General features: G+C 63.1%; 100 protein-coding genes, 2 tRNA genes and 13 pseudogenes (2 of these 115 running past the window's edge). 59 read left to right on the top strand and 56 right to left on the bottom strand.

What is annotated here, in order from left to right; all coding sequences use genetic code 11:
- The 5 genes from glmM to serA all read left to right on the top strand — a co-directional run.
- Window positions 1-582, top strand: partial view of a phosphoglucosamine mutase gene (gene glmM / locus N0Q91_RS04000; protein ID WP_100673061.1) — the end only. Its footprint begins 771 nt before the window's first position; the window shows 582 of its 1353 coding nt (coding positions 772-1353); its start codon lies off the left edge, out of view; the stop codon is at window positions 580-582.
- A 172-nt stretch (window positions 583-754) separates the two neighbouring features.
- Entirely contained in the window at window positions 755-1630 is an 876-nt protein-coding gene (locus N0Q91_RS04005) for an outer membrane protein (RefSeq protein ID WP_198516772.1), read from the top strand.
- 344 nt (window positions 1631-1974) lie between these two features.
- Window positions 1975-2772, top strand: coding sequence for an outer membrane protein (locus N0Q91_RS04010; protein WP_527229817.1), 798 nt, complete (start codon window positions 1975-1977; stop codon window positions 2770-2772).
- Window positions 2773-2909: 137 nt separating this feature from the next.
- Window positions 2910-4088, top strand: coding sequence for a phosphoserine transaminase (locus tag N0Q91_RS04015; RefSeq protein ID WP_018096853.1), 1179 nt, complete (start codon window positions 2910-2912; stop codon window positions 4086-4088).
- 80 nt (window positions 4089-4168) lie between these two features.
- On the top strand, window positions 4169-5764 hold the full coding sequence (gene serA, locus N0Q91_RS04020; protein ID WP_100672990.1) for a phosphoglycerate dehydrogenase: 1596 nt from the start codon (window positions 4169-4171) through the stop codon (window positions 5762-5764).
- A 67-nt stretch (window positions 5765-5831) separates the two neighbouring features.
- On the opposite strand, the gene N0Q91_RS04025 is transcribed toward serA, so the two are convergent.
- A complete protein-coding gene (locus tag N0Q91_RS04025; protein WP_100672991.1) occupies window positions 5832-6722 on the bottom strand; it encodes a DMT family transporter in 891 nt (296 codons plus the stop codon).
- 204 nt (window positions 6723-6926) lie between these two features.
- Here N0Q91_RS04025 and N0Q91_RS04030 point away from each other — a divergent pair, with 204 nt between their 5' ends.
- The 3 genes and pseudogenes from N0Q91_RS04030 (at window position 6927) to N0Q91_RS04040 (ending at window position 11380) form a co-directional block, all read left to right on the top strand.
- Window positions 6927-8225: an adenylosuccinate synthase gene (locus N0Q91_RS04030; RefSeq protein ID WP_275597386.1), complete on the top strand. Its 1299-nt coding sequence runs from the start codon at window positions 6927-6929 to the stop codon at window positions 8223-8225.
- A gap of 63 nt (window positions 8226-8288) precedes the next feature.
- Window positions 8289-10570, top strand: a pseudogene (locus tag N0Q91_RS04035) (hypothetical protein).
- A gap of 675 nt (window positions 10571-11245) precedes the next feature.
- Window positions 11246-11380 carry a hypothetical protein gene (locus tag N0Q91_RS04040; RefSeq protein ID WP_275597387.1) on the top strand — a complete coding sequence of 45 codons (135 nt, stop codon included), beginning with the start codon at window positions 11246-11248 and terminating at the stop codon, window positions 11378-11380.
- A 44-nt stretch (window positions 11381-11424) separates the two neighbouring features.
- Here the strand turns inward: N0Q91_RS04040 and rpoH are convergent, their stop codons facing one another.
- Window positions 11425-12330, bottom strand: a complete 906-nt coding sequence (rpoH, locus tag N0Q91_RS04045; protein WP_003527567.1) for an RNA polymerase sigma factor RpoH — start codon at window positions 12328-12330, stop codon at window positions 11425-11427.
- 197 nt (window positions 12331-12527) lie between these two features.
- Window positions 12528-13558, bottom strand: a pseudogene (locus tag N0Q91_RS04050) (RluA family pseudouridine synthase).
- Window positions 13559-13587: 29 nt separating this feature from the next.
- Here N0Q91_RS04050 and N0Q91_RS04055 point away from each other — a divergent pair.
- Complete coding sequence (locus tag N0Q91_RS04055; RefSeq protein WP_018096861.1) at window positions 13588-13971, top strand: hypothetical protein; 384 nt, start codon at window positions 13588-13590, stop codon at window positions 13969-13971.
- Window positions 13972-13975: 4 nt separating this feature from the next.
- Complete coding sequence (locus N0Q91_RS04060) at window positions 13976-14803, top strand: TrmH family RNA methyltransferase (RefSeq protein ID WP_100672993.1); 828 nt, start codon at window positions 13976-13978, stop codon at window positions 14801-14803.
- A gap of 72 nt (window positions 14804-14875) precedes the next feature.
- On the opposite strand, the gene N0Q91_RS04065 is transcribed toward N0Q91_RS04060, so the two are convergent.
- Together N0Q91_RS04065 and N0Q91_RS04070 are read right to left on the bottom strand one after the other, a co-directional pair.
- Complete coding sequence (locus N0Q91_RS04065) at window positions 14876-15958, bottom strand: coiled-coil domain-containing protein (protein ID WP_275597388.1); 1083 nt, start codon at window positions 15956-15958, stop codon at window positions 14876-14878.
- Between the two features lie 147 nt (window positions 15959-16105).
- Entirely contained in the window at window positions 16106-16708 is a 603-nt protein-coding gene (locus N0Q91_RS04070; RefSeq protein ID WP_029963813.1) for a DUF1134 domain-containing protein, read from the bottom strand.
- Window positions 16709-17076: 368 nt separating this feature from the next.
- Between N0Q91_RS04070 and chpT the strand changes: the two genes are divergently transcribed.
- Both chpT and N0Q91_RS04080 read left to right on the top strand, forming a co-directional pair.
- A complete protein-coding gene (gene chpT, locus N0Q91_RS04075; RefSeq protein WP_198516775.1) occupies window positions 17077-17739 on the top strand; it encodes a histidine phosphotransferase ChpT in 663 nt (220 codons plus the stop codon).
- A 241-nt stretch (window positions 17740-17980) separates the two neighbouring features.
- Complete coding sequence (locus N0Q91_RS04080) at window positions 17981-18349, top strand: response regulator (protein ID WP_010970151.1); 369 nt, start codon at window positions 17981-17983, stop codon at window positions 18347-18349.
- A gap of 297 nt (window positions 18350-18646) precedes the next feature.
- Here the strand turns inward: N0Q91_RS04080 and ctrA are convergent, their stop codons facing one another.
- Window positions 18647-19348: a response regulator transcription factor CtrA gene (gene ctrA / locus N0Q91_RS04085; protein ID WP_003527557.1), complete on the bottom strand. Its 702-nt coding sequence runs from the start codon at window positions 19346-19348 to the stop codon at window positions 18647-18649.
- 550 nt (window positions 19349-19898) lie between these two features.
- Between ctrA and N0Q91_RS04090 the strand changes: the two genes are divergently transcribed.
- Complete coding sequence (locus N0Q91_RS04090) at window positions 19899-20249, top strand: flagellar export protein FliJ (RefSeq protein WP_275597389.1); 351 nt, start codon at window positions 19899-19901, stop codon at window positions 20247-20249.
- A gap of 170 nt (window positions 20250-20419) precedes the next feature.
- Here N0Q91_RS04090 and N0Q91_RS04095 read toward each other — a convergent pair whose 3' ends face one another.
- Window positions 20420-20701, bottom strand: a complete 282-nt coding sequence (locus N0Q91_RS04095) for a GNAT family N-acetyltransferase (protein WP_018096866.1) — start codon at window positions 20699-20701, stop codon at window positions 20420-20422.
- A 149-nt stretch (window positions 20702-20850) separates the two neighbouring features.
- Window positions 20851-21126 (bottom strand): CtrA inhibitor SciP, encoded by a 276-nt coding sequence (gene sciP / locus N0Q91_RS04100; protein WP_003527546.1) that lies wholly within the window; start codon window positions 21124-21126, stop codon window positions 20851-20853.
- A 379-nt stretch (window positions 21127-21505) separates the two neighbouring features.
- On the opposite strand from sciP, the gene N0Q91_RS04105 reads away from it, so the two are divergent.
- The 3 genes and pseudogenes from N0Q91_RS04105 (at window position 21506) to N0Q91_RS04115 (ending at window position 23915) form a co-directional block, all read left to right on the top strand.
- The gene (locus tag N0Q91_RS04105) at window positions 21506-22249 is read left to right on the top strand and encodes a helix-turn-helix transcriptional regulator (RefSeq protein ID WP_100672996.1); all 744 of its coding nucleotides are present in this window, start codon (window positions 21506-21508) and stop codon (window positions 22247-22249) included.
- Between the two features lie 260 nt (window positions 22250-22509).
- Window positions 22510-23705 (top strand): annotated as a pseudogene (gene mnmA, locus N0Q91_RS04110) (tRNA 2-thiouridine(34) synthase MnmA).
- Between the two features lie 133 nt (window positions 23706-23838).
- Window positions 23839-23915 (top strand) — tRNA-Met (locus N0Q91_RS04115).
- On the opposite strand, the gene N0Q91_RS04120 is transcribed toward N0Q91_RS04115, so the two are convergent.
- Both N0Q91_RS04120 and N0Q91_RS04125 read right to left on the bottom strand, forming a co-directional pair.
- Entirely contained in the window at window positions 23872-24330 is a 459-nt protein-coding gene (locus N0Q91_RS04120; RefSeq protein WP_275598086.1) for a helix-turn-helix domain-containing protein, read from the bottom strand. The two genes, N0Q91_RS04115 and N0Q91_RS04120, sit on opposite strands and share 44 nt — an antisense overlap.
- Window positions 24323-24508 (bottom strand): annotated as a pseudogene (locus N0Q91_RS04125) (type II toxin-antitoxin system HigB family toxin); the annotation flags it as partial. The gene N0Q91_RS04120 and the pseudogene N0Q91_RS04125, both read right to left, overlap by 8 nt.
- A 215-nt stretch (window positions 24509-24723) precedes the next feature.
- Between N0Q91_RS04125 and N0Q91_RS04130 the strand changes: the two are divergent.
- The 3 genes from N0Q91_RS04130 (at window position 24724) to N0Q91_RS04140 (ending at window position 25856) form a co-directional block, all read left to right on the top strand.
- Window positions 24724-25059, top strand: a complete 336-nt coding sequence (locus N0Q91_RS04130; RefSeq protein WP_100674148.1) for a hypothetical protein — start codon at window positions 24724-24726, stop codon at window positions 25057-25059.
- Between the two features lie 381 nt (window positions 25060-25440).
- Window positions 25441-25674 (top strand): hypothetical protein, encoded by a 234-nt coding sequence (locus N0Q91_RS04135; protein ID WP_100674216.1) that lies wholly within the window; start codon window positions 25441-25443, stop codon window positions 25672-25674.
- Complete coding sequence (locus tag N0Q91_RS04140) at window positions 25656-25856, top strand: hypothetical protein (RefSeq protein ID WP_018096871.1); 201 nt, start codon at window positions 25656-25658, stop codon at window positions 25854-25856. The genes N0Q91_RS04135 and N0Q91_RS04140 overlap by 19 nt, the downstream gene beginning before the upstream one ends.
- Window positions 25857-25960: 104 nt before the next feature.
- Here N0Q91_RS04140 and N0Q91_RS04145 read toward each other — a convergent pair whose 3' ends face one another.
- Entirely contained in the window at window positions 25961-26161 is a 201-nt protein-coding gene (locus tag N0Q91_RS04145) for a hypothetical protein (RefSeq protein WP_275597390.1), read from the bottom strand.
- Between the two features lie 141 nt (window positions 26162-26302).
- Between N0Q91_RS04145 and N0Q91_RS04150 the strand changes: the two genes are divergently transcribed.
- Both N0Q91_RS04150 and N0Q91_RS04155 read left to right on the top strand, forming a co-directional pair.
- Entirely contained in the window at window positions 26303-26491 is a 189-nt protein-coding gene (locus N0Q91_RS04150; protein ID WP_018096873.1) for a hypothetical protein, read from the top strand.
- A gap of 84 nt (window positions 26492-26575) precedes the next feature.
- The gene (locus N0Q91_RS04155; RefSeq protein ID WP_018096874.1) at window positions 26576-26800 is read left to right on the top strand and encodes a membrane protein; all 225 of its coding nucleotides are present in this window, start codon (window positions 26576-26578) and stop codon (window positions 26798-26800) included.
- 55 nt (window positions 26801-26855) lie between these two features.
- Here N0Q91_RS04155 and N0Q91_RS04160 read toward each other — a convergent pair.
- From N0Q91_RS04160 to hutF, 7 genes and pseudogenes are all read right to left on the bottom strand, one after another.
- Window positions 26856-27448, bottom strand: a pseudogene (locus N0Q91_RS04160) (HutD/Ves family protein).
- Window positions 27436-28761, bottom strand: coding sequence for a YjiH family protein (locus N0Q91_RS04165; protein ID WP_275597391.1), 1326 nt, complete (start codon window positions 28759-28761; stop codon window positions 27436-27438). Before N0Q91_RS04165 ends, N0Q91_RS04160 begins: the two are co-directional and overlap by 13 nt.
- 31 nt (window positions 28762-28792) lie before the next feature.
- Window positions 28793-30292, bottom strand: coding sequence for an HAL/PAL/TAL family ammonia-lyase (locus N0Q91_RS04170; RefSeq protein WP_275597392.1), 1500 nt, complete (start codon window positions 30290-30292; stop codon window positions 28793-28795).
- Window positions 30285-31112 (bottom strand): quaternary amine ABC transporter ATP-binding protein, encoded by an 828-nt coding sequence (locus N0Q91_RS04175; protein WP_275597393.1) that lies wholly within the window; start codon window positions 31110-31112, stop codon window positions 30285-30287. The genes N0Q91_RS04170 and N0Q91_RS04175 overlap by 8 nt, the downstream gene beginning before the upstream one ends.
- Complete coding sequence (locus N0Q91_RS04180) at window positions 31105-31962, bottom strand: ABC transporter permease (protein WP_275597394.1); 858 nt, start codon at window positions 31960-31962, stop codon at window positions 31105-31107. The genes N0Q91_RS04175 and N0Q91_RS04180 overlap by 8 nt, the downstream gene beginning before the upstream one ends.
- A gap of 137 nt (window positions 31963-32099) precedes the next feature.
- On the bottom strand, window positions 32100-33134 hold the full coding sequence (locus tag N0Q91_RS04185; RefSeq protein ID WP_018096880.1) for an ABC transporter substrate-binding protein: 1035 nt from the start codon (window positions 33132-33134) through the stop codon (window positions 32100-32102).
- Between the two features lie 35 nt (window positions 33135-33169).
- A pseudogene (hutF, locus tag N0Q91_RS04190) lies at window positions 33170-34554 on the bottom strand (formimidoylglutamate deiminase).
- 128 nt (window positions 34555-34682) lie between these two features.
- Between hutF and hutC the strand changes: the two are divergent.
- Together hutC and N0Q91_RS04200 are read left to right on the top strand one after the other, a co-directional pair.
- On the top strand, window positions 34683-35426 hold the full coding sequence (gene hutC / locus N0Q91_RS04195; protein ID WP_018096882.1) for a histidine utilization transcriptional repressor HutC: 744 nt from the start codon (window positions 34683-34685) through the stop codon (window positions 35424-35426).
- A 30-nt stretch (window positions 35427-35456) separates the two neighbouring features.
- Window positions 35457-38386, top strand: a pseudogene (locus N0Q91_RS04200) (aminotransferase).
- 97 nt (window positions 38387-38483) lie between these two features.
- Here N0Q91_RS04200 and N0Q91_RS04205 read toward each other — a convergent pair.
- On the bottom strand, window positions 38484-39494 hold the full coding sequence (locus N0Q91_RS04205; protein WP_275597395.1) for an amino acid ABC transporter substrate-binding protein: 1011 nt from the start codon (window positions 39492-39494) through the stop codon (window positions 38484-38486).
- A gap of 99 nt (window positions 39495-39593) precedes the next feature.
- Complete coding sequence (locus N0Q91_RS04210; protein ID WP_275597396.1) at window positions 39594-42647, bottom strand: aminotransferase class III-fold pyridoxal phosphate-dependent enzyme; 3054 nt, start codon at window positions 42645-42647, stop codon at window positions 39594-39596.
- 43 nt (window positions 42648-42690) lie between these two features.
- On the opposite strand from N0Q91_RS04210, the gene N0Q91_RS04215 reads away from it, so the two are divergent.
- Window positions 42691-43233 carry an Lrp/AsnC family transcriptional regulator gene (locus N0Q91_RS04215; protein WP_275598087.1) on the top strand — a complete coding sequence of 181 codons (543 nt, stop codon included), beginning with the start codon at window positions 42691-42693 and terminating at the stop codon, window positions 43231-43233.
- 52 nt (window positions 43234-43285) lie between these two features.
- Here the strand turns inward: N0Q91_RS04215 and N0Q91_RS04220 are convergent, their stop codons facing one another.
- Window positions 43286-44227 carry an AraC family transcriptional regulator gene (locus N0Q91_RS04220; RefSeq protein WP_275597397.1) on the bottom strand — a complete coding sequence of 314 codons (942 nt, stop codon included), beginning with the start codon at window positions 44225-44227 and terminating at the stop codon, window positions 43286-43288.
- A 252-nt stretch (window positions 44228-44479) separates the two neighbouring features.
- Between N0Q91_RS04220 and N0Q91_RS04225 the strand changes: the two genes are divergently transcribed.
- The gene (locus tag N0Q91_RS04225; RefSeq protein WP_100674159.1) at window positions 44480-45523 is read left to right on the top strand and encodes an NAD(P)-dependent alcohol dehydrogenase; all 1044 of its coding nucleotides are present in this window, start codon (window positions 44480-44482) and stop codon (window positions 45521-45523) included.
- Between the two features lie 81 nt (window positions 45524-45604).
- Here the strand turns inward: N0Q91_RS04225 and N0Q91_RS04230 are convergent, their stop codons facing one another.
- Entirely contained in the window at window positions 45605-46069 is a 465-nt protein-coding gene (locus tag N0Q91_RS04230; RefSeq protein ID WP_010970133.1) for an Lrp/AsnC ligand binding domain-containing protein, read from the bottom strand.
- Between the two features lie 23 nt (window positions 46070-46092).
- Window positions 46093-47256: a M20 aminoacylase family protein gene (locus N0Q91_RS04235; RefSeq protein ID WP_275597398.1), complete on the bottom strand. Its 1164-nt coding sequence runs from the start codon at window positions 47254-47256 to the stop codon at window positions 46093-46095.
- Between the two features lie 250 nt (window positions 47257-47506).
- Between N0Q91_RS04235 and N0Q91_RS04240 the strand changes: the two genes are divergently transcribed.
- The 4 genes and pseudogenes from N0Q91_RS04240 to N0Q91_RS04255 all read left to right on the top strand — a co-directional run.
- The gene (locus N0Q91_RS04240; RefSeq protein WP_100674161.1) at window positions 47507-48589 is read left to right on the top strand and encodes a D-alanyl-D-alanine carboxypeptidase family protein; all 1083 of its coding nucleotides are present in this window, start codon (window positions 47507-47509) and stop codon (window positions 48587-48589) included.
- A gap of 12 nt (window positions 48590-48601) precedes the next feature.
- Complete coding sequence (locus tag N0Q91_RS04245; RefSeq protein WP_275597399.1) at window positions 48602-49747, top strand: CobW family GTP-binding protein; 1146 nt, start codon at window positions 48602-48604, stop codon at window positions 49745-49747.
- A gap of 32 nt (window positions 49748-49779) precedes the next feature.
- Window positions 49780-50013, top strand: coding sequence for a type II toxin-antitoxin system VapB family antitoxin (gene vapB / locus N0Q91_RS04250; RefSeq protein ID WP_275597400.1), 234 nt, complete (start codon window positions 49780-49782; stop codon window positions 50011-50013).
- A 10-nt stretch (window positions 50014-50023) separates the two neighbouring features.
- Window positions 50024-50104 (top strand): annotated as a pseudogene (locus N0Q91_RS04255) (VapC toxin family PIN domain ribonuclease); the annotation flags it as partial.
- A gap of 109 nt (window positions 50105-50213) precedes the next feature.
- Here N0Q91_RS04255 and N0Q91_RS04260 read toward each other — a convergent pair.
- From N0Q91_RS04260 to N0Q91_RS04280, 5 genes are all read right to left on the bottom strand, one after another.
- Window positions 50214-50450, bottom strand: coding sequence for a sulfurtransferase TusA family protein (locus tag N0Q91_RS04260; RefSeq protein WP_275597401.1), 237 nt, complete (start codon window positions 50448-50450; stop codon window positions 50214-50216).
- Window positions 50450-51892 (bottom strand): L,D-transpeptidase family protein, encoded by a 1443-nt coding sequence (locus N0Q91_RS04265; RefSeq protein ID WP_275597402.1) that lies wholly within the window; start codon window positions 51890-51892, stop codon window positions 50450-50452. The genes N0Q91_RS04260 and N0Q91_RS04265 overlap by 1 nt, the downstream gene beginning before the upstream one ends.
- Before the next feature lie 243 nt (window positions 51893-52135).
- Complete coding sequence (locus N0Q91_RS04270; protein ID WP_003527479.1) at window positions 52136-53089, bottom strand: acetyl-CoA carboxylase carboxyltransferase subunit alpha; 954 nt, start codon at window positions 53087-53089, stop codon at window positions 52136-52138.
- A 63-nt stretch (window positions 53090-53152) separates the two neighbouring features.
- Window positions 53153-54088 (bottom strand): site-specific tyrosine recombinase XerD, encoded by a 936-nt coding sequence (gene xerD / locus N0Q91_RS04275; protein ID WP_100674166.1) that lies wholly within the window; start codon window positions 54086-54088, stop codon window positions 53153-53155.
- Window positions 54085-54234: a hypothetical protein gene (locus tag N0Q91_RS04280; RefSeq protein ID WP_018096896.1), complete on the bottom strand. Its 150-nt coding sequence runs from the start codon at window positions 54232-54234 to the stop codon at window positions 54085-54087. The genes xerD and N0Q91_RS04280 overlap by 4 nt, the downstream gene beginning before the upstream one ends.
- A gap of 234 nt (window positions 54235-54468) precedes the next feature.
- On the opposite strand from N0Q91_RS04280, the gene N0Q91_RS04285 reads away from it, so the two are divergent.
- From N0Q91_RS04285 to N0Q91_RS04295, 3 genes are read left to right on the top strand one after another with little or no spacing between them, the layout of a single operon-like run.
- Entirely contained in the window at window positions 54469-55047 is a 579-nt protein-coding gene (locus tag N0Q91_RS04285; RefSeq protein ID WP_275597403.1) for a shikimate kinase, read from the top strand.
- A gap of 4 nt (window positions 55048-55051) precedes the next feature.
- Complete coding sequence (gene aroB, locus N0Q91_RS04290; protein ID WP_275597404.1) at window positions 55052-56185, top strand: 3-dehydroquinate synthase; 1134 nt, start codon at window positions 55052-55054, stop codon at window positions 56183-56185.
- On the top strand, window positions 56182-57486 hold the full coding sequence (locus tag N0Q91_RS04295; protein WP_100674168.1) for an HlyC/CorC family transporter: 1305 nt from the start codon (window positions 56182-56184) through the stop codon (window positions 57484-57486). The genes aroB and N0Q91_RS04295 overlap by 4 nt, the downstream gene beginning before the upstream one ends.
- Window positions 57487-57546: 60 nt before the next feature.
- Here N0Q91_RS04295 and N0Q91_RS04300 read toward each other — a convergent pair whose 3' ends face one another.
- Window positions 57547-57828, bottom strand: coding sequence for a BolA family protein (locus N0Q91_RS04300; protein ID WP_275597405.1), 282 nt, complete (start codon window positions 57826-57828; stop codon window positions 57547-57549).
- Window positions 57829-57967: 139 nt separating this feature from the next.
- Here N0Q91_RS04300 and N0Q91_RS04305 point away from each other — a divergent pair, with 139 nt between their 5' ends.
- From N0Q91_RS04305 to N0Q91_RS04320, 4 genes are all read left to right on the top strand, one after another.
- A complete protein-coding gene (locus tag N0Q91_RS04305) occupies window positions 57968-58603 on the top strand; it encodes a J domain-containing protein (protein WP_100674170.1) in 636 nt (211 codons plus the stop codon).
- 75 nt (window positions 58604-58678) lie between these two features.
- On the top strand, window positions 58679-59674 hold the full coding sequence (cobS, locus tag N0Q91_RS04310) for a cobaltochelatase subunit CobS (RefSeq protein ID WP_003527456.1): 996 nt from the start codon (window positions 58679-58681) through the stop codon (window positions 59672-59674).
- A gap of 49 nt (window positions 59675-59723) precedes the next feature.
- Complete coding sequence (gene cobT / locus N0Q91_RS04315; RefSeq protein WP_018096901.1) at window positions 59724-61619, top strand: cobaltochelatase subunit CobT; 1896 nt, start codon at window positions 59724-59726, stop codon at window positions 61617-61619.
- Window positions 61620-61659: 40 nt separating this feature from the next.
- A complete protein-coding gene (locus N0Q91_RS04320; RefSeq protein ID WP_275597406.1) occupies window positions 61660-62652 on the top strand; it encodes an esterase-like activity of phytase family protein in 993 nt (330 codons plus the stop codon).
- Between the two features lie 69 nt (window positions 62653-62721).
- On the opposite strand, the gene N0Q91_RS04325 is transcribed toward N0Q91_RS04320, so the two are convergent.
- Both N0Q91_RS04325 and rpmB read right to left on the bottom strand, forming a co-directional pair.
- Entirely contained in the window at window positions 62722-63360 is a 639-nt protein-coding gene (locus N0Q91_RS04325) for a VUT family protein (RefSeq protein ID WP_275597407.1), read from the bottom strand.
- A 135-nt stretch (window positions 63361-63495) separates the two neighbouring features.
- Window positions 63496-63786 (bottom strand): 50S ribosomal protein L28, encoded by a 291-nt coding sequence (gene rpmB / locus N0Q91_RS04330; RefSeq protein WP_003527451.1) that lies wholly within the window; start codon window positions 63784-63786, stop codon window positions 63496-63498.
- 411 nt (window positions 63787-64197) lie between these two features.
- Between rpmB and N0Q91_RS04335 the strand changes: the two are divergent.
- Window positions 64198-64988: pseudogene (locus tag N0Q91_RS04335) on the top strand (DUF3108 domain-containing protein).
- Between the two features lie 158 nt (window positions 64989-65146).
- Window positions 65147-66034, top strand: coding sequence for an aromatic amino acid exporter YddG (gene yddG / locus N0Q91_RS04340; RefSeq protein ID WP_275597408.1), 888 nt, complete (start codon window positions 65147-65149; stop codon window positions 66032-66034).
- Between the two features lie 3 nt (window positions 66035-66037).
- On the opposite strand, the gene N0Q91_RS04345 is transcribed toward yddG, so the two are convergent.
- Together N0Q91_RS04345 and gloB are read right to left on the bottom strand one after the other, a co-directional pair.
- Window positions 66038-66478, bottom strand: a complete 441-nt coding sequence (locus N0Q91_RS04345; RefSeq protein ID WP_275597409.1) for a cupin domain-containing protein — start codon at window positions 66476-66478, stop codon at window positions 66038-66040.
- Entirely contained in the window at window positions 66479-67249 is a 771-nt protein-coding gene (gene gloB / locus N0Q91_RS04350; protein ID WP_275597410.1) for a hydroxyacylglutathione hydrolase, read from the bottom strand.
- Between the two features lie 109 nt (window positions 67250-67358).
- On the opposite strand from gloB, the pseudogene N0Q91_RS04355 reads away from it, so the two are divergent.
- The 3 genes and pseudogenes from N0Q91_RS04355 to N0Q91_RS04365 all read left to right on the top strand — a co-directional run bounded on the left by N0Q91_RS04355 (window position 67359) and on the right by N0Q91_RS04365 (window position 70265).
- Window positions 67359-68113, top strand: a pseudogene (locus tag N0Q91_RS04355) (methyltransferase domain-containing protein).
- A 122-nt stretch (window positions 68114-68235) separates the two neighbouring features.
- On the top strand, window positions 68236-69342 hold the full coding sequence (hisC, locus tag N0Q91_RS04360; RefSeq protein ID WP_275597411.1) for a histidinol-phosphate transaminase: 1107 nt from the start codon (window positions 68236-68238) through the stop codon (window positions 69340-69342).
- A complete protein-coding gene (locus N0Q91_RS04365; RefSeq protein WP_100674179.1) occupies window positions 69339-70265 on the top strand; it encodes a prephenate/arogenate dehydrogenase family protein in 927 nt (308 codons plus the stop codon). The genes hisC and N0Q91_RS04365 overlap by 4 nt, the downstream gene beginning before the upstream one ends.
- A 31-nt stretch (window positions 70266-70296) precedes the next feature.
- Here N0Q91_RS04365 and N0Q91_RS04370 read toward each other — a convergent pair.
- Window positions 70297-71309, bottom strand: a pseudogene (locus N0Q91_RS04370) (DUF2125 domain-containing protein).
- A gap of 304 nt (window positions 71310-71613) precedes the next feature.
- Between N0Q91_RS04370 and N0Q91_RS04375 the strand changes: the two are divergent.
- On the top strand, window positions 71614-72168 hold the full coding sequence (locus N0Q91_RS04375; RefSeq protein WP_018096911.1) for a gamma-glutamylcyclotransferase: 555 nt from the start codon (window positions 71614-71616) through the stop codon (window positions 72166-72168).
- A gap of 7 nt (window positions 72169-72175) precedes the next feature.
- Here the strand turns inward: N0Q91_RS04375 and N0Q91_RS04380 are convergent, their stop codons facing one another.
- From N0Q91_RS04380 to ftsE, 4 genes are all read right to left on the bottom strand, one after another.
- Entirely contained in the window at window positions 72176-72958 is a 783-nt protein-coding gene (locus tag N0Q91_RS04380) for a lysophospholipid acyltransferase family protein (RefSeq protein WP_127708920.1), read from the bottom strand.
- Window positions 72959-73060: 102 nt separating this feature from the next.
- Window positions 73061-73759 (bottom strand): YdcF family protein, encoded by a 699-nt coding sequence (locus tag N0Q91_RS04385; protein WP_275597412.1) that lies wholly within the window; start codon window positions 73757-73759, stop codon window positions 73061-73063.
- A 105-nt stretch (window positions 73760-73864) separates the two neighbouring features.
- On the bottom strand, window positions 73865-74881 hold the full coding sequence (locus N0Q91_RS04390; RefSeq protein WP_100674184.1) for a cell division protein FtsX: 1017 nt from the start codon (window positions 74879-74881) through the stop codon (window positions 73865-73867).
- Complete coding sequence (ftsE, locus tag N0Q91_RS04395) at window positions 74874-75497, bottom strand: cell division ATP-binding protein FtsE (protein ID WP_234704940.1); 624 nt, start codon at window positions 75495-75497, stop codon at window positions 74874-74876. The genes N0Q91_RS04390 and ftsE overlap by 8 nt, the downstream gene beginning before the upstream one ends.
- A gap of 425 nt (window positions 75498-75922) precedes the next feature.
- On the opposite strand from ftsE, the gene N0Q91_RS04400 reads away from it, so the two are divergent.
- The 3 genes from N0Q91_RS04400 to N0Q91_RS04410 all read left to right on the top strand — a co-directional run bounded on the left by N0Q91_RS04400 (window position 75923) and on the right by N0Q91_RS04410 (window position 77524).
- Complete coding sequence (locus N0Q91_RS04400) at window positions 75923-76333, top strand: hypothetical protein (protein WP_275597413.1); 411 nt, start codon at window positions 75923-75925, stop codon at window positions 76331-76333.
- Between the two features lie 63 nt (window positions 76334-76396).
- On the top strand, window positions 76397-76942 hold the full coding sequence (gene hpt, locus N0Q91_RS04405; RefSeq protein ID WP_100674186.1) for a hypoxanthine phosphoribosyltransferase: 546 nt from the start codon (window positions 76397-76399) through the stop codon (window positions 76940-76942).
- Between the two features lie 222 nt (window positions 76943-77164).
- Window positions 77165-77524: a response regulator gene (locus N0Q91_RS04410; RefSeq protein WP_026168803.1), complete on the top strand. Its 360-nt coding sequence runs from the start codon at window positions 77165-77167 to the stop codon at window positions 77522-77524.
- 80 nt (window positions 77525-77604) lie between these two features.
- Here the strand turns inward: N0Q91_RS04410 and N0Q91_RS04415 are convergent, their stop codons facing one another.
- The 4 genes and pseudogenes from N0Q91_RS04415 to argH all read right to left on the bottom strand — a co-directional run bounded on the left by N0Q91_RS04415 (window position 77605) and on the right by argH (window position 83477).
- A complete protein-coding gene (locus N0Q91_RS04415; protein ID WP_275597414.1) occupies window positions 77605-80253 on the bottom strand; it encodes a TIGR02302 family protein in 2649 nt (882 codons plus the stop codon).
- Between the two features lie 140 nt (window positions 80254-80393).
- On the bottom strand, window positions 80394-81662 hold the full coding sequence (lysA, locus tag N0Q91_RS04420) for a diaminopimelate decarboxylase (protein WP_275597415.1): 1269 nt from the start codon (window positions 81660-81662) through the stop codon (window positions 80394-80396).
- A gap of 14 nt (window positions 81663-81676) precedes the next feature.
- Window positions 81677-81878: pseudogene (gene lptM, locus N0Q91_RS04425) on the bottom strand (LPS translocon maturation chaperone LptM).
- Window positions 81879-82073: 195 nt separating this feature from the next.
- Entirely contained in the window at window positions 82074-83477 is a 1404-nt protein-coding gene (gene argH / locus N0Q91_RS04430; protein ID WP_275597416.1) for an argininosuccinate lyase, read from the bottom strand.
- Window positions 83478-83502: 25 nt separating this feature from the next.
- Here argH and tlpA point away from each other — a divergent pair, with 25 nt between their 5' ends.
- Window positions 83503-84177 carry a thiol:disulfide interchange protein TlpA gene (tlpA, locus tag N0Q91_RS04435; protein WP_275597417.1) on the top strand — a complete coding sequence of 225 codons (675 nt, stop codon included), beginning with the start codon at window positions 83503-83505 and terminating at the stop codon, window positions 84175-84177.
- Between the two features lie 36 nt (window positions 84178-84213).
- Here the strand turns inward: tlpA and N0Q91_RS04440 are convergent, their stop codons facing one another.
- The 7 genes from N0Q91_RS04440 to N0Q91_RS04470 form a co-directional block, all read right to left on the bottom strand.
- Entirely contained in the window at window positions 84214-85086 is an 873-nt protein-coding gene (locus N0Q91_RS04440; protein ID WP_010970098.1) for a 3-hydroxybutyryl-CoA dehydrogenase, read from the bottom strand.
- 143 nt (window positions 85087-85229) lie between these two features.
- Complete coding sequence (locus N0Q91_RS04445; protein ID WP_275597418.1) at window positions 85230-86171, bottom strand: electron transfer flavoprotein subunit alpha/FixB family protein; 942 nt, start codon at window positions 86169-86171, stop codon at window positions 85230-85232.
- Window positions 86172-86287: 116 nt separating this feature from the next.
- The gene (locus N0Q91_RS04450) at window positions 86288-87037 is read right to left on the bottom strand and encodes an electron transfer flavoprotein subunit beta/FixA family protein (RefSeq protein ID WP_100674193.1); all 750 of its coding nucleotides are present in this window, start codon (window positions 87035-87037) and stop codon (window positions 86288-86290) included.
- Between the two features lie 300 nt (window positions 87038-87337).
- The gene (locus N0Q91_RS04455) at window positions 87338-88129 is read right to left on the bottom strand and encodes a rhomboid family intramembrane serine protease (RefSeq protein ID WP_275597419.1); all 792 of its coding nucleotides are present in this window, start codon (window positions 88127-88129) and stop codon (window positions 87338-87340) included.
- 38 nt (window positions 88130-88167) lie between these two features.
- On the bottom strand, window positions 88168-88746 hold the full coding sequence (locus tag N0Q91_RS04460) for a cob(I)yrinic acid a,c-diamide adenosyltransferase (RefSeq protein WP_275597420.1): 579 nt from the start codon (window positions 88744-88746) through the stop codon (window positions 88168-88170).
- 17 nt (window positions 88747-88763) lie between these two features.
- Entirely contained in the window at window positions 88764-88967 is a 204-nt protein-coding gene (locus tag N0Q91_RS04465) for a twin transmembrane helix small protein (RefSeq protein ID WP_018096928.1), read from the bottom strand.
- Window positions 88968-88989: 22 nt separating this feature from the next.
- Window positions 88990-89823 (bottom strand): SDR family oxidoreductase, encoded by an 834-nt coding sequence (locus N0Q91_RS04470; RefSeq protein WP_275597421.1) that lies wholly within the window; start codon window positions 89821-89823, stop codon window positions 88990-88992.
- Between the two features lie 170 nt (window positions 89824-89993).
- Between N0Q91_RS04470 and N0Q91_RS04475 the strand changes: the two genes are divergently transcribed.
- Window positions 89994-90869 (top strand): YihY/virulence factor BrkB family protein, encoded by an 876-nt coding sequence (locus N0Q91_RS04475; RefSeq protein ID WP_018096930.1) that lies wholly within the window; start codon window positions 89994-89996, stop codon window positions 90867-90869.
- 18 nt (window positions 90870-90887) lie between these two features.
- Here the strand turns inward: N0Q91_RS04475 and gluQRS are convergent, their stop codons facing one another.
- The gene (gene gluQRS, locus N0Q91_RS04480; RefSeq protein WP_275597422.1) at window positions 90888-91784 is read right to left on the bottom strand and encodes a tRNA glutamyl-Q(34) synthetase GluQRS; all 897 of its coding nucleotides are present in this window, start codon (window positions 91782-91784) and stop codon (window positions 90888-90890) included.
- Window positions 91785-91938: 154 nt separating this feature from the next.
- On the opposite strand from gluQRS, the gene N0Q91_RS04485 reads away from it, so the two are divergent.
- Window positions 91939-92586, top strand: coding sequence for a DNA-3-methyladenine glycosylase family protein (locus tag N0Q91_RS04485; protein ID WP_018096932.1), 648 nt, complete (start codon window positions 91939-91941; stop codon window positions 92584-92586).
- Between the two features lie 105 nt (window positions 92587-92691).
- Window positions 92692-93249, top strand: coding sequence for an HNH endonuclease (locus tag N0Q91_RS04490; RefSeq protein ID WP_003533486.1), 558 nt, complete (start codon window positions 92692-92694; stop codon window positions 93247-93249).
- Between the two features lie 2 nt (window positions 93250-93251).
- Here the strand turns inward: N0Q91_RS04490 and N0Q91_RS04495 are convergent, their stop codons facing one another.
- Window positions 93252-93782 carry a disulfide bond formation protein B gene (locus tag N0Q91_RS04495; RefSeq protein WP_275597423.1) on the bottom strand — a complete coding sequence of 177 codons (531 nt, stop codon included), beginning with the start codon at window positions 93780-93782 and terminating at the stop codon, window positions 93252-93254.
- A 259-nt stretch (window positions 93783-94041) separates the two neighbouring features.
- Here N0Q91_RS04495 and N0Q91_RS04500 point away from each other — a divergent pair.
- From N0Q91_RS04500 to N0Q91_RS04510, 3 genes are all read left to right on the top strand, one after another.
- Window positions 94042-94126, top strand: a tRNA-Leu gene (locus tag N0Q91_RS04500).
- 411 nt (window positions 94127-94537) lie between these two features.
- Window positions 94538-96154: an arylsulfatase gene (locus tag N0Q91_RS04505; RefSeq protein ID WP_275597424.1), complete on the top strand. Its 1617-nt coding sequence runs from the start codon at window positions 94538-94540 to the stop codon at window positions 96152-96154.
- A gap of 148 nt (window positions 96155-96302) precedes the next feature.
- Complete coding sequence (locus N0Q91_RS04510; RefSeq protein ID WP_275597425.1) at window positions 96303-97949, top strand: AMP-binding protein; 1647 nt, start codon at window positions 96303-96305, stop codon at window positions 97947-97949.
- Window positions 97950-97964: 15 nt separating this feature from the next.
- Here N0Q91_RS04510 and N0Q91_RS04515 read toward each other — a convergent pair whose 3' ends face one another.
- The 4 genes from N0Q91_RS04515 to secA all read right to left on the bottom strand — a co-directional run bounded on the left by N0Q91_RS04515 (window position 97965) and on the right by secA (window position 104931).
- Entirely contained in the window at window positions 97965-99236 is a 1272-nt protein-coding gene (locus tag N0Q91_RS04515; RefSeq protein ID WP_275597426.1) for a GNAT family N-acetyltransferase, read from the bottom strand.
- A 3-nt stretch (window positions 99237-99239) separates the two neighbouring features.
- Window positions 99240-100628 carry a lipopolysaccharide biosynthesis protein gene (locus tag N0Q91_RS04520; protein WP_018096948.1) on the bottom strand — a complete coding sequence of 463 codons (1389 nt, stop codon included), beginning with the start codon at window positions 100626-100628 and terminating at the stop codon, window positions 99240-99242.
- Between the two features lie 153 nt (window positions 100629-100781).
- Window positions 100782-101981: a CmlA/FloR family chloramphenicol efflux MFS transporter gene (gene cml / locus N0Q91_RS04525; protein WP_275597427.1), complete on the bottom strand. Its 1200-nt coding sequence runs from the start codon at window positions 101979-101981 to the stop codon at window positions 100782-100784.
- A gap of 238 nt (window positions 101982-102219) precedes the next feature.
- Complete coding sequence (gene secA / locus N0Q91_RS04530) at window positions 102220-104931, bottom strand: preprotein translocase subunit SecA (protein WP_100674203.1); 2712 nt, start codon at window positions 104929-104931, stop codon at window positions 102220-102222.
- A 243-nt stretch (window positions 104932-105174) separates the two neighbouring features.
- Here secA and N0Q91_RS04535 point away from each other — a divergent pair, with 243 nt between their 5' ends.
- From N0Q91_RS04535 to N0Q91_RS04560, 6 genes are all read left to right on the top strand, one after another.
- A complete protein-coding gene (locus tag N0Q91_RS04535; protein WP_100674204.1) occupies window positions 105175-106029 on the top strand; it encodes a peptidylprolyl isomerase in 855 nt (284 codons plus the stop codon).
- 161 nt (window positions 106030-106190) lie between these two features.
- On the top strand, window positions 106191-107432 hold the full coding sequence (gene argJ, locus N0Q91_RS04540; RefSeq protein WP_275597428.1) for a bifunctional glutamate N-acetyltransferase/amino-acid acetyltransferase ArgJ: 1242 nt from the start codon (window positions 106191-106193) through the stop codon (window positions 107430-107432).
- Between the two features lie 73 nt (window positions 107433-107505).
- Window positions 107506-108324: a GNAT family N-acetyltransferase gene (locus tag N0Q91_RS04545; RefSeq protein ID WP_275597429.1), complete on the top strand. Its 819-nt coding sequence runs from the start codon at window positions 107506-107508 to the stop codon at window positions 108322-108324.
- 5 nt (window positions 108325-108329) lie between these two features.
- Window positions 108330-108737 carry an 8-oxo-dGTP diphosphatase MutT gene (gene mutT, locus N0Q91_RS04550; RefSeq protein ID WP_100674206.1) on the top strand — a complete coding sequence of 136 codons (408 nt, stop codon included), beginning with the start codon at window positions 108330-108332 and terminating at the stop codon, window positions 108735-108737.
- Window positions 108738-109000: 263 nt separating this feature from the next.
- Entirely contained in the window at window positions 109001-109321 is a 321-nt protein-coding gene (locus tag N0Q91_RS04555) for a hypothetical protein (protein WP_275597430.1), read from the top strand.
- Between the two features lie 186 nt (window positions 109322-109507).
- Window positions 109508-109681: a Flp family type IVb pilin gene (locus N0Q91_RS04560; protein ID WP_275597431.1), complete on the top strand. Its 174-nt coding sequence runs from the start codon at window positions 109508-109510 to the stop codon at window positions 109679-109681.
- Window positions 109682-109791: 110 nt separating this feature from the next.
- On the opposite strand, the pseudogene N0Q91_RS04565 reads toward N0Q91_RS04560, so the two are convergent.
- Window positions 109792-110687: pseudogene (locus N0Q91_RS04565) on the bottom strand (methyltransferase domain-containing protein).
- Between the two features lie 194 nt (window positions 110688-110881).
- Between N0Q91_RS04565 and N0Q91_RS04570 the strand changes: the two are divergent.
- Window positions 110882-111249, top strand: the 5' portion of a protein-coding gene (locus N0Q91_RS04570; protein ID WP_275598088.1) for a ComF family protein. The gene runs 379 nt beyond the window's last position; only the first 368 of its 747 coding nucleotides appear in the window; its start codon is at window positions 110882-110884; the stop codon falls past the right edge of the window.

Below are 111249 nucleotides of genomic sequence, written 5' to 3' on the forward strand. Positions count from 1 at the left end.
GTCATCGACGGCGACCAACTCATGGCGGTCATCGCCGACAGCTGGGCGGCAGATGGCATGCTCAAGGGCGGCGGCATTGCCGCGACCGTCATGTCGAATCTCGGCCTCGAACGCTACCTTCAGGCGCGCCGGCTCAAGCTCCACCGCACCAAGGTGGGCGATCGCTACGTCGTCGAGCAGATGCGTCAGGACGGCCTGAACGTCGGTGGCGAACAATCGGGCCACATCGTACTTTCCGATTTCGGCACCACCGGCGACGGCCTCGTCGCGGCGCTGCAGATCCTCGCGGTCGTAAAGCGCCAGGGCAAGACTGTGAGCGAAATCTGCCGTCGTTTCGAGCCCGTGCCGCAGGTCCTGAAGAATGTTCGCGTTGCGGCCGGCAAGCCCCTGGAGGATGCCGGCGTGCAGCAGGCGATCGCCGATGCGGAGGCGCAGCTCGCCAAGAACGGGCGGCTGCTCATCCGGCCCTCCGGCACCGAACCGCTGATCCGCGTCATGGCGGAGGGCGACGACCGCGGTCAGGTCGAGCGCATCGTGGACGAACTCGTCAACGTGATCGGCGGCGTGCGCAACGCTGCCTGATTACGAAATAGCCGCTGCCCCTCATCCGCAGGCGGAAGAGGGGCAATCACTGTACGTAAATATATCGACCGAATACTTCCAAAAGTTAATATTCAAGGTAAATTTTTGTAGTTAATCAGGGATTAACCTTTCCCCTTCATCATGCGTCGAAGCATACGAAACGGCTGCGACTATGATCCGTCAGCCGTTCAAGAATACACTAATGTATTGGGGTTGGGGCATGAAGAAGATTTTTAGGGGCGTTGCTGCGGCTCTGCTGAGCGGCACGCCGGTTTATGCAGCGGACGTCTATCAGCCGCCCGTAGAAGCACCGTTCGTCGAGCAGCCGGTGGAGGTGGTCGAAGCCAGCGGCTGGTATTTGCGCGGCGACGTCGGTTACGCGTGGAACGATTTGCGCGGTGCCCACTATTTCCAGGGCTCCAACAGCAACCTGGTCGATTTCGACCGCGCCGATGTGGATGATTCCTACGTCCTTGGCGGCGGTGTCGGATACCAGATCAACAGCTATCTGCGTGCCGACGTCACGCTCGACTATCTCGGCGAGTCCGACTTCAACGGCTCTACCAGCGGCGGTTGCGGGGTTGCCGTCAACTGCGTCTCGAACGATGTCGCATCGATGTCCGCCTGGAGCCTGCTGGCCAACGCCTATGTCGACCTCGGGACCTACGGCGCCTTCACGCCCTATGTCGGTGCCGGTATCGGTGGCACCCGGGTAAAGTGGGGAACCCTGCGCAACACGAGTTGCGACGTTACGGATCCCGGCAACTGCGACCCGACGATCGAGCACAAGGGCGAAAGCGATTGGCGCTTCACCTATGCGCTGATGGCCGGTACCGCCGTGGATCTCACCTGCAATCTCAAGGCCGATGTCGGCTACCGCTTCCGCCATATCAACGGCGGAAACATGTTCGGCTACAATCTCAACAGCGGTCCGGCCTACGACAAGGACATCTATGTGCACGAGGCGCGCGCCGGCCTGCGCTATTCCTTCGGCAACAATTGCGAAGCGGCCTATGTGCCGCCGGCCGAGCCGATCGTATATAAGTGATCCGGGCTAAGGCCCGTTGAGATTCGGGCCACCGCCGCCGCTTGTTTGATCGCCTCATCCCTGCGACAAGCACAGGGACGAGGCCTAGGCCAGATTGCAGTCCTGCGAAAAGTTCCCTACAGCGCCGCGCGTCTTATGAGACGCGCAAACGGCGCTGTAGCCCTTTGAGCTGCTGCATGTTTTTGTCCATTGACCGCTTTCCATGTTCCTAAGAGACATGGTTAACCCATAGTTAACCCGTGCCTGCAATAGTTAACGCGAATGGCCAGCTTCACGCTGCAGCGCTTTGCGTCTCCCCATATATGCGCAAGCCCGCAGCACCTGGCCGAGCGAAAGGGCATGGCATGGATTGGCGACGGGGATTTTGCAGCATGGCATTCTGCGCCGGCCTGTTGGCGCCGTTCTCTGCACAGGCCGCCGACGAAGAACTGCTCGACGCGCCCGAGATCACGATTTCGCCGGAAACGACCGGCGGCGGCCTTTATCTGCGTGGCGACATCGGCTACGCAGCCTGGCTGGACGAGGGCGATCCCTTCTACCGCTCCTCTGGCGGCACGGGAGCCGTTTCCTTCGACGACGCGCGCTTCGACAAGCCGGCCTCCGCCACCATCGGCCTCGGCTATCAATTCACCGACGTCATTCGTGCCGATCTAACGGCCGAATATTTCGAGGGCCGCTTCGACGGGGCGTCGCTGTCGGCCAGTCCGTGCGCGGGCGAGGGCGCGGGGACGAGGTGCGCTCTTTCCCACAGCGCCAATTTTTCCGCGCTCGGCCTGATGGCAAACGGTTATGTCGATCTGGCGACGCTTGCCGGTTTCACGCCGTATCTCGGTGCCGGCATCGGAGCGACCGGGATCCACTGGAAAACGACCCATGAGACCTCGACCTGCGTTGGGGCAGGCGGGGCCTGCTCCGGGGCGGCGGGCGGTGCTTCCTACGGCGGGCGGGACAGCTGGCGCTTTACCTATGCCTTCATGGCGGGCGCCTCCTACGACGTCACGGATCGGCTGAAGTTCGATGCCGGCTATCGCTATTCGCAGATTGCGGATGGCGACATGTTTGGCTCCGGGGGCGCGGAGGGCTATGACGACGGACTGTCGCGTCATGAGTTCCGCGTCGGACTGCGTTTCGCGCTTTGGTGATGCGGTGCCGGTTTGCTCGAAACGGCAAAAGTTTCTTCAAACGCGACGCGACCGCTTGACTTCCTCTCCGAGCCGCAATATTCCCGGCGGCGGGACACCCCTCCCCAACGAGGGGCTTCTATCTGAGAGGATAGCATATGACGAAGCCTGCCAAGCCGGCCATGCGCCCGGCCAATACCCATTTTTCTTCCGGTCCTTGCGCCAAGCGTCCCGGTTGGACGCTCGAAGCTCTCTCCGATGCCCCGCTCGGTCGCTCGCACCGAGCCAAGATCGGAAAGACAAAGCTCAAGCAAGCGATAGACCTCACCCGCGAAATTCTCGAAGTTCCGGCCGATTACCGTATCGGTATCGTGCCCGCTTCGGACACCGGTGCCGTTGAGATGGCGCTTTGGTCGCTGCTCGGCGCCCGCGGCGTCGACATGCTGGCGTGGGAGAGCTTTGGTGCCGGCTGGGTGACCGACGTCGTCAAGCAGTTGAAGCTTTCCGATGTCCGCCGCCTGGAGGCCGATTACGGCGCGCTCCCGGACCTGTCCAAGGTCGATTTCGATCGCGACGTGGTCTTCACCTGGAACGGCACGACCTCCGGCGTGCGGGTCCCGAATGCCGATTTCATTCCCGCGGATCGCAAGGGCCTGACCATCTGCGATGCGACCTCCGCCGCCTTCGCGCAGGCGCTCGATTTCGCCAAGCTCGACGTCGTGACCTTCTCCTGGCAGAAGGTGCTCGGCGGAGAGGGCGCCCATGGCGTGCTGATCCTCAGCCCCCGCGCAGTCGAACGGCTGGAGACCTATGTCCCCGCCTGGCCGCTGCCGAAGATCTTCCGCATGACCAAGGGCGGCAAGCTGATCGAGGGTATCTTCACCGGCGAGACGATCAATACGCCGTCCATGCTCTGCGTCGAGGACTATATCGACGCGCTTCTCTGGGCGAAGTCGGTCGGTGGCCTCGAGGGTCTGATGGCCCGCGCCGATGCCAATGCCGAGGTCATTCACCGTTTCGTTGCGGCCAATGACTGGATCGCCAACCTCGCGGTGAAGCCCGAAACCCGATCCAATACGTCGGTCTGCCTGAAGATCGCCGACAATGATGTGTCGGCGCTCGACGCGGACGCACAGGCCGCCTTCGCCAAGGGGGTCGTGGCCCTCCTCGAGAAGGAAGGCGTCGCATTCGACATCGGCCATTATCGCGATGCGCCGTCCGGGCTTCGCATATGGGCGGGCGCGACGATCGAGACGTCCGACATGGAAGCGCTGATGCCGTGGCTTGCCTGGGCTTTCGAGACCCAGAAGGCGACGCTTTCGCAGGCTGCCGCCTGATCCGATGCGATCCGCTTCGCTCTCCCTGAGGGCGAAGCCTAATCCCCAATGGTTCAGACCTGTTTTTCAAGGAGGCCTTCATGGCACCTCGCGTTCTCGTATCCGATGAACTGTCGGAAACCGCTGTCCAGATATTCCGCGACCATGGCGTGGAAGTGGATTTCCAGCCGAAGCTTGGCAAGGACAAGGAGAAGCTTGCCGAGATCATCGGCAATTACGACGGCCTTGCCATCCGCTCCGCCACCAAGGTGACCGAAAAGCTGATCGCCGCCGCGACCAATCTCAAGGTCGTCGGCCGCGCCGGCATCGGCGTCGACAATGTCGACATTCCCGCCGCTTCGCGCCGCGGCATCATCGTCATGAACACGCCCTTCGGCAACTCGATCACCACCGCCGAGCATGCGATCGCGTTGATGTTCGCCGTTGCAAGGCAGCTTCCCGCCGCCGACGGCTCGACCCAGGCCGGCAAGTGGGAGAAGTCGAAGTTCATGGGCGTCGAGATCACCGGCAAGGTGCTCGGGGTCATCGGCGCCGGCAATATCGGCTCGATCGTCTGCGCCCGCGCGATCGGTCTCAAGATGCACGTCATCGCCTATGATCCGTTCCTGTCGAAGGAGCGGGCAGAGGAAATGGGCGTCGTCAAGGTCGAGCTCGACGAACTCCTCGCCCAGGCAGACTTCATCAGCCTGCACGTGCCGCTGACGGACAAGACCCGCAACATCCTGAACGCGGAGGCGATTGCGAAGACCAAGCCGGGCGTGCGTATCATCAACTGCGCCCGCGGCGGTCTCGTCGATGAAAGGGCGCTTGCCGAGGCCCTCAAGTCCGGCCACGTCGCCGGCGCAGGCTTCGACGTCTTCGAGGTCGAGCCCGCCACGGAGAGCCCGCTCTTCGGCCTGCCGAACGTCGTCTGCACGCCGCATCTCGGCGCATCGACGACCGAGGCGCAGGAGAACGTCGCTCTGCAGGTCGCCGAGCAGATGTCGGAATATCTCGTCAAGGGTGCGGTCACGAACGCCATCAACATGCCGTCGATCACGGCGGAAGAGGCGCCGATCCTGAAGCCCTTCATCCGGCTCGCGGACGTTCTCGGTGCCTTTGTCGGACAGGTCACCGAAAGCGCGATCAAGGAGATCGAGATTCTCTACGACGGCTCGACCGCGGCGATGAACACCAAGGCGCTGACGAGCGCGGCGCTCGCCGGCCTGATCCGCCCGCAGGTGGCCGACGTCAACATGGTTTCGGCGCCGGTCATGGTCAAGGAAAAGGGTGTGATCCTTTCCGAGGTCAAGCGCGACAAGACCGGTGTCTTCGACGGCTACATCAAGCTGACTGTCAAGACGGCGAACCAGACCCGCTCCGTCGCAGGGACCGTCTTCTCCGACGGCAAGCCGCGCTTCATCCAGATCAAGGGCATCAATCTCGATGCGGATGTCGGCAATCACATGGTCTACATAACCAACACCGACGTCCCCGGCATGATCGGCTTCATCGGATCGACCCTCGGCGACGCGGGCGTCAACATCGCCAATTTCCAGCTCGGCCGTGAGAAGCAGGGCGGCGATGCGATCGCGCTGCTTTACGTCGATGGCCCGGTTTCGGAGACCGTGCTCGACAAGCTGCGGGCGAACGAAGCGATCCGCCAGGCAAAGCCGCTGGTGTTCAATATCGACTGAGCCGCACTCGGGCTTTCAAATTGCCCCTTCCCGCAGGCGTCCGCAGGGGAGGGGCTTTACCATTATGTCACCGCGGCAGCTTCGGCCGGCCGCGTTCGGCAATGGCGATGCCGCCGAGGACGAGTGCCAAAGCCGCGAGATGAAACGGGTGGAATATCTCGCCGACCAGAAGGACGGAGAGAAGGGTCCCGAACACGGGAATGGCGTTGATGAACAGGCCGGCACGATTGGCGCCGATCATCTCGACGCCGCGAACATAGAGAACCTGCGACATCAGCGAGGGGAAGATCGCCGCATAGATCACAATCGCCCAGCCGGTCGCATCCGGCATGATTGCCGTACCTTTCCCGATCTCCCACAAGAGGAGCGGTATGGCGCTCAGCAGCGCCCCGAAGGCCGGGGCGGCTATGAAGCTCTGCCAATGCATTGCCGGTTTCCACCGCAGCGCAACCGTATATGCGGCATAGACGATGCAGGCGAGGATCATCAGCGCGTCGCCGAAATTGAAGCTCAGGCGCATGAGGCTGGCGAGATCGCCATGGGCGGCGGTAATGAGCACGCCGATTAACGTCACGGTAAAGCCGATGACCTGGGCGAGCGACGCCTTCATCTTGAAAAGCGCGAAATTGAAGATGAAGATCAGCATCGGAATGCCGGCCTGAAGGATGACGGCATTGATGGCGCTGGTGTATTGCACCGCGGAATACAGGAACGCATTGAACATGGTGAAGCCGACGGCGCCATAGGCAAGCAGCTGCAGCCAGTGCTGGCGGATCTTTTGCCAGTCACGGCGGATCTGCGGCGTCATCAGGGCCAGGATGACCGCAAGCGCGAGCAACCAGCGCAGGGTCGTCAGCATCATCGGGCTGACGTGCCCGACGGCCATCTTGCCCGCCACTGAATTGCCGCCCCAAAAGAGCGCGGTAATACCGAGATAGAAATAGGCCCTGGCGTTCACGATGATACGGTCCGTGCGGGGTGGAGGAGGATTGCCGGAATGGCACGAGAGTTCGAGATATAGGCGTTAGATCCGCGGTTTGTCATTCAAAAAGGGCTGGCCACCGCTCATAACGGGGTCGCTTTCCGAAAGACAACACAGTATAGATGCGCGGGTTTGAGAACAGCGCAACGTCCGCATGCGCGTGTAAACAGGAAGAGAATTATGACGAATGTCGTGGTGGTCGGATCCCAGTGGGGCGACGAAGGCAAAGGCAAGATCGTGGATTGGCTCTCGGAACGCGCCGACATCGTGGTGCGCTTCCAGGGCGGCCACAATGCCGGCCACACGCTGGTGATCGACGGCGTCAGCTACAAGCTGTCGCTGCTGCCTTCGGGTGTCGTCCGCCCCGGCAAGCTCGCCGTCATCGGCAATGGCGTGGTGATCGACCCTCATGCATTGCTCGCCGAGATTGACAAGCTTGCGGCCCAGGGCGTCAAGGTCACGCCCGAGAACCTGCGCATCGCCGACAATGCCACGCTCATTCTCTCGTTGCACCGCGAGCTCGACGGCATACGCGAAGACGCGGCTTCAAACAGCGGCACGAAGATCGGCACGACCCGCCGCGGCATCGGTCCGGCCTACGAGGACAAGGTCGGCCGCCGCGCGATCCGCGTCATGGATCTTGCCGATCTCGACACGCTGCCGGCAAAGGTCGATCGGCTGCTGACGCATCACAACGCGTTGCGCCGCGGCCTCGGCGAGGCCGAAATCAGCCATCAGGCGATCATGGACGAGTTGTCGTCGGTTGCCGAGCGCGTGCTGCCGTTCATGGACACGATCTGGCTGCTGCTGGACCGGCAGCGTCGCAAGGGCGCACGGATTCTCTTCGAAGGCGCGCAGGGCACGCTGCTCGATATCGATCACGGCACCTATCCCTTCGTGACCTCGTCAAATACGGTCGCCGGTCAGGCCGCCGCCGGCTCGGGCATGGGCCCCGGCGCGCTCGGCTATATCCTCGGCATCACCAAGGCCTACACGACGCGGGTCGGCGAAGGGCCGTTCCCGACCGAACTCGACGATGAGATCGGCCGCTTCCTGGGAGAGCGCGGCCATGAATTCGGGACGGTGACGGGGCGCAAGCGCCGTTGCGGCTGGTTCGATGCTGCGCTGGTGCGCCAGTCGGTGGCCGCTAACGGCATCACGGGCATAGCGCTCACCAAGCTCGACGTGCTCGACGGGCTGGACGAGTTGAAGATTTGCGTCGGCTATACTCTGGATGGACAGCAGATCGACCATCTTCCCGCAAGTCAGGCACAGCAAGCTTCGGCAAAGCCGGTCTATATCACGCTCGAGGGATGGAAAGAATCGACGGTGGGCGCCCGCACTTGGGCCGATCTTCCGGCGCAGGCGATCAAGTATGTTCGCCAGGTCGAGGAACTGATCGGCGCGCCGGTCGCGCTACTTTCGACCAGCCCGGAACGGGACGACACGATACTTGTGACGGACCCTTTTGAGGACTAGTGTCGGCGCAAGGAAAGCGGCGACGCGGCAATTGCCGCGGGTCTGGAAATTGAGAAAGTACTGATGGCGGATTTTGTTGCAGTTATTCGCAGGACGGTCGACGGCCTGTCGGAAAACACACTGGAAATGCGAGGCAGGGTCTACGAGAAGGCGCGCGGTGCCGTGCGCCGCCAGCTCGAGAGCATGAACCCCCGGCCGTCGGACGACATGATCAACCGCCAGCTCAACAAGCTGGAACAGGCAATCTCCGAGGTTGAAAGCGAGCACGCCGAAGCCCTGCCGCCGGTCGAGGAAACCGAAGCTCTCGAGCCGGATACGCTCGAAGCACCGCCGGGCGACGAGGCCGCCACACCGGTAACGCAGGAGGCGGAGCCCGAGGCACTGCCGGCCGCATCCGTCGAAACGGAGCAGACCGCCCCAACGCCGGTCGAAGAGCCTGCTTCGGACGCCGCCCCCGAAGAGCCCGAAGATCTTGTGCAATCGGCCCCCGATGAGGAGCCGCCCGCACCGGTTGCCGAGGCCCCCACGGTCGACATGCGCGACGAGGCACCGCTTCACGAAGAGGAGCCGGCCGACGCTGCCGCCGCCGTTCCGCAACGGGATGAGCCGGCCGAGGAACAGCAACCGGCCGCCGAAGCCGATGCGCAGCAGGAACATCCTGCCCAAGACGTGACGGCCGCCGAGCCCGATCCGCAGGATGTCAGCCGCGATGAGGCTGAGGTCGAATCATATCCGGCCGAGCCGGCACCGGACGAGGCGACGCCGGTGGAGGTCCAGGCCGATGATGTGCCGGACAGGCGGGGACCATCCGAGTGGGCTTTGCCCGAATGGGAGGATACCACCCCTCGCCACGGCCGAGCGAGGTCCCGGTCGAGCCGGAAGACCATAGGCAGGACGAGACGTCGCCGGCCGAGCCCGAGCGGCTGGGGATACATCCGGTCGAGCCGGAAAAGGCCGAAACGGAACAGCATAGCGGCGAGGCGGATGCAGCGCGCTCCTGGTCATTCGACGACAGCGATCCCTTCGCCCAAGGTACCGAAGGCAAGAAGGACCGGCCGGCCGACGAGCCGGAAATTTCCGAATGGTCGTGGCCCGTCGAGAAGGCTCCGGCCGCCGCGAACCAGGAAGAGCGTGCCGGCACTGCCTGGGATCATGTCGACGATCTGCTCGGTTTTGAGGACGACGGCCGGACGGCGAATGGTTCGGCGAGCAACAAGGACAAAGACAGCAGCCTTGCCGCGCCGCCTGCGGTTCCCGCTCGCCCCGCGTCCTATCGCGCCACGCCCAAGCCCAGCCGGTTCAGCATCAAACGCCTGGCGATCGGCGGGGCGGTCGTGCTTCTCCTCGGCGCCGGCGGCTACGCCTACTGGCAGAATAGAGAGGCGGGCAATGCCTGGCTCACGGGCATGGTCGCGAAGATCATGCCGAGCGATCCCGCCGAGACGCCGGCACCGGCGACACCCGGTGGCGAGGCCGAGCCGGCGAACCAACCGGCCGAACAGTCCGGCACCGAGGAAAATACGGCGCTTTCCGATGCTGCTTCCACCAAGTTCACCCAGCGGCTGCTTGCCGATGGAACGGAAAGGGACGAGGGACCTGCCGTCGCGACCGAGACGGCCGCTTCTCAGGAAGGCAAATCCGTCGCTGCACGGACGCATGCGGTAGAGCCGCCGAACGCCAATGCCGGCGTGCAACAGGCGGCAGCGGATCAGACGGCCTCGCCGGTGCCCGGCCAGACCGCCAGCGAGGCAGCAGCGCAGCCCGAGGTTTCCGTCGCCGATGGCGAGAAGATGTTCCTCTATGAAGAGAGGCTCGGCCAGTCCTCGCCGACCGCGATTCCCGGCACCGTTGCCTGGTCGATCAAGGAGGAGTCGCCAGGCGGCGACGCCAAGCCCGAGCCCGCCATCCAGGCGCAGATCACGGTTCCCGATCGTGGCCTCACGGCTCTGATGACCATCAAGCGCAATGCCGATCCGTCCTTGCCGGCAAGCCACGTGATCGAATTCGTGTTTTCGCTGCCCGAGAGCTTCGAGGGCGGCGCCATAGACGGCGTCCAGCGCGTCTCGATGAAGCGAACCGAGCAGGACCGCGGCGATCCGCTGATCGCCGTCCCGGCGAAGATCACCGACGACTTCCACATGATCGCACTCAACGATTTTGCCGAAGCGGTCAGCAACAACACCGAACTTCTGCGCAGCCGCAGCTGGATCGATATCCCGATCACCTACCGCAACGGCCGCCGCGCTCTCCTCACCCTGGAGAAAGGGCAGGGCGGAGCGGACGCCTTCAACAAGGCTTTGCAGGCTTGGGGAAGTCCCGGCAGCACAGCTTCCAGCGGGCAATAGTCTGAGGCCTGTTGAGATCCAGGCCACCCGCCGCCGCTTGTTTGATACCCGCATCCCTGTGCTCGTCACAGGGATGAGGGTTGAGAGGGTGCGGTCCCCCGGCGCGCTTCATAAACCGGGAAGATAGCGAGGCGGCGCGGAAGGTCGCGGGTCACGCCTGTGTAAAGCATCCCGCTTCGCTTCTATGCGAGAATGTAGTAGCCGCACATCCCCGGTCCCTCATTCCTGTGCTTGTCACAGGAATCCAGCCAGGCCAAGTCCTTGGGCTGGAAAGGCCTTCCCGCGCCGCAGACGCGGCGCTGCTGGATCCCTGTGACGAGCACAGGGATGAGGGGTAGAGAGGGTGCGGTTCCTTGGCGCGCTTCATAGACCGTGAAGATGGTGAGGCGGCGCGGAAGGTCGCGGGTCACGCCCGTGTAGAGCGTCCTGCTTCGCTTCTATGCAAGAATGTAGTAGCCGCACATCCCCGGTCCCTCATTCCTGTGCTTGTCACAGGAATCCAGCCAGCCCAAGTCCTTGAGCTGGAAAGGCTCTTCCGCGCCGCAGACGCGGCGCTGCTGGATCTCTGTGATGAGGATGAGGAGAGCCCCTCCGAAAAGTGTCCTACAGCGCCGCGCGTCTTACGAGACGCGCAAAGGTCGCTGTAGCACTTGAGCTGCTGCTCGGTCGGTACTCATGGAATTCCAGCGCATCGCCATCCGTGCCGACAAAACCCACCAGAGCTTCAACGCCATTATCCATCTCGCGGCCGCCGCCCATCCGGAAGTGCGCAGTGTCAGAACACATGAAGACATGAAAAATCCCGGCTAGATCTCCCGCCGGGACTTTCGTTGTGGGGGTGAATGCGTGGGCCTTTAAGCGCCTTCAACCACGCGCAGCGCACTGGCTCGTTCCAGCGCGGCCTTGCGCACGGCCTCCTGCACCTTTTCGAAGGCCCGAACCTCGATCTGCCGCACGCGCTCGCGGCTGATGTCGAACTCGGTCGAGAGATCCTCCAGCGTTATCGGCTCCTCGGTGAGGCGGCGGGCCTCGAAAATCCGGCGCTCACGGTCGTTCAGAACCTTCATGGCATTGGCCAGCAGTGCGCGGCGGCTCTCGAGCTCGTCCTGTTCGATCAGGATTTGTTCCTGATTGTCGTGATCGTCCACCAGCCAATCCTGCCACTGGCCGGAATCGCCTTCGCTCGCCTTGATCGGCGCATTGAGCGAAGCGTCGCCAGAAAGGCGACGGTTCATCGAGACGACCTCTTCCTCACTGACCTTCAGGGTCGTGGCGATCTCCTTCACCTGTTCCGGCTTGAGATCGCCTTCATCGAGAGCCTGAATGCGGCCTTTCAGCCGTCTCAGGTTGAAGAACAGGCGCTTCTGGTTGGCCGTCGTGCCCATTTTGACCAGGGACCACGAACGCAGAATGTATTCCTGGATGGCAGCCTTGATCCACCACATGGCGTAGGTCGCGAGGCGGAAGCCGCGATCCGGCTCGAACTTCTTGACCGCCTGCATCAGGCCGACATTGCCTTCGGAAATGACTTCGCCGATCGGCAGACCGTAGCCGCGATAACCCATCGCGATCTTGGCAACGAGGCGAAGATGGCTCGTTACGAGCTTGTGCGCGGCCTTGCGGTCGTCATGCTCCTGGTACCGCTTGGCGAGCATGTACTCTTCCTGCGGCTCGAGCATGGGAAATTTGCGAATTTCGTCGAGATAGCGGTTGAGACCGCCCTCTCCAGCAGCGATGGTCGGCAAGGTATTGCGGGCCATGAAGCACCCCCTTTGTGCGTCGCCGGCCTCCGGGACGGCAGGCCGGGCCTGTGGGTCTTCATCCAAGACCCCACGAGGCTAATAGATAAGTGCGGCGAAAGCATGATTCAAGGAATCCAGTTTCACGCTGTCGTGAAACTGGAGAAAGAAATCGGCGGGTTGAAACGCCTATAAGATTGGAATCTTCACACGCAAATTCAAGGGGCTCCGACCCGCAGCGCCGCGATCAATTCCTGAATATCCGCCGGCACAGGCGTTTCGAAATGCATGGTCTCGCCGGTTGCGGGTGTTCGAACTGCAGCATGAAGGCGTGCAGGGCCTGTCGTGGAAAGCGGTTGACGGCGGCTCTCGCCGGTTCCGGCAGCAGATTGGCCTTGGTGCGGAAGGCCGCGCCGTAATCCGGATCGCCGATCAGCGGATGACCGATATGGGCCATGTGCACGCGGATCTGGTGGGTACGCCCGGTCTCCAGATGGCACTCGACGCTGGAGGCGAGAGAGGTGCCGTCCGGTTTCTCGTGATAGCGCTCGACGACCTCGTAATGCGTGATCGCCTCGCGAGCATCGTCGCTGTCTTCGCGTTTGACGGCCCGTTTCGTCCGGTCGCCGGCCCGCCCCAGCGGCGCGTCGATCTTGCCCTTCAATTGGCGCGGCCGGCCCCAGACTACGGCGCGATAGGCGCGCTCGAGCGGCCCGCTGCGGCCGTGGTCGGCGAACTGATCCGAAAGGTGGCGGTGTGCGGCATCGTTCTTCGCGACCACCATGACGCCGCTCGTGTCCTTGTCGAGGCGATGCACGATACCGGGGCGCTTGACGCCGCCGATGCCGGAAAGGCTGTCGCCGCAATGGTGGATGAGCGCGTTGACGAGGGTTCCCGTCCAATTGCCGGCGCCGGGATGCACGACCAGGCCGGCCGGCTTGACCAGTACGATCAGGTCGGCATCCTCGTAAAGCACGTCGAGCGGGATCGCCTCACCCTTGGGTTCGGGATCCTCCGGCTCGGGCAGGGCAATCCGGAAGGAGTCGCCGGGGTGAACCTTTCGCTTCGGTTCGGTGACGGTCGCGCCGTTGATCGAGACGGCTCCTTGCTCGATCAGGCCCTTGATGCGATTGCGGGAAAACTCGCCCGCAAGCGCTTCCGTCAGGAAGGCGTCGAGGCGCCCGGCCGCGTCATCGCCTGCCGTCAGGACTTTCCTATTGCCGGGCGCTTGTTTAAAGGGATCGTTCATTCCGTTCCAATTCCGATAGAAAGCCGACCATGACCGCAATCGAGCCTGAAGAACAGGAAGACAAGCCGCTTGATCCAGCGATGGAGAACGTCCGTCGCAAGATGGTGCGCCTGCAACTCGTCTCGGCCGGCGTGATGCTGGTGATGCTTATGGCCGTCCTCGGAGCCATTGTCTACAAGCTGACCCGCACGGACGGAAGGGCCGAGGCGGCGCAGCCGGCCTTGAGCGTGCCCGGCGATGCTCCGGTAAGCGCCATTGCGGCGCTGCCGGCCGGCTTCTCGGTGAGCAATGTGGCGCTTTCCGGCTCGCAGCTCGTCTTCTACGGCAGTCTGCCCGGTGCGGAGCCGCGTGCGATCGTTTTCGACATCAGGGCCGGCCGCATCGTCGCCGACGTCACTGTCAGGACCAATTGACGATATGACTGATCCTCTCCTTCGCATCGACGATCCGGCGGACCCGCGCATAGCCGGGTTCCTGTCGATCAAGGAGCGCGATCTGACGGGACGGCAGGGCCGCTTCATCGCCGAGGGGACCGTCGTGCTCAGGATGCTTGCGGCCGCGCATCGCGAAAGGCGCGGCATCGCAGCCGAGGCGATCCTGCTCCTCGAGAGCCGGGTGGCCGGTATCGCGGACCTGCTCGCGCAGTTTCCGCCGGACGTTCCGGTCTATGTGGCGACCGGGCGCGTCTTCGACGCGATCGCCGGGTTCAACATGCATCGCGGCGTGCTGGCGCTCGGCCGGCGCGATGCTGCGCCCGGCCGCGATGCGCTGATTGCAGGATTACCGCAGTCGAGCCTCGTGCTCGCCGCCTGCGGCATATCGAACCACGACAATATGGGGTCGCTCTTTCGCAACGCTGCGGCCTTCGGGGTCGATGCAGTGCTGATGGACTCGATGAGTTGCGATCCGATGTACCGCAAGGCAATCCGCGTATCCGTGGGGTCGGTGCTGACGCTGCCCTTCGCGCGCGAGGGTACAGCGGCGGAGCTGATCGGACGTCTTCAGACGGCAGGTTTCGTCCTCTGGGGTCTGTCCCCGCGCGGCACCGCCGACATCACCGCGATCCCGCCGGCGCCGCGCACCGCATTGCTGGTCGGCACCGAGGGCGAGGGGCTGCCCGAAACGATACTTTCGGAAATTCGCACGGCCCGCATCCGGCAACGGCCCGGCCTGGACAGCCTCAACGTGGCGATGGCAGCCGGCATCGCGCTTCATCAGGTTGCAAGCATCAACGGCAGGGTTTGAGCGGAACGGCGAGCGTTTCGGCACGATGGGTGCAGATACAAGGGGCATGCCGCCGGCATCCCCGGCCTGATCTCATTCGGGCTCCAGCATCTCCCTCACCCGCTGCGCCAGGCTCCTTCGGCCTGCCCGGCCTTCGGCATCTTCGCCGGCAAGAAGGCCGTGGATGGGCGAGGTGTTGCCCTCGCGCGTCGCCGTCAGGGTGACCATGCCTGCTGCGATTTCGGCCATCTCCTCGCGGAGCGCCTCGTCGTGAGCAGCCGATTTGGAGCCGACAAGGCGTTCGGAAAGCGCTGTCGCCCGGTTTCTGAGATCGTCGGAAAGCGCAGTCGTGTCGAGGCCATCCGTCGCGGGGTCGTGCTCGTCCGCATGCTTCGAACGCTTCGCACCGCGCGTTTTGACCTGCGACCTCAAATGGGCGATCTCTGCCGCGCGTTGTTCGAGGGCACTCTCGCGATCGGCGTTGGCCGCCGTCTCGCGGGCGAGGCGGTTTTCGAGTTGATGCATGCGTGTCTCGTCCTGGGTGAGGCGCTGCTCCATTTCCGCGGCGCGGGCGGTTTCCGCCTCCAGGTTGGCGCGCAAGGTCTCGCGCTCGTCGTGGATCGCTCGCATCCGGCTCTTCAGGTGCTCGATTTCGGTGTCGCGCGCCGCAAGGTCTATCTTGAGGCCATCGAGGTCCGCGCTCTGCTTGTCGATCCGGCTCTGCAGCGCGCGCACGGTCTCGGAATGCGCGCCGTTCTCTCGTGCCGAGCTTTTGGCAGCCGCCTCCATGCTTTCCAGGCGTTGTTCCAGCCGACGGATGGTAGAGCGCATGGTGGCCGCCTCGACGTTCATATCCGCCAGCTGCGCTTGAAGTTCGGTGTTTTCGCTCACCAGATGGCGCGTGTCCCTCAGGGTCCTTTCGTGCTGCACCATCAGCGCGACAGCCTTGTCGCGCTCGCGGCGCAGCGCCTGAAGCGTCTTGGCGTTTTCGACGGCATAGGTCGCGCGCGCCGCATCCCTTTGCGCGCGCACTTCCTGCGGGCTCAGAGGCATCGTTGCCTTCAGCCTGTCCTCCGCAAAGCGCACGATGCGCCTTTGGATGGCAGGGGCGACGAGAAGGCCGATGACGACCGCCGTCAGGAAGCCCAGGGCAAAGAGGAGCGCATATTCAATCACGTGCTGGCCGTTTCAGTGTGGACCGGGTCTGCAGCAGGCAGTCATTCGCGTTCATGCAGTAAGCATGATGCGGGAAATGCTGCAACAATTACCGCAAGCTTGCACGTCTTTTCGGGCAGGGTTCATCGGCGCCGTGGCGCGGGCGCTTCAGAAGGGGTTCCAGGTCGGCTGCTGCGTCAGCTTGAGATAGCCGACATTGATGCCGAGCCTCGCGCCGATGCCGGTGCGGATCGGCACCACCACGACATGTTCGTCCGTCAGCACCGTCATGCCGACGCCGGCGACCACGTAAGCCGAACCGGAGACGCCGCCGAAGCGCTTGTAGAGAGCAGGCACGCTCGGCAGATTGTAAACGAGCATCATGGCGCGGCTGCCCTGGCCACCCCAGTCGAGCCCGAGCGACGGCCCCTGCCAGAAGACGCTGTGCTGCCCCACATTCTTGGTATGGAGCTCGCCCTCGCCATAGGTGACGCCGGCGATGAAGGCACCGGATCCTTCCTGGCCGAGGATATAGCCGTTCGGCAGACCATAGCGCTCGAAGGCGCGCTCGACGACCTTGGCAAGGCCCCCGGACGTTTCGCCGAAGAAACCGTGACCGGCGTCGACGATCTCCTGCATCGTGTACTGGCTGGAGTTTTGGGATTGCGCCTGTGCGCCAGAGGTGCCGGCGATCAGGGTGCTGGCCACCAGGGCCATCATGGTCACAATAGCGCGGACAGCCATCAGGGTGGTCTTCATCATCGGCTGCATCGTTTCCTCCGTCGGGGCGCGAAAGCGGCTCGCGCGCCGGCCGTCATGACCGGCTCTTCCATCGGCTGCGCCGTCGGTGCCGGCACGGGCCATTTTTCACAAGCATGCGCGCGGAACGCACTAGCATTTGGAACGAGTGCACCTTATCGGCTTCCAGGAACCCACCTGAAATCGGGGTGCTCCAACAACTTGAACGGATCATCTTAACAATCGGTTTACCAAATGTGATGTCATTATGGCTTATCGACATATGGCACGACCGCCCGCCTCATGATCTTACTCACGACCGTGCGGGAGCTGCGTCGGGCTTATGCGCGCCCGGCGCCGCGACAGCCCGTGATCCGGTTTGAAGCGAGCAAGGAAGAATGATGGCAAAGAATCCGAATCTGACGTTGACGGGACACGATCTGGCCGCGCTGCTGTGCAGCCGCGTCTGCCACGACATCATCTCGCCGGTCGGCGCCATCAACAACGGTCTCGAACTGCTCGACGAGGGCGGCGCCGATGCGGATGCGATGGACCTGATTCGCACCAGCGCGCTCAATGCTTCCGTACGGCTGAAATTCGCGCGCCTTGCCTTCGGGGCCTCGGGCTCGGTCGGCGCCTCGATCGACACCGGCGAGGCCGAGAAGGCCGCCAAGGACTTTGCCGCTTCGGAGAAGAAGACCGAGGTCAACTGGAACGGACCGCGCGCGATCATCGCCAAGAACCGCGTCAAGCTGCTCCTGAACCTGTTCCTGATCGCTTATGGCTCGATCCCGCGTGGCGGCGTCATCGACATCACTCTGGAAAATCCGGAGTTCGACGCGATATTCACCCTCAGTGCTAAGGGGCGGATGATGCGCGTGCCGCCGAAGCTGGTGGAGCTCATCTCCGGCACGCCGGAAGAGGCGGTCGACGCCCATTCGATCCAGCCCTATTACACCGTGCTCCTGGCGGAAGAGGCCGGTATGGCGATCGACGTCGTATCGACCGGCGAAGCGATCGTCTTCACCGCTCGCGTCGTAGCGCCCGAAACGGTGAGCGCCTGAGGCGGAACCGCGCGCGGCTTTCGGCAAATCTGGCCGTTTCCATCGTCTCATTGCTCTGGTGACGGGAGGACTCATGCGCCCTCCCGCATGCTTCACGACCGCATCGCTCCAACCGACGGGAAGCACCGGCGGATTTCAGCGCGGCGGGTGATGCCGCGTCACCGCGGTAACTGTTTCTTTGCCAAATCCGTATAGGATTGCGTGATGGAGAGGGTTTCGCGTGTGGCGAAGCGGGAAGGAGATGGACGTGCGGCGCTTGATGATTGCTGACGGATCGGATGTTGTGCGCAAGGTCGGGAAGCGCATCCTGTCGGGAATGGGATTCCTGGTTTCCGAAGCGCCGAGCAGCCTTGAAGCGCTGGTGCGATGCGAGGCCGAACTGCCGAACATCCTTATCGTCGACGCGGGCCTCGACGGTGCGCTCGACCTGATCGGCAATATCCGGCGCCTGCCTGAGGGCGCTTCGGTGCGGATCTATTACTGTGTCGTCCAGGCGGATCTCAAGAAGATGATGGCCGGCAAGCGGGCCGGTGCCGACGATTTCCTGCTGAAGCCCTTCGACCGCAAGATACTGACGAGTGTTTTCGCCGGTCAGTCCATGGCAGCCTGATACAGAGCCCGCAGGCATTCATCTGCGGGGTCTACCCTTGATCCCTGTTGTGCCGGAACTTCGGCCAGCCCCGAGGCTTTGAGCTGAGTGGCGGCCCCCGAAGGGCAGCGACACTCAACCGGCTTTCTCTAAAATCTCGACCATCTTTGCCCGCCAATCCGTTTCCTGCTTTCTTTCGCGCACAGTGCGGGGCAGGCGAAGGGTAACAACAAAAAACCCGCCCAGACTAGGCGGGTTCGGCTGCTTTTGGGGGCAGGGGGCGGATGCGGGGTTTTCGCGGCCCGGTAATGCCGGAAATCAGGCGGTTTCCAGGTAGTCGCTGCCTTCCGGCTCGCGCAGCACATAGCCGCGGCCCCAGACGGTCTCGATGTAATTGGCGCCGCCGGCGGCATTGGCGAGTTTCTTGCGCAGCTTACAGATGAAGACGTCGATGATCTTCAGTTCCGGCTCGTCCATGCCGCCGTAAAGGTGGTTCAGGAACATTTCCTTGGTGAGCGTCGTGCCCTTGCGCAGCGAGAGCAGCTCCAGCATCTGGTATTCCTTGCCCGTCAGATGCACGCGCTGGCCGCCGACCTCCACGGTCTTGGCGTCCAGGTTGACGATCAGCTCGCCCGTCGAGATGACCGACTGGGCATGGCCCTTGGAGCGGCGCACGATCGCGTGGATACGAGCCACCAGCTCGTCCTTGTGGAAAGGCTTGGTCATATAGTCGTCGGCGCCGAAGCCGAGGCCGCGGACCTTGTCCTCGATGCCCGCCATGCCCGAAAGGATGAGAATCGGTGTTTTGACTTTCGACAGACGCAGCGTTCGCAGAACTTCGTAACCGGACATGTCCGGCAGGTTCAGGTCGAGGAGAATGATGTCGTAGTCGTAAAGCTTGCCGAGATCGACGCCTTCTTCACCGAGATCGGTGGTGTAGACGTTGAAACTTTCGGACTTGAGCATGAGCTCGATGCTCTGAGCCGTCGCGCTGTCGTCTTCGATCAGTAGAACCCGCATAGTCTTCCCCTTTTCCGCCGCCCAAGGTTGTCGTGGCATCCTTACGCGATACGGATCCAGTCGTTGCCTGATTTGGAGGCTGCCACCAAATGGTTAACAAATTCTGATTCACTCTGGCAAGGTGTATCGAAAATGTTAAATATTTTTAGCAGTCCCCTGATTCAAAACGTAAATCTGAAATTGCGCTCCTCATGTGATATATGAGGGAATGCCGTTAACTGACTCTACCGACTCGTAAATGCTCGAAAGTCCACATTTCATGCATCAGCATTTACGGAGCCTTAAATCATCGCACCTATGATTAACGATGCCCGTAAACGAAAGGTTACCAGCGGTAGGCATTTGTTAAGGCCGCGGTCGATTTTTGTTTCCGGCTCGGTTGGGCCGGCACAACGGGCCGCAGATCGCGACGATTCCGGGAGCCCGGGATCTGAATGTGGTCGGCTAGAAGGAGTTAGAGCGGGATGCGGGCGGAGATTTTCGTTACACCTTTCCCTTATTCCGCTCGGGAACAGTAACCGGGGTCTCGGTATCCACGGGAGTATTGCGTATGAAAGCACGTGAGAGCCTAGTCCGACTGAAGGAATTTCAGGTTCGGGAAAAGCAGCGCCAGCTCAGTCAGCTTCAGATGATGATGGCCGAGTTCGAGCGCATGACCAGGGATCTGGAAAACCAGATCGTCTTCGAGGAGAAGAAGTCGGGAATTTCCGACCCTTCGCACTTCGCCTACCCCACCTTCGCCAAGGCTGCCCGCCAGCGGGCCGATAATCTCCAGGTTTCCATTCGCGAACTGAAGATGCAGCAGGATGCGGCCGAGCTCGCGCTCGAGGAGGTGCAGGCGGAATATGCGAGGGCAGCAGCGCTCGAGGAGAGGGATACCGGCGCGCGGCTGCGCGCCTGAGAGAGCAGCTACGGCACCGCGTATCTGATGAGACGCGCGGTGCCTTGGAGCGCCGTGCGTCGGAATGCACGCACAAAGAACGCTCAACTATTGAACCGGCGCAGCGTGCTTTCGGAAAATCGATTCCGATTTTCGGGCCGATGGGTAGGACAAGGGGGTCCCTTGCACCGTCAGCCCTGGATTACATCCCGCCACTCCGGATGGCGCATGACCTGGGCGCGCATGAACGGGCAGAGCGGGATGATCTTCCAGCTGCCCTTGCGGGCCTCTTCGATCGCGTGGAGGGCCAGCGCCTGGCCGACGCCCTTGCCGCGCAAGGCGTCCGGAACGAAGGTGTGGTCCACGATTATGAGATGCGGCGACGACCTGGAATAGGTCATCTCCCCGGTGTGGCCGTCGAGCGTCGCCGTGTAGCGGCCTTTGGTATCCGTTTCTTCCTGGGCGATGTCCATCGGGCGTCCTTCGTTGCCATGCGTTGGTGGCGATACTGTAGCTGCAGCATGATGTGATGGATGGTTTTATCGTCAAATCGGCAAAAACGAAACCGGCGGCTCGGGAGCACCCCAGCCGCCGGCTCGAATTATGGCCCTGCAGGGATTGATCAGTGGCGATATTGCTGGATGCGCGTCGTGCGCAGGCCGGCGAGACCATGGTCATTTATCGAGGATTGCCAGGAGAGGAATTCCTCTACGGTCAGCGTGTAACGCTCACATGCCTCTTCGAGGCTCAACAGGCCACCACGCACGGCGGCGACGACTTCAGCCTTCCTGCGGATGACCCAGCGCCGGGTATTGGCCGGCGGCAGGTCCGCGATCGTCAAAGGACTGCCATCGGGGCCGATGACATATTTCACGCGTGGACGCATCATTTCGGTCATGGGACTCTCTACACAAACTCAAGACCATATGGCTGTGACCTTAGCTTGCCACATTTAATAATTGCCTAAACCCTCGATAACCATTTGATCATCATTTGAGCGGCCTCGGCCACGGATGGTTCGCAAGGGCGGCTGTTCGTGACGCAAGGGAACGGCGGGCCTTCCACGACTTTTCGCCAGGCAGGCCATGCAATCACCACATTTCGCTTCGACTGGAGCGCAAGGGCGCCGGATCAAACGGGCCTCCACGTGCACGAGCCCGGGCGTCACGCAGTTTGCGGGCTCATGCCCGCGGCGCAGGGCGGCGCTCTCAGCCCCACCAGGCCAAGACCGCCTTAGTCTCCATAGCGGCGGCAACGCCGGCAGCACGGTGACCGGAATGAAGGATTCGAACGAACCGGCCTCGCGGCGTGAGGCCGAAACGAACATGCCTTTCGAGATCGACCCCGCCTCGGTACGCACGGAGTACGAGCTCCTGCATCTGCTGCGGCGGCTGATCTCGCGCTACGGCTTCGCGCATTTCATGATTGCGCGCCTGCCTCTCGCCGACGAGCAACGCTTTTCCGAGCGTCTCGTGCTGAGCAATTGGCCCGCCGAGTTGGTGCGGCAGTATGATGCCGGCGAGACGTTCCAGACGAGCGAGCTGGTCGAACGGCTGCGTCAGACGAAGCTGCCCGTCACCGGCGGCCCTGAACTCATGGAGCCCGCGGGCAAGGGCGCCGGCAAGGCCGAGGTTTTCCGCCTCCCGCCCCATGCCGGTATGGGTCACTTCGCGGTACTGCTGCACACGACCTATGGCGAGCCTTTTGTGGCAGTGCTCTCCGGCACGCGGGACGAGCCGGCCGGCGCCGAGCGTGCGACGCTCTATCTGGCGCTATTGCAGCTTTTCGAATGCCTCGAGCGCACCTTCGATGCCGGCAGCGGCGCCCGCGAGAAGCTCTCGAGCCGGGAGGTCGAATGTCTGCGCTGGGCGGCGGCGGGAAAGAGCAGCGACGAGATCGCCATCATTCTCGGAATATCCGCCTATACGGTGAGCAGCTATTTCAAGAGCGCGACCCGTAAGCTCGACGCCGTCAACCGCATGCAGGCGATCGCCCGGGCGATGCGGATGAAGCTGATCTGACGGATCGAGCGCTCGGCCGACGTTCCGCGTCCGCTCTTGCCGTGACGGGCGCAAGTTTCTATATGTCGCGGCACGGAAAAGTCTGATGCATGCCGCCCGGCACCGAGAGCGGTTTTGGGTGACGATATGCACGAAGAAAATACCGCAAGGGCGTAAACCCTTCAGAAAACGCCGCGCCGCCCTCATGTGTCGCCGTGCGGCCTCAAGCGTGAAACAGGGTGCCGGCACAGGAGCCGCCCCCGGATGCCGGATTGGATCCCGTGAACAGTCTCGATTTTGACCGCAAGCCCGAAGATACGCGCGTCGTCGTCGCCATGTCCGGCGGCGTCGATTCTTCCGTCGTGGCGGGGCTTCTCAAACGCGAGGGCTACGACGTTCTCGGCATCACCCTGCAGCTTTACGACCATGGCGCGGCGGTGCACAGGGCCGGCTCCTGCTGCGCCGGTCAGGATATCGACGACGCCCGGCGCGTGTGCGAGACGATCGGCATTCCCCATTATGTCCTCGATTACGAGGCGCGTTTCCGCGAAACGGTGATCAACCCCTTCGCCGAAAGCTATATCGCCGGCGAGACGCCGATCCCGTGTGTCGCCTGCAACCAGACGGTCAAGTTCGCCGACCTGCTCGCGACCGCCAAGGAACTCGGAGCCGATGCGCTCGCCACCGGCCATTACATCCGTTCGCGGCCGAGCCCGAAGCCGCGTTATGCCGGCCAGCGCGCGCTCTATCGGCCGGCCGACGCCGAGCGCGACCAGAGCTATTTCCTCTTTGCGACAACGCAGGAGCAGATCGACTATCTGCGCTTCCCGCTCGGCGGTCTTCCGAAGAGCGAGACCCGGGCGCTCGCCGAGGAGATGGGTCTTGTCGTCGCCAAGAAGGCCGACAGCCAGGACATCTGTTTCGTGCCCAGGGCAAATACAGCGACATCGTCTCGAAACTGAAGCCGAACGCGGCGCTTGCCGGCGAAATCGTCCATCTCGACGGTCGCGTGCTGGGCGCGCACGAGGGCATCCTGCATTACACGATCGGTCAGCGCCGCGGCATCGGTGTCGCGACCGGCGAGCCGCTCTATGTCGTCTATCTCGACGCCCGCTCGCGCCGCGTGATCGTCGGCCCGAAGGAGGCTCTGGAGACGCGCCGCGTCTACCTGCGCGACGTCAACTGGCTGGGTGACGAGGAACTGGAGGCGGCAGCCGGGCAGGGCTTCGAATGCTTTGCCAAGGTGCGCTCCACCCGCCGCCCCGCCCCGGCGGTGCTCAAGAGCGATGCCGAAGGGCTCTATGTCGAGCTCGTCGAAGGCGAGGCGGGTGTCGCGCCCGGCCAGGCCTGCGCGCTCTATTCCGGCACGGGCGAGGATGCGCGCGTCTATGGCGGCGGCTTCATCCGCAGGTCCGAGCGCGAGCCGGCCGCGGAAGCGGCGCTGAAGGCGCTTTTGCAGGCGCCGGCGGCAGCGTAAAGCGGGGGATCCCGGCGTGGCGGGAAAACATCGCTTTTTCCCGAAGACATTGCTTGACACTAGCCGGAACAGCGCCTTATAAGCCGCCCGACCAGCCAAGACGGGCTTCGTTCAGAAGCTTCACGGCACCGGCGGCGGAGTAGCTCAGTAGGTTAGAGCAGAGGAATCATAATCCTTGTGTCGGGGGTTCGAATCCCTCCTCCGCTACCATCTTTATCACCGATAATTCGGAGTCGATGACCCGTTCGCGTTCGACGAGATGGTATGGCTCAACGAGGCAATCTGAGGGAATCCCCCATTCCCTGTGAAGCTTGCGGATCATATCGACAGTGAGAGCACGCCTCTTATTCAAAACCTCAGAGGCACGCGAACGGGAACCAAAAAGCTCAGCGAGATCGGTCTGTGTACGACCGAACATCTCCATGTGGGCCTTTATCAGATCGACTGGCTCTGGTGCCTCAATGGCATAGTGCTCATTCTCGTAAGCCTCAATGAGGGTCGAGAGAATATCGAAGCGGTCTGCTTCCTCGGTCCCGATTTCCGGCTCGTTGTCAAAATACTTTGAGACCTCTGCAATAGCCCATGCAAGGTCATCATCGTTCCTGATGGCGCGAATGTTATCCATTCACTGTCTCCCGGTCTATGTCGTCGTACTCTTTATGAGTGCCAACAAACTTGATCAGCACTCTTTTGAACGGATATGCGACGTGGACGATAAGGCGATATTTGTTGCCTGAGATGTCGAATATGATGCGGTTGTCGCTCACAAAATCGACATTGGCGCCGAACATCGCCATCACATCGGCCGAAGCTGCTGCCGCTCAATCACTCGAGGGTTCTGGTTTCCTCTCCGATATGCCCGCGCCTCGCAATCGCGCGACGTCTTGGGCGTCCGCATTAGCACCCTCTCCCAGTCCACCGCATGCCAAATGCCATTCAAGGGCGGAACCAATCCGCTCCCCTGCCGTTCAGATATGAGTTTAAGCAAACTCTCAAATGAGAGTATGGAGGAGAAGTCATGAACATCGGCAGGCTTTTCGCGGCCGGGTTGATTTTGGGCGGCGCGGCGGCTGCTGTACCTTCTGCTTCGTCAGCCCAGTCATTCGACCTGTATATCGGTCCGGACGGTCCGCAGCTGCGTGATCGCAGATACGACGATGACGACTATGATTATCGTCCGTCTCGCGGCTGTAGCGAGCGTCAGGCCATCCGTCGCGCCTATCGGCTTGGAATCCGCGATCCGGATATCCGGTCGATCACGCGCCGCGAGGTTGCGGTCGACGGTGTCGGCCGCCGCGGTCGGCTTACGACCGTCTATTTCGCAAATCGGCCGGGATGTCCTCGCATAGGTTGAGCCTCTTCTGCTAGTATAGCCGAACGGCCGCTGTCATACGGTGCCGCGCGTTTCCGGACGCACGGCGCCGTTCAGCACGCTGCAACGAACGGCAACGCTCGGTCAACGCGGCTGCATTGTCTGTACGAATGAGCCGCGACGGAACTTCCCGGCGCCGGCTTTGTTCGCAATTCCGGGGAAGTGCGCGGCGTTTTTCGCCCGGAGTTGCGGCAACGAAGGGTTAGAGCATTGGCGGAGCGGAAATGCTCCAGATCACGATGTTTTTAGGTCTGGTTGACCCAAAAACACAACCGTGATCGATTCCAAGAAGTTGGAGCGGGATGCGGGCGGAAATCGCACACACTTTTCCTCATCCCGCTCCGGGTCGGTCAGGAGGATCGCATGCCGGCGCCGAAAGAGATGGATTCCGCATTGACCAGTCTTCCCTTGAGAATCGGGGCCTATATCCCCGACGATCTCCTGGAGGACTGGTTCGCCCCGGGAACGGGAATGAACCCGCCCTCGGAAACGGCTTTAACCGAGGCAGCCGCATACGGGCGGCGATTCGAGTGCGAATTCAAATATTATCCCGAGCGAAAGGAAGGGGTCTTCTGGAAATGGGTACCAGCCATCTGAACGAAGGCAATCTGGAGGCGAAGGCCATCAATGCCGTTATCGAAGAACTTCAGCGGCAGGCGGCAGAAAACCCTTCGAAGCTTCAGGTCCGCCAGGCGGGAGACAAGCTCGCGGTCAACGGAGAAATCGACGTCGACGCGGTGGTGATGGTGGTCGTGGGGTCGATGGCAGGAGGCCCTTGAGGCCCTTGAGCCGCTTTCGGCCTTTTGGCCCTATGCCCTTGTCCGAGCCGGTCCGTTTGGGCCGCGCGAGCGCGTGCTATTCGAGCCCGCGCGAGGGGAAGGGCTCACGAAGGGTTATCCTTGTCGCCCGTGGCGCTCGGCGGATTTTCGTCGATGGTTTCGACGCCGTCGGCATTGACCTTGGTGTCCTCGATCCTGGTGGAATTGGTCGAGGGGAAGCGGTCGACATAGACGTAGAAAATCGCACTGGCGATTATGATGACGGCGGCGCCGATGAGCGCCAGTCGCTCCCAGGTTCGGGTCATGACATCACCTCCGGTCGGTCATGGTCGAAACCGCAGCCGCGCGCAAAGGTTCCGGCCCCGGGAGCGTCCGCCGGACTTGACGCGACGCGGAACCATTTGTGCCCGTCCGGCGTTAGTACCAACGCAGTTGGGAGGCGCAGGATGAAACACGCAGAAATTGGAAAGCTCGACAAATCCCAGGCCAGGCATGTCTGGGATGTGGCGGAGTATTGCAGGCGCACCGGCATCCACAAGGCCGAGGAACGCCGCCTGATCAGGGTTCTCGGGCGATTTGCATCCAGCCACGAGCTTCAGATGAACATCGTGCGTCCTCAGACGCGCATGCGCTGACATCTCCGCGTTTCCATCGCCGTCTAATCGTTCGCTGTTCCGTCGAAACAGCGATACACGCAGCAGCAGCCGCAGGAGGCGCACGTGTGGGCAACTCTCACCGGTGCAGTTCTTTTTATCAGCGGGCTTCTCTACATGGCATGGGAGGCGCTCGGGCGGCGGCGGCTGAGCCAGCCGCCGCAAGGCAATCCCAAGCAGACGCTTGAGCCGCGCGGGCAAGGGCTGCGCTTTCTGAGCCCGCTGCGCAACTGGCTGGGCGTCGTGCTCATGGTTGTCGGCGGCATTCTGCTGCTCTTCGGCATGCGCTGAAACGGCGTGCCTCCCTGTTTCCGGACGAGACAACAACGGGATGATGGCGCGGCGTTCAGGCCGGGCCGATCTCGATCAGGAAAACTTCCGATGCGATGTCGGCCGAGAGCGTGAGCGTGGCCGGCTGGACGAGAACCGCCGCGTCGAGCCCGTGCAGGGTTGCGGAAACGCCTTCGGTCACGAGCGCAACGCTGCCGCGATGACAGAAGAGAACGAGATCGCGGGCGCTCGTAGCCACCGGCTGCGAGCCCTCGACATGAATCCTGCGCACGCGGTGTTTCAATGCCTGGCGGCGTGTCATCACATTGAGATCGGTGACCGGGCCATCCGCGAGGGTCGCGGATGTCGGCAGATCGGCAGGAAAGGTGAGGGGGCGTCCGAGGCGGTCAGCAGTTTCGGTTGCCGGCCCTCGATCGCGAGCGTCATCCCGCTACCCTCCAGGATCGACAGCGTGCGGTCGATCCCAGGAAAGATCGAGAAGGCGCCATTGGTGGCGACGGTCGCCATGCTTATGCGCCAGTCGAAATCGGCAATGGTGGCACGGTCCGGAGAGACGGCGATTTCCACCGTCTCTCCGCCGCCGTTCTTCCACGGCATATGCCTGTACTCGCTCGAGCGCAGAATTCGCATCATCGTCAGCCGAGCCATCCCATCGACGTTCCGATCCAAATGATCGGCGCCGTCACCAGTATGCTCAATACGACGCGAATATACCAGATCACGAGAAGATCGCGAAAGCTGAGCGGGATCGAGGTCGCCAGCATGCAAGGGACCGAGGCAGACAGGAACAGAACCTGGCTGACCGATACCACCGCGGCCAGGAACTTCACCTCGGGCACGGCCTCCTTAAGCAGGATAGCGGGCAGGAACATCTCGGCGAGACCGGAGGCGAGCGCCTTTGCCGCCTGCATCGGCTGGCCGAACTGCGCGAGCCAGGTGAAGGGGTAGAGCGTCAGGCCGAGAATGTCGAAGATCGGCGTGAACTTGGCGGCGAGAAGCCCGATGAGCCCGACTGCCATGATGCTTGGCAGGATCATCGCCGCCATGCGCAGTCCGTCGAAGAAGCTTTCGCGCAGCAGCGTCGGCAGGCTCTTGGCGATTGCCGCCTGCTCAAGGCCGGTTTCGACGGCGACGCTCAGGCGGCTGCGCCCCGGGGGCAACGGCTGGTCCCGATCGCCCTCGTGCGCAAGTCTGGAAAGCGGCCAGATCCGGGCGGTGATCGCAGAAACGATGAACGTGACGACGAGCGTCGTCCAGAAGTAGAAATTCCAGATATCCATGAGTCCCAGCGTCTTCGCCACGATGATCATGAACGTGGCGGACACGGTGGAAAAGCCTGTCGCGATGATCGCCGCTTCGCGCACCGTGTACTTGCCTTCGCGGAACACGCGGTCGGTGATGAGGAGCGCAAGGGAGTAGCTGCCGACGAAGGAAGCGACGGCGTCGATGGCGGACCAGCCCGGCGTACGCCAGATCGGCCGCATCACGGGCTGGACGAGCACGCCGGTGAATTCGAGAAGGCCGTAGCCGATCAGAAAGGCGAGTGCCAAAGCGCCGATGGGTACGATCAGCCCGACCGACAGCACCAGCTTGTCGAAGAGGAAGGGCAGCATGTCGGGCGCGAAGAAGATCGCAGGCCCTATGCCGGCGAGATAAAGGCCGGCAAGGACCAGTCCGAGGACGCGCAGGACCGAAAAGACGGCATCGGTCGTCGTCTTGCGCCAGGTCCCCTTCACGATGGGTCCGAAGGCGCCGTACGCCATCAGCAGCAATACGAAGCCGATCGCCACCGGCCGTGCATGGGTCGATATGGCCGTTGCCGCATGGTCGAGCAGGATCGTCGACTTGCCGGCGATTTCGACCGGCACGAAGAACAGAAATATGCCGATGAGGCTGAAAAGAATGAGCCGCAAGGCTGCGCCGCCGCGCGAGCCCCCTGCCTCGGTGGTGATGTGCGTCATGTCGTCTCCTCCCTTCCCGTTCAGAGCGGGGTTACAGGCTGGCCTTCGACGGCGCGGCTCGCATCAACAGCCGCATCCGGTCGAAGTCTTCGTTCATCGGGCGATCGTCGCGATAGGCGGGAATCGCCGAGCGTATGCGCCCGTAAAGGGCAGCAGTGCGTTGCGCCTTGCCCGGTCCCTGCGGCTGCAGCTCATAGGCCTGAGCGGACGCAAGCAGTTCGATCGCCAGGATCCGCTCGAGATTGTCGACGATCGAGAGCGCTTTCCAGGCCGCCGGTGTCGCGTGGGTGAGCATATCTTCCTGAAGCGCGGAGGTGATGCCGCCGTCGAGGCTGGCCGGCGCTGCGAGCCGCCGGTTCTCCGCCATGAGCGCGGCAGCCGTGTACTGCGCGATCATGAAACCCGAGCAAACGCCGCTGTCGCCGGCGAGGAAGGCAGGCAAACCGCTCACCAGAGGGTTCACCAGCCGGTCGATGCGGCGCTCGGACATCGCTGCGACCTCCGCCACCGCGACGGCGAGGCTGTCCATTGCGAGGCCGAGCGCGGCACCGACGGCATGGGCCTGCGAATGCACCTCGGGTGCCTCCGGCGCACCGGCAACGGCCGGGTTGTCGGTAACGCTTGCAAGTTCGCGATCGACGATTTCGGCTACCTGGACGAAGGCGTCGCGGGCGGCGCCATGCACCTGCGGCACGGCCCTGAGACTCAGCGGATCCTGGGTGCGGGTGCCGGCAGTGCCTGCCAGCATCGGGCTGTCCGCCAGCCAGTCGCGCAGGCTTTCGCCGACTGCGTTCAGGCCAGGGGATCGGCGCAGAGCCAAGGGCAATTCGGCAAAGGCATTGGCCTGGCTGCCGAGGTTTTCGTAAGTCATCGCCGCGGCTGCATCCGCCCAGGCGAAGAGCGTTTCCGTGCGTGCGAGCGCCAGCGCCGCCAGACCGGTGGCGCATGGGGTTCCGTTGACGAGGCTGAGACCTTCTTTCGCTTCGAGCCGCAACGGCGCAAGCCCCAGACGGGCGAGGGCATCGCCGCCGCTCAGTCTTTCAGTCCCGTGCATGGCCGAGCCGTGACCGATCAGTACGAGGCCGATCGCGGCGGCGTGGGTCAGATATCCAACCGAACCACGCGACGGAATGAGAGGGATGATGTCGGCGTTGAGCAGCGCCAAGAGTGTTTCGATCGTCTCGATCCGCACGCCGGAATAGCCGTGGGCGAAGTTGGCTATCTGTGCTGCCATGACGGCCCGTGCTTCCACTCGACCCAGCGGATCTCCGACGCCGCAAGCGTGGCTCAGGATGATGTTGCGCGAAAGCGCCTGCTGGTTCTCACGGCTGATGACGACATCGCAAAGGGCGCCGACGCCGGTATTGATGCCGTAGCCACGGATGCCGCGGTCCACCAATGCGTCGACGATCCGGCGGGCATGGGCGATCCGCCGGCGCGCGGGCTCCGACAGGTCGAGGCGGGCGCCCTCGGCGATCGAAGCGATCTCGCGCCAGGTAAGCGGCCCATCGATCGAAATCATCTCACCCATGGGTCTGCGGCCTTTCGTGCCGGCGCTGGACGAACCGGGCAACATAGTCGTTGGCAGGGTTGTCGAGGATGTCGCCCGGTGTGCCGACCTGAACGACCTGACCGTCCTTCAGGATCGCGATCTCCGACCCGATGCGCAGGGCCTCGTCGAGATCATGGGTGATGAAGACGATGGTCTTTGCAAGATTCTGCTGGAGTTGCAGCAATTGGTCCTGCATGTCGCCGCGGATCAGCGGGTCGAGGGCACTGAAAGCCTCATCCATCAGGATCACATCGGTGTCGGCGGCGAGCGCTCGTGCAAGGCCGACGCGCTGCTTCATGCCGCCCGAGAGCTGATGGGGAAATTTCGCGTCGTAGCCGGACAGGCCAACCGTTTCGATCCATTTCATGCCGATTTCGCGGGCATCGTCCTTCGACACGCCGCGCACGCGCTGGCCGTAGACGACATTCTGGAGCACGGTCCGGTGCGGCATCAGGGCAAAGCTCTGAAAGACCATGCTGACGCGCCGCATGCGAAAGGCACGCAGCGCCTTCGCACCCAGGTCGAGGATGTTGTCGCCGTCGAAAAGGACCTCGCCGCTCGTCGGTTCGATCAGCCGGTTGAGGTGGCGCACCAGCGTCGACTTGCCCGATCCGGAAAGCCCCATGATCACGAAGATCTTTCCGGCGCCGATCTTCAGGCTGACATCGTTGAGGCCCACGCTGCAGCCGGACCTCGCCAGGATATCGGCCTTATCGAGGCCGTCCTTGAGCATGGCGAGCGCCTTCTTGGCGTCATGCCCGAATATCTTGTAGACGTTCCGGATCTCTATATCAGCCATTGCGGGCGTCCTCCGTCCGGGGCTTGCCGAAGCCTTGCGTGATGCGGTCGAGCACGATCGCGAGAATGACGATGCCGATGCCGGCCTCGAGGCCCTTGCCGACGTCGAGCGTCTGAATACCGTTCAGCACCTGTTCGCCGAGGCCGCGCGCGCCGATCATCGAGGCGACGACGACCATCGACAGCGCCATCATGATCGTCTGGTTGAGGCCGGCCATGATCGTCGGCGTCGCAAGGGGCAGTTCGACGCCGAAGAGGATCTGTCGCGGACTGCCGCCGAACGCCGTCGCAGCTTCGACGACTTCCGCGTCGACCTGGCGGATGCCGAGATCGGTGAGCCGGATCAGCGGCGGGACGGCGTAGATGATGGTCGCGAGGATAGCGGGCACCTTGCCGAGCCCGAAGAGCATCAGCGCCGGGATGAGATAGACGAAGCTCGGCATGGTCTGCATGACATCGAGCACCGGGAGAGTGATGTTGCGGACGGCGCGGCTCTTCGCGACGAGAATCCCCATGGGCACGCCGATCACTACCGAGACGATGGTCGCCATCAGCATCAGCGCGAGCGTCTGCATCGTCAGGTCCCAGAGTCCGAGGACGCCGACGGCAACCAGCAACGCGCCCACCGCCAGCGTCAGCGACCAGCGCCGCGAACTCCGCCAGGCAAGCGCCATGAAGGCGAGAACGACGAGCCACCAGGGCAGGCCGCGCAGGATCCATTCAATGAACAGAACGGCCTTCAGGATGACGGCGCTGATCGCCTTGAAAACCCAGCCGTAATTGGTGACGAGCGCCTGGATGAAATCGTTCACCGGCGCGCGGATCGAGAGATTGAGAGAGTCCGGAAACATCGGATATCGTTCCTTGTTCAGGGCGGCGGCGCGAAGCCAAGACCCTCCTGGCCCGGGGAAGCAGCCCTTTCCCTACCATCGCAACGCGCCCCGCCTGGTGGCGGGGCGCTGGCGATTGCCGGCCCGGAAGGCCGCTTTTACTTGAGACCGGCTTCGATCTTGCCGCGCGCCTCTTCCGAGACCCACTTGCTCCAGACGTCGCCCTTGGTTTTCAGGAATTCGGCGGCAGCCGCCGTGGCGTCGACCTTGTTGTCGGCCATATAGGCGAGGCTGGCGTTGACCTCCTCGAGCGGGAATGTTGCCTTTTCCAGAATCTCGACGATTTCCGGCGCTTCCGAAGCGAAGGTGCTGTTCACGCCATAGGCCACGTCGACGGAAGGGAAGGCGCAGCCTTCGTCACGTTTGCCGTTGGCGCTGCTCAGTTCTTTCCAGCAGGCTTCGTTATAGGCCGGCTCTTCGAGCTGGATCAGCTTGAATTTCCCCATGATCGCGGTAGGCGACCAGTAATAGAAGAGGATAGGCTCACCCTGGAGATAGGCGGAGGTGATCGCCGCATCCAGCGCCGTTCCCGTCCCCGGCCGGAAGTTCACATAGGCCTCATCGAGCTTGTAGGCCTCGAGCTTGGCGGTGCTCACGCCCTCGCAGGTCCAACCGGAGGGGCAGTTGAGGAACCGGCCTTTGGATGGCTCCTCCGGATCGGCGAAAATCTCGGCGATCTTCGGATCGGTAAGCTGTGATACGCTTTTCAGATCCGGCGCCTTGGCTTCGATATTGCGAGCGGGATCGCCGTGGACGACATAGTCAGGCACGAACCAGCCTTCGCTGGCACCTACGAAGGTCTTGCCGACGGCCACCACCTTCTTTTCTTCGACCGCCTTGTTCCAGACGTCCGAACGGCCGAGCCATTCCTCGGCGAAAATCTGCACGTCGTTGTTGGCGGTTGCCTGTTCGAGAGTCACGGAATTGCCGGGGATCGAGTCGACCTGGCAGTCGTATCCCTTGGCAAGGATCGTCTTCATGACCTCGGTGATGAAGGCGCCGCTTTCCCAGTCGATGCCGGCGAAGGTCACGGTCTTGCCGTCGCCGCAATAGGAAGCATTGGCCCCACTGGCGGAAGCCGCCAGCATCAGGCCGGCGGCAGCGAAGGTGAGTCTCATTGTGCTGATCGACATGCGCATTCCCCCTTTTTTTAGTCGCGATTCGATGGCTATTTGAGCTTGTTCAGAACGCACGCGAAGGCGCGATCGATGTCTTCCTCCCGGTCATGCCGTCCGTCGCGGATCTTCCATTCGCCAGCGATCATGACGTCGCGAACCGTATCCCCGCCGAGTGCGAAGAGCCAGCGGTCGAGAATCTGGTTGCCGCTTGCCGCGGCGATATAGGGATTGGATCCGTCGAGAACGACGAGGTCGGCCATCGCGCCGACGCGGATGCCCGGCTCTTCCATTCCGGCGGCATGTCCGGCCGCTTGGGCGCCGCCGGCAAGAGCCGCATCGAAGATTGTCCTGCCGACGGAGGCGCCGGGCGCGGCGAGCCGGTTGCGCCTGCGGTCGCGCAGGCGCTGCCCGTATTCGAGGAGCCGAAGCTCTTCCGCGACGCTCGTCGCGACATGGCTGTCGGTTCCGACCCCGAAACGTCCGCCTGCCGCAAGAAAATCGACCGCGGGAAAAATTCCGTCGCCGAGATTGGCCTCGGTCGCGGGGCAAAGGCCGGCGACCGCTCCCGACCGGGCGAGCCGGTTCGTCTCGTCGGGCGTCATGTGCGTCGCGTGGATCGCGCACCAGCGCTCGTCCACCGGCATGTTGTCGAGAAGCCATTCGACCGGGCGCCGGCCGCTCCAGGCCAGGCAATCCTCCACTTCGCGGGGCTGCTCGGCGACATGGATGTGGATGGGGCCGCTGAGGGAGATGATTCCAGGATCGCGCGCATTTCCTCCGGCGTCGCCGCCCGCAGCGAATGGATCGCATAGCCAAGCCTCGCGCCTGTCGCATTGCAAGCGGGCGAGAGACGATCGAGCAGCGCGAGGAAGCGGTCGGGATCGTGCAGGAAGGGACGCTGCCCCGCGCTCGGCGCAGCTCCGCCGAAATTGGCATGGGCGTAGAAGACCGGCAGATGGGTGAGGGCGATACCGCTCGTCTGCGCGGCTCTTAGTATCCGCAGCGACATTTCCGCCGGGTCCGCGTAAGGCGTGCCGTCGAGCTGATGGTGAAGGTAGTGGAATTCGACGACACGGCCGAAGCCGCCTTTCAGCATTTCCACATAGAGCTTGGCGGCGATTGCCTCGAGATCGTCCGGGTCGACCAGACCGACGGTGCGATACATCTCCTCGCGCCAGGTCCAGAAGCTGTCGTCGCCTGTTCCGGCCACTTCCGCAAGGCCGGCCATCGCACGCTGGAAGGCGTGGGAATGCAGGTTCGCCATCGCCGGCACGACGGGTCCGGACAGATGCTCGTCGCCCGGTGCCTTCGATTGCCCTGCTTCCACCGCGAGAATGCGTCCCGCGGGGTCGACGGAGATCGCGACGTCCTTGGACCAACCGGTCGGCAGCAGCGCCTGTTCGGCAAACAGTCGATGAGCGGACAAAGCTGTCATGAGCGCCGTTCCTGTGCGTGGTTGTATATGGAACTATAGATATTTTCTTGTGGCGCGCAAGCTGGAAATAAAGGAAAACAATCGCTGATTTGCCGGGCCGGCGGCGCCCGGCCGCAACGGAGCATCGCATGGCGGTATCGGGTCGTAAGAGCGACAGGGCGGTTTTCGACGACGGGCCGGTACCGCGCTATGAAGCGGTCAAGCAGTTCATCCGCAGCCGCATTGAAAGCGGCGATTGGCCGCCGCACCATCGCATACCGTCCGAAAACGATATCGTCGCCGATCTCGGAGTCAGCCGGATGACCGCCAATCGCGCACTTCGCGAACTGGCGAGCGAGGGTGCGATCACGCGGGTCCAGGGGGTAGGGTCCTTCGTGGCTGCCCACAAGGGCAGCACGGCCCTTCTCGAGGTGCGCAATATCGCCGACGAGATTCGCGAGCGCGGCCACAGGCATACCTCGCGGATCACGCTCCTCGAGGAGGAGCAGGCAAGCACCGGGGTCGCAGAGGCGCTCGGGCTTGCGACGAACGCGCGGGTCTTTCACTCGATCATCGTCCACGCGGAGGACGACGTTCCGATCCAGATCGAGGACCGTTTCGTCAATCCTGCAATCTGCCCCAATTACCTGGAACAGGATTTCACCAGCATGACCCCGAACGTCTATCTGACGTTGGTGGCGCCGATCACGCGGACGGAGCAGATCGTCGAAGCCGTTCTGCCGAAGCCGTGGGAATGCAAGCTCCTTTCGATCGGCCGCGGCGAACCGTGCCTGATGATCCGTCGACGGACCTGGTCGGAAGCTGCGAATGTGACGGTCGCGTGGCTCACCTATCCGGGTACGCGCTATCGTCTTGAAGGTGTTTCGCAGTAAGAAGGACACCTTCGCAGAGACGGGAAGGAAATGATGGAAGACGAATTGCTGAAGCGCCGCACGCAGCTTGCGAGACCGGACGTGTCGATCGAAGAGGCGCAGGCGATCCTGGCTCAACATTACGGCCTTTCCGGCGATCTTACGGAACTCGGCAGCCAGCAGGACCGCAACTACCGCGTCGACACAAGCGAGGGACGTTTCGTCCTCAAGATCGCGCGTGCCGAATATGCGCGGGCCGAGATCGAAGCCCAGAATGCCGCTTTGCGGCATGTCGCCACAAGGCCCGACGCTCCCAAAGCTCCCGAAGTGATGTCCGCTTTGAGCGGCGAGGAAATCGTTGCCGCATCCGTTCGCGAGGAAACCTATCAGTTCCGGTTGCTCACCTATCTCGACGGCACGCCTCTGACGCGCCGCAGGCACCTGGCCGTGGAAACCGTGGCGGCACTTGGCGATCTTGCAGGTCGGTTGGCCGTCGCACTCAGGGATTTCGATCACCCGGGGCTCGAGCGGGAGCTGCAATGGGACCTCAGAAGGGCGGGGCCGGTCGCGCTTCACCTGCTTTCGGCCATGAGCGACATCGATCTGCGCCAGCGCATTGCCGAGGCGATGGTCGGCGCCATGCGCAGGGTTCAGCCGCTGATGCCGGAGCTGCGCCTGCAGGCGATCCATCAGGACGTCACCGACGACAATGTCGTGAGCCGCGCGAACTGGAGCGGGCGCCTCATCCCCGACGGTGTCATCGATTTCGGCGACGTGCTGAAAGGATGGGTGGTCGCCGATCTTGCCGTTACCTGCGCATCGCTGCTGCATCACTCGGACGGAGACCCCTTCCATATCCTGCCGGCGGTGAAGGCGTTCCATGCCGTCTGCCCTTTGACGGATGCCGAATTGAAGGCGCTGTGGCCGTTGATCGTCGCGCGTGCCTGCGTTCTCGTGGCGAGCACGGCGCAGCAGCTCGAGGTCGATCCGGAAAATGCCTATGTCGAAGGCAATGCCGCGCATGAGCGGGAAATCTTCGACGTTGCCGTTTCCGTGCCTCTCGAACTCATGGAGCATGCGATCGGAGAGGCCGTGGAGAGGGCTCCGCAGCTTTCTCCGCCCGAGATGGGCGGTCGGCTGCTGCCCGAGCTCGACCCTTCGGAAATAGGCATCGTAGATCTTTCCTCGCTCGGCCCGCACCTTCCTGCCGATCGCTGGCATTATGAGGACACCGAAGCCCTGCTCCTGCAATCGGCGGCGCGCGCGGCCGGTGCCGCGGCCACGCGCTATGGCGAGTACCGGCTGACGGAAACCAGGCTCCTGCAGGCAAGCGCCCCCGGACATTCGCCCTGCACGTGGATTTATGCCTGCATGGGCAGACTGCCGTGCACGCGCCTTTTGCCGGCCGGCTCCACCAGCGCGGCGGCAAGCTGATCTTCTCGGGCGAAGGTCTCCATCTCCATCTTTACGGCGTGGAGGCAGCAGACCTCGCCGAAGACGCGTTCGAGGCGGGAGCACGGATCGGCGTGGTCCCCGGCGATCCGTCGGCCCTGGGGTTCATGCGCGTCCAGCTTTGCACGACGCCGGAGGTGGACCCGCCCGCCTTCGCTGCGTCACATCAGGCGGAGGCATGGCGCCGGCTGTGCCCGTCGCCCGCACCGATCCTGGGCTTCGATTGCGACGCGGCCTTGCCGGACGCGGCCGGGCTTCTCGAGCGCCGCCGCCGGCACTATGCCCGGCCGCAGAAGAACTATTACCGCACGCCGCCGCAGATCGAGCGCGGCTGGAAGGAGCATCTCTTCGACGTCGAGGGGCGCGCTTACCTCGATATGGTCAACAACGTCACGCTCGTCGGCCACGGGCATCCGCGCCTGTCGGCTGCGGTCGGGCGGCAATGGTCGCTGCTCAACACCAATTCGCGGTTCCACTATGCTGCCGTGACGGAGTTTTCCGAGCGGCTTGCGGCGCTCGCGCCGGAAGGTCTCGACACTGTTTTTCTCGTCAACAGCGGATCCGAGGCGAACGATCTCGCCATCCGGCTCGCCTGGGCCCATTCCGGAGCGCGCAACATGATCTCGCTGCTGGAGGCCTATCACGGCTGGACGGTCGCGAGCGACGCGGTTTCCACCTCGATCGCTGACAATCCGCAGGCGCTGACGACGCGTCCGGACTGGGTCCATCCCGTCGTCTCGCCGAACACCTATCGAGGCCCGTTCCGCGGGGAGGGTTCGACGGGCGACTATGTCGACGCCGTGTCTCGAAAGCTCGCGGAATTGGACGAGAAAGGCGGGAATCTCGCCGGCTTCATCTCAGAACCGGTCTACGGCAATGCCGGCGGCATTCCGTTGCCTTCCGGCTATCTGGAAGCGGTCTATGCCATGGTCCGGGAGAGGAGCGGCGTCTGCATCGCCGACGAGGTGCAGGTCGGCTACGGGCGGCTCGGTCATCATTTCTGGGGTTTCGAGCAACAGGGCGTCGTGCCCGATATCATCACCGTCGCCAAGGGCATGGGCAACGGCCATCCGCTGGGCGCGGTCATCACGCGGCGCGAGATTGCCGATGCGCTGGAGAAGGAAGGCTATTTCTTCTCTTCCGCCGGCGGCAGCCCCGTGAGTTCCGTCGTCGGCTTGACCGTCCTCGACATTCTTCACGACGACGCCCTGCAGGAAAATGCCCGCGCGGTGGGCACCCATCTCAAGAGTCGGCTCGAGGCGCTTGGGGACCGGTTTCCTCTCGTCGGCGCCGTTCACGGCATGGGGCTTTACCTGGGCGTCGAATTCGTCCGCGACCGCGAAACGCTCGAACCGGCCACCGAGGAAACCGCGGCGATCTGCGACCGCCTTCTCGATCTCGGCATCGTCATGCAGCCGACCGGAGACCATCTGAACGTCCTGAAGATCAAGCCGCCGCTTTGCCTCGCCCGGGAGAGCGCCGATTTCTTCGCCGATATGCTGGCCAGGGTGCTCGAAGAGGGATGGTAGGAGAAAGGCGCCGCCGGAATTGCCTGCGGCGCCTGCTTTGATCCGCTGCATGTCGTTGTCCTTCAATCGGCTGCGATCGAAGGAAGCATGCAGTAGGTCAGCGGACCGGCGGCGCGTAGATCAGGCCGCCGTGGTTCCAGAGCCTGTTGAGGCCGCGATCGATCCTGAGTGCGCTCTCCTTGCCGAGGTGACGCTCGAAGATCTCACCGTAATTGCCGACCGCAGCCACCGTCTGGTAGGCCCATTTCGGATCGAGCCCGAGCGCCTTTCCGGCTTCGTTGTCGATGCCGAGGAAGCGCTTTTGTGCGGCGGTTCCGCTTTCGAGGAGCGAAGCGGCATTGTCCCGGGTGATGCCCAGCTCCTCTGCCTCGATCATCGCGAAGAGCGTCCAGCGAACGACCTTGAACCATTGATCGTCGCCCTGGCGGACGGCGGGGCCGAGCGGCTCCTTGGAAATGACCTCCGGCAGGACGACGAAGCGGTCAGGATCATTGAGCGTCAGCCGCTGCGAATAGAGCGCGGAGGCATCGGTGGAATAGACGTCGCAGCGGCCGGAATTGAAGGCCTGGATCGTCTGGTCCGCCTTTTCGAAGGCGATCACCTGATACTCGATCCTGTTGGCGCTGAAATAATCCGCCATGTTCTGTTCGGTCGTGGTGCCGGTCTCCGTGCAGACGGAGGCGCCCGAGAGCTCCTTGACGCTCTTCACGCCGATATCGCTGCGCACCATGAAGGCCTGGCCGTCATAATAGTTCACGCCGACGAAGCTCATGCCCAGATCCGTGTCGCGCGAAAGCGTCCAGGTGGTCTGGCGCGAAAGCAGGTCGACCTCGCCGGACTGGAGCGCGGTGAAGCGCTCCTTGGTCGAAAGCGGCACATATTTCACCTTCTCCGGGCTGCCGAGGGTGGCGGCCGCGACCGCGCGGCAGAAATCGATGTCGAAGCCGGACCACTCGCCCTTATCGTCCGGGGCTGAGAAGCCGAGCACGCCCTGGCTCACGCCGCAACGCAGCTCGCCGCGCTGCTTGACGACGTCGAGGGTTGCGGCCTGCGCCGTCGTGCCGGCAAGAAACGCCGTCGCAAAGAGTGCCAAAATGCCGGTTTTCATCGTCCTGTTCTCCTCCGTTATAAGACGCAATCATTGAGCTCCAGGACGCGCGTCGCGCCCGGAGTGGTCTGGTTCTTCGGTAATGCCTCTACCTTGTAATTATCCGGCTCGCGCCAGCACGGCCTCGAATGTTTCCTCGAGCACGGCGATCAGGTGATCCGCGTCGCGCCTCGAAAAGATCATAGGCGGTCGCATTTTCAGGACGTTGTCATGTGGGCCCTCAGTGCCCATCAGTACGCCGCGCTGGCGGGCTCCGTTCGCGACGGCCCGGGCGATCTCCGTCGCCGGCGCCCTGGTACTGCGGTCGCTGACGAGCTCGATGCCGAGGAACAGGCCGAGGCCGCGAACGTCGCCGATGACCTCGTAGCGCTCCTGCATGGTCCGGAAGGCGGCGAGAAGATGATTGCCGATATCGAGCGCATTGCGGCGCAGGTCCTCGCCTTCGATGACGTCGAGCACGGCGAGACCGACGGCGCAGGACACCGGGTTGCCGCCGAAGGTGTTGAAATACTCCATGCCGTTGTCGAACGAGGCCGCGATCTCACGCGTCGTGACGACCGCGGCGAGTGGATGACCATTGCCGATCGGCTTGCCCATGGTGACGATATCAGGAACGACGCCTTGCGTCTCGAAGGCCCACCAATGGCTGCCGACCCGGCCGAAGCCGACCTGCACCTCGTCGGCGATGCAGACGCCGCCGGCCTCCCGAATCATGCGGTAGACCTCCTTGAGGTAGCCATCCGGCAGAAACACCTGGCCTGCGACGCTCGGAACGGATTCGGCGAGGAAGAAGCCCGGCGCTTCGCCTCGGGCGCGCATCGCCGCGATCAGCTCGGCCACGTTTTCGGCGAAGCGCCTGCCGTGTTCCTCCAGCGGCCAGGCGGCCGGCGCGTGGTAACTGTCCGGAACGGCCGCCACGTGAACATGCGGCTTCTGGCCCTTTCCGCCCTTGCGGCGGAACTTGTATGCGCTGAGATCGATCAGCTCCTGCGTCGTACCGTGATAGGCCCAGTCCAACACGACGGCGTTTTCTTTGCCCGTGTGCGCGCGCATCAGGCGCAGGGCGAGACTGTTGGCTTCGGAGCCGCTGTTGGCGAAGGCGGCGACGGCGAGTTCCTTCGGCATCGTGGCCGTCAGCCGCTCGGCATAGGCGACGATGTTGTCGTGCAGGTAGCGCGTGTTGGTGTTGAGCGTCCCTGCCTGCCGGGCCAATGCGTCCACCACGGCCGGATGGGCGTGGCCGATGTGGCAGACATTGTTGAAGCAGTCGAGATAGGCGCGGCCGCGATCGTCGATCAGCCAGACGCCTTCGCCGCGCACGAACTTGATCGGCTTCTCGTAGGAGATCGACAGGTTCGGCAGCAGCAGCTCTTTCCGTTGCCTGATGATGTCCTCGTGGGGGCGGCCGCTCCGGTCGTAGAATTCCGGCGCGATGCCGGCAAATGTGCTCGCGTCGGGGAAGAGCTCCGCCCAGACGTCGAGGTAGCGCTCCTCGCCGACGCCGAGGATGTCCGTCGCTGCGAGACTTGTGTCGGTGGAGATCTGCAGATGCAGATGCGGCGCCCAGCCGCCGTTTTCTTCCGGAGCGCCCATTTCACCGACAAGCGCTCCCGCCTCCAGCCTGTCGCCGGCCTTCAGCCGGCTGACGGCCTCATGGGCAAGATGGCCCCATAGCGTCAGCAAAGGCGGGCAGCCGTCCGGTTCATGGCGCAGAGCGATAAGGCAACCGTATCCGAGCGGATCCTTCTCGATCTCGACGCTCGCGACGGTGGCTGCAAGCGGCGTATGGACCTTGGTGCCCGCCGCCATGAAGAGATCAAGACCCAGATGGCGCGTGCGGCGCGTCTCTTCGATCATGCGGGAGACGAACATCTCGCCCGAATAGACGGTGCGGGCCTCACCCCAGGGGCCGATGCCGAGCTCGACGCCGGCCCAGCGGCATTGCTCTTCCCAGACCGATTGCGCGTCATGCGGCCGGCCGGCCGCCGAACTGACGGTCATCGGATCCGTCGGATCGCCGTAGGGGACGAGCGCGGCCGGATAGGCCGCGGCTGGACGATCGAGAAGCGGCAGGAGGCTCTTGCGATTTCCGACGATCCAGGAGGCGACGGCGCGGGCTCCGGCGACTGTCTCGAAACCGCAGGCCTTTCTCAGGATCGCCGTTGAGAAACGCGGGTTCATCGCATCGAGTTTGCGCAGCAGCGCCCAGGCCGGCCTTTCGCTGATCGCGAGATAAGGGTTGTCGGCGGTATGCGCCCGGCGTGATGCGGAGATCGTCACCGAGGTGACCAGCCGCATCGCAATCAGGTCGAAGAGGAGATCGACTTCTTCTTCGAGGAGTGGGTATTCGGCATGGTAGCCGTTGGCGATCGCAGCCGCAGCGCCGATCGGATCGGGGTGGTCGAGGCCGGCATAGGCGGCGGCGATCGCGACTTCGGCGATGACGGGCGCGTAGAGGGCGTCGCCAAAGTCGATGATGCCGGAAATGCGGTCGTGGTCGTCTTCATCGATGAGGACGTTCCAGTCGTTTGCGTCGTTGTGGATGACGGCGGAGCGCAGCATCGGGAGCCGCGGGGCGACCCGCTCGTCGAAGCGGTCGAGAAAGCGCTGGAGAAGAGCACGATCCTGGAGATCGGCCACATATGCGAGCCGTCCGGCAGAACGTCCGGCATTGCGGATGTCCCAGTCGAGATCGCGCAGGGCGCCCGCATGCATGAAGCCTTTAAGCGAGGCATCGAAGCGGCCGAGCATCCGGCCGAGGGAGTGAAGTGCCCCATCGCTCCGATCGGACTGTGCGAGCGGAGTTCCCGGAACCCAGGTGACCAGCCGCAATCGATGGACGATCCCGCGTCTCGTGGTCGTCGCGAGGTTCTCGCCGGACAGTGTCGGTTGCAAATGCGGAACCGGCAGGTCTCCTGCATTTTCGCCGGCGTGCTTCAGCAGCGCTGTCTGGAAGTCGCTTTCGATTTCCGGTTCGGCGCCGTTGACGATCTTCAGAATGTAGCAGCGGCCATCACCGGTATTGACCTTGAAGTTCTGGTCCCGCTCGCTGTCCAGCGGCTGAAGTGACCCATCCAGGGCGAAGTGCTGCGCGAGGAGGGCTTGCGCTTCCTCGATCGTGAAATCCGGCGTCGTTTTCAGCATGTCGTTCATGGAGACCCCCGCTCTTGTCACGAGAGTTGCACGCCCGTTCGGCATGTGCATCCGGCATTTCGCCGGTTGCACCGGCACTTTGGTTATAATAACCGTCATCTTGCCGGCGGCGCTCGACAGCCGCCCGGCAGTCCCTCTGGCCGGCCGCAGGAGGCAGGATATCGACGCGACAGACCGAACGATCCTCAGCATATTGAGCCGCGAGGCGCGTATTCCCATGAAGTCGCTTGCCGGGCGTATCGGATTGTCGCGCAGTGCGACGGCCGAGCGTGTCGCGCGGCTGGAGAAGGCCGGCGTCATTCGCGGCTATCGCGCCGACATCGGCCAGCTGGAGGAAGGGGAGATCGAGGCTTTCCTGCTGGTGACGCTGAAGCGGACGCCCTCGCTCGGCGTGCTCGACCGGCTAGCCGGGTTTTCCTCCGTCAGACGCGTTTTCTCTGTCAGCGGCCAGCTCGATCTCATCGTGGAAGTGAAGGTCGCTTCGATCAACGCGCTGAACGAGCTGCGCAACGAAGTCGCGCAGCTCGACAATGTCGAGGATCTGACGACCTCGATCGTTCTGCGCCGCGATATCGAACGAAGCTGAGCGGCTACGCTCTCCGGGCGGAAAACCGTCCGACACTTTTCCTGGAAGTGCTCTAACCCTCGCTCAGCATCTCAACCTCGCCGATCGTACGGCCGATGAGGCTTCGGCGGACGCGGCCGACGTCGCGCATCGGCGGCTCGCCGAAATGGCGGGCATATTCGCGGCTGAACTGGGACTGGCTCTCATAGCCGACCTTGTGGCCGGCATCGCCGGCATCGAGACGCTCCTCGAGCATCAGCCGCCTTGCCTCCTGCAGGCGCAGTTGCTTCTGGTACTGCAGCGGGCTCATCGCCGTGATCGCCTTGAAATGGTGATGAAGCGAGGAGACGCTCATGCTGACGCGGCTTGCGAGGTCGTCGATGCGCAAGGGGCGGGAATAATGTTCCTTCAGCCAGGACACCGCGCGGCCGATCTGGTGCGGCTGGCTCTCCGTGGTCGCCATCTGGCGGAGCCTGGCGCCGTGCGGTCCGAGCAGCAGGCGATAAAGCAGTTCCTGCTCGATCAGCGGCAGCAGCACCGCGATGTCATCCGGTCTGTCGAGGAGCCGCAGCAGCCGAAGCGCCGTGTCCTCAAGATCGGGTGTGAGCTTGCTGACCGTCATGCCGCGCGGCGAACCCGGAGCTTTCGCCGCCTCCGGGCCGATTGCGTCGAGGAGCGCCGGAAGCCTCGTCGTATCGATCTGGAAGGCCATGCTGAGATAGGGCTCCTCGGGCGAGGCGAGCGATATCTGAGAGAGAACCGGCAGGTCGATGGAGGTCAAAAGGTAGTCCGAGGCGCCGTAGACGAGGGTTTCCTCACCGAGCACGACACGTTTCGCCCCTTGGACTATGATCGCCAGGCTCGGCTTGTAGGCGGCGCAATTCGGCTTCGCGGAAACGGAATGCCGGTGAACGCTCAGCCCTGGTATAATCGTCCGGTGATCGCCGTCCTCTCCGGCGATCCGGGCAATGATGTCGATCATTTCCTGACGCGGCATGCGCTGTGATTCTGTCATCTTCGGTGGACTTTCCAATAGCTTAGATCCGTGCGGAGACAGGGGGTCAGATAGGTTGTCGGTGCTATTCCGCCAGCTGCCTTCGGCGATTCTCGCAGAATCGTGCAAAAGTCTTGCAGGATCGCACTAACGCAATGGCCTTGTGAGGCAGCATAGTCCGCCCTGCCGCCTGCGGTCCATAGACCGATGGGCGCGCCACTCCCAGACATGCCACTCGCAGACATGCCACTCCCAGACATGAAGGACAGACCCATGGCCATTGCAAGAGGATATGCGGCGACGGACGCGTCGAAGCCGCTCGCACCCTTCACCTTCGAGCGTCGCGAACCGCGCGACGACGACGTGGTGATCGACATCAAATATTGCGGCGTCTGCCATTCCGATATCCACCAGGCGCGTGACGAATGGGGCAATTCGACCTTCCCCATGGTGCCGGGCCACGAAATCGTCGGCATCGTCAGGGCGGTCGGCTCCAAGGTCACCAGGTTCAAGATCGGCGATCGGGTGGGGGTCGGCTGCTTCGTCGACTCCTGCACGACCTGCGCCAAGCGCGACCACGATCTGGAGCAGTATCTGCCGGGCCTGGTGGTGACCTACAACGGCGTCGAGGCAGATGGAACACCGACCCAAGGCGGCTATTCCGACCATATCGTCGTCAAGGAAGGCTATGTACTCTCCATCCCGGACAACCTTCCGCTCGACGCTGCCGCACCGCTGCTTTGCGCCGGCATCACGCTCTACTCGCCGCTGCGTCACTGGAAGGCCGGCCCCGGCAAGAAGGTGGCGATCGTCGGCTTGGGCGGTCTCGGCCATATGGGCGTGAAGCTCGCCCATGCGATGGGCGCGGAGGTTACGGTGCTCAGCCAGACGCTTTCGAAGAAAGAGGACGGGCTTAAGCTCGGGGCGGATCACTACTTCGCGACGAAGGATCCGGAGACATTCACAAAGCTCGCCGGCAGCTTCGACCTTATCATCTGCACGGTCGCGGCCGAAATCGACTGGAACGCCTATCTCAACCTCCTGAAGGTCGATGGCGATCTGGTGCTCGTCGGCATTCCGGAGAATCCGGTGCCGGTCCATGCCTTCTCGCTGGTGCCGGCACGGCGCAGCATTTCCGGCTCCATGATCGGTTCTATCAAGGAGACGCAGGAAATGCTCGATTTCTGCGGCGAGCACGGAATCGTTTCGGAGATCGAGACGATCCGCATGGAGCAGATCAACGAGGCCTATGAGCGGGTGGTGAGAAGCGACGTGCGCTACCGCTTCGTGATCGACATGGAATCGATCAAGGCGTGATCGATTCCGATAGGTGAGACGCGGGATGCGGGCGGAAACCGCACACTTCTTAATCCCGCTCTGGCGGGCCGCTGCCGCTACTCAAAGCAGCGGCAGCGGCCCGTCATTCTTGATCTCTTCCATCACCGCATAGGTCCGGGTCTCCTTGACGCCCGGGAGCGTCCAAAGCACCTGGCCGAGGAAGTTGCGGTAGGCGGCCATGTCCTCGAAGCGGGTCTTGACGAGATAGTCGAAGCCGCCCGCGACCATGTGGCATTCGAGCACAGCGGGCGCCTGCTTTATGGCGGCCGCGAACTGGTCGAAGACTTCCGGCGTCGTCTTGTCGAGCATCACTTCGATGAAGACCAACAGCCCGAAGCCGAGCTTGTGCGGGTCGAGACGCGCACCGAAGCCGGAGACGTAACCTTCCTTCAGCAGCCGCCTCAGGCGTTCGCTGGTCGCCGTCGGGGAAAGCCCGATCCGGTCCGCCAGCTCCAGATTGGTAATCCGCCCGTCCGCCTGCAGGATATTGAGGATTCTCCGGTCCGTCTTGTCGATCTGGTGCATGGTCGCCTCCCGCTTTCCGTGCCTCAGGCGGCAAGCCGTGTTTCGGCGAGCTTCACCCAGTAGGAAATTCCGTGCGGAATGGCTTCGTCGTTGAAGTCGTAAGCCGGGTGATGCAGTCCCGCCGTATCGCCATTGCCGATGAAGACGAAGGCGCCCGGCCGCGCCAGCAGCATGTAGGAAAAGTCCTCGCCGCCCATCATCGGGTCGAGCGCTGCGTTGACGTTGCCTTCGCCGGCGACCGTGGAGGCGACGGCGAGCGCGTGACCGGTCTCGGCGGCGTGGTTTACGGTGACGGGATAGTTGCGGCCGTACCAGACGTCGACGGTGGCGCCGTAGGCACCGGCGATGTTCTCGGCGATCTGGCGAATCCGGGCTTCGCCGGTGTCGCGCACTTCCGGCGTCAGCGCGCGCACGGTGCCGGCGAGTACGGCCTGTTCGGGGATGACGTTGTGGGCGAAGCCGGCATTGAACTTGGTGACGGAGACGACGACGGAGGCAAGCGGATCGACGGTGCGCGAGGCGATCGTCTGCAGCGCGTTGACGATCTGGGCGCCGATGGCGATCGGGTCGATCGTCTTGTGCGGCTGAGCGGCGTGGCCGCCGCGGCCCTTGACGGTAATGGTGAACTCGTCGGTCGAGGCCATGACCGGGCCGGCGCGGCTGCCGAAGTGGCCGACCGGCATCCCCGGCATGTTGTGCATGCCGTAGACCTCTTCGATCGCGAAGCGCTCCATCATGCCGTCCTTCACCATCTCGTTGCCGCCGCCGCCGCCTTCCTCCGCCGGCTGGAAGATCACCGCGACATTGCCGGCGAAGTTACGCGTTTCGGCAAGATACTTCGCCGCGCCGAGCAGCATGGCCGTATGGCCGTCATGGCCGCAGGCATGCATCTTGCCGGGGGCCGTCGAGGACCAGGACCTGCCGCTTGCTTCGGTTATCGGCAGGGCGTCCATGTCGGCCCTGAGCCCGACGGTGCGGCCCGGGCCGCGATTGCCGCGGATGAGGCCGACGACCCCGGTTCGGCCGAGGCCGGTCACGATTTCGTCAACGCCGAATTCCCTCAGTTTTCTTTCGACGAAGGCTGCCGTATTTTCCACCGCGAACAGGAGCTCCGGGTTCTGGTGCAGATGGCGCCGCCATTCGGTGACTTCGTTCTTGAGCTCGGCGGCACGGTTTAGAATCGGCATTGTTCGTTCCTGTCGGTCTGTTCGTTCACTTCGGTTCGACACGCGAGTCCCGACGCTTCAGCGTCGGCTGGAGTCTCGCCGCTGGAGTGTCCGGGCGGTGGATTGGCGCGGCAGCCCCATGAATGGGCTTTGCCATCTCCTTGCCATATAGGCTAAATAGCGGGACGATACGAGGCAACTCCGGAATTTCGAGGTTTGGATTGTGGCAATAGCACGATTCCCGTTGGGCGACAGATTGAGCAGGATAGGCATGCTTGCGGGAGCTTGCGCGGTCGTACTGGCTGCGGCGCTGCCTGCATCGGCCAATCCGCGGCTGGTGATCGACGTCGATACGCTCAAGGTCTACGAGCATCAGGACATCTTCCAGAAATGGTATCCGGCGTCGCTGACCAAGCTCATGACGGCCTATACCACGTTCCGTGCCATCCAGGCGGGGCAGCTGACGTTGGAAAGCCCGGTGGTCATGACGAAGAACGCCGCTTCGGAGCCGCCGAGCAAGATGTTCTACAAGCCCGGCCAGAAGATGACGCTCGACAGCGCGTTGAAGATGATGCTGATCAAGTCGGCGAACGACGTCGCCGTCGCGATCGCCGAGACGGTCGGCGGATCCGAACAGGCCTTCATCGAGAAGATGAATGCCGAGGCGCGCCGCATCGGCATGACCTCGTCGCATTTCATCAATCCCAACGGCCTGCCTGGCAAAGGGCAATATACGACCGCTCGGGACCTTGCGGTGCTCGCGCTCACGCTGAAGCGCGAATTCCCGCAATATGCGTCCTATTTCGCGCTGGAAGGCTTCACCACCGGCAAGAAGGACTATCCCAATTACAACATGCTGATAGGCCGTTTCGATGGCGCGGACGGCATGAAGACGGGGTTCATTTGCGCCTCGGGCTTCAACCAGGTCTCCTCGGCGAGCCGTGGCGGCCGCAGGGTGGTTTCGGTCGTGCTCGGCGAAGACAGCCTTGCAGCGCGTGCCGACGAGTCGGCCAGGCTCCTCCAGATGGCCTTTACCACGGTGAGCACGGGCAAGCCCTCGCTTGCGGAGATCGTGCCGTATGGCGAAACCCGCGAGGTGGTTGCCGATATCAGCAAGGAAATCTGCTCGAAGCAGGCGGCGAAGGTGCGCAGCGAGGGGCGTGACGAGGCCGGCCGGCAGAAGCTGCTTTCACCCTATATCCACGAGATCGACCGCCCGCTGAAACTTGCCTTCGCCGGCCTCATACCCGGCAGCGACGACAAGACGGCAAAAGCCGGCAGCGATGCCACGGCACAGGGCGATGCGGTCGAGATCGCCAATGTGCCGATCCCGGTCCCGCGCCCGAGCTTCTGAACGGAGTCTTTCATGAACGGTCCAATGCCGGTGGTGCCGGTCTCGATCCTCACCGGCTTTCTAGGCGCGGGCAAGACGACCCTTCTGAACCGGGTGCTCAAGGATCCGGCGCTTGCCGACACGGCCGTTATCATCAACGAATTCGGCGATGTCTCCATCGACCACCTCCTGGTCGAGGCTTCGAGTGACGGCGTCATCGAGCTTTCCGACGGCTGCCTGTGCTGCACCGTGCGCGGCGAGCTCGTCGATACGCTGGCCGATCTCATGGACCGGATGCAGACCGGCCGCATCAAGCCGCTGAAGCGCGTCGTCATCGAGACCACCGGTCTTGCCGATCCGGCACCGGTGCTTCAATCCGTCCTCGGCAACCCCGTGATTGCCCAGAATTTCCGGCTGGACGGAGTCGTCACCGTCGTCGATGCGGTCAATGGCGAGCAGACGATCGCCAATCATGTGGAAGCCATGAAGCAGATCGCGGTGGCCGACCGGCTGGTGATCAGCAAGAGCGGGCTCGCCAAAGATGATGGCATCGGCAGGCTCGAGGCGCAGCTCAGGGATCTCAACCCGCGCGCGCCGATCATCGACGGCGACACGGAAAAGGCGGGCCGGGCCGATCTCTTCGCCTGCGGTCTTTACGACGCCTCGACCAAGGTCGCCGATGTCGGCCGCTGGCTTCAGGACGAGGCCCATGCGGACGACTACGACCACCACCACCACCATGACCACCACCACGAAGATGGTCACGGCCATGGGAGCCACCGTCACGACGTCAATCGTCATGGTTCGGACATCCGCTCATTCAGCATCGTGCATGACCGGCCGATCGAACCGATGGCGCTAGAGATGTTCATCGACCTCCTGCGCTCGGCCCATGGAGAAAAGCTGCTGCGCATGAAGGCGATCGTTTCCGTCGCCGACAATCCGGAGAGGCCGGTGGTGCTGCACGGCGTGCAGACGGTCTTTCACGCGCCGGAACGGCTTGCCGCCTGGCCCGACCCCGCCGATCGCCGGACGCGAATGGTTCTGATCACCAAAGGCCTCGAGGAAGCATTCGTGCGCGACCTCTTCGACGCCTTCACCGGCAAGCCCCGCGTCGACCGACCGGATGCGCAGGCGCTCGCGGACAACCCCCTGGCGGTGCCGGGGATGAAGTTCTGACGGCTCCGGTGGGTTTGAGAAAGGAATGGGTCTTGGCCAGTTCGACCGTATTCATCAGTAACCATAGCCAGGCGGTGCGGCTGCCAAAGGCCGTCGCCTTTCCCGAGAGCGTGCATCAGGTCGATATTCTCAAGATCGGCCGCAGCCGCGTGATCGTACCCCAGGGCAAAAGGTGGGACGATCTGTTCCCCAACGGGCCGCACGTCAGCGAGGATTTCATGAGCGAGCGTAAGCAGCCGGTGGCGGAAACGCGCGACTCTTTCTGATGCTCACCTAAATGCTCGCAGCGAAGGGCTGATTGTCGTGGCCAGCGAGTTCGTCCGCATGCCGGGTGTAAGGGTCGAGAACTGGCTGTGACAGATCCGAAGGCGCGCTGCGCCGCCAAGCGCTCCCGCTTCGGAGCCAGCTTTTTGACACTATCCGGTTCAGGTCGGCACGGAAAACCGTGGCACATTTTTTATGTTGGTTAGCACCGCTTGCGAATGAGGAAACGATGTCCGTCTGCGAGCGGCTCAGCCTGCTCCAGCCGGTGCCCGTCCTCGTTGCAGAAATGCGGGATGTCTATCACGGCCAGGGGGTCGGTCGTTTCGATCTCGATGAGCGCGCCGGGCGCCAGGTTTTCCATTCGCTTGCGCGTCTTCAAAACGGGAAGGGGACATTTCAGCCCCCTCAAATCGTAGCGTAGCCTCGCTTCCTCGGGCATCAATTGCCCCAGAGTTTCCAGAACGGGCGCTTCTTCGGCTGCTCGGCGGGCTGCTGTTCTGGTGCTTGCGCTTGCGCATTTCCGGCGGGAGCGGCGGCCACCTGAGCATTGTCCTGCGCCGGCGGTGCTGTCTGTTGCCCGCCGGCGGCGGCTTGCGGCTGGCCCGGTGCGGGCTGTTGAGCGGTTGGCTGGCCTGCGGCCTGCTGCGCGGGAGTCCCGGCGGCGGGTGCGGCTGGCGCGGCCGCCGGCTCGTTGCGAGAGAACAGGCCCCAGAGCGACTTCCTCGCGGGCTCGGCTTGTACCGCTGCCTGCTCCACGGGGCGCTCGAGCGGGTTGGCCTGCGGCACCGGCGGGCCCTTGCCTTCGCGGGCCGCCTTTTCCAGCGCTTCCTTCTGGATCAAGGTTGCCCGCTTGGCTTCCTCGGCCTCTTTCTGTTCGGCAAGCTTCTTTTCGAGATCGCTTACCTTGAGCAGCTTGCCCGCATCCAGCGAGGTGCCGGTCGGCGCATAGGCAAGCTCGCGGCCCTTGCGCTGATCGGCGACCACCGCCTTGCGTTCGGCCTCGGTCGGCTCGTACCAGACCATGCCCTCTAATTTCTTCAAGGCCTTCTCGTAGTCGCGCCGATAGTCCTTGTCGTAGCTCGCCATCGCCATCTGCAGCGCCGGCGGCGTCGTCATCGCAGGGCACTGGCCGGCCGCATTGAACTGCCCCTCAGCCTGCTGATTGAAGACGTATTTCCTCTCGCAGACATTCACTGCCGGCGGGCGCTTGGTCACTTCGAACTGGTCGTAGCCGGCCTTCAGCATCTTCCAGAATTCGATGTTCGGATTGTCGCGGTGGCGCGCCATGTTTTCCGCCGTCATGCGGAAGGGAAAGGCTTGAAGCTGCACGCTTTCCTGGCCGCCCTTGAACGCGTCGCGCGCGAGCGCGAAGATCTCGATGATCTGCTCGTTCGTCATCGAATAGCAGCCGGCCGAAGAGCAGGCACCGTGGATCATCAGATGGGTGCCGGTGCGGCCGTTAGCCTTGTCAAATGTGTTCGGATAGCCCGTATTGATCGCCAGGTAATAGCTCGAATTCGGGTTCATCTGGTGCGGATAGAGCGGGTAAAATCCCTCCGGCGCCTGCCGGTCTCCCTCCTTCATCTTAGGCCCGAGCTTGCCCGACCATGCGCAGATCTTGTAGCTCTTCAGAAGCTGGAACCGGTTCGCCGTGTTCGCCTTCCAGACTTCGAGCGTCCCTTCTTCCTTGAAGATGCGCAACAGGATCGGGGACGTCTTCTGCATGCCCAGCTCGCGCATCTTGCTGACCATCTTGCCCGAAAGCTGATACTCGGTCTTGTTCTTGACGGACGACAGGTTGACCGAATCGAGCGTCTCGTTGGTGCAGCCCGCAAGAGCGGCTGCGACAGCGGCGGTGAGGACAAGGTTCCTGAAACGCATCGGCAAAAGCCCGTTCTAGCCACATTCTATCCGTGCACGCCTGTTCCACGAAGGGCAGGCGTCAACGAATCAGTACGTTATTATTCTTCACGAAATCTTAACCGTGCAGGCGCCCCCTGCGAATGGCCACCTCTCATGACCTGATGAATATGGCCAAGATTTGGCCACAGTCCGATTTCCGGTTGCCGACCGCCTGGAATAATCGCAATGGTTCGGATTGGAACGGCTCGGACGGAGCCGTAATCAGAGGTTACGGCCGATATTCAGATATTTCTGCCGCCGGTCGGCCCGCAATTCGTCGCCATTGCGTGCGGAAAGCTCCTTGAGAGCGTCGCCGATCACGGTTTCCGTGCGGCTGATGACCGCGTCCGGGTCGCGGTGGGCTCCACCGACAGGCTCCGGGATTATTCCGTCGATGACGCCGAGCGACTTCAGGTCTTCGGCGGTGATCTTCATGTTGCTGGCGGCTTCCTTGGCGCGCGTCGAGTCGCGCCAGAGGATCGAGGCCGCACCTTCCGGGGAGATCACGCTGTAGATCGCGTGCTCCAGCATGTAGACGCGGTTGCCGGTCGCAATCGCGATCGCACCGCCCGAGCCGCCTTCGCCGATCACCACGGTGACGATCGGCACCTTGACGTTGAGGCACATTTCGGTCGAGCGGGCGATCGCCTCGGCCTGGCCCCGCTCCTCGGCGTTGACGCCCGGATATGCGCCTGCCGTGTCGACCAGCGTTATCAGCGGCAGGCCGAAACGGTCGGCCATCTCCATTATGCGCGTCGCCTTGCGATAGCCCTCGGGGCGGGGGCTGCCGAAATTGTGCTTGATACGCGACTTGGTGTCGTTGCCCTTCTCCTGACCGATGACGGCGACGGGCGTGCCGTGAAAGCGGGCAAGCCCCGCCTGGATCGCGTCGTCATTGGCGAAATTCCGGTCGCCGGCAAGCGGCGTAAACTCGGTGAAGAGGCGCGAGGCATAGTCCAGGAAATGCGGACGCGAGGGGTGGCGAGCGACCTGGGTCTTCTGCCAGGGGGACAATTTGGAATAGATCTCGACCATCGCATCGCGGACGCGCCCTTCCAATCGGGCGATCTCGTCTGATGTGTTAACGCTCTCGTCTTCGCTGGCGAGCTTCTTCAGTTCGAGAATCTTGCCTTCGAGATCAGAGATGGGTTTTTCGAAGTCGAGATAATTGTGCATCAGACGCGTTTCCGATCGTTTTTCGACAAGGGCCGCCCTGCCAAGTCATTCCATCAGGCGGACCTAATCCTGTTTTTTCGCCTGTTTGGCAAGGGGGTGATGGTTCTGCACGAGGTCGTGAAGCCGTTCTTCCAGCACATGCGTATAGATTTGTGTCGTGGAAATGTCTGAATGGCCGAGCAGTTCCTGCACGGCGCGAAGGTCGGCGCCGTTGGCGAGCAAATGACTGGCGAAGGCATGGCGCAGCACGTGCGGCGAAATCGCCGCCACCCGGATGCCTGCCCGCGCCGCGAGGCTCTTGAGGTCGCGGGCAAAGACCTGCCGCGGCAGATGGCCGGTCTTGCCATTGGAGGGGAACAGCCAGGGGCTGTCCGCACCGTCTTCCTGCAGTTGTTCGCCATAGGCGCGCATGGCGCGGATCGCCGCCTGCGACAGCGGTACGAGCCTTTCCTTGTTACCCTTGCCGCGAATTATGAGGAAACGCCCGTTCTGCGCAAGCACGCTTGCCGGAAGCGACACGAGCTCGCTGACGCGCATGCCTGTCGCATAAAGGAGTTCGATCAGCGCGTGCATGCGCAAATTCGCCATCGCATCGCCCTTGCCGGATTTCGCCTCCGCTTCCGCCTGGCCGATCAGCCGGGTGACGTGCTCGATGCTCAGCGTCTTGGGGAGTGTGCGGGCTTTCTTCGGCGCGTCGAGGATGCCCGTCGGGTCGTCCGTGCGCAGCCCCTCAGCATAGAGGAACTTGTAAAATTGCCGGAGCGCCGAGAGCCGCCGCGCTTGCGATGACGATTTGAAGCCCTGGCCTGCAAGATGGGAGAGATAGCTTCTGAGATCGTCGGCCGAGGCGTCGGTGAGCCCGGTGCCGCGCGTGCGCAGGAAGGAACGCGCGTCCTCGAGGTCGCGCTCGTAGGATTGCAGCGTGTTTACCGCCGCTCCACGCTCGGCGCTCATCATTTCCAGAAAGGATTCGACGTAGGCTGCGGACATATCCGTCATTGCGGCTTGTTGACCCGTTCCGAGGGAATGCGCACCGTCACGTCCCGCTCAACCGGATCGACGAAAGTGACGAGCGCCACCATCGCGCCATAGACCATGCCGGCCCCGACGGCGCAGATGAACAGGAAGCGGAAGAGGGTGGGCATTCAAGTCTCCTCTGCATGGCGCCGGAAAGGAACGGTACGGCATCGGATCATGCCGTCTGTTCGAAGCGTTACCACGATCGCTGCAGTCGAGCAGGGCGTTTCGCTGGCGCGGATGCGTGATCTATATGAACGGGCCCGCCCTGAAGTTCAAGAAGCCCGCGCGACACCAAGCGACGGCTTGACGCTCCCCGCCGTTTTGTCGATACCGGAGAGGAATGGGGAATTTGAAGCGCAATGAACGATGTGACCGAACCGGTTTCCGCGACGCTGGCCGAAAGGGCGAAGCGCACTCTCGGTAAGCGTAATCTCGTTTTCATCGGCCTGATGGGGGCGGGTAAATCGGCAATCGGTCGGCTGACCGCCCAGGCGCTTGGCGTTCCTTTCGTCGATTCCGACCACGAGATCGAGCGGGTCTCGCGCATGACGGTCAGCGATCTCTTCGCGACCTACGGCGAGGAAGAGTTCCGGGCGCTGGAAGCGCGCGTGCTGAAGCGCCTGCTCAGGTCCGGCCCGCGGGTGGTGTCGACCGGCGGCGGCGCCTATATCAATGAGCGCTCGCGGCGGCATATCAAGAAGGGCGGCCTGACCATATGGCTCAACGCCGACCTGGACGTGCTATGGGAGCGGGTGAACAAGCGCGACACGCGGCCGCTTCTGAAGACCGAGAATCCGAAGCAGACGCTCGAGAACCTGATGCGCGCGCGCTATCCGATCTATGCCGAGGCGGACCTGACCGTTCTCTCGCGTGATGTGAAAAAGGAAGCGATGGTCGAGGAGGTTCTCGCCGCCATCGCCGATCATCAGAAAGCCTGAAGCCATGACCAGCCATGTGATGCCAACCGCCGAGCGCAGGGTCCGCGTCGATCTCGCAGAGCGTTCCTACGATATTCTCATCGGCCCCGGTCTGATCGCCGCGGCAGGCCGGGAGGTCGCTTCCCGGCTCAAGGGCCGGAAGATGGCGGTCATCACCGACGAGAACGTCGCGCCCCGCTACCTCGAACCGCTTATGGCGAGCCTCGGGGAAAGCGGCATCGAGGCTGTCTCCCTGATCCTGCCGGCAGGCGAGAAGACCAAGAGCTTCGAGCATCTGATCCCGGTTTGCGAGGCCATCCTCGGCGCCAGAATCGAGCGCAACGACGCGGTGATCGCGCTCGGCGGCGGCGTGGTCGGCGATCTTACCGGCTTTGCCGCCGGTATCGTCCGCCGCGGTTCGCGCTTCATCCAGATCCCGACATCGCTGCTGGCGCAGGTCGATTCCTCGGTCGGGGGCAAGACAGGGATCAATTCGCCGCACGGCAAGAACCTGATCGGCGTCTTCCATCAGCCGGACCTCGTCCTCGCCGATACCGCCGCGCTCGACACGCTGAGCCCGCGCGAGTTCCGCGCAGGCTATGCCGAGGTCGCGAAATACGGGCTGATCGACAAGCCGGATTTCTTCGAATGGCTCGAGGCAAATTGGCAGGCGGTTTTTGCAGGCGGACCCGCCCGGATCGAGGCGATTGCCGTCAGCTGCCAGGCAAAGGCTGACGTCGTTGCCGCGGACGAGCGCGAAAACGGACGTCGCGCCCTCCTCAATCTCGGCCATACCTTCGGCCATGCGCTGGAGGCCGCCACCGATTACGACAGCAAGCGGCTGGTGCATGGGGAGGGCGTTGCGATCGGCATGGTTCTGGCGCATGAGTTCTCAGCCCGGATGAATCTCGCGAGCCCTGACGATGCGCGGCGCGTGGAGGCCCATCTGAAAACCGTCGGCCTGCCGACGCGCCTGGCCGACATTCCCGGGGCGTTGCCGCCGGCCGATCGGCTGATGGAGGCGATCGCCCAGGACAAGAAGGTGAAGGGAGGCAAGCTCACCTTCATCCTTACGAAGGGCATCGGCCAGTCCTTCGTGGCGGACGACGTGCCCTCCTCGGAGGTGTTGAGCTTTCTTACGGAAAAGCACCCGCGATGACCGATGTGCTACTGGGCTTTCTGACGGAATATTGGCTGTCGCTGCTTTCCGTTATTTCCCTTCTCGTTATTTCCGCCTTTTTCTCCGGATCGGAGACGGCGCTGACCGCGGCCTCGCGCTCGCGGATGCATACGCTGGAGAACAACGGCGATGAGCGGGCCGGCATGGTCACCCGGCTGATCGAGCGCCGCGACCGTCTGATCGGGACGCTGCTCATCGGCAACAACCTCGTCAACATTCTGGCCTCGTCGCTGACGACGAGCCTGCTGATCGGCCTCTTCGGCGATTCGGGCGTGGCGATCGCCACCGTCGCCATGACGGTACTGCTCGTCATCTTCTCCGAGGTCCTGCCGAAGAGCTGGGCGATCGCGTCGCCGGACCGGTTTGCGCTGGCGGTTGCGCCTTGGGTCCGCCCCTTCGTTGTCGTCGTGGGTCCGGTATCCTCCCTCGTCAACGCAATCGTCAGGCGCATCCTGCACCTCTTCGGCATCAATCTTTCTTCCGACTTGCCGATGCTCACCGCGCATGAGGAACTGCGCGGCGCGGTCAATCTGCTCCACCGCGAAGGGTCGGTCATCAAGGCGGACCGCGACCGGCTCGGCGGGGTGCTCGATCTCGGCGAACTCGAAGTTTCCGACGTCATGATCCACCGGACAGGCATGCGGGCGATCAATGCCGATGACCCGCCCCAGACCTGCGTGCGCGAGATCCTCGAAAGTCCGTTTACACGCCTGCCGTTGTGGCGCGGCTCGGCCGACAACATCATCGGCGTCGTCCATTCCAAGGACCTGCTCCGGGCGCTCGCCGAGCCGAATGTGGAGCCCGAGACGCTCGATATCGTCAAGATTGCGCAGAAGCCCTGGTTCGTTCCGGATTCGACCAATCTCAAAGACCAGCTCAATGCCTTCCTGCGCCGCAAGCTGCATCTTGCCATCGTGGTCGACGAATACGGCCAGGTGCAGGGGCTCGTCACGCTGGAGGATATTCTCGAAGAGATCGTCGGCGACATTGCCGACGAGCACGACATCGACATCCAGGGCGTACGTCAGGAAGCCGACGGTTCGATCGTCGTCGATGGTTCCGTGCCGATCCGCGACCTCAACCGGGCGCTGGACTGGTCGTTGCCGGACGAGGAGGCGACGACAGTTGCCGGCCTCGTGATCCATGAATCGAAGAGCATTCCGGAGGAACGGCAGGCTTTCACGTTCTATGGGAAGCGTTTCACCGTGATGAAGCGCGTGAAGAACCGGATCACCAAGCTGCGCATCCGCGCGGCCGAGGACGAGGGGCAGGTGGGTTAGGGCACTTCAAAGAGACGTGCGCAACGGCGGCTCAGCGACGCACCCTCTGCCTTTTGCACTTCACCACCGCGTCGGTTCCCCCGGCGCTACGGGTTCCACCGCCAAAGCATGGAGGCCGGCATCGAGCTCCGGCTTCAGCAGATCGTTTATTGCGCGATGGCGCGCCACACGGCTCATGCCGGTAAAGGCGCTCGAAACGATGCGGACGCGCATATGCGTTTCGCCGCCGCCGTCGAATTCCGGCTGGTGACCGGCATGCTGACCGCTCTCATTGATCACCATCAGCCGCTCGGGATGGAAGGCTTCCACGAGCTTCTCTTCGATGCGGCGTTGCAGCGACATATTTTCAGTCCCATTTCCCTGTTTTGTTGCGGGGGCTGGAGCCAGGCGGCAGCATCATCCGCGCAATGCAAAATGCCCGCACAAAGCCAGCAACATTCCGTTTTGTCAATTCTTGTTGTGGCCCTCTGCAAACCCCATAATGTGCGTCATGAAGCTCGATTCAAAATATTTCGACCGCATCCGAACGCGCCCCCGGGGTCAAGCGCGCGTGGAGCCGTCCGCGCCGGTGTGCCAATGGGATGGCTGCGACAAGACGGCGGTCCATCGGGCTCCCGTCGGGCGCAATGCCGAGGGCGAGTATTTCATGTTCTGCTTCGAGCATGTGAAGGAGTACAACAAGGGCTACAATTATTTTTCCGGCCTCTCCGACACCGAGATCGCCCGCTACCAGAAGGAAGCGGTGACCGGCCATCGTCCGACCTGGACGGTCGGCGTCAACAAGAGCGCCCGCAACGGCCCGACACAGTCGCAGACGCGTTCCGGCTCCGCCGGCGCACAGGCGCGCATGCGAGATCCTTTCGGATTTTTCAACGAGGCGCGCGCCCGACAGGCACGGCACGAGCCGCGCCTGCGCAAGCTGAAGACGCTCGAGGCGAAGGCCTTCGAGACGCTGGGCCTTGCGGCCTCGGCGACGACCGCCGACATCAAGGCGGCATACAAGGAGCTCGTCAAGAAGCACCACCCCGACGCAAATGGCGGAGACAGGGGATCGGAAGACCGCTTCCGGGCGGTTATTCAAGCCTACCAATTGTTAAAACAGGCTGGTTTCTGCTAACAACCCGGATTATGACAGAAGCACTATCTGCAGGCGAATGCGCGGGTGCCGGCGGGCGTCCGCTCTGGAGTTATGATGAGCAAGATTGACCTCGACATTTCCAACCTCCCCGACACGACGGTCTCTGTCCGGGAGGCTTTCGGCATCGACACGGATTTGCGCGTTCCGGCCTATTCGAAGGGCGATGCCTATGTGCCCGAAATCGACCCGGACTACCTCTTCGATCGCGAGACGACGCTCGCCATTCTCGCCGGCTTCGCCCACAACCGGCGCGTGATGGTTTCCGGTTATCACGGCACCGGCAAGTCGACCCATATCGAGCAGGTCGCGGCGCGGCTCAACTGGCCATGCGTGCGCGTCAACCTCGACAGCCATGTCAGCCGCATCGATCTCGTCGGCAAGGACGCGATCGTCGTCAAGGACGGGCTTCAGGTGACCGAGTTCAAGGACGGCATTCTGCCCTGGGCCTATCAGCACAATGTCGCGCTCGTCTTCGACGAATATGATGCCGGCCGGCCGGACGTCATGTTCGTGATCCAGCGCGTGCTGGAGTCCTCCGGCCGCCTGACGCTGCTCGACCAGAGCCGCGTCATCCGCCCGCACCCGGCCTTCCGATTGTTTGCGACGGCAAACACCGTCGGTCTCGGCGACACGACCGGCCTCTATCACGGTACGCAGCAGATCAACCAGGCCCAGATGGACCGCTGGTCGATCGTGACGGCGCTCAATTATCTGCCGCACGACAAGGAAGTCGATATCGTTTCCGCCAAGGTCAAGGGTTTCGTCGCCGACAAGGGCCGCGAAACGGTCTCCAAGATGGTTCGCGTCGCCGACCTGACCCGTGCCGCCTTTATCAACGGCGACCTGTCGACCGTCATGAGCCCGCGTACAGTCATCACCTGGGCCGAGAACGCCTATATCTTCGGCGACATCGCCTTTGCGTTCCGCGTGACTTTCCTCAACAAGTGCGACGAGCTGGAGCGGGCGCTGGTCGCCGAGCATTATCAGCGCGCCTTCGGCGTCGAACTCAAGGAGAGCGCTGCCAACATCGTGCTGGAAGCGACCGCCTGAAAATCGATGTGCTCGCATAACGGCCGATCCGGTTGAAGAAGGAATTGTCGTGAGTTCGAATTCCAAGGCGAAACCGACTACGAGGGAAAACGCCGCCGAACCGTTCAAGCGGGCGCTTTCCGGCTGCATCCGGTCGATCGCCGGCGATGCGGAGCTGGAGGTCGCTTTCGCCAATGAGCGGCCCGGAATGACAGCCGAACGCATCCGGCTGCCGGAGCTCTCCAAGCGCCCGACCCGCCAGGAACTGGCGGTGGCGCGCGGCCTCGGCGATTCCATGGCGCTGCGCAAGGCCTGCCACGATGCTCGGGTCCATGCGACGATGTCGCCGCAAGGGGCGGACGCGCGAGCGATCTTCGATGCGGTCGAGCAGGCGCGCGTCGAGGCGATCGGCGCACTCAGGATGCCGGGCGTGGCGGGCAACCTCTCCTCCATGCTCGAGGAGAAATACAGCAAGGCGAATTTCGCTGCCATCGACGTTCAAGCGGACGCGCCGCTCGAAGAGGCGGTGGCACTGCTCGTGCGCGAGAAATTGACCGGGGAGAAGCCGCCGGAGTCGGCTGGTCAGGTCCTCGACCTCTGGCGCGACTTCATCGAGCAGAAGGCCGGTCCCGACATGCGCAATCTGGCGGGTACGATCAACGACCAGCAGGCTTTCGCCCGCGTCGTGCGCGACATGCTGTCCTCGATGGATGTTGCCGAGAAATACGGCGAGGACGATAACGAGCCGGACGAGCAGGAGAGCGAGACCGACGAGGACCAGCCGCGCAGCCAGGAGCAGGACGAAAACGCCAGCGACGAGGAAGAAGGCTCCGACGCCGCGCCCGCCGACGAAAACCAGTCTGCCGAGGAGCAGATGGAAGAAGGCGAGATGGATGGCGCGGAAATTTCCGACGACGATCTCCAGGACGAGAGCGACGAGGACAGCGAAACGCCCGGCGAGGTGAAGCGGCCGAACCATCCCTTCGCGGATTTCAACGAGAAGGTCGATTATTCCGTCTATACCCGGGAGTTCGACGAAACCATCGCCTCCGAGGAGCTCTGCGACGAGGCGGAACTCGATCGGTTGCGCGCCTTTCTCGACAAGCAGCTCGCCCATCTCCAGGGCGCGGTCGGACGCCTCGCAAACCGCCTGCAGCGCCGCCTGATGGCACAGCAGAACCGCTCCTGGGAGTTCGATCTCGAAGAGGGCTATCTCGACTCCGCCCGCCTGCAGCGCATCATCATCGATCCGATGCAGCCGCTCTCCTTCAAACGCGAGAAGGACACGAACTTCCGCGACACGGTCGTCACGCTCCTGATCGACAATTCCGGTTCGATGCGCGGCCGCCCGATCACCGTCGCCGCGACCTGCGCCGATATTCTTGCGCGCACGCTGGAGCGCTGCGGCGTGAAGGTCGAAATCCTGGGTTTCACAACCAAGGCGTGGAAGGGCGGACAATCGCGCGAGAAATGGCTTGCCGGCGGCAAGCCTCAATCGCCGGGCCGCCTCAACGACCTGCGTCACATCATCTACAAGTCCGCCGACGCGCCCTGGCGTCGAGCGCGCCGTAATCTCGGCCTGATGATGCGCGAGGGACTGCTCAAGGAAAACATCGACGGCGAGGCGCTGATGTGGGCGCATGATCGTCTTCTGGCGCGGTCCGAGCAGCGACGCATCCTGATGATGATCTCGGACGGAGCGCCGGTCGACGATTCCACCCTTTCGGTCAACCCCGGAAATTACCTCGAGCGGCATCTGCGCGCCGTTATCGAGCAGATCGAGACGCGCTCGCCGGTCGAACTGCTTGCGATCGGCATCGGCCATGACGTCACACGCTACTATCGCCGCGCCGTGACCATCGTCGATGCGGACGAACTGGCGGGGGCGATGACGGATCAGCTTGCGGCGCTCTTCGAGGACGAGAGTATGCGCCGCCGCCCGGGCGGAGCACGTCGCGCCGGTTAACGGATTTCCGGCCGCGGCCACCCGTAAGGTCATTCTTCAGATGTTCTGCCGAAACATTGCCGTGCTTTTCCTGCTGATTTCGGCTGCTGTCGCGCGCGCGGAGCCGGCGCGCGAGATCGTTCCGGTCAAGAGCCGGCAGATATCCCAGTTCAAGGTCGGCTCCGGTCAAACGGTCTTCGGCGCGCTCGAGTTCATGGGCGGCATCGAGATGACGTCGGCCAACCCTTTGTTCGGTGCGCTGTCGGCGATCCGGTTTCTGCCGGACGGCCAGTCCTTCGTCGCGGTGATGGACACCGGCCATTGGGTCGAGGGGGCCGTCATCCGCGACGATGCCGGCGGGCTCGAGGGGCTCACCGATCTCAAGGTCACGCCGATGACCGACGCGACGGGCGAAGCGCAGCTCGAGAAATGGCGGGTCGATTCCGAAGGGCTGGCGCTGCGCGGAGGTCAGGCGATCGTCAGCTTCGAGCAGTCGCCGCGCATCGAAATCTATCCTTATCCCGGCTTCGCGGAGGCGCGTCCCCTGGGGCAGATGACCCTGCCGTTCTCCGTCGAAGAGCTGCGCAGCAATGGCGGCATCGAGACGATCGCGATTGCGCCGAAGAACGGCCCGCTTCGCGGCGCGGCCGTGGTCGTCTCCGAGCGCAGCGTCGACAAGGCGGACAATCTTTTTGCGGGGATATTGGAGGGGCCGATGAAAGGCGCCTTCACGGTCGTGCGCGCGGATCCCTATTCGGTAACCGACGGCGCCTTTCTGCCGGATGGCGACCTGCTTCTCCTCGAGCGGCGATTCAATTTCGCCTCCGGTCTCGGCATGCGTGTTCGCCGTATCGCCGCGGGGAAAATCCGACCTGGGGCCGTGGTCGACGGCGACGTCATGCTGGAAGCGGACATGAGCTATCAGATCGACAATATGGAGGCGCTCGACGTCATCTCGCGGCCTGACGGCGAGATCCGGGTGATCCTGGTCTCGGATGACAACCACTCGATCCTCGAGCGAAACCTGATGCTCGAGTTCCGGCTCATCAAGTGAAACGGGGCGAATGCCCCGCCGCTCCAATGTTTGAACCGCACTTCCGCGTGCGGAAGTGCTCTGAGGGTTTCAGGCGGTTGCTTTTGCCGCCGGCATGGGTTTGACGACGCTCATCAGCGCGCCATAGGGAAGCAGCAGGACGATACCGCAGAGGATCTTCACCGCGAGATCGCCGAGCGCCCAGGAAATCCAGCGCGGGGCGTCGACGCTGAGCAGGCCGAGAACGGGCGCGGTTTCCAGCGCAAAGCCGTCATTCGCACCCAAGAACACGAAGAACGGGGCGAAGGCGAAAGAGAAGAACATCGCCGTATCGAGGGCCGAACCGATCAGCGAGCCCGCGAGCGGCGCCTGCCACCAGGTCTGGCGCCTGAGCCGGTTGAAGACCGAGATATCCAGAAGCTGGCCGAGCAGGAAGGCTGAACCGGAGGCGATCGCGATGCGCGGCGTCGCGGCGAGAACGGAGAGCATGACGGCGACCGCGAAGCCGGCAACGACGACGCGGCGCGCGATTCGCGGCCCGAACTGGCGATTGGTCAGGTCTGTGACGAGGAAGGCGAAGGGATAGCTGAAGGCGCCCCAGGTCAGGAGGTCGCCCAGTTGCATCCCGGCGATCGAACCGGGGAGCGGATACTGGACGAGGAAGTTCGACGCCACGACCACGAAGGTCATCAGCGCCACATAAAGGTAGAACGTACGGTTGATCAGCATTTTTTTATCCTGGGTTATGCCACCAGTTGACGGATGCGCAGGCAGGTGCTTGCGCGGCGATGGACGACACGAGAAAAAGGCTTGCCGGGCAAACCCGCAAGCCTCTTCAAGATCTCGGCAGAAGTACCGGCGCTATCAGGCGGCTTCGGCAGCCTTCTTGACGATCTGACGACGCAGCAGGCGGGCGCGCATGCTGAGCTCGTTCTCGTCGGCCTTCAGCAGGAAGGCGTCGAGACCGCCGCGGTGTTCGACCGAGCGGAGAGCTGCAGCGGAAACGCGCAGGCGGAAGCGCTGGCCGAGAGCATCGGAAATCAGCGTGACGTTGCACAGGTTCGGCAGGAACTTGCGCTTGGTCTTGTTGTTGGCATGGCTGACATTGTTGCCCGACTGGACGCCCTTGCCGGTCAATTCGCAACTACGGGACATGGTACACCTATTCTCTTATCGCCGCCGGACAATGCGGTAGCGGGCCCAGAGCCCAGGCCGCGTTCCTGTTGGCCATTATTGGAAAGTCGCGGTTCTATAGTCACAGGTGGCCCGCCAGTCAAGTCAAACCTTTGCATTCCCGAGCGATCGGGGCGATTTCGCCTGTTCCGCACTCATAAGCACGGCCGTTCCGGCGCGCAAGACGCATTCCAAGAGAGCGGCCGATGCGCTATCTTTTCCATGAGGACTGCGCCAGATTTCGAGCGGGCGCATTTATGCCGCAAACCGCCTGCATTCCGGGGATTGCGACATAAATGCGCCGGCTGTCTTCGGATCGGCAAGTCGCTGAAACACTGTGAACCGCTGCATGGAGTTTTGAGCCGGTCCGGTATCAGGGCCATGCAGCAGAGAATGGGGCTTTCGGGCATGAAGTTGTGCATTGGTTTTCGCGCGCCGGCACTCCTGGCCGCCATGATGTTTTCCACAGCCCCGCTTGCTGCGGAAGTCTCGCATCAGACGGACTACAGCATCGCGCTCGCCGGCCTGCCTTTGGCGCGCGCATCGTTCCACACCGAGGTCGAAAGAATCGCTACACGATTTCGGGAACCCTGAATTCCGCGGGCCTCGTGGATATCATCAGCCGCACCACGGGGCAGACGCGTGTCTCCGGAGTAATCGACCGCGACCATCTCCGGGCAAGCGAATATTCCATGTCCTACCGCAGCGGCCGGAAGGGCCGGGCCATCAATGTGAGCTTCCGAAACGGCAATGTCGTGCGCGCGAGCATGGTTCCGAAGCGTAATCCACTGCCGAAGAACTGGGTGCCGGTCACGAGCCGGGACATGCGCAATGTGCTGGACCCGCTTTCCGGTCTGCTCATTCCGGCAAAAGCCCGGGTCTGCCCCAACACGCTGCCGATCTTCGACGGGGAATCCCGGCTCGACATAAGACTGTCTCCGAAGGGAACGCGAAACTTCAAAACCAGGGGATTCGAGGGCGAAGTGATCGTCTGCGGCATCCGCTTCGTACCGAAGGCGGGGTACCGGAAGGGCCGCGAGGACGTCGAATATCTGCGCCGCCTGGGAACGATGGAGATCTGGTACGCGAGGGCGAACGGCGTGGACGTCTATGCTCCGGTCTATGCCCGCATACCGACGAAGATCGGAGCGGTCACGGTTTCGGCGACGCGCTTCGGCGATTGAGCCCGCCGTTGGGATTCCAGGGCTCTTCCTGACGGGCCCCGAGAATCGCACTCCCTCTTCCGGAATCACCTAAGCGCGATAGATCAGTGCGATTCGGTGGGGTGCTGGCCGCGTCCGCCGAAGTCTACATGTTTGATCAGCAGGGCCGCGGAGGGGGAATGAAGTTCAAGGCAACGCTGATCGGTTTCACCGCGATCCTCATGTGGTCGCTGCTGGCGCTCTTTACTGCCGCATCCGGCAAGATGCCGCCGTTCCAACTCTCCGCCGTCTGCTTTCTCATAGGCAGTCTGCCCGGCATCGCCGTCCTGGCGTCGAAGCCCGAGCGCCTCGCACTTCTGAAGCAGCCGGCAAGGGTGTGGATCATCGGCATTGCCGGTCTCTTCGGCTACCACTTTCTTTATTTCACGGCGCTTCGCAATGCGCCGGCCGTGGAGGCGGGGCTCATCGCCTATCTCTGGCCGCTCTTCATCGTTGTCGGCTCGGCGCTGCTGCCGGGCGAGAAGCTTCGCTGGCACCATGTCGCAGGCGCCCTTGCGGGGCTCATCGGAACGATCCTGATCGTTGCGCGCAACGGCATCGCCTTCGATGACGCCTATGCACTCGGTTACGGCGCAGCATTCCTCTGCGCCTTTACCTGGTCCGGCTATTCGCTGATCACGCGCCGCTTCGATGCGGTATCCACAGATGTCGTGACCGGTTTCTGCCTTGCGACGTCCGCTCTGTCCTTCCTCTGCCATCTCGGACTCGAAACGACGGTCTGGCCTGAAACCACCTTCGAGTGGCTCGCCGTGGCGGGGCTTGGCCTGCTGCCGGTCGGTGCCGCCTTCTATGCCTGGGACTACGGCGTGAAGAACGGTGACATCCAGTTCCTGGGCGTTGCGAGCTATGCGGCGCCGGTGCTTTCGACCCTGATCCTCATTCTGTTCGGCTTTGCCGAGCCGTCCTGGCGGATCGTGGCTGCCTGCCTGCTGGTGACGGGCGGCGCCGTGCTTGCGGCAAAGGATATGATCTTCCGAAAGGGCAGGGCCACGCTGCCTGCGGAGTAGAACTCACTCCTCAGCCGGCCGCCAATCGGGGTGCGCCATTTCGAAGGCGGCGAAGTCGAAGCCGGGTGCGACGGTGCAACCGACGAGCGTCCACTCCCCAAGCGAAGTGGCGGATTGCCACCAGCCGGCGGGAACGACCTGTTGCGGTCTTTCGCCGCCGAGCAGGTCGGGACCGAGCCGGGTCTGCGAAGCGGGCCTGCCCGGCTCGGCGATGCTGAGCTCGAGCGGCGCGCCGGCGTAGTAGTGCCAGACCTCGGCGGCATCGTGGACCCGGTGCCAATGCGAACGGTCGCCCCGTTCGAGAAGGTAGTAGATGGCCGTCGAGTGGCCACGCGCGCCACCATTGGCATCGCGGAACGTCTCCCCGTACCAGCCGCCTTCCGGGTGCCGGGCGAGACCCAGCGTTTCAATGATAGCCGCCGCCGTAATTTCCCGAGCCGCCATTTAGAAATTGTCCTTACGCTTTCGTATTTCCGCGAAGACGGCGGCATCGCTCGCCTTTTCCATGCCGAGCAGCGCGCGGATCTTCGGATCGCCGGCGCGCAGGAACGGGTTTGTCCGCTTTTCCAGGCCCATCGTCGTGGGCGCGGTGAAGCCGCCATCTGATCGGGTCTCCTCGATCTCGGCCGCACGCTCCTTCAAAGCCGTATTTTCCGGATCGACCGTGACGGCGAAATGGGCATTCGCAAGGGTGTATTCATGGCCGAAATAGATGGCCGTGTCGTCGGGAAGCGCCATCAGCCGGCTCAGCGATTGCCACATCGTTTCGGCCGTTCCCTCGAAGAGACGGCCACATCCGAGCGCGAAAAGCGTATCGGCGGCGAAAAGCAGCCTGTCCTCGGGCAAATGGTAGCAGACGTGGCCGGAGGTGTGCCCCGGCGTTTCGATGACATCGACCGGATGGCCGGCGAAGTCGAAGCGTTCACCATGTCCCACGGATCTGTCTATGCCGGGGATCTTCGGCGCTTCGTTCTTCGGCCCGATGATGGTGAGGCCGAAGCGTTCCTTCAGGCTGGCATTCGCGGCCACATGGTCACCGTGGTGATGCGTGGTGAGGATATGCGTCAATTGCCATCCGCGCCGTTCGAGCGCGTCGAGGATCGGCCGCTCCTCCGGTGCATCGATCGATGCCGTAGAGCCGCTAAGCCGGTCGTGGAGGAGCACACCGTAATTGTCGGTGCGGCAGAGAAAGAGATCGAGTTCGAGCGCGGCCATGTTTCGGTCCTCCGATCGGTGTGGGGCATCGGAAAGCGGCGATCCCGCCCGGTTCGAATGTAGCGAGGCTCGCCTTGAAGTCTACCGCCTGGAGTCTAACATGTTGCCCATGCACACCGATATCGTCGATCTCCGCCAATTCTATCACTCCGAGCTCGGCCGCATGGCGGAACAGTCGGTCAGCTCAGCCCTTGCTTCCATCTGGGCACGCCTGCCCGAGGAAAGGCTCCTTGGGCTCGGCTATGCGGTGCCCTATCTCGAGCGCTTCCGTGCCGATACGGAGCGGACCTTCGCCTTCATGCCGGCCGGGCAGGGTGCGGTGAACTGGCCGGTCGCAGACCTATCCTCGACGGCACTGGTCTTCGATGAGGAATTGCCGCTGCCCGATGCCTCGATCGATCGCGTATTGATGGTCCATTCCCTGGAATTTGCCGAAAGCCCGCGCGAAACGATGAAGGAGATCTGGCGCGTGCTGGCGCCCGGCGGACGTCTGATCATTGTGGTACCGAATCGCCGCGGCGTCTGGGCACAGATGGAGCACACGCCCTTCGGCTCGGGGCGGCCCTATTCCCGCGGGCAGCTGACCGCGCTCTTGCGCGAGACCAACTTCACGCCCGGCGCCACGACGGAGGCGCTCTTCTTTCCGCCCTCGAAGCGCAAGCTTGCCCTTCGGCTGCGCCACGGTCTGGAACGGTTCGGCCGATCGCTCTGGCCGGTCTTTTCGGGGTGATCATCGTCGAGGCGCAGAAGCGGCTTTATCAGGGCCTGCCGGTGGCCGCACGCGCCTCGCGCCGCGTCTTCGTCCCGGTGCTGGCGCCGCGGGGCGTGCCCAGCACGCGCAGTCGGACAACGAAAGCGCCGTAGGTCGCAGTCTGCCGCCCGTCACCGCTTTGCCTCCTCCCACCGGCCGCCGTCACGTCGCACTCGACAAATATCACCGTCCCCGGTATTGGCTGGACCGCATTCTTCCCGTGAAAGCTGGTCCGATGAATCTTGCCCTGAAAAGCCCTGCGCCGCGTTCCGGCATCCTGGACATCGCCGCCTATGTGCCGGGCAAGGAACATGCGCCCGGCGTCGCCAAGGTTCACAAGCTGTCGTCGAACGAAACGCCGCTCGGCGCGAGCCCGCGCGCGATCGAGGCTTTCCAGAAGGCGGCTTTCAATCTCGAACGCTACCCGGACGGTCAGGCGAATGCGCTCAAGGAAGCGATCGCGGCGGTTCACGGGCTCAACCCCGCCAACGTCCTTTGCGGCAACGGGTCGGACGAACTGCTCGGTCTTCTCTGCCATACCTATCTCGGTCCCGGCGACGAGGGGATCGTCACCGAACACGGATTTCTCGTCTACAGGATCCAGATCACCGCGTCGGGCGGGATACCCGTCACGGTCAAGGAGAGAGACGAGCGCGTCGATGTCGATGCGATACTCGCGGCCGTGACCGAGCGGACGAAGATCGTCTTCATCGCCAATCCGGCAAATCCGACCGGCACCTATATCCCCGTCGACGAGGTCCGGCGTCTGCATGCGGGCCTGCCCGCCGGCGTCTTGCTGGTGCTCGATGCCGCCTATGCGGAATATGTACGGCGCAACGACTACGAGGCGGGACTGGAGCTCGTTTCGTCCAACCGCAACGTGGTGATGACCCGAACCTTTTCGAAGATCTACGGCCTTGCCGGTCTGCGCATCGGCTGGATGTATGCGCCGCGCGACGTGGTGGAGGCGTTGGACCGCGTCCGCGGTCCCTTCAATCTCAACGCGCCCGCGATCGCCGCCGGCGCCGCGGCGATCCGCGATCAGGCCTTCGTTGCCGCGGCGGCTGACCACAATCACACCTGGCTGGCAAAGGTCGGTCAGGCACTGACGGATATCGGCCTGCGCGTCACCTCCTCGGTCACCAATTTCGTGCTGATTCACTTCCCTGAGGAAGCGGGCATGTCGGCCAGCGACGCGGATGCCTATCTGACGAGCCGCGGCTTCATCCTGCGCGCCGTCGGCGCCTACGGTTTCCCCAACGCGCTGAGAATGACGATCGGCTCGGAAGAAGCGAATGAGGGCGTGGTCGCGGCACTGACTGAATTCATGGGACGGAAATGATGGCGCAGCAGTTCGAAACCATAGCCCTCATCGGCATCGGCCTGATCGGATCGTCCATCGCCCGGGACGTTCGCGAGAAGCAGCTCGCCGGTACGATCGTGGTCACGACGCGCAGCGAAGCGACGCTGAAGCGCGCCGGCGAGCTGGGCCTCGGCGACCGCTACACGCTTTCGGCGGCCGAGGCTGTCGAGGACGCGGATCTCGTCATCGTGTCGGTGCCTGTGGGGGCATCCGGCGCAGTCGCCGCCGAGATCGCAGCCCATCTGAAACCGGGTGCGATCGTCACCGATGTCGGTTCGACCAAAGGATCGGTCATCGCGCAGATGGCGCCGCACCTGTCCAAGGACGTCCATTTCGTGCCCGGTCACCCGATCGCGGGTACCGAGCATTCCGGCCCGGATGCCGGCTTTGCGGGCCTCTTCCGCGGGCGCTGGTGCATTCTGACGCCGCCGGCCGGCACGGACGAAGACGCGGTCGCCAGGCTCAGGCTGTTCTGGGAAACGCTCGGATCGATGGTCGACGAGATGGATCCGGAACATCACGACAAGGTGCTGGCGATCGTTTCGCATCTCCCGCATATCATCGCCTACAACATTGTCGGCACCGCGGACGATCTGGAAACGGTGACCGAGTCCGAAGTGATCAAATACTCGGCCTCGGGGTTCCGTGACTTCACCCGCCTTGCCGCTTCGGACCCGACCATGTGGCGCGACGTCTGCCTGCACAACAAGGACGCGATCCTGGAAATGCTCGCCCGCTTCTCCGAGGATCTCGCCTCCCTGCAACGCGCGATCCGTTGGGGCGACGGCGACAAGCTCTTCGATCTCTTCACCCGCACGCGGGCGATACGCCGCTCGATCGTTCAGGCCGGTCAGGACACCGCCATGCCCGATTTCGGCCGGCACGCGATGGATCAGAAGTAGGCTACGGGAAGCCGGCTGCGAAGACCGTCGCTCACAGAGCCGGCAGCATACCGATCGGAACGAAGGCGAGGAAGGCGGTCCCGTCGCGGACGTTCAGTTTGACCGTCGTTTCGTTCTTGCCGCCGGCAAGCGCCTTCAACATGTTGGCGACGTTGTCGATCAGGTCGGTTTCGTCCGGAGCGATCTTCACGAAGTTTTCCCGCCAGGCGTCGATATTCGCAAGCGTGAGAGAGAATTCCCCCGAAATCAGCCCCTGATCATTCACCGAAAAGGGCCCGGTGAGTTTTGCGCTCATTCCGGAGCCCGCATCGAGTGTCAATTGCCGCAACTCGCCTCTGGTGCCGCGGAGCATATGGGGCGGCAAAGCACCCGCCTGAAGCCATTCTGCCTTATCCACAACGGTCAGGTCCATTGCGACATCGGCCGGTGCGGCAAGACTGGGTCCCTGGTCCGGACGCAGGTCGAGCTTTTCGATGCTGAGTGCCGCGTCCAGGTTACCGTCGTTCTGGCGCAGATGGAGCTCGCCATGGCTGGCGCCGAAGCCGAGGCCCTCGCCCGTCAGGGGGAGCGCGCGGTGCCGGTCAGATTGTCATAGGCCACTGAGGTCCGGTCGATGCCGGAGAGGGTCGCGGCGACACTTGCGCGGAGCAGCGTCCAGTCGGCGGAAATGGTGACGCCGGGAGAAACACGGATTTCGGCAGGGCCGTCGAGCTCGAGGACCGCACGCCCGGGCTGATAGACCTGCGCCGCCGTTCGCAGGGCACCGAAGGATGCGGAGGCGCCGCGGCGCGTATCGTCGAGGCGAACCTTGTCGCAGAACAGACCGAGGCGGAAGGGAAAGCCACGCACCTCCATCTCGGCGCATTCGCCGCTGAAGCCGATCGACTGCCCCTTCGTCAGATAGGCGGTCAGCCGCTTTTGGATCTGGTCGGCGGCGAGAAACCAACCGGCGGAATAAAGGCCGATCACGAACACGATACCTGCTGCCAGCCACAAGAACTTCCTGCCGGTAGGCGATGGCTTGGCGACGGCGGTCACAGTCATGTTGTCGGGTACTCCACACTAAATCACGACGGTTTCAGGTCGGGTGGACCAGAAACTCATCTCGCTCTTGCCGCCGGGAGCGGCCTTTCGGGTGGCCGACTCCCATGCGGCGAACTAACCTTCATCCGCAATCGCGACACGGGCTATCGGCGCGACCAGTTCGATTGCAAGAGAATTGCTGCACAATTTTGTCCTTCGACCGGTACGGTCCCAGGAATTATGCAGTAAAAATTTCGGTACGCCGCAGGAGCGTCGAACACTGATTCGGTAGACTGATTCGGTGGCCGGCCGGCGGCATGTTTGAATGGCAGCGGATATGGACGAATTTTGGGTCTTTGGCTACGGGTCGTTGATGTGGAATCCGGGCTTTCGCTTCGAGGAGAAGCTGACGGCGCGCGCTTTCGGCTACCGCCGATCCCTCTGCGTGCGCTCCTGGGTTCACCGCGGGACCGAACGGCACCCCGGCCTGGTGCTCGGGCTCGACTATGGCGGCTCCTGCATCGGGACGGCATTCCGCGTGGCGCCTGCGCAAAAGGCGGAGGTGATCGACTACCTGCGCGAACGCGAGCTGGTCACGCATGTCTACAAGGAAAGGATCATGCCGGTGCAACTTTCCAGCGGACACCGCGTGCCCGCGCTGACCTATGTGATCGACCGCTGCCATGTCCAGTATGCCGGTGCGCTGAGCGCGGAGGAGGCGGCCGCGACGGTCGCTGTCGCCGCCGGCAAGTCCGGGCCGAACAGCGAATACGTTCTCAATACGCTCGAACATCTTCGCGAAATGGGTATCCGCGACCATTGGCTGGAGGAAGTTGCCGCGAAGTTGACGGCCGGCGGAGCTGCGTCGGTCCGGGCCTGAAGGGAGGCTACCGTGCCCCGAGTTCGCGCAGCCGCTGTTCGGCGGTGGGCGGCAACGGCAGGTGCGGATTGGCTCGCACGGTTTCGATGAGGAGGTCGTCGCTCGCAGCCTCCGTAACTTCCACCAGTTTCGCCAGAAATGCGTCCGGATCCAGCCCGGCCTCGATCGGCGGGAGGACACGCACCTTGAAGTGGCCAGGGAAACGGAGGAACTTGCGCCGCGGCCAGAACAGCCCCGGATGCATCGCGACGGGAACCACCGGCACCTGGAGATCCCGATAGAGCCGGGCAATGCCGTATTTGTACTCCGGCGGAGCGCCGGGCGGACGGCGCGTCCCCTCGGGATAGATGATCAACTGACGCCCGGTCGCCATCTCGTTTTTCGTGCGGTCCATCACCTCTGTCATCGCCTTGCCGCGCGCGGCGCGGTTCACCGGAACCATGCGCTGCTTGACGATGTACCAGCCGAACAGCGGTATCCAGGTGAGTTCCCGTTTGAGAATATAGAAGGGATCGTCGAGCCAAGGCAGGAGCGCATAGGCATCCCAGAAGGACTGATGCTTCGGCGCGAAGATGTAGGCGCCCTTCGGAATGTTCTCGAGGCCCTCGATCTCGAAGGTCGTACCGACGATCTTCGCGAGCAGCCAATGGTTGCTGCGCGCCCAGTTCTTGGGCACGAACCAGGCCGTCTTGCGCGGCACAAGGAAATAGAACGGCGTCAGCACGATCATCTGCACGATCAGGTTAACGTAGAAGACCAGATTGAAGAGGATCGAACGCAGGATGATCATCAGGCAGACTCTCGGGTGCGGATGCGGGTGCGCCACGCTGCCTACACGAATATGCGGCGGAGGAAAACAGCCTCGCGACGGGAGCGCCTTTCTCCGGCGGCGCTATTGCCCGGCCGGCGCAACAGGCAAGGACTCCGTCCTGAGGCCGTTCGTCCAGCGCGCGCCCATCACATCGCGCAGCGAGGCGACGGAGTATTTGCCGTATTCGAGCAGAATGGCCTTCAGCACGAGCGGATTGCGCAGCCAGTTGGTCGTCTTGAGATCCGAATTGACGACCGGGTAGGCAATGAATTCGGTTTCGGGCCTGGCGCGGCGCAGTTCGAGCAGGCTGCGCGGCATGTGGTAATTGTTCGTCACCACGAGGATCGTCCGATAACCTCGGTTGCGGATCCACTGCGAGGTTTCGGTGGCGTTGCCGATCGTATCGATCGCCGCACGACCAATATCGACGCAGCACTTGAACAGGTCGGCCGAACTCTGCGTATTGCGCCGGATCTGGCTTCGTGTCGTCGACGGATGAACACCGGAAATCAAGAGCCGCTTTCCGGCGCCGAGTTTCAGGAGATCGACAGCCTGGTCTATTCGCTGGAAGCCGCCGGTCAGCACGACGATCGCATCCGCTTTCGGAGTGGCAGGCGGTTGCAGCGAAGCGACGGTGTCGGCGAATTGCAGGAAGCCGGCGATGAATATGGTGAGAAAGGCGAGCAGCACGAAGAAGCCGCGGCGCAGCACTTTGCGCAACAGGCTGCGGGACTGGCGACGGCGCGCGGCCCTCTCCAGCCATTTGCCCCTTTCGGCCATCCCGCTCCCGCGTAGTTCTCCCGCCTTCATGATTCTCATCACATAGCCGCAGATTGCGGCAGGGAATAGATCGATTGCGGGCAATTCATGGTCTTCCGGCCGATTTCAACCCTGAAAGGTGTCGGTCCGGCCCGGATCGGATCGGATAAGGTCGATTTCGTAGATCGTCCGCATGACTGTAAGGCGCGCCGTCAAGGTCGTCAGCAGGGCAATCACGACGATAATGGCGAAGATGCCGAGATAGCCGGTGTAACCGATGGCGAAGGTACCGAACAGAGCGGTCGCCTGATCCGTTTCAGGGGTTGCAAGCGTCTGCGACTGCCAGAAGCTCGCCAGCGCAAAGGACAGCGCAGCGAGAAGGCCGCCGGCGCCGGCGCCCTTCAGACTGATTCGGAGAAAGTGCTTCTGGAATTCCGCGGCGACGAAACTCGCTTCCGCCCCGACGAAATGCAGGACCTCGACGATATGACGGTTGCCGGAAAGGGCGCCGCGGGTGGCGAAAACCACCGTCAGCACCATTGCGGAGAAGACCAGTACCAGGACGCCGGTGCCGATCATCGTGGTCGTGCTCGCCATCGCAACCAGGCGATCGACCCAGGTGCGGTGATCATCGAGAAAGGCCTGCGGGATCGTTTCGGTGAGCGCCTTTCGCATCGCGGCGAAATCGGGGGGATTGCTCTCGTCGATCGTGATGACGACGAGCCGCGGCACGGGCAGTTCGTTCAGGTCGAGTCCACCACCGAGCCACGGTTCCAGGAGGCGCGCGGTCGCCGCGCGGTCGATGATTGTGCCGCCTGTCGTGCCGTTGAAGGTCAGGGCCAGATCACGGGCGTCGGCGAGAGCCCTCTCCATGTCGAGGTTGTCGTCCGGCTTGATCTGGATGGTGATCTCACGGGAGATCTGCGATTGCCAGCTCTGGGCGGTCGCGCGCACCATGCTGACGCCGCCGAGGGTCAGGCAGGCCAGAAAGGACATGATGGCGATGACGCACATGAGCGCGTGGCCGGAAACGTTGGCCGAAGGCACGATCGGCCCGGTCGGGCGCACGCGCATCTCGCTGCGACGCTGCTGTTGTTGCGGCGGAGGGGTAGGCTCGCTGCGGGCAACGCGGTTCTCATTCATAGATGTCGAGCCGTCCCTGTGACAGGATCATGCGCCGGGCCTCGACCTGATCCATCAAGGACAGGTCGTGCGTGGCGATCACCACCGCGGTCCCGAGCCGATTGAGTTCCATGAAGAGATTGAGCAATCGGCGCGCCATAGGCGGATCGACGTTGCCGGTCGGCTCGTCGGCAAGCAGGATCTCCGGCCGGTCGATCAGCGCCCGTGCGATGGCGGCGCGCTGCTTCTCGCCGCCGGAGAGCACGGGCGGCAGCACGTTGATGCGCTCGCCGAGTCCGACCCATTTAAGGAGTTCGAGCACGTCGGAACGGTAGCTCGACTCCTCCTTGCCGCGGACCCGGAGCGGCAGGGCGACGTTTTCATAGGTCGTCAGGTGGTCGAGCAGGCGAAAGTCCTGGAAGACGATGCCGACCCGACGGCGCAGCATCGGAAACTCCTCACGGGGAATGGAGGAGATGTTGCGGTCGAACATGCGGATGAGGCCGCGCGTCGGCTTGAGCGACAGGAAGAGGAGGCGGAGCAGCGTCGTCTTGCCGGCGCCTGACGGACCGGTGAGGAATTGGAAGGAACGGCGCGGGATATCGAATGTCAGGTCCCGGAGGATCTCCGGTCCCATGCCATAGCGCAAGCCGACGTTTTCAAAATGAATCAATGGGACAGCCCAGTCTCTCGTCACGACCCTCGCCAAATCCGCCGAAGGCCGGATTATCGCAGCTCCACCCGTCTATCAGATGCGCGACGGGCGGTGAAGCACTTGAAGCACCGCATGTCTGCCTGCACCGGCTCCGAATTCAGGAACATGCAGTAGGACTGCGCTTCTGCCAAGGCAAAACCGTGCGTGACACCATGGTTAAGCAAGGGTTAACGTTCCATGAAAAGACGCCGCTTTCGCGGCCTCGTTTTCAAAAGATTAACCATTTCGGTTTACGTCTCGTCAGGATTCGAAGCAATGCCTTGCATCCATCGCGGATGGCATGTGCATCGAGCGAAGACGTACGGCGCTGCAGGCAAGACGTCCGGCGCCGCGTTCGGGGAGCGCCCATGCAGGCATTTCGCGCAAAGACCGCGGGCATCGACCTCATTCCACCGGAGCGCGCCTCGCGTTCGAGCGCCGCTCAGCCGAGGCGCCTCGACTATATCGATGTCGAGTTCGAAACGGTTGCGCCGACCGCACGGCGCAGCCCGTATCCGGTGTTCAACGACAAGCGCCGGGCCGGCGCCCGGCCGAAGACCGGCGCGGCGACCGCCCCGGGAATGCGGAGGGCAGCACGGCGGATCCTGGTCGCGGCCGGGACCAGGATCGATGCGATGTCGCCCCGGCGCTTTGCCGGCCTGGCCGCCTTTCTCGGACTTACGGTTTTCCTGCTGATCGCCGGTTTCGGGGGCGACGGACGGGCCGACATGCACCCGCTGCCGATGGAGGGCGGAAAAGGCGGTGCTTCCGATCGCTGAATGTGCTAAGCGCGGCTGAAGAAGGGAAGGCCGGTGTTCTTCCTTGCGAATGGAGATACCCGTATGCCCGTCGTCCGCGGCAAGAATATCGAAGTCCTCTACAGCGCCGAAACCATTGCGGCGAGAAATCAGGAAATGGCCGGCGATATCGTTCGCGGGCCGCACAAGGATCTCCTGGTCATCTCGATCCTGAAGGGCTCCTTCATCTTCGCGGCCGATCTGATCCGCGCCATGCATGCGGCAGGCCTTGCTCCGGAGGTCGAGTTCATCACGCTTTCGAGCTACGGAACCGGGACCGAATCCAAGGGCGTCAAGATCACCAAGGATATCGACAGCGACGTGCGTGACCGCGACGTGCTCCTCATCGACGACATTCTGGAGTCCGGCCGCACCCTTCGTTTCGCCAAGGAACTGCTCCTGGAGCGCGGCGCACGAAACGTGACGATCGCGGTATTGCTCGACAAGCGGGTGAAGCGCCGCGTCGATCTCGAAGCGGATTATGTCGGCTTCGAATGCCCGGATCATTTCGTGGTCGGCTACGGAATGGATGTGGCCTACGCGTTCCGCGAACTGCCGTTCGTCGGGGTTGTGACCGGCGACGCGACGTAACCACGCGCGCCGTTTCTATCGTGGCCCCATCACGGGAATCGTTCCGGCGCGCTGAATGATTAAAATGCCTCCTAACGCGTTTACCGGAATCAAACGAAAAGCTGTTTGTTTGGAAGACGTATCGCGGTCGCATGAGGCGGCGGACGATACGCAGATCCAACGGAGCGTCTATGGCATCCAATCGCCGCGCCGCTCCCCGCAGAAATAATACGGGAGGCCATGATGGCGAAAATCCTGATCACCGAGGATGAAGACGGCCTGCGCTCGTTCGTCGCACGCGCGTTGCGGCTCGACGGGCACGAAACGGTTGAAGCCGGGGACGGAGCCGATGGGCTTGCCTGCCTTCGCGATCAGCCGTTCGATCTCTTGCTATCCGATATCCGGATGCCGGTCATGGACGGCATCGAGCTTGCGCATCAGGCGTCCGCCGCCTTTCCGGCATTGAAAATCCTGTTGATGACCGGCTATGCCGAGCAACGCGAGCGTGCCGACGACCTCTCCGGCAAGGTCGTCGACGTCATCGAGAAGCCATTTTCACTGCCCGACATTCGCAAGGCCGTCGCGCTCGCGCTGGCCGCCTGACGCCGATCGTAAACCTTTGATGCGGGACGCGGGAAGAGGGGCTTCGGAGAGGCCGCCCGACCCCTCGTCCCGCAGACCCATCACCGCATGTCGAGCAGCCGCTCGAGATACTGCCGCTCCAGTTCCGGCGACAGGCTGTCACCCAACTTGCGACGGATCTCTTCGAGGATCTGCCGAGCGCGCTGCGTGTCGATCTCGTCGGGCACCTTGACCTGATCGCCGAAATCGGGGCCGGCGTTCTGCTGCCGGCGGCCGAGAGGGTCACGCCCGTTCTGGCCATATTGCGGAACGCCTTGTCCGGGACCTTGTCCCTGTCCCTGGGCTTGCATCTGGTTCATCATGTCCTGCGCTCCCTCGCGCAGGGCCTGCAGAGCCCGGCCCTGGCTGCCGACCGCCTGCTCGCCCTGGCCCTTCCCGAGAGCGCCGGCGGCACCTTCCATCTCGCGCTGCGCCTGACCGAAGCCCTTGCCGGGCTTGATGCCCAAATTCTCGAGACCCTTCTGCAGGTCGCCGAGTTGCTTGCCGAGCGATTCCTGCTGCTCTCTCAATTGCTTGAGAGCTTCCTTCAATTGCTCGGCGGTCATGTCGTCCATGGGGTTGGGTTGGCCGTTGGGGTCACTCCGCTGCCCCGGATCCTGGGGCATGTCCTGTCCGAAAAGTTCCTCGTCCTCGCCTTCGAGCGGATCGCCGCGCTGCATCCGGTCGCGCAGTGCCTGGTCCAGTTTGAAAGTTTCGTCCATCAGCTGCTGTTGCCGCTGCATAAGCTCGCCGAGCTTATCCATCTGCTGCCGCATGGCGTTGTTCTGCTCGCCCATCTGCTGCTGCATGCGTCCGGCCTGGAGATTGTTCATCATTCTCTGCAGTTCGGAGAGCATCTGCCGCGCCTGATCGCGCGCGCCGGAGCGGGCCAGATTTTCGATCTGGTCCATCATCTTCTGCAGATCCTGCTGGCGCAGCACGTTGTTCATCTCGGGATTGGCGGCGACGGCGGGGTTCTTCGCGGCCTGCTCGGCGAGCGCCTGCATATATTCCTGCATCGCCTGGCGAAGCTCGTCCATCAGCCGGGCGATTTCCTCGTCCGAGGCGTTACGTTCGAGCGCGTCCGACAGCGCCTGCTGCGCGTCGCGCAGCCGCCGGTCAGCGAGCGACAGGTCACCGTCCTCGATGCCGAGCGCGATTTCCCACAGGTGGTCGGCGGCATCGCGCAGCATGTCGTCGTTCCGGGCGAGCTGCATGCGCGTGCGTGCCGATTTCAGCAGCAGGAAGTGGGTGGCGTTGGGAATCGTCTCCTCGGGATAAAGCGTCAGCGCATCGTTGAGATCGATCGCGCGCGGCAACTGGTTGGCGTCGAGCGCGAAGACCTGGCGCTGTTCTGCGACGGCAGCGGCGAGGGGTTCGAAGAAACGGCGCGCCGGCAGAACGATCTCCTGCGGCACGCTTCGTCCCTCCTGGCCGGCTGCATCACGAGCGACGAGCGTGATGCTCACGCGCTTTCCGGCAAGCGGATGCTCACTCAGATTGCGGCTCGTGGTACCCTTTGCTTCACGGGCATTGCGCCGCGGCAGATCGAGGCGATATTCAGGAGGGCCGTAGAGCGGATGGGCGTCCTTCGCGGGCTCCTCGATGGGCTTTATCTCGGCCCAGGCCTGCGCGATGCCGTAATCGTCGTGGGCCAGGTAGCTGATGTCGAGCGCCGCATTGACCGTTGGACGCGGTTCGCCGTCGAAAGCGATGTCGGGCACGCTGTCCGGCGTGATCTTGAAGCTCCAGCTCTGGCCGCCGACGGAGAGCGTTCCGTCCTTGGCGATCTTGTAAACATGATTGCGGACCGCATTGGGAGTTGCCTGGGGCGTTTCCGGTTTGGCTTTTTCCGGCCCGGATGTCGTCTCCGCCTTGGCGTCCGACTGAGGGATAACCAAGGGTTCGTCGCCCGCGGCTGCGTAGCTGACCGGTTCCTCGGCCCCGGCGCCGGTTATCCGGACCGTAAGATCGCTGAACTGAGGTATCGTGATCTGAGGCTTCTCCTGCGGATCCTGCTCCTTGTCCTCGGCCGGGGCCGTCGCGTCCTGTCGACCCGTAAGAAAGATCGGCGCGCGGCCGGTATAGGCGGGCGGTGTCACCCATGCATCGATACGGATGTCGGCCGTCGCTGCCTCTTGCTCGGGCAGGCGGAAGGCATCCGAAACCAGTCCGGCGCGATTCGAATAGGAATAGGCGAAGGCGACGCAGGCAAGGAGGACGGGGACGGCCCTCAGCGCCCACGGGTCATGCCGTGCGATATCGGGGCGCGGCAGACCCGTGTCGAGTTCCCTGACCATACGCGCCATACGCGCCTGATGTTCGCGCCAGAGTGCGGCGCCGAAAGCGCCCTCCGTCGCGGGCGCATCTTCCTGCACGCGGATCGCCTGATGCGGCAGCCGGTTGCGCTCCTCCAGCATCCGGTCCGCCTCGGGCGTTTCGGGCCAGCGAATGCGGGTCAGCGGCAACAGGGAGATGAACAGCCCTATGACGAAAGCGAGAAGAAGGGCGGCATGCAGCCAGAACGGCGCAGCGCGAAAGAGGCCGACCCAGCCGGCGGAGAGAAACAGAAGAACGAGCGAAGCGGGGACGAGCATGCGCGGCAGCAGCTCTTCGGCCAGAAGAACAAAACGGGCGAGGAATCGCTTCGCCGCCAGCATCCTGGCGAACGACTGCGGTTTTGGCGTTTCATCCTGCCGGAATTGCGTCATCCGCCGAAACTTCCTTTCGATCCTTCGACCGCAGGCGGTCAATGGTCAGGATAACATTGTTTGTGGCGAAGACGAGGGCGGCCCGTAAAACAATGCGTGATCGCCGCCGGCAACCCCAATCGTGACAGCGTCGCTCGAGGTCAATCGAGCCAGTCCGGCATCGAGTCGAGGCCGATCAGCTCGTCGTAGCCCCGGCGCGGGCGGATCACGTGGAAACGATCGCCCTTGACGAGCACCTCGGGCACCAGCAGGCGGCTGTTATAGGTTCCCGCCTGTACGGCACCGTAGGCGCCCGCCGAGCCGATCGCGAAAAGATCGCCGGGCTTCGGCATCGCCATCTCCCGGTCGAGCGCCAGATAGTCGCCGGTCTCGCAGACCGGCCCGACGACATCGGCCTTGATGCGCGGTGCGCTGGCCGCGGAAATCCTCACCGGGCGTAACTCGTGATAGGCCTCGTAGAGCGTCGGGCGGATGAGATCGTTCATCGCTCCATCGACGATGACAAAGGTCTTGTCGCCGCCGTCCTTCACATAGACCACTTCGGTCACGAGAATGCCGGCATTGCCGACGATCAGCCGGCCCGGTTCGGTGACGATCTTGCAGTCGAGGCCCTTGAGCTGGTTCTTGACGATATCGGCATAGGCGTCCGGCAAGGGCGGCGGGTTGTTGTCTTCACGGTAGGGAATGCCGAGACCGCCGCCGATATCGACGTGCTCGATCACATGCCCGTCGGAACGCAGCGTATCGACCAGTTCGCGCAACAGCTTGAAGGCGTCGTCGAAAGGCTGCAGCTCGGTGATCTGGCTGCCGATATGCATATCGATCCCGGTCACCTCGATGCCGGGAAGCTCGGCGGCGTGAGCATAGACGCTACGGGCCCGCTCCCAGGAAATGCCGAACTTGTTTTCCTTCTTCCCGGTCGAGATCTTTGCATGTGTGCGGGCATCGACGTCGGGATTGATGCGGAAGGAAACCGGCGCTCGTCTGCCGGCGCGTACGGCCCTCTGGTTCAGGACCTCCAACTCCGGCTCGGATTCGACATTGAAGCAATAGATGCCTGCCTCGAGAGCAAAATCCATCTCGCGCGCGGTCTTGCCGACGCCCGAGAACATGATCCGGCTTGCCGGAACGCCCGCTGCAAGCGCGCGGCGCAGTTCACCCTCGGACACCACGTCCACGCCTGCGCCGAGACGGCCGAGCGTTTTCAGCACGGCCTGGTTCGAATTGGCCTTCATCGCATAGCAGACCATGGCGTCCACATCGGCAAAGGCTTGCGAAAAGACCCTGTAATGGCGCTCCAGCGTCGCGGTGGAATAACAGTAGAACGGCGTGCCGACGGCGCGCGCGATCTCCGTCAGGGGCACGTCTTCGGCGTAAAGAATTCCGTCGCGGTATTGGAAATGATTCACGGTCTTTCCTCGGCTCAGAGGAGGGGGTCAAGCAGGAATGGGCGGTCGTCGACGGTTTGCTTCGGCGCGACAGTACCGGCGGGCGTTTTCGTATTGATCGGTGCGGTGGCCCCCGGCCGGTCGAGGTCGCCCTTACGCCCGCAGCCGGCGAGAACCAGCCCCGGGATTGCCAGAAGAAGCGCGAATTCGGGCGGCCTTCCTGAATGTCATCGTCATTTCCCTTTGCCGAAGCTGAGAGCCGATTGATCTTGGGAGCGCGGGGGCGGCAGGAACATGTTCCCTGCGCCGCTCCGGTGCGATGTCTTACCGATTTTTCAGCGCCTTGTGCACCCTGTTTCTGCGCAGGAGAGAGCAGCAGTGGAGCCGACGCATTCTGCAACGGAAACCGTTACACACTTTTCCTGAAGCGCTCTAGTTGCGCGCCCGCCACCAGGCGATCTGCTTGCGGACTTCGGAGGGCGCAGTGCCGCCGAAGCTGGTGCGGCTTGCCACGGAGGCCTCGACCGTCAGGACGCCGTAGACCTTGTCCGTTATTGCGGAATTGATCGCCTGCAGCTCGGCGAGCGGGAGGTCGGCGAGGTCGCATCCTTTCTGTTCCGCAAGCGCGACGACGCGGCCGGTCACATGGTGGGCGTCGCGGAAGGGCAGGCCTGCCTCGCGCACCAGCCAGTCGGCGAGATCGGTGGCGGTCGAGTAGCCGGAGCCGGCTGCGGCCTTCATCCGGTCGGCGCGTATCGTCACGTCGCGGATCATGCCGGTCATGGCCGCAATTGCGAGTTCGAGGCTCTCGGCCGCATCGAAGACCTGTTCCTTGTCTTCCTGCATGTCCTTGGAATAGGCGAGGGGAAGACCCTTCATCACGGTCAGCAGCGCAACCAGCGAGCCGTTGACGCGCCCGGTCTTGGCGCGCACGAGCTCGGCCGCATCGGGATTCTTCTTCTGCGGCATGATCGACGAACCGGTCGAAAAGGCGTCCGACAGGCGGATGAAGCCGAATTGCGGCGTCGACCAGATGACGATTTCTTCCGCGAGCCGCGACAGGTGGGTCGCCGCGATCGCGGCGACCGACAGGAATTCGAGCGCGAAGTCGCGATCGGAGACGGTATCGATGGAATTGCGGGTCGGTTCGCGGAAGCCTAACGCCTTGGCGGTCATGTGCCGATCGATGGGGAAGCCGGTGCCGGCAAGCGCGGCTGCGCCGATCGGGCTTTCGTCCATGTGCTCGATCGCGTGGCGAACGCGCGCGCGGTCGCGGCCGAACATTTCCACATAGGCCATGCAGTGATGTCCGAAGGTGACCGGCTGCGCCGTTTGCAAATGAGTGAAGCCGGGCATCACCGTGTCGGCATGCTCTTCGGCGCGGTCGAGAAAGGCAGCGATGAGACCGGTCAGCGCCTTCTCGGTCTTCTGAAGCTCCTCTTTCACCCACAGGCGGAAATCGAGCGCCACCTGGTCGTTGCGCGAGCGCGCAGTGTGGAGGCGCCCGGCGGCCGGGCCGATCAGCGCCGCCAGCCGCGCCTCGATGTTCATGTGGATGTCTTCCAGGCGACGCGAGAATTCGAATGCGCCGCTGTCGATCTCTGACAGGATCGTGTCGAGGCCGTGAACGATCTTGTCTTTGTCTTCGGCGGAAATGATGCCTTGATGCGCCAGCATCGTCGCATGCGCTATTGAGCCGCGGATGTCCTGGGCATAGAGCTTCTTGTCGAAGCCGATCGAGGCATTTATCTCCTCCATGATCGCGTCCGGGCCCGAGGCGAAGCGACCGCCCCACATCTGGTTGGAGGATTTCGTCTCGGAACTGCCGTCAGCCATCAGGATGCCCGCCTTGGAGAATGAAATGCCAGACCAGAAGAAACGCCCTCCGGCCCTTAAATTGTTCGCGCTCGCCGCCCTTCTGGGCGTGATCGCCGGTGCGGCTGCGGTATACGTGAAGGAGACGGGGTCTGGCAATGGCGGCGTCACGCCGACGGCGGATGCGAGCTGCCCGCTGGCCGGGCAAAAGGTGGCTTCGCTCACCCCGCTGATGCGCGGCCAGGTGGCGGCGATGACGCCGGCGGACAACGCGCGCCCGATCGGCGGCCTCGATTTCGCAGGTCCCGATGGCAAGCCGCTGACGCTTGCCGCCTTTGCCGGCAAGACAGTCCTCGTCAACCTCTGGGCCACCTGGTGCGTGCCTTGCCGGGAGGAGATGCCGGCGCTCAACGCCCTGCAACAGGCGCTCGGCGGCGACCGTTTCGAGGTGGTCGCAATCAACATCGACACCGGTGCCGACGACAAGCCGAAGGCATTCCTCGACGAGGTCGGCGTTCATGCGCTCGGCTACTACCGCGATGCCTCGATGGGAGTTTTCAACACGCTCAAGAAGGAGGGGCTCGCCTTCGGCCTTCCCGCTACCTTGCTTCTCGACGAAAAGGGCTGCCTTTTGGGGTCGATGAACGGGCCGGCCGTATGGGACAGCGATGACGCGAAGAACCTCATCGAAGCGGCGCTCGCTCCGCCTGCGGGAAGTTGAGGGGGCGCCGCAGGAGCCTTCCCCTGATCTGAAAGGTCAGCGCGTCGGTACGGGCACCTCGCCCCGGTAGTCGTAGAAGCCGCGGCCGGACTTGCGGCCGAGCCAACCGGCCTCGACATATTTCACCAGCAGCGGGCAGGGGCGATACTTCGAATCCGCCAGGCCGTCATGTAGCACCTGCATGATCGACAGACAGGTGTCGAGGCCGATGAAATCGGCGAGCTGCAACGGACCCATCGGATGGTTGGCGCCGAGCTTCATGGCCGTGTCGATGGCATCGACGGTGCCGACGCCTTCATAGAGCGTGTAGATAGCCTCGTTGATCATCGGCAACAGGATGCGATTGACGATGAAGGCGGGAAAATCTTCGGCGACGGTGACGGTCTTGTCGAGATGCGCGACGAATTCCTTGGCCGCCTTGAAGGTCTCTTCCTCCGTGGCGATACCGCGTACGAGCTCCACCAGCTTCATGACCGGGACCGGGTTCATGAAGTGGATGCCCATGAACCGTTCGGGACGATCGGTCGCGGAGGCGAGCCGGGTGATGGACAGGGACGATGTGTTGGTCGCCAGGATGGCATCCGGCCTCATGACCGGGCAGACCTGACCGTAGATCTTGCGCTTGACGGTTTCGTCTTCGGTGACCGCCTCGATCACGAGATCGGCCTGCGCGAGGTCGTTGATGTCGCCTGAGCCCTTGATCAGGGAAAGCGCCCGCTTGCGGTCCTCGTCGCTCATCTTGCCGGAGGAGACCTGCCGGGCAAGATTGCCGTTGATGGTGGCAAGCCCCGCCTCGATTCGGTCCGCGGCGATATCGTAGAGCTGAACCTTATATCCGGCGGCTGCCGAAACATGGGCAATGCCGCAGCCCATCTGTCCTGCGCCGATAATTCCCACCGTCTTGATCATTGAAGCGAACACCCATGTTCAACAGGTTGCGGCAATGACGCTGCCGCAAATGCAAAATTACCGGGCCGGCAGGGCCGGCCCGGTATGATTGTTAATGCCATGTCGGCGCTTTTTCCAGCTTTTTCGTGTCGGTAGCCGGTGCGTCAAAGCGCCTTTTCGAGTTCCGGCAGGACGTCGAAGAGATCGGCGACGAGGCCGTAGTCGGCGACCTGGAAGATCGGCGCTTCCTCGTCCTTGTTGATGGCGACGATCACCTTGCTGTCCTTCATGCCGGCGAGGTGCTGGATCGCACCGGAAATGCCGCAGGCGATGTAGAGGTCGGGGGCGACCACCTTGCCGGTCTGGCCGACCTGCCAGTCGTTCGGCGCATAGCCGGCGTCGACGGCGGCGCGTGAGGCGCCGACGGCGGCGCCGAGCTTGTCGGCAACCGGGAGGATGACTTCCTTGAACTTCTCCGAGGAGCCGAGCGCCCGGCCGCCGGAGATGATGATCTTCGCCGAGGTCAGTTCCGGCCGGTCGGAGGACGACAGCGCATCGGAAACATGGGCGGAAAGGCCGGGATTTGCCGCGGCGGCAACCGTCTCGACCGGGGCCGAGCCGCCTTCTTGAGCAGCGGCAAAGGAGGCGGTGCGCACGGTGATCACCTTCTTCGGCTCGCTCGTCTGCACCGTCTGGATGGCGTTGCCGGCATAGATCGGCCGTTTGAAGGTATCGGGCGAGACGACCTCGATGATCTCCGAAACCTGGGCGACGTCGAGAAGGGCTGCGACCCGTGGCATGACGTTCTTGCCGACCGAGGTGGCGGCGGCAACGACGGTGTCGTAATTGCCCGCGAGCGAAACGATCAGCGCGGCCAGCGGCTCGGCGAGATTGTTGGCGAGCGAGGCGTCCTCAGCGACCAGCACCTTGGCGACGCCCGAAAGCTTGGAGGCTTGCTCGGCAATCCCTTTGACGTTCTGACCGGCAACCAGCACATGCACGTCGGTTCCGGTCCCACTGGCGATCTTCGTTGCCGCCGTCAGCGCCTTCGCGGTCTGGTCGGAAAGGTGGCTGTTGTCGTGGTCAGCCAGAAGCAGAATGGCCATGGTAGAATTCTCCCTTTCGATCGAGCTCAACGATCCGTTCCAGATCGGAGCTCATGAGTCTGAAGTGGTTCATGCGTTTGCCCGGAAGCCAGTGTCCACTTTCCGGACGCATGAACTTAAAGCACGCCGGCTTCGGTCTTGAGCTTCTCGACGAGCTCGGCGACCGTCTTCACCTTGACGCCGGCCTTGCGGCCGGAGGGCTCTTCGGTCTTCAAGACTTTCAGCCGCGGCGCCGTGTCGACGCCGAAATCGGCCGGGGTCTTCTTGTCGAGCGGCTTCTTCTTCGCCTTCATGATGTTCGGCAGCGAGGCATAGCGCGGCTCGTTGAGGCGCAGATCGGTGGTGACGACCGCCGGCAGCTTCAGTTCGACCGTCTGCAGGCCGCCGTCGACCTCGCGGGTAACGTTGATCTTGCCGTCGCCGATCTCGACCTTGGAGGCAAAGGTGCCCTGGGCCCAGCCGAGCAAGGCCGACAGCATCTGGCCGGTCTGGTTGGAATCGTCGTCGATCGCCTGCTTGCCGACGATGATCAGCCCCGGCTGTTCGGCCTCGGCGACTTGCCTGACGATCTTGGCCACAGCGAGCGGCTCGACCTGGTCTTCGGTCTCGACCAGGATCGCCCGGTCGGCGCCCATGGCGAGCGCGGTCCTGAGCGTCTCTTCCGCCTTGGCCGGGCCGATCGACACGACCACCACTTCACTCGCCTTGCCGGCTTCCTTCAGCCGCAGCGCCTCTTCGACCGAGATCTCGTCGAAGGGGTTCATCGACATCTTCACATTGGCAAGCTCGACGCCCGTTCCATCCGCTTTGACCCGGATCTTGACGTTGTAGTCGACGACCCGTTTCACCGTCACAAGTATTTTCATGGATTCTTTCCCTCCAAGAACGTTCGCAGGAAAATGCGCCTTAACAAGGCGGCCTGATTGTCGGTTGGCGACATCGATACGCGTTTTTGCTCCATAGACAAGCCGTTCTTGACGCTAAATCGCGATGAACCAACGCCAATTCGATATGACCGGGCTTATTCATACTTACGTTTACGTACAGGTAAAAAAATCCGCTGGCAAGCGGAGCCGCAAGGCCGGCTTCTATCGGGCATCACCCCAAACGCAGGGCATGCAATCCCTTGAAAACTCGACCTTTATTTCTCGGGCTCCCCTCGAAAATCAACCCGGCCGACCCCATTGCGGAGCGGGCTTCGAAGCGCCGGCGGCTGCCGGCAACGTTTCATCGGGCGCTCTCGCCCTGTGCTCCACGGCGCGTGGAGTGACGATGGTCCGATCGAACAGCGGCAGACCGCGGCGTCGCAAAACGACAACGAGCAGGAGACCCGCGACGATGCCGCCGACATGCGCACTCCAGGAAACGCCGCCGCCGGGATCGGCCACGAACATGAAGAACTGCTGGCCGATCCAGAAGGCGAGCGGAATGGCGGCGGGGAGCGGCAGGGGGATGCGGAAGAGCACGAGCACCCAGACCCGCACCTTGGGGTGCAGGAGGAAATAGGCGGCAACGACGCCGGATATGGCGCCGGAAGCGCCGATCAGCGGCGCCTCCGAGGCCGGATCGAGGAGCCCATGGGCCAGCGCTCCGGCCGCCGCGCACAGAAGATAGAAAACGAGAAATCGGAAATGCCCGAGCGCGTCCTCGACATTGTCGCCGAAGACCCAGAGGAAAAGCATGTTCATGGCGAGGTGCATGAAGTCGCCATGCAGAAACGAATAGGTGACGAAGGTGAATTCGTCCGGAACGATCACCAGCGAGGGATCGAGGGCGGCATACTCGAAGATGATCGCGGGGATATAGCCTAGCCCGAGGATCGCAGCATTGGCGAAAGCCTCGGTTGCGACGGGTCCGGTAGCGAGCCAGGCAACGAAATTGATGACGATCAGCGTGATCGTCACATACTGCATTCTTATGTGCTTCAGCTCGTTCCTGTCATGCAGCGGTATGAACATGCGATCCCCGAGACGACCCGCGCCGAAACAAAAATACGTTATCTGTTGTTGCCGGGGACCCAAAGGACATCGGCGCGCCCCTTGTCATTTGCCCAGCGGGCCGCGACGAACAGGAAATCCGAAAGGCGGTTGACATAGGCAACCGCCTCCGCGCTGACGGCCTCGCCTTCCATCGATGCGAGTGCGACCATTTGCCTCTCGCCGCGCCGCGCTACGGTACGGGCCACATGGAGCGCGGCCGAAGCGGCGCTGCCGGCCGGCAGGACGAAGGAGCGCAGCGGTTCGAGGTCGGCATTCAGCCGGTCGATCTCCCGTTCGAGGCGCTCGACCTGGGCGGCGACGATGCGAAGCGGCTCGTATTCGGGCTTCTCGCCCGTATCCGGTGTGGCGAGATCGGCGCCAAGATCGAAGAGATCGTTCTGGACGCGCATGAGCATCGCGTCGAGATCCGGGATCGCATGCGTGTGCTGGCGGGCGAGGCCGACAAAGGCATTCGTCTCGTCAATGGCGCCATAGGCCTCGACCCTGAGGTCGCTTTTCAGGCGGCGCGGGCCGGAGACGAGGCCGGTGGTGCCGTTGTCGCCGGTCCGGGTGTAGATTTTGTTCAATTTCACCATGATGCTGTCGCTTTACCTCAGCTCGGACGGCCGCCGCCGGTCACCCAGAGCGTCAGCATGATCAGCACGATGGCGATGGCCTGGAACAGCACGCGGGCCTGCATGAGTTTGTTGGAGGTGTTGCCGCTGCCGCCCCTGGCCATGTTGAGCAGGCCGCGGATCAGCACGATCGCTACCAGGCCCATGACGAGCAGGGTCAGACCGGTAAGGAAGCTGTTCATGGCGTAAATCCTTGTGGTTCGGTCAGCCGAGACGACCGATGATGCGGTAGAACAGTGCCGCCGGCAGGAGCTTTTTGAGAAGCGCTCCCTGCCTGGCCGGCCTTGTCACTATATAATGCGGCCTCGGACGGCGTGCCGTCAAAGCGTGTTTCAATACGGCATAAACGGCGTCGGGGCCGAGCTTGCCGGGTGCCGGTTTGCTCTCGCCGCGCAGGCGCCGCATCTGCCGCTCGTATTCCGCACGATGGACGGAATTCTCAAGATCGATGAACCGCTCGATATAGGCGATCGCATTGGTCGTGAATTTCGAGGCGATCGGGCCGGGCTCGATCAGGCTCACGCCGATGCCGCTGCCGGCGAGCTCCATCCTCAATGTGAGCGAGAGCGCCTCGAGCGCGGACTTCGAGGCATTGTATGCGCCGCGCCAGCGATAGGGCACGAGGCCGAGAATGGACGAGCACTGGACGATGCGGCCATGCCCGCGGGCGCGCATCGCCGGGATGACGCGCCGCGTCAGGTCGTGCCAGCCGATGACGTTGGTTTCGAGCTGGAGCCGCAAGGCCTCCGTCGGCAGATCCTCCACCGCGCCGGCCTGGCCGTAGGCGCCATTGTTGAAAAGCGCATCGATTCGTCCGCCGCTCAGCGCCATCACGGCTTCCACCAGCGCGGCAATCGTCTCCGGCCGAGTATAGTCCATGATGAAGGTCTCGATGCCTTCGGCCTCCAGCGGCGCCTGATCCTCCGGCCGGCGCACGGTCGCGAAGACCCGCCAGCCGTCCCGCTGCAGCGCCCGGGCGCAATAGGCACCGATGCCTGACGAACAACCGGTGACGATGATTGTGGGGCGATCCGGCATCCACGCGATTCCTGTAGAAATCCAAGCCCCATTTCCCATATTCATCGTTGGGATACAATTGAATTGCAAAGGCGATGGCTGGGACCGGAACGTGACGTCAAGGCCGTTCGCAGGTACTGCGCCGGCTGGTCCTCATCAGGAGCGGGATTGGTGAAAGAGTGGGATACGGAATGCCGGCATTCGTTCGCATCATCTGGAAGGTCGTGTTTGATGCGCTCTGGCATTTCAGCGAGGACGATGGCTGGGCGATGGCCAGTCACGTGGCGCTTTCTTCCCTTATGGCCGTCTTTCCCTTTCTGATCTTCGGCACCGCGCTCGCCAGTTTTCTGGGCGCCGATCAGTTCGCGCAGACGGCAGTCCATCTGATCTTCGACACCTGGCCGGAATCGATCGCCAAGCCGGTCGCCGACGAAGTCGTGCGCGTATTGACCATCCCGCGCGGCAGCCTGCTTACGATCTCCGTTCTTGCTGCAGCCTATTTCGCGTCGAACGGCGTCGAAGCATTGAGGATCGCGCTCAATCGCGCCTATAGGGTTGCCGAAAGCCGCTACTGGTATGTGACGCGGCTCGCGAGCCTCGGCTTCGTGCTCGGCGCCGTGCTCATTCTCGCCGCCCTCAGTCTTCTTCTGGTCGCGGTGCCTCTGGCGGTCCGCAATGCGGATCAGTGGTTCCCCTGGCTGGATACGCTGATGGCGGCGGTGGACGATTGGGGCTTGCCCCTGACGCTGACCATGCTGACGGCAGGCTTGCTCGTCGCGCATCTGTGGCTGCCGGCCGGCCACCGCAACGTCGTCGACGTCCTGCCCGGCATCTTCCTCACGCTCGTGCTGTGGTCCGTCGGCGGCTACGCCTTCGCCTCCTACATCGCCAATTTTTCCAACTACGTGACGACCTATGCCGGGCTTGCTTCCATCATGATCGTCCTGGTCTTCCTCTACATGCTTGGCGCGATCTTCATCATCGGCGCGGAAATCAACGCTGCCATCCTGAAATACAAGGTGAAGCTCATGGTCAGGCGCAGTTTCCAGGGAGGCCGAGGAGAGTAAGGCTGCGAATTTCTCTCCTCATCGTTCGCCGAGAAGCATGGCCCTGACATCCGCAGGCCTGTGCCCCGAAGCCCTGAAGTAGGCGATTCCGGTGTCGCTGTTGCTTTTCGACAGTTTCCGTCCGTCCGGCCCGAGAACGAGGCGATGATGGTGATAGACCGGCTGCGGCAGGCCGAGAAGGCTTTGCAGCAGGCGATGCACCGATGTCGCGTGGTAGAGGTCGCGCCCGCGCACGACATGGGTGATCCCCTGCAGGGCATCGTCGACCACGACCGAGAGATGATAGCTCGACGGCGCATCCGAACGCGACAGGATGACGTCACCCCAGGCGGCCGGATCGGCGCCGACCGAGGCCGCTTCGCCCGATTGGCTCGATCCCGTTTCTCGCCAGGTGAGTGGCCCGCCGGCCCGCCGCACGGCCTCTCCCATGTCGAGACGCCAGGCATAGGGGCGGCCGCTCGCCAGGAGAGCCGCCTGCTCGTCCGGCTTGAAGCCGCGCTCGCGGCCGGGATATAGCGGTGTCCCGTCCGGATCGCGCGGCCACGCTTGCCCCTTCGCCTCTGCCGCGGCCACCGCCGCCCTTATTTCACCGCGCGTCATCACGGCGGGATAGACGAGGCCCATCGCGTTCAAGCGCTCGAGCGCAGCGGCATAGACGCCGAGATGTTCGGATTGGCGCCGCACCGGCTCTTCCCAATCGAGACCGAGCCAGGCGAGGTCCTCGAAGATCGCCGCTTCGAATTCCGGCCGGCAGCGCGTCCGGTCGATATCTTCGATCCTCAGCAGGAAACGGCCGCCCATGGCTTCCGCCATGTCGTGATTGAGGATCGCCGACAGGGCGTGGCCGAGATGCAGGAGACCGTTGGGACTCGGCGCGAAACGAAAAACCGGTTGTTCTGGTCGTGAAATCGGCATTCTTTTCCTTTGCCATGGAAGCGTTGTAAAGATCACCCGCTTTCTACAGGGCCGTGCGTCTTCCTGCGCACCAAGGGATCTGTAGCACTTTGAATTCCTGCATGCTTCGTCCGTAAATCGGCGACGATCCCGGACACATGCAGTGGGAGGATGCATGCGGATCATCCGGACGCACGAGGATATAGAGGCCGGTCTTGCCGGTCTGGTGATGCTCGATGCCCGGCTCGAACACGTCATCGACAAGGCGGGGCCGGTACCCTTGAGGCGCACCGACCCCGGTTACCGCGGCCTCGCCAACATAATCGTCTCCCAGATGGTCTCGAAGGCGAGCGCGGCGGCGATCTGGAACCGGATGGAGGCCTCGCTCGGCGAGATCACCGCAGACGCGGTGCTTGCGCTCGACGACGAAGATTGCCGACGCTTCGGCTTGTCCCGGGCCAAGGCCGATACGCTGAGAAGGGTCGCCGCTGCCGCGACCGCGGGCGAGATCGATCTCGACGCCATCTGCAACGCCGAAGCCGTCAAGGCAATTCACGAACTGACGGCGATCAAGGGCATAGGCCGTTGGACCGCCGAGGTCTATCTGCTCTTCTGCGCCGGCCATCCGGATGTGTTCCCGGCCGGCGATGTCGCCCTGCAGAATGCCATCGGCCATGCGCTGGGGCTCGAACTGCGACCGACGGCAAGCGAGGTCGATTCGCTCGCGGGCGGCTGGTCGCCATGGCGCAGTGTCGCCGCGCGGCTTTTTTGGGCCTATTATGCGCAGGAGATGCGCCGCGATGCGCTTCCCGTGACGCCTTGAAGAAAAAAGCGGATCCTTTGCTCCCTTTTCTTTGTGGCTTCACAATCCTGTCGCAACGCGCCTAATATAGAAGAGGCAGATGCCGAATCGCTCAGGAGAATACGCTTGACGATTGCAGTCTCACCTCAGGCCCTGCCGGCGCTCGTGTTGAACGCCGACTATAGGCCGCTGAGTTATTATCCCTTGTCGCTCTGGTCCTGGCAGGACGCGATCAAGGCGGTCTTTCTCGACCGTGTGACTATCCTCGCCGAATACGAACACTCCGTCTCCTCGCCGAGTTTCTCGATGCGGCTGCCGAGCGTCGTCTGTCTGAAGAGCTATGTCCAGCCGTCACGCCACCCGGCCTTCACCCGGTTCAACGTATTCCTGCGGGACAAATTCGAGTGCCAATATTGCGGCTCGCCGGACGACCTGACCTTCGACCACGTGGTCCCGCGTGCCCATGGCGGCCAGACCACCTGGGAAAACGTCGTCGCCGCCTGTTCTCCCTGCAACTTGCGCAAGGGCAGCAAGCTGCCGAAGCAGGCCGGCATGTTCCCGCACCAGAAGCCCTATCACCCGACGGTTCAGGATCTGCACAATAACGGCCGGCTTTTCCCGCCCAACCACCTGCATGACAGCTGGATGGATTATCTCTACTGGGATGTCGAGCTGCAGCCGTAAGGTTAAGACGCCCGACCCTGAGCTGACGCCTTCAAGGCACCACGCAGCGCGATCGCCGCGAGGATCAGGCTCGCAATGACGTTCCAGCCTGCGAAAGAAAGCCCGAGCACGCGCAGCGCCGCATCCGTGCAGGAGGGCGCGTGCTTCGCATCCAGATCGCCGAGCAGGTCGCCGACATCGGAAGAAATGCCTTGCGCCGTGGTGGCGCAGGTCGAGGGGCCTTCCCAGAAGTGCCACTCGGCGCCCGCATGGTACACACCGAGGCCCGCACCGACCAGCATCAGTATGCCGACGCCGAGGAGCAGCGTGCGGGTGGTCCAGCCGGGCAGCTTCAGCACGCTGGTTGCGATGGCGAGAATTCCGAGCGGAATGCCGTAATAATAGGGATCGCGCTGAAGCAGGCACAGCGCGCAGGGGATGTAGCCCCCGATATGCTCGAAGCCGAGCGCACCGCCGACGGTCGCCGCCATGCCGATGGTGACGAGTACGGCACAAATGAGTTGCCGGCGCTGAGCGAACGAATCTGCAAACATGCACACCCCTCGGCGCACGGAGCGGCGAACATGCCGCCCGGGCGCCAGTGAAATCGAACGCCGCCTTCTTAGGCAGGATCGCCGGCTCTGTAAATCGGGTCGCATGTCCGGCCGCCTGCACGCTTTTGTGATCGTACGGAGCAGCTGGCGTGGGAGCACCCGGCCAAATTCACACGATCGGCGAAATTCGCAACTTCGCGGTTGACCGGCCCGAAATCGATCGTGTAAATCGCAAGCGCTGATATCACGCAAGCCTCTAGCCCCATTGGCGGAATTGGTAGACGCGCTCGACTCAAAATCGAGTTCCGAAAGGAGTGCTGGTTCGACTCCGGCATGGGGCACCACAACTACTTTATAGTGTCGGTTTCATTGCGTTTCTGTCTTCGGGCGTCTGACAGTCCTCGCGCCATTCGCAAAAATTCATCTTATTCTGATCTGTTTTCCGTCTATTCCACCGGAATAGTCCTCGGTTCTCGACGCGACCAATAGCTGCGCCGGCGGGCCTGTATGTCTGCGATACTTTTGAAAACAGTCGAAGAGGCACCTGCACGAGGGTTGCGAATACTAACTTCGGTTGTATTTTTTGGATCAACCTCCACCTCGAGCACACGCGGCGGAGGGGGCTTATCCGGGTCGCAGTTTCACGTCTCCCGGTACTCGGTCCGGGTACTGCGTCGGCGTCTCACGGCGCGTAAATACCGGGCAAGCGCAAGTCGGACATCAGCAAGCCTAGAGCTTCATATCGAGGAAGTGTCATGACTAGATCGCTACTTGATCGACTTCTTTCAGCTGCAGCCGGCATCACAGTGGGACTGACGGTTATCTCCGTCGCCCATGCGCAGCAGGCGACACCCGCTACCCCACCAGACAAGCCAAATATTTTGGTAATCTTCGGAGACGACATCGGTTTGACGAACATCAGCGCCTATGCGGATGGCATCGTGGGCTACAGGACGCCGAATATCGACCGCATTGCCAAGGAAGGCCTGCGCTTCACCGATTACTACGGCGAGAATAGCTGCACGGCGGGCCGGTCGACCTTCATTACGGGCCAGGCCTGCCTGCGCACGGGTCTCTGCAAGGTCGGTGCACCCGGAGCGCCGGTCGGACTCCAGGCCGGTGACATCACCATAGCCCAGGCCTTGAAGCCGCTGGGTTATTCGACCGGCCAGTTTGGCAAAAACCACTTGGGCGACAGGGACGAGTTCCTGCCGACGAACCATGGCTTCGATGAATTTTTCGGTAACCTGTACCACCTCAATGCGGAAGAAGAGCCGGAAGCAGCAGCGTGGCCGAAAGACGATGAAGAATTCCTGAAGATGTACAATCCCCGCGGCGTGGTGAAATCGTCGGCCGACGGGAAAATCGAAGACACCGGCGCGCTCAATCGCAAGCGCATGGAAACCATCGACGACGAAACGACCGCCGCCGCGATCGATTTCATCCGGAGGCAGGTCAAGCAAGGCAAGCCCTTCTTCACCTGGATGAACACGACACGCATGCATGCCTTCACCCATGTCCGCGAATCCATGCGCGGCCAGAGCGGCATGCCCGGCAATGAATATGCCGACGGGATGATCGAGCATGACGGCGACGTGGGCGATCTGCTCAAGGCCCTGGACGATCTCGGCGTCACGGACAACACGATCGTCGTCTACACGACCGATAATGGTCCGAACCAATGGTCATGGCCAGATGCCGCATCGACCCCGTTCCGCAGCGAGAAAGACACAAACTGGGAAGGTGCCTTCCGTGTACCGGCAATGGTCCGCTGGCCCGGGAAGATCAAGGCAGGTCAGGTCTCCAATCAGATCGTCTCCGGCCTGGACTGGTTCCCGACGCTTTTGGCGGCGGCGGGTGACCCAGACATCAAGACCCGTCTGCTGAACGGCTGGAAGCCCGAGGGGAGCACGACGACGTTCAAGAACCATCTCGATGGCTACAACCAGCTGGACTACCTTACCGGCAAGTCGGACAAGAGTGCCCGTTCCGAATTTTTCTATTTCGATGACGACGCCAACCTGGTGGCCACACGCTACGACGATTGGAAGGTGGTTTTTCATGAACAAACTGCCGGCGGAGGATTCGCTGTCTGGCAAACGCCGCTTGTGACCTGGCGCGTGCCCAAGCTGTTCAACCTGCGAATGGACCCCTATGAGCGAGCGGACCTGGTGTCCGATCAGTACAACGACTGGCTTGTAAGAAACGATTTCCTGCTGGTGAAGGGTCAATTGAAGGCTGCAGCGTTCCTGGAGAGCTTCATCAAATATCCGCCCAGCCAACGCGGAGCCAGCTTCAACCTCGAAGGTGTGTGGGCCAAAGTGGATAAGGCGATCGATCAATCGTTCAAAGACCGCGGCATCGAGCAATAACGTCGATAACCATCGAACCGGAAAGAACGCACCGACCTCGGTGCGTTCGCTTCTCCTCCAAATCCGCGCCCCCGGTCGGCACCACCATTGAATTCCCCCGCGCTCAAATGCTAGCTGCATTGCAGCAAAACTCAGCTGCAGCAAGCTCATGCTACCGAAGATCGAAGACTATGACGAACTCTACGGCGAATTCCGCTGGCGGATACCCGATACCTTCAACATCGGCGTAGCCGTCAGCGACGCCTGGGGCGCGCGGGAGCCGGAGCGCGTCTGTCTCCAGCATTTCAGCTCGGACGGCGCGCATCTTGCGTTGACCTATGGCGCCTTTGCCGCCTGTTCGTCCGGTTTTGCCGGCGGACTTGCCGCGCATGGGGTGAAGCCCGGCGATCGCGTTGCCATCCTGCTGCCGCAGGGGTTCGAGGCGGCGATAGCCCATGCGGCAATCTACAAGCTGGGTGGTATCGCGCTGCCCCTTGCTCTGCTTTTCGGCGCCGAGGCGCTGGCCTACCGGCTGAAGGATGCGGGTGCGGCAGCGATCGTCACCAATCGCTTCGGCCATGAGCGGCTAACGGCGATCCGGGAAGAGCTGCCGGATTTGCGCCTGGTGGTGCTTGCCGAAGAACAGCACGAATCCGGCACCGTGCGGTTCGGTGAACTCGTGGCCCGGGAAGGCCGATTCGATCCCGCGGAAACGAAGCCGGACGATCCCGCTCTGATGATCTACACTTCGGGGACCACCGGGCCGCCGAAGGGAGCCCTGCACGGCCATCGCGTGCTGCTCGGCCATTTGCCGGGGTTCCAGTTCCATCACCACTTTCTGCCGCAGCCTGGCGACCGGATGTGGACGCCTGCCGACTGGGCCTGGGCGGGCGGTCTCCTGAACGCTCTGCTGCCGTCGCTTTTCTTCGGCGTGCCCGTGGTGTCCTCGCCGGCGCAGAAATTCGATGCGCATACCGCGTTCCGGATCATGGAGGAAATGGATGTGCGCAACGCCTTCATCCCGCCGACGGCGCTCAGGCTCCTCAAATCTGTCGAGCGGCCGCGCGATCGCTACGCGCTCAAGCTGCGCACCGTCGGTTCGGCCGGAGAGGCGCTCGGGCGGGAGACCTTCGAATGGGCAAGGGCGGCGCTCGGCGTCGAGGTGAGCGAATTCTACGGCCAGACGGAATGCAATATCGTCATCTCCTCTGCGACCGATCTCGGCGTGGCGAAGCCCGGCTCCATGGGCAAGGCGGCACCGGGTCATCAGGTCGCGATCATCGACGTCGAGGGGCGGGTTCTGCCGCCCGGCGCGGTCGGGCAGGTGGCGATCAGGCGTCCCGATCCGGTGATGTTCCTCGGCTACTGGCGCAACGAAGAGGCGACCGAGGCCAAGTTCATCGGCGACTGGATGACGACCGGGGACCAGGGCGTCATGGACGAAGAGGGATATTTCACCTTTTTCGGACGTGACGACGACGTCATCACGTCGTCGGGCTATCGCATCGGCCCGGGCGAGATCGAGGATTGTCTCGCCGGGCACCCGGACGTGCAGCTCGCCGCGGCCGTCGGCAAACCGGACCCGCTCCGGACCGAGATCGTCAAGGCCTATGTCGTGCTGAAACCCGGCGTCTCTGCCGGCGACGAGACCGCGGCAGGGATCCGCGACTGGGTGAAGAACAGGCTGTCGATGCATGAATATCCGCGCGAGATCGCTTTCGTCGACAGCCTGCCTTTGACCACCTCGGGCAAGGTGATCCGCCGGCTTCTGCGCGAGAAGGCGGCAGCAGAGGCGCGCGCCGCGTCCGGCGGCTGATGTTCGGCTGCAGGATCAGCGGCCTGCCAGCGCCCGGATCTTTTCACGCAGCAGCCGGGCCATGTTTCGGGTATTGCGATAAAGGTGGAGCTGCGCGGCGACCTGGCGCACGTCGCGGTCGCGGTTCTGTGCCAGCCCGATCACGAGCGTGCCCATTTCCTCTCGCTCCTGCCACAGGCGGCTCATCACCGGATGGTCGGGCACGGCGCAGGAGTCGGAGCGGATGATATTGGCATCGTCGAGATGCCATTCCGTGAGCTCCGCGACAAGCAGCTTGCCCGGAGAGTATTTCGCATAGCGCTCGTCATAGGCAGTCTTCCAGGCATAGGCTTCGCCGGCCATCAGCAGAACGACGATGGTCGCGATCGCCTTACCGTCAAGATCGAGCGTGTGAATGCGGACGCAGTCGGCCTCGGCCAGATTGTTTACCGCTTCCCTCGCGAAAGCGGCGCGGAACCGGTCCATGATCATGGCGCTGCGTTCGCGGCCTTTCCAGCCGGACGCTTCGAGGACCAGGAACTCCTCCATGCGCAGGCGGATCTCATCGGGTCGGCGCGCGACATTGTAGGCCAGCGCCCCCTGCTTCGCGAGATTGTTCCATTGCCGCTTCAGCTCCCTCAGGCGCTGGGGGCTCACGGCCTCGCGCAAATAGGTGGGGCCGTCCAGCAGGCTTTCGAGCATCGGCCGGCTGAATGTATCCGTCACCGTCAGCGGCAGGTTTTCGCCGATCGCAACGGCACGGGCAAGCTGCGCAAATTTGCCGTTCAACCTGATGTCCGGAAGCACGAGCACCGGCGGCAGGCCGGCGGAAGGTGCGGCCAGCGCTTCGTAAAGATTGCTGATCGTTTCGGCCGCGTCCTCCGCGTCGAGGAGGGGCGTGCCCAGCGGCCCGAATGGATTGGACCAGGCGCGAATAATGGTCGCGCCTATCGAAAAACCCGGCTTCTCTATCGAGAACGGCATGAGAAAGCGGATGCGGCTTCTCTGCTCGCTTTGGTCGCGGATGACCGCAAGCCGGATCACCCGGTCCTCGAGGCGCGGCATGGCCGGCGCGAGAAAGCGCCCGGTAAAGAAGACGTTCTGCTCGATGGCGCGATTGGAGAGAAAGTCGAGCTCCCGCTGCAGGTCGTATCCCGCTCTCGCCGGATAGACCGCGAGGTGCCGTCCGGGCCTTCCGACCATCAATGTCCGCTCGGACTGCAACGTATCGGGACCGGATTGCGCGAGGCTGCCAAGCAGGCGGTTGGCGCTGCCGTTCACGTCTGCGGGAAGGACATTGCCGATCATGGCTCAAATCGCCTCGTTCTTGTTGTTCACGCTCCCCGCGCCGGCAACGGCCAGCAGGGGAAAGCCGAAAGTGCGCCTTACGGCGAAATGCAGGATGGCTGCCTCCACGAACATCGCGCCGGCAGTGGCGGCAGCTGCGCCCGTCAGGCCGAAGACCGGGATGAGTGTCACGTTCAAGGCGATGTTGACTCCGAGCGCGGCCGCATAGAGCAGGACGCAGAGCTTTTGCCGCCCCGCCATCGTGAGCAGCGTTTCGGCGGGTCCGACAAAGGCCTTGGCGAGAATTCCCGTCAGCAGGATCGCCATCAAGGGGGCGCCCGCCGTGAACGCCGGGCCAAACAGCGAAAGCAGGGTGTTGCCGGCTGCGAGTACGCAGCCGCCGATCGCCAGGGACGGCCAGAAGGACCAACGCGCGCTTTCGACGGCGATTTCAGCCAGCTGCCTGCGATCGCCCGCGGCCATTGCCGCAGAGAAACGCGGACCTGCTGCCGCCTTGACGGCGAACATCACGAAATGGACGAGCGCCATGGTCTTGGCCGCCGCAAAATAAACCGCCACATCGTCGGGATTGAGATAGAGGCCCACGATGACGACGTCGGAATTGGTGAGCAGGAAACCGAAACCGTCGACCAGAAAAATGGGAAGGGAGACGCTGAGCCACCGCCCGAGCTCGATCTTCATCGGCCCGCGCACGTAATGGCGGCGGAGCCGCCATGCCATCGTCACGAATTGTCCGAGCGTGGTGACATAGGCCGCCCCCAGCGCAGCGCCCATGGCTGTCGTCGCATCGCGCGGAAGCCCGGCGGCGATCGCGATGACCATGAAACCGAGGATCAGCAGCGGCCGCACGAGATAGGTCGGGCTCATCGCGACGATGGGCCAGCTATGCGCCCGCGCGGTGCCGTCCAGTACGTCGCCGAGCGCGATCATCGGCAGAGTGAACAGGCCGAGATAGAGGGGAATCACATAGTAGCTTTCGATGGCGGAGCCGAAGAGCCAGAGGCCGGCTCCGCCGACCGCGGCGAGAACGGTCGCGGAAAGCATCGCAAAGACCCGCGCCGTCGTGGTCAGACCGCGGATGTTCGCAAGCGCGGCGGTGGTATGGTATTCCGGCAGGAAGCGGATCACGGTCGCATGGAAACCGAGGCAGGACAGGTTTCCGAAGAGGACGACCAGCACCCAGACGAAAATGAAGATGCCGTATTCGAACTCGCCGACGAGGCGCGCAAGGACGATTTGCGAGACGAAGGCGATGGCTGCGCTGACTATACGGATCAGAAAGGCGATGAGCGCCACGCGCTGTGCACGGTTCCTGGGATCGTCCCCCGCAAGAAGCGACGCGAGGCCGTGCAAAAGAAGAGGCAGGCGATATCTCAGCGCCGACGGCAGCATTCGTCCGGCCGATTGACATACCGCCATGAACACGAGGACACCCTGACATTACGCAATACTGGGCTTCACTTCTGTCAGATCAGCGTTAACAAAGGGTTCAGCACCCTCGTTTGAGGGCGTGGAAGCCGGGCTTTTGCCCGGCTTCCTCTTCAATCATGCCTGGGCGTGCCTTCTGGACTGCAACTGCCGGCGCGCGATCAGCACGACACCGGCCATTGTCGAGGCATAGACCACGAGCGGCCACGCGCTGTCGCCGGGCAGTCCGATCACGAGCAGTGTTCCCGCCGTCCCGACGATGAGGCTTTGGACGCAGAAATAGACTGCGACCGCCGAACCCGCCATGTATCCGAACCCTTCGAGCGCGCCGTTTGCAGTTACCGATCCGGTGAAGACGATGCCGACCGCCATGACCCACATCGACGCGACGAACGTCCAGGACGAAGGGGTGCCGAAGCTCTGCCCGGCGGCCAGGAGCGCCGCTCCGAGAAGCAACATGCACATGCCCCGCAGGAGGCTGCCCGAAGTTCCCCATCGGGAGACGAACCGCCTGGCAAAGCGCGCCGTGATGATCATCACGATTGCTACAGTTGCAAAGGCGAGGCTGAACTGCAGCTCCGAATATCCTGCCCTGTCGATCAGAACGCGCGGAGAGGTGGAAAAGAACACGAAAAACGTGCCCATGGCGGCGCTGAAGCCGAGGGTATAGGTCCAGAAGGCGAGGCTGCGGAAAAGGGGCCCGAACGTGCGCCGCGGCAGCGCGGCCGCCGAAGGGCGGGATTCATGCCAGCGAGGCAGTGCCTGCACCAACGCGATTACGGCAAATGCACCGAGCGTAACGAAAATCGAACGCCATCCGAACCTCTCCGCCAGCATGGCGCCGGCTATCGGTCCCAGAGCGGGAACGAATGCCAGAATGGAACTGAACAGGCTGTAGATAACCGTGCTTTCCGGGCGGTCGGCATAGACGTCCCGGATCGTCGCAAAGGTGGCCACCAGGGCCGCAGATGCGCCAACCGCCTGCAGGAAGCGGAAGGCGACGAATGGTATGGCGCTGGAGGATGCCGCAAGGCAGAACGACGCCGCGGCGAACAGCATCGCTCCGCCGATCAGGACAGGCCGCCGTCCGATGCGATCGGAGACGGGCCCGAAGACGATCTGGCCGAGGCCGAGCATCACCATATAGAGGCTCAGCGTGAGCTGGACCACGGCAGGACTGGTCCCGAGAATACCGGGCATCGCCGGAACGATCGGGAGATAGATATCCATGGCCAGGGAGGCGAGGATATCGAAGGGCGCCATCAGCAGCAGCGCTGCCGGCAGCGAATAGCGCCAGACATGAGGCTTTGTAGGCATGGAAAGACATCCGCTCAAATGAGGAACATTCGGCGGCGGTCTGCCTTCGGCACGGGGGTCGGCTCGACAGACGCCGCAACAACAAGGAAAAAGCGTTGTTGCGGCTTACTTGTCCGAGGACTTTTGAGCTCCCATGCTACGGCTCCATACGCATCTAGAGGTGAGGTAAGTTGCCTGCCATGTCAGTGGCAGGCAGACAATCGTTCGCGCGCCCGACCGGACGCGCAGCACCGCGCGGTCAGGCTTCGTAAATGCCGTGGCAATGCTTGTATTTCTTGCCCGAGCCGCACGGGCAGGCTTCGTTGCGTGCCACTTTGCCCCAGGTTGAAGGGTCGGCCGGATCGCGGTTCGCGGGGGCGACCGCCAGCAGCGTCTCCCCGGCCTGCGCGAAGTCGTCCTCGCCGGTCAGCGGATCGATGTGGTGCGCCTGCATCGGTGGCAGCGGCTGCGGTTCCTCGGGCGCCTCGCGGACCAGCTCGACGCGCATCAGCTGTGCCGTGACCGCCTGACGCAGATTGCCGAGTAGCGCCTGGAACAGCTCGAAAGCCTCGGACTTGTATTCCTGCAGCGGATCGCGCTGGGCGTAGCCGCGGAAGCCGATGACCGACCGCAGGTGGTCGAGGTTGACGATATGCTCGCGCCAGAGATGGTCGAGCGTCTGGAGGACGACGGAGCGCTCGACATATTGCATGATTTCGGGGCCGAAACGCTCGGCGCGCTCGGCAGCCGCCTTGTCCACTGCGGCAGTGATGCGCTCGCGGATATCGTCCTCGGCGATGCCTTCTTCGGCGACCCATTCGGCGATCGGCAGGTCGAGATTGAAATACTGCTGGACGTCGGCCTTCAGCCCCTCGGCATCCCATTTTTCCGCATAGGCCCGCTCCGGAATGCGTTTGGCGACGATTTCCTCGATCACTTCGTTGCGCATGTCGGTCACCGTATCGGTGACGCTCTCCGCGTCCATCAGTTCGATGCGCTGCTCGAAAATGACCTTGCGCTGGTCGTTGAGCACATCGTCGTATTTCAGGAGATTCTTGCGGATGTCGAAGTTGCGCGCCTCGACCTTCTTCTGGGCGCGTTCGAGCGCCTTGTTGATCCAGGGATGGACGATTGCCTCGCCTTCCTTCAGGCCGAGCTTCTGCAGCATTCCGTCCATTCGGTCGGATCCGAAGATGCGCATCAGATCGTCCTGAAGCGACAGGTAGAACTTAGAGCGGCCCGGGTCGCCCTGGCGGCCCGAGCGGCCACGCAGCTGGTTGTCGATGCGGCGGCTTTCGTGCCGTTCGGTGGCAAGAACGTAGAGCCCGCCGGCGGCGAGCGCCTTTTCCTTGAGCTTCTGAACCTCTTCCCGGATCGCCTTTTCGCGCGCTTCGCGCTCCGGGCCGGGCTCGACATCGGCCAGCTCCTGCTGGATGCGCATGTCGGGGTTGCCGCCGAGCTGGATGTCGGTGCCGCGGCCGGCCATGTTGGTGGCGATCGTGACCGCGCCGGGGACGCCGGCCTGCGCGACGATATACGCTTCCTGCTCGTGGTAGCGGGCGTTCAGCACCTGGAACTTGGAGAAGCCGCTCTTCTTCAGCATATCGGCGAGAAGTTCGGATTTCTCGATGGAGGTGGTGCCGACGAGCATCGGCTGGCCGCGCTCATGTGCGGATTTGATCTCGTCGATAATCGCCTTGAATTTTTCGCCGACGGTGCGATAGACCTCGTCATCCTCGTCGACGCGCTTGATCGGCAGGTTGGTCGGCACCTCGAGAACTTCGAGGCCGTAGATGTTGCCGAATTCCTCCGCTTCCGTCGCAGCCGTACCGGTCATGCCGGCAAGCTTGTCGTACATGCGGAAATAGTTCTGGAAGGTGATCGAGGCGAGCGTCTGGTTCTCGGGCTGGATCTGCACCTTCTCCTTGGCTTCGAGCGCCTGGTGCTGGCCTTCGGAGTAGCGGCGGCCGGGCATCATGCGGCCGGTAAACTCGTCGATGATGACGATCTCGCCGTTGCGTACGATGTAATCCTTGTCGCGGGTGAAGAGCTTGTGGGCCTTGAGCGCGTTGTTGACGTGGTGAACGATCGCCACGTTCTCGATGTCGTAGAGCGACTCGCCCTTCAGCAGGCCGGCCTCGCGCAGCATGTTCTCGAGCTTCTCGGTGCCTTCTTCCGAAAAATTGGCCGAGCGCTGCTTCTCGTCGATTTCGTAGTCTTCCGGCGACAGACGCGGAATGAACTCATTGATGGTGTTGTAGAGATCGGAGCGGTCGTCGAGCGGGCCGGAGATGATGAGCGGCGTGCGCGCCTCATCCACCAGGATCGAGTCGACCTCGTCGACGATGGCGAAGAAGTGGCCGCGCTGCACCATCTGGGAGCGCTCGTACTTCATGTTGTCGCGGAGATAGTCGAAGCCGAGCTCGTTGTTCGTCGCATAGGTGACGTCGCAGGCATAGGCGTCGCGGCGCTGTTCGTCGGAGAGACCGTGGACGATGACGCCGGTGGTCATGCCGAGGAAGCCGTAGATGCGGCCCATCATGCCGGCGTCGCGCTGGGCGAGGTAATCGTTGACGGTGACCACATGCACGCCCTTGCCGGCGAGCGCGTTGAGATAGACGGGAAGGGTGGCGACGAGCGTCTTGCCTTCGCCGGTCTTCATTTCCGCGATGGCCCGCTCATGCAGGATCATGCCGCCGATCAGCTGGACGTCGAAGGGGCGCAGCCCGAGGACGCGGAGCGCAGCCTCGCGCACGACCGCAAAGGCCGGCACGAGAATGTCGTCCAGGGTCTTGCCGCCGGCGAGCTCACGGCGAAATTCCGCCGTCTTCGCCGCCAGGGCCTCGTCGCTCAGCGCCTTCATTTCGGCTTCGAGAGCATTGATGGCGTCCACCCGGCCCTTGTAGCCGCGGACGCGGCGATCGTTGGCGGAACCAAACAACTTGCGGGCAAAGCCGCCGAGACTGACCATGCAAATGGTCCTTTCCTTATTTGTCGCCTGGGTTTCAGGCGCGCGGTCGAAAAACCGCGTCACGCCGCGAAACGCCCGGAAACTGTTCTGGACGCGAGGTTGCGTGACAGATAAGAGGGGGGTCGGATTATGTCAACGCACTTGCACGGCCGGACGGCTACAGAACCGCCACATTCTGGTTGTTGTGCAGCCCTTGGGGCCGGAGGCAATCGCGCTGGCGGCCAATGGTGAAAGGTTAGAAACATGTCTAGATACAAGACCCTTGCGGCCGCGGCACTGGTCGCGGTGATCGCGGCGGGTGTCGCCCGCGCCGAAGGGACCGACCCGGTCATTGCCAAAGTCGGGGACCAGGAAATCCACCAGTCGGAACTTGATCTCGCAATCACGAGCCTCGATCCGCAGCTCCAGCGGATGCCTGACGAGCAGAAGCGCGCAGCAGCACTTTCGGCCGTCATCGACGTGAAGCTTCTTTTGAAGGACGCCGAGAAGGAAGGGCTTCAGAACGACGAAGCGTTCAAGCAGCGCGTCGCATTCCTGACCGAACGCGAGTTGCACAACGCCTTCTTCAAGAAGCACGTGGTCGATGCCGTAACGGCGGAAGATGTGAAGGCGCGCTACGACAAGGAAGTCGCAGCGATTCCGCCGCAGGAAGAGGTCAAGGCCCGCCATATCCTCGTCAAGACCGAAGACGAGGCGAAGGACGTCATCAAGGAACTCGACGCGGGCAAGAACTTCGCCGACCTTGCCAAGGCCAAGTCCACCGACCCGAACAAGGAAGAGGGCGGCGATCTCGGCTACTTCACCAAGGGCCGCATGGTACCTGAATTCGAGACGGCCGCCTTCGCGCTGGAAAAAGGCGCCTATACGAAGACACCGGTGAAGACGCAGTTCGGCTTCCATGTGATCCTCATCGAGGACAAGCGTCCCCAGGCTCCGCCGACGCTCGAACAGGTCGAGCCGCAGGTTCGCCAGCTCGTCATGCGTGACAAGTACCTCGAGCTTCTGAATTCCGCCAAGGAGAGCACTGCCGTCGAAATCTCCGATCCGGCGCTCAAGAAGGCCTATGACGAGGCCGGCAAGCCGCAGGAAACCAAGTAATTACGGCTGCGCGGCCTCTTCAGGGAGGCGCGCCCCCGCGCGGAGGCTGAGGTCGCTCGCATTTGCTCCGCTCCGCCTTCAAAGATCCGGATGCCCGACGGCTGAATGCCGTTCGGGCATTTCGCACAACGTTCGAGGCTTCTGAAAAGCAGGTTCAATCCATGTCCGGTTCCGTCTCTCCGCTTGCTCCGAAAACCTTTGCCGAAATGCCGGCCCTTCGCGGCGTACGCATGGCGACCGCTGCCGCAGGGATCAAGTACGAGAACCGGACCGACGTGCTGATGATGCTCTTCGACCGGCCGGCATCCGTGGCGGGCGTGTTCACGCGGTCGAAGTGCCCCTCAGCTCCGGTCGACCATTGCCGGCAGAACCTGCCGGGCGGCATTGCGCGCGCCGTGGTCGTGAACTCGGGCAATGCCAACGCGTTCACCGGCAAGAAGGGCCGGGAGGCGACCAGGCTCACGGCCGAGGCAGCGGCAAAGGCCGTTGGCTGCAGCGAGGCGGAGGTCTTCCTGGCGTCGACGGGCGTCATCGGCGAGCCGCTCGACGCCACCAAGTTCGCCGGTGTTCTGGATAAACTTGCCGCGTCCGCCACCCAGGACTTCTGGTTCGAAGCGGCCAAAGCGATCATGACGACCGATACCTATCCGAAGGTTGCCACCCGCAGCGCCGAGATCGGCGGTGTCAGGGTCACGATCAACGGGATCGCCAAGGGCGCCGGGATGATCGCGCCCGACATGGCAACCATGCTCTCCTTCGTCGTCACCGATGCGGACATTGCGCCGGCGGCACTTCAGGCACTGCTTCAGGCAGGCGTCGAACCCACCTTCAATTCGGTGACGGTCGACAGCGACACGTCCACCTCCGACACGCTGATGATGTTTGCGACCGGTGCGGCGGCGGACGACGGCCAGGCTAAGGTCGAGGACGCGGCCGACCCGCGTCTCGACGGGTTCCGTGCCGCGCTCGACGATCTGCTGCGTGATCTGGCGTTGCAGGTCGTGCGCGACGGCGAGGGCGCGCGCAAGATGGTCGAGGTGACGGTCGAGGGCGCGGAAAACGATGCCGCCGCCAAACGCATCGCGCTTTCGATAGCCAATTCGCCGCTCGTCAAAACGGCGGTTGCGGGCGAGGACGCCAATTGGGGACGCGTCGTCATGGCGGTCGGCAAGTCGGGAGAGATGGCCGAGCGCGACCGGCTGGCGATCTGGTTCGGCGATATCCGAGTCGCAGTCGAGGGCGAGCGCGATCCGGCCTATTCGGAAGCGGCCGCGACTGCGGTCATGCAGGGCGAGACCATTCCGATCCGCGTCGATATCGGTCTGGGTTCGGGCCGCGCCACGGTCTATACCTGCGACCTGACCAAGGAATATGTCGAAATCAACGGCGATTACAGAAGCTGACACGGTTGAGGCGTTGAGAGCGGTTGCGACCGGACGGCCGCGCGCTCTTCCCGGCCCCGCAGCATTCAAGGCTATGGACATGACAACGAACGGCAGAGAGCCGCCCGGCAACGGGGCGGGGAACGGGGAAACGGTCGCGGTCGATTTACCGAGCGTGCGGCGTCTGGAGGCCGTCGGTTTTCGCGCCTGGCCGGCCTCGTCGGTGCAATATGACGGCAGCTGGCTTATCCGTCTGACGGCGGGGCACCCTTCCAAGCGCCTGAATTCCGTCAACCCGCTGGATCCGTCCGACTATCGCGACATAGCCATCCGCCTGGAGAAGGCGCGCCGGCTTTTTGCGCAATCCGGGCGCACCCTTACGGTTCGTCAGACGCCGCTGACGCCGCCGAAGATGATCGACCATATGGATGGCGAGGGCTGGACGTCGTTCGCGCACAGCCTGGTCCTGACGCTCGACCTGGCGGATCGCGATTTCAGCGAAGGCATCGACCACCTTCCGATCAAGGATATCGGCCGTTTCGTGGACGCCCGCATCCTGATCGGCGGGGATCCTCCGGAAGCCAAGCAGGCGCTGACCGGGATCATCAACGCCATCAAGCCCGAGTGCGGCCTGTTCCTGTTCGAGGACCGTAAGACCGGGCCGACGGCGGTGTCGCTCGTCGTCCACGACAATGATCTTGCCGGGATCATGCAGTTCGCGGTTTCCGAAGCGGTGCGCCGACGCGGCGTCGGCAGCGCTCTCCTCGACGCCTCGCTCCGTTGGGCACGTCTCAAGGGCGCAAAGAAGGCCTGGTTGCAGGTGGAGGCCGACAACCAGGCTGCGATCGAGCTCTATCGCAAGGCCGGTTTCACCGAGGTCTACCGCTATCTCTATCGAACGCCGAAGGTCTGACGGACATGCAGGGTAGGAAGATCGTGCTCGTTGCCGCCTGCGCGCTCGTCGATTCCGATGGACGCGTTCTGCTGGCGCAACGCCCGGAAGGCAAGCCTCTGGCGGGCCTGTGGGAGTTCCCGGGCGGTAAGGTCGAGAGTGGCGAGACCCCGGAGGAGACGTTGATCCGCGAGCTCGAAGAGGAGCTCGGCATCCGCACCAAAGTCGCCTGCCTCGCGCCGCTCACATTCGCGAGCCACGGCTACGACGACTTTCACCTCCTGATGCCGCTTTACATCTGCCGCCGCTACGAGGGGTTTGCCGAAGGCCGCGAAGGCCAGGCTATCAAGTGGGTGCGCCCGAAGGCGTTGCGCGACTACGCCATGCCGCCCGCCGACGAGCCGCTGATCCCGTTCCTGATGGATTTGCTCTAAGAGCACTTGCGGGAAAAGTGTGTAACGGCTTTCCGTGCGGACGTGCGTAGCTTCGAAGTTGGAGCGTCAAGAACCGCGCTGGTGGCGCGCAATCCCGCTAAATTCGATAATTCGTTAATCGAACGTTTATCACCCTTGGGCAAGATGGGGTCAGTTCCGGCGCGCGTCACCTCGACGGCGCCGTTTTCGGGCAGGTGTGGTCAGGACGAGGCTTTGGGAAGGGTGCTTCGCCCGCCGCTCTTTACGTGTTGCATGAGGCTGGGATGGTGGACGAGGATTTCTGGAGGACGGTTCAGGACAAGGATATGGTGACGAGCCAGTCCCGCCGGACAGGCGTGCTCAATCTGTCGCTGCTGTTCGGCACGGCGGTCATCGCGCTGACGCTCATCCTGACGCCGATGCTGTCGTCCAAGGGCGACAAGCGAATGCTTGCGAACACGCCGATCGACTACGACAACATCTCGACGGGCTCCATACCCTCGGGCGGTACGGCCAAGCGCTACACCGTTCGGCGCAGCGTGCTTCAGGAGATGCCGGGTGCCGTCTGCATCATCGACGCCGATGGCAGCAGGAGTGGATGCTGATCGCTGCGGAGCGCCGAAAGGCACTGCTTGCGGTTGACCTGTGGCGAGGCGACGCCTCGTTTGCCGTTGAAACGTTGCGTGCTTGCGTTGAAGCGTCGAAACGCCTCAACCTTTTGAAACGACGCACTTCCGGACGGAAACCGTTATACGCTTTTCCGGCAAGTGCTCTGAGCGGCTGGAGGACCAATGGAGACGCTGAGACGCCTGTTTCGAGACCACGACGGCGCAACGGCGGTGGAATACGGGCTCCTGGCCGCGCTGATCTCGCTCGGCCTTCTCATCGGCCTGCAGAATTTCTCCGGCGCACTGCTCGGCATGCTGACCTTCGTCACCGACACGATCGAGGCGGCCTGGACCTAGAGCATTCAACGTGTTCCATAGAAACACTGAATGCTCCAACCATTGATCCAACGCACTTCCGGACGGAAAACCGTTACACACCTTTCCTGGAAGTGCTCTAAGATCTCAGATCACGGCTCGCCTTCATCCTTGAGTTTGTGCTCGCTCGCGCCAAGCGCGTCGGACAATCTCTGCTTCGCCGAGCCGGGTTTGAGCGGCTTCTGCTGACTCTCGTGCGGCGCCCAGCCCGAAAGATAAATGATCGAGAAGGTCGCGCGGATGCGCCCGTCCGGATCGGAGAAGCGCTGCGCGTAGATTTCTGCGGCTCTGAGAAGAAGCGCCGCGGCATCGGCTTGCGGTTGCGCGAAGCCAGCGGGTTCGTCATGCCCATTGCGCGCAAGTCGCGGATGAGGCCGAAGAGCGAATCGTAGCGGACGGTGTACGTCTCGGTATCCGCCACCGGCAGGGCAAAGCCCGCCCGCTGCAGAAGGGCTCCCATGTCGCGCACGTCGGCGAAGGGGATTACCCGTGGGCTCGCCCCGCCCGTCAGTTCCGCCTCGGCTGCGAGAAGCGCCTCGCGCAGTTCCTGCAGCGTGCCGCTGCCGGGTATTGCGGCAAGGAACAACCCGTCGGGCTTCAGCACGCGGCGCGCCTGGATGAAGACGCCGGGCGTATCATTGGTAAGATGGAGCGACAGTGGCGACACGAGGAGACTGAGCGACGCCGGGTCGGCCGGGATACGCTCCAGAGGTGCTTCCGTCACCGGCTCGTCGGCCGAACCGAAGGCGCTGTCGGTTTCCACCCGCTCGATCGCGCCGACCTTGCCGGTCGTGGAAAGGCTGCGCGCGGCGGCACCCGTATAGCCGTGCAGCTCCATGGCCGTTTCGAACTGCCGTTCGACGACGCTTACGCGCTCGGCAAGTTCCTGTGCGACGATGTCGAGCAGGAAGCCTGCCTTCTCGTCGGCCTGGCGCAGTGCGCGCCGGCGGTGCGCCTCGACGAGGCTCTGGTCAAAGATGATTTCCACGACAGTCTCTCCGAAATCGCGGGGTGCGACAGAAACCCTACAGCGCCGCGTGTCTTGTCGGACGCGCAGAGGCCGCTGCAGCGCTTTAATACTTGCTGCACCCTTCGTCCTCTGCTCAGTTAGGGTCTAACGCGACAGACAGCAACACGAATCAAGCCAAGCGCATGAAACGGGGCGGACAGGAAAACCGGGCGGTGGATTGGGCGGGCATGCTCCGCCGGATTGCGGCCCAGGCGGTCGATCTCGTCTTTCCGCCCGTCTGCTCGGGATGCGGCCGGCTGACCGGCCATGCCCATGCCGTCTGCGCTTCCTGCTGGGCAGGCATGCCGCTCATCGAGCGGCCCTATTGCGAGGTTCTGGGCTTGCCCTTCGCCTATGATCCTGGCGAGGGCGCGGTTTCGCCCGAGGCCATCGCCAATCCTCCGGTCTTCGACAGGCTGCGCTCGGTGGCCATTCACGAAGGAATCGTCCGCGATCTCGTGCATGGCTTGAAATACCGTGATCGCACCGACCTTGCACCCATGATGGCCGAGTGGATGATCCGCGCCGGCGGCGGTGCCGT

The sequence above is a fragment of the Sinorhizobium prairiense genome, from assembly GCF_029201645.2.
In the GTDB taxonomy this organism is placed as follows: Bacteria; Pseudomonadota; Alphaproteobacteria; order Rhizobiales; family Rhizobiaceae; genus Sinorhizobium; species Sinorhizobium meliloti_A.

Coding starts and splice junctions, on each gene's coding strand:
- N0Q91_RS04005 (WP_198516772.1), top strand. CDS start 755: ATGATCCGTCAGCCGTTCAAGAATACACTAATGTATTGGGGTTGGGGC.
- N0Q91_RS04010 (WP_527229817.1), top strand. CDS start 1,975: ATGGATTGGCGACGGGGATTTTGCAGCATGGCATTCTGCGCCGGCCTG.
- N0Q91_RS04015 (WP_018096853.1), top strand. CDS start 2,910: ATGACGAAGCCTGCCAAGCCGGCCATGCGCCCGGCCAATACCCATTTT.
- serA (WP_100672990.1), top strand. CDS start 4,169: ATGGCACCTCGCGTTCTCGTATCCGATGAACTGTCGGAAACCGCTGTC.
- N0Q91_RS04030 (WP_275597386.1), top strand. CDS start 6,927: ATGACGAATGTCGTGGTGGTCGGATCCCAGTGGGGCGACGAAGGCAAA.
- N0Q91_RS04040 (WP_275597387.1), top strand. CDS start 11,246: ATGGAATTCCAGCGCATCGCCATCCGTGCCGACAAAACCCACCAGAGC.
- rpoH (WP_003527567.1), bottom strand. CDS start 12,330: ATGGCCCGCAATACCTTGCCGACCATCGCTGCTGGAGAGGGCGGTCTC.
- N0Q91_RS04055 (WP_018096861.1), top strand. CDS start 13,588: ATGACCGCAATCGAGCCTGAAGAACAGGAAGACAAGCCGCTTGATCCA.
- N0Q91_RS04060 (WP_100672993.1), top strand. CDS start 13,976: ATGACTGATCCTCTCCTTCGCATCGACGATCCGGCGGACCCGCGCATA.
- N0Q91_RS04070 (WP_029963813.1), bottom strand. CDS start 16,708: ATGCAGCCGATGATGAAGACCACCCTGATGGCTGTCCGCGCTATTGTG.
- chpT (WP_198516775.1), top strand. CDS start 17,077: ATGGCAAAGAATCCGAATCTGACGTTGACGGGACACGATCTGGCCGCG.
- N0Q91_RS04080 (WP_010970151.1), top strand. CDS start 17,981: ATGGACGTGCGGCGCTTGATGATTGCTGACGGATCGGATGTTGTGCGC.
- ctrA (WP_003527557.1), bottom strand. CDS start 19,348: ATGCGGGTTCTACTGATCGAAGACGACAGCGCGACGGCTCAGAGCATC.
- N0Q91_RS04090 (WP_275597389.1), top strand. CDS start 19,899: ATGAAAGCACGTGAGAGCCTAGTCCGACTGAAGGAATTTCAGGTTCGG.
- N0Q91_RS04095 (WP_018096866.1), bottom strand. CDS start 20,701: ATGGACATCGCCCAGGAAGAAACGGATACCAAAGGCCGCTACACGGCG.
- sciP (WP_003527546.1), bottom strand. CDS start 21,126: ATGACCGAAATGATGCGTCCACGCGTGAAATATGTCATCGGCCCCGAT.
- N0Q91_RS04105 (WP_100672996.1), top strand. CDS start 21,506: ATGAAGGATTCGAACGAACCGGCCTCGCGGCGTGAGGCCGAAACGAAC.
- N0Q91_RS04120 (WP_275598086.1), bottom strand. CDS start 24,330: ATGGATAACATTCGCGCCATCAGGAACGATGATGACCTTGCATGGGCT.
- N0Q91_RS04130 (WP_100674148.1), top strand. CDS start 24,724: ATGAACATCGGCAGGCTTTTCGCGGCCGGGTTGATTTTGGGCGGCGCG.
- N0Q91_RS04135 (WP_100674216.1), top strand. CDS start 25,441: ATGCCGGCGCCGAAAGAGATGGATTCCGCATTGACCAGTCTTCCCTTG.
- N0Q91_RS04140 (WP_018096871.1), top strand. CDS start 25,656: ATGGGTACCAGCCATCTGAACGAAGGCAATCTGGAGGCGAAGGCCATC.
- N0Q91_RS04145 (WP_275597390.1), bottom strand. CDS start 26,161: ATGACCCGAACCTGGGAGCGACTGGCGCTCATCGGCGCCGCCGTCATC.
- N0Q91_RS04150 (WP_018096873.1), top strand. CDS start 26,303: ATGAAACACGCAGAAATTGGAAAGCTCGACAAATCCCAGGCCAGGCAT.
- N0Q91_RS04165 (WP_275597391.1), bottom strand. CDS start 28,761: ATGACGCACATCACCACCGAGGCAGGGGGCTCGCGCGGCGGCGCAGCC.
- N0Q91_RS04170 (WP_275597392.1), bottom strand. CDS start 30,292: ATGGGTGAGATGATTTCGATCGATGGGCCGCTTACCTGGCGCGAGATC.
- N0Q91_RS04175 (WP_275597393.1), bottom strand. CDS start 31,112: ATGGCTGATATAGAGATCCGGAACGTCTACAAGATATTCGGGCATGAC.
- N0Q91_RS04180 (WP_275597394.1), bottom strand. CDS start 31,962: ATGTTTCCGGACTCTCTCAATCTCTCGATCCGCGCGCCGGTGAACGAT.
- N0Q91_RS04185 (WP_018096880.1), bottom strand. CDS start 33,134: ATGTCGATCAGCACAATGAGACTCACCTTCGCTGCCGCCGGCCTGATG.
- hutC (WP_018096882.1), top strand. CDS start 34,683: ATGGCGGTATCGGGTCGTAAGAGCGACAGGGCGGTTTTCGACGACGGG.
- N0Q91_RS04205 (WP_275597395.1), bottom strand. CDS start 39,494: ATGAAAACCGGCATTTTGGCACTCTTTGCGACGGCGTTTCTTGCCGGC.
- N0Q91_RS04210 (WP_275597396.1), bottom strand. CDS start 42,647: ATGAACGACATGCTGAAAACGACGCCGGATTTCACGATCGAGGAAGCG.
- N0Q91_RS04215 (WP_275598087.1), top strand. CDS start 42,691: ATGTGCATCCGGCATTTCGCCGGTTGCACCGGCACTTTGGTTATAATA.
- N0Q91_RS04220 (WP_275597397.1), bottom strand. CDS start 44,227: ATGACAGAATCACAGCGCATGCCGCGTCAGGAAATGATCGACATCATT.
- N0Q91_RS04225 (WP_100674159.1), top strand. CDS start 44,480: ATGGCCATTGCAAGAGGATATGCGGCGACGGACGCGTCGAAGCCGCTC.
- N0Q91_RS04230 (WP_010970133.1), bottom strand. CDS start 46,069: ATGCACCAGATCGACAAGACGGACCGGAGAATCCTCAATATCCTGCAG.
- N0Q91_RS04235 (WP_275597398.1), bottom strand. CDS start 47,256: ATGCCGATTCTAAACCGTGCCGCCGAGCTCAAGAACGAAGTCACCGAA.
- N0Q91_RS04240 (WP_100674161.1), top strand. CDS start 47,507: ATGCTTGCGGGAGCTTGCGCGGTCGTACTGGCTGCGGCGCTGCCTGCA.
- N0Q91_RS04245 (WP_275597399.1), top strand. CDS start 48,602: ATGAACGGTCCAATGCCGGTGGTGCCGGTCTCGATCCTCACCGGCTTT.
- N0Q91_RS04260 (WP_275597401.1), bottom strand. CDS start 50,450: ATGCCCGAGGAAGCGAGGCTACGCTACGATTTGAGGGGGCTGAAATGT.
- N0Q91_RS04265 (WP_275597402.1), bottom strand. CDS start 51,892: ATGCGTTTCAGGAACCTTGTCCTCACCGCCGCTGTCGCAGCCGCTCTT.
- N0Q91_RS04270 (WP_003527479.1), bottom strand. CDS start 53,089: ATGCACAATTATCTCGACTTCGAAAAACCCATCTCTGATCTCGAAGGC.
- xerD (WP_100674166.1), bottom strand. CDS start 54,088: ATGACGGATATGTCCGCAGCCTACGTCGAATCCTTTCTGGAAATGATG.
- N0Q91_RS04280 (WP_018096896.1), bottom strand. CDS start 54,234: ATGCCCACCCTCTTCCGCTTCCTGTTCATCTGCGCCGTCGGGGCCGGC.
- N0Q91_RS04285 (WP_275597403.1), top strand. CDS start 54,469: ATGAACGATGTGACCGAACCGGTTTCCGCGACGCTGGCCGAAAGGGCG.
- aroB (WP_275597404.1), top strand. CDS start 55,052: ATGACCAGCCATGTGATGCCAACCGCCGAGCGCAGGGTCCGCGTCGAT.
- N0Q91_RS04295 (WP_100674168.1), top strand. CDS start 56,182: ATGACCGATGTGCTACTGGGCTTTCTGACGGAATATTGGCTGTCGCTG.
- N0Q91_RS04300 (WP_275597405.1), bottom strand. CDS start 57,828: ATGTCGCTGCAACGCCGCATCGAAGAGAAGCTCGTGGAAGCCTTCCAT.
- N0Q91_RS04305 (WP_100674170.1), top strand. CDS start 57,968: ATGTGCGTCATGAAGCTCGATTCAAAATATTTCGACCGCATCCGAACG.
- cobS (WP_003527456.1), top strand. CDS start 58,679: ATGAGCAAGATTGACCTCGACATTTCCAACCTCCCCGACACGACGGTC.
- N0Q91_RS04320 (WP_275597406.1), top strand. CDS start 61,660: ATGTTCTGCCGAAACATTGCCGTGCTTTTCCTGCTGATTTCGGCTGCT.
- N0Q91_RS04325 (WP_275597407.1), bottom strand. CDS start 63,360: ATGCTGATCAACCGTACGTTCTACCTTTATGTGGCGCTGATGACCTTC.
- rpmB (WP_003527451.1), bottom strand. CDS start 63,786: ATGTCCCGTAGTTGCGAATTGACCGGCAAGGGCGTCCAGTCGGGCAAC.
- yddG (WP_275597408.1), top strand. CDS start 65,147: ATGAAGTTCAAGGCAACGCTGATCGGTTTCACCGCGATCCTCATGTGG.
- N0Q91_RS04345 (WP_275597409.1), bottom strand. CDS start 66,478: ATGGCGGCTCGGGAAATTACGGCGGCGGCTATCATTGAAACGCTGGGT.
- gloB (WP_275597410.1), bottom strand. CDS start 67,249: ATGGCCGCGCTCGAACTCGATCTCTTTCTCTGCCGCACCGACAATTAC.
- hisC (WP_275597411.1), top strand. CDS start 68,236: ATGAATCTTGCCCTGAAAAGCCCTGCGCCGCGTTCCGGCATCCTGGAC.
- N0Q91_RS04365 (WP_100674179.1), top strand. CDS start 69,339: ATGATGGCGCAGCAGTTCGAAACCATAGCCCTCATCGGCATCGGCCTG.
- N0Q91_RS04375 (WP_018096911.1), top strand. CDS start 71,614: ATGGCAGCGGATATGGACGAATTTTGGGTCTTTGGCTACGGGTCGTTG.
- N0Q91_RS04380 (WP_127708920.1), bottom strand. CDS start 72,958: ATGATCATCCTGCGTTCGATCCTCTTCAATCTGGTCTTCTACGTTAAC.
- N0Q91_RS04385 (WP_275597412.1), bottom strand. CDS start 73,759: ATGGCCGAAAGGGGCAAATGGCTGGAGAGGGCCGCGCGCCGTCGCCAG.
- N0Q91_RS04390 (WP_100674184.1), bottom strand. CDS start 74,881: ATGAATGAGAACCGCGTTGCCCGCAGCGAGCCTACCCCTCCGCCGCAA.
- ftsE (WP_234704940.1), bottom strand. CDS start 75,497: ATGGGACCGGAGATCCTCCGGGACCTGACATTCGATATCCCGCGCCGT.
- N0Q91_RS04400 (WP_275597413.1), top strand. CDS start 75,923: ATGCAGGCATTTCGCGCAAAGACCGCGGGCATCGACCTCATTCCACCG.
- hpt (WP_100674186.1), top strand. CDS start 76,397: ATGCCCGTCGTCCGCGGCAAGAATATCGAAGTCCTCTACAGCGCCGAA.
- N0Q91_RS04410 (WP_026168803.1), top strand. CDS start 77,165: ATGGCGAAAATCCTGATCACCGAGGATGAAGACGGCCTGCGCTCGTTC.
- N0Q91_RS04415 (WP_275597414.1), bottom strand. CDS start 80,253: ATGACGCAATTCCGGCAGGATGAAACGCCAAAACCGCAGTCGTTCGCC.
- argH (WP_275597416.1), bottom strand. CDS start 83,477: ATGGCTGACGGCAGTTCCGAGACGAAATCCTCCAACCAGATGTGGGGC.
- tlpA (WP_275597417.1), top strand. CDS start 83,503: ATGCCAGACCAGAAGAAACGCCCTCCGGCCCTTAAATTGTTCGCGCTC.
- N0Q91_RS04440 (WP_010970098.1), bottom strand. CDS start 85,086: ATGATCAAGACGGTGGGAATTATCGGCGCAGGACAGATGGGCTGCGGC.
- N0Q91_RS04445 (WP_275597418.1), bottom strand. CDS start 86,171: ATGGCCATTCTGCTTCTGGCTGACCACGACAACAGCCACCTTTCCGAC.
- N0Q91_RS04450 (WP_100674193.1), bottom strand. CDS start 87,037: ATGAAAATACTTGTGACGGTGAAACGGGTCGTCGACTACAACGTCAAG.
- N0Q91_RS04455 (WP_275597419.1), bottom strand. CDS start 88,129: ATGTTCATACCGCTGCATGACAGGAACGAGCTGAAGCACATAAGAATG.
- N0Q91_RS04460 (WP_275597420.1), bottom strand. CDS start 88,746: ATGGTGAAATTGAACAAAATCTACACCCGGACCGGCGACAACGGCACC.
- N0Q91_RS04465 (WP_018096928.1), bottom strand. CDS start 88,967: ATGAACAGCTTCCTTACCGGTCTGACCCTGCTCGTCATGGGCCTGGTA.
- N0Q91_RS04470 (WP_275597421.1), bottom strand. CDS start 89,823: ATGCCGGATCGCCCCACAATCATCGTCACCGGTTGTTCGTCAGGCATC.
- N0Q91_RS04475 (WP_018096930.1), top strand. CDS start 89,994: ATGCCGGCATTCGTTCGCATCATCTGGAAGGTCGTGTTTGATGCGCTC.
- gluQRS (WP_275597422.1), bottom strand. CDS start 91,784: ATGCCGATTTCACGACCAGAACAACCGGTTTTTCGTTTCGCGCCGAGT.
- N0Q91_RS04485 (WP_018096932.1), top strand. CDS start 91,939: ATGCGGATCATCCGGACGCACGAGGATATAGAGGCCGGTCTTGCCGGT.
- N0Q91_RS04495 (WP_275597423.1), bottom strand. CDS start 93,782: ATGTTTGCAGATTCGTTCGCTCAGCGCCGGCAACTCATTTGTGCCGTA.
- N0Q91_RS04505 (WP_275597424.1), top strand. CDS start 94,538: ATGACTAGATCGCTACTTGATCGACTTCTTTCAGCTGCAGCCGGCATC.
- N0Q91_RS04510 (WP_275597425.1), top strand. CDS start 96,303: ATGCTACCGAAGATCGAAGACTATGACGAACTCTACGGCGAATTCCGC.
- N0Q91_RS04515 (WP_275597426.1), bottom strand. CDS start 99,236: ATGATCGGCAATGTCCTTCCCGCAGACGTGAACGGCAGCGCCAACCGC.
- N0Q91_RS04520 (WP_018096948.1), bottom strand. CDS start 100,628: ATGCTGCCGTCGGCGCTGAGATATCGCCTGCCTCTTCTTTTGCACGGC.
- cml (WP_275597427.1), bottom strand. CDS start 101,981: ATGCCTACAAAGCCTCATGTCTGGCGCTATTCGCTGCCGGCAGCGCTG.
- secA (WP_100674203.1), bottom strand. CDS start 104,931: ATGGTCAGTCTCGGCGGCTTTGCCCGCAAGTTGTTTGGTTCCGCCAAC.
- N0Q91_RS04535 (WP_100674204.1), top strand. CDS start 105,175: ATGTCTAGATACAAGACCCTTGCGGCCGCGGCACTGGTCGCGGTGATC.
- argJ (WP_275597428.1), top strand. CDS start 106,191: ATGTCCGGTTCCGTCTCTCCGCTTGCTCCGAAAACCTTTGCCGAAATG.
- N0Q91_RS04545 (WP_275597429.1), top strand. CDS start 107,506: ATGGACATGACAACGAACGGCAGAGAGCCGCCCGGCAACGGGGCGGGG.
- mutT (WP_100674206.1), top strand. CDS start 108,330: ATGCAGGGTAGGAAGATCGTGCTCGTTGCCGCCTGCGCGCTCGTCGAT.
- N0Q91_RS04555 (WP_275597430.1), top strand. CDS start 109,001: ATGGTGGACGAGGATTTCTGGAGGACGGTTCAGGACAAGGATATGGTG.
- N0Q91_RS04560 (WP_275597431.1), top strand. CDS start 109,508: ATGGAGACGCTGAGACGCCTGTTTCGAGACCACGACGGCGCAACGGCG.